The sequence below is a fragment of the Corallococcus exiguus genome (genome assembly GCF_009909105.1).
GTDB lineage: Bacteria > Myxococcota > Myxococcia > Myxococcales > Myxococcaceae > Corallococcus > Corallococcus exiguus.
Genome location: NZ_JAAAPK010000013.1, coordinates 56,593 through 170,144, shown reverse-complemented (window position 1 = coordinate 170,144; position 113,552 = coordinate 56,593). Strand labels below are relative to the sequence as shown.

Annotated in this window: 94 protein-coding genes (2 of these 94 only partly in view); 62 read left to right on the top strand and 32 right to left on the bottom strand. The window is 69.4% G+C overall.

The genetic code is table 11. The annotated features are described in order from the left end of the window. Positions 1-194, top strand: the 3' end of a protein-coding gene (locus tag GTZ93_RS36545; protein WP_139918034.1) for an ureidoglycolate lyase. Its footprint begins 334 nt before the window's first position; only the last 194 of its 528 coding nucleotides appear in the window; the start codon falls outside the window, past its left edge; it ends in the stop codon at positions 192-194. An 8-nt stretch (positions 195-202) separates the two neighbouring features. Here GTZ93_RS36545 and GTZ93_RS36540 read toward each other — a convergent pair whose 3' ends face one another. Beyond that, positions 203-1,579: a HEAT repeat domain-containing protein gene (locus tag GTZ93_RS36540; RefSeq protein ID WP_139918036.1), complete on the bottom strand. Its 1,377-nt coding sequence runs from the start codon at positions 1,577-1,579 to the stop codon at positions 203-205. A gap of 68 nt (positions 1,580-1,647) precedes the next feature. Between GTZ93_RS36540 and GTZ93_RS36535 the strand changes: the two genes are divergently transcribed. Next, entirely contained in the window at positions 1,648-2,457 is an 810-nt protein-coding gene (locus GTZ93_RS36535; protein WP_161663273.1) for a class I SAM-dependent methyltransferase, read from the top strand. 4 nt (positions 2,458-2,461) lie between these two features. Here GTZ93_RS36535 and GTZ93_RS36530 read toward each other — a convergent pair whose 3' ends face one another. Further along, the gene (locus tag GTZ93_RS36530; protein WP_139918040.1) at positions 2,462-3,376 is read right to left on the bottom strand and encodes a DMT family transporter; all 915 of its coding nucleotides are present in this window, start codon (positions 3,374-3,376) and stop codon (positions 2,462-2,464) included. 123 nt (positions 3,377-3,499) lie between these two features. Here GTZ93_RS36530 and GTZ93_RS36525 point away from each other — a divergent pair, with 123 nt between their 5' ends. From GTZ93_RS36525 to GTZ93_RS36510, 4 genes are all read left to right on the top strand, one after another. Next, a complete protein-coding gene (locus GTZ93_RS36525; protein ID WP_161663272.1) occupies positions 3,500-4,483 on the top strand; it encodes a LysR substrate-binding domain-containing protein in 984 nt (327 codons plus the stop codon). Between the two features lie 65 nt (positions 4,484-4,548). Continuing rightward, positions 4,549-4,854 carry a hypothetical protein gene (locus GTZ93_RS36520; protein WP_139919028.1) on the top strand — a complete coding sequence of 102 codons (306 nt, stop codon included), beginning with the start codon at positions 4,549-4,551 and terminating at the stop codon, positions 4,852-4,854. Positions 4,855-5,099: 245 nt separating this feature from the next. After that, positions 5,100-5,591: a MarR family winged helix-turn-helix transcriptional regulator gene (locus GTZ93_RS36515; protein ID WP_257979216.1), complete on the top strand. Its 492-nt coding sequence runs from the start codon at positions 5,100-5,102 to the stop codon at positions 5,589-5,591. Beyond that, positions 5,578-7,467 (top strand): chloride channel protein, encoded by a 1,890-nt coding sequence (locus GTZ93_RS36510; protein ID WP_139919030.1) that lies wholly within the window; start codon positions 5,578-5,580, stop codon positions 7,465-7,467. The genes GTZ93_RS36515 and GTZ93_RS36510 overlap by 14 nt, the downstream gene beginning before the upstream one ends. Positions 7,468-7,477: 10 nt before the next feature. Here GTZ93_RS36510 and GTZ93_RS36505 read toward each other — a convergent pair whose 3' ends face one another. Further along, positions 7,478-8,464, bottom strand: a complete 987-nt coding sequence (locus GTZ93_RS36505) for an NAD-dependent epimerase/dehydratase family protein (protein ID WP_139919031.1) — start codon at positions 8,462-8,464, stop codon at positions 7,478-7,480. Between the two features lie 107 nt (positions 8,465-8,571). Here GTZ93_RS36505 and GTZ93_RS36500 point away from each other — a divergent pair, with 107 nt between their 5' ends. The 6 genes from GTZ93_RS36500 (at position 8,572) to GTZ93_RS36475 (ending at position 14,015) form a co-directional block, all read left to right on the top strand. After that, positions 8,572-9,195 carry a TetR/AcrR family transcriptional regulator gene (locus GTZ93_RS36500; protein ID WP_167548618.1) on the top strand — a complete coding sequence of 208 codons (624 nt, stop codon included), beginning with the start codon at positions 8,572-8,574 and terminating at the stop codon, positions 9,193-9,195. 174 nt (positions 9,196-9,369) lie between these two features. Beyond that, positions 9,370-10,206 (top strand): TadE family protein, encoded by an 837-nt coding sequence (locus tag GTZ93_RS36495; RefSeq protein ID WP_139919033.1) that lies wholly within the window; start codon positions 9,370-9,372, stop codon positions 10,204-10,206. A 35-nt stretch (positions 10,207-10,241) separates the two neighbouring features. Then, positions 10,242-11,873 carry a pilus assembly protein gene (locus tag GTZ93_RS36490; RefSeq protein WP_139919034.1) on the top strand — a complete coding sequence of 544 codons (1,632 nt, stop codon included), beginning with the start codon at positions 10,242-10,244 and terminating at the stop codon, positions 11,871-11,873. Continuing rightward, positions 11,846-12,964: a pilus assembly protein gene (locus GTZ93_RS36485; RefSeq protein ID WP_257979217.1), complete on the top strand. Its 1,119-nt coding sequence runs from the start codon at positions 11,846-11,848 to the stop codon at positions 12,962-12,964. The genes GTZ93_RS36490 and GTZ93_RS36485 overlap by 28 nt, the downstream gene beginning before the upstream one ends. After that, complete coding sequence (locus tag GTZ93_RS36480; RefSeq protein WP_120580980.1) at positions 12,961-13,818, top strand: hypothetical protein; 858 nt, start codon at positions 12,961-12,963, stop codon at positions 13,816-13,818. The genes GTZ93_RS36485 and GTZ93_RS36480 overlap by 4 nt, the downstream gene beginning before the upstream one ends. Beyond that, complete coding sequence (locus GTZ93_RS36475) at positions 13,815-14,015, top strand: hypothetical protein (RefSeq protein WP_139919035.1); 201 nt, start codon at positions 13,815-13,817, stop codon at positions 14,013-14,015. Before GTZ93_RS36480 ends, GTZ93_RS36475 begins: the two co-directional genes overlap by 4 nt. Positions 14,016-14,024: 9 nt before the next feature. Here GTZ93_RS36475 and GTZ93_RS36470 read toward each other — a convergent pair whose 3' ends face one another. After that, positions 14,025-14,768, bottom strand: a complete 744-nt coding sequence (locus tag GTZ93_RS36470) for a hypothetical protein (RefSeq protein WP_139919036.1) — start codon at positions 14,766-14,768, stop codon at positions 14,025-14,027. Between GTZ93_RS36470 and GTZ93_RS36465 the strand changes: the two genes are divergently transcribed. Next, the gene (locus GTZ93_RS36465) at positions 14,767-15,417 is read left to right on the top strand and encodes a hypothetical protein (protein ID WP_257979218.1); all 651 of its coding nucleotides are present in this window, start codon (positions 14,767-14,769) and stop codon (positions 15,415-15,417) included. The two genes, GTZ93_RS36470 and GTZ93_RS36465, sit on opposite strands and share 2 nt — an antisense overlap. Here the strand turns inward: GTZ93_RS36465 and GTZ93_RS36460 are convergent. Then, on the bottom strand, positions 15,398-16,018 hold the full coding sequence (locus GTZ93_RS36460) for a hypothetical protein (RefSeq protein ID WP_233597257.1): 621 nt from the start codon (positions 16,016-16,018) through the stop codon (positions 15,398-15,400). The two genes, GTZ93_RS36465 and GTZ93_RS36460, sit on opposite strands and share 20 nt — an antisense overlap. A gap of 190 nt (positions 16,019-16,208) precedes the next feature. On the opposite strand from GTZ93_RS36460, the gene GTZ93_RS36455 reads away from it, so the two are divergent. Together GTZ93_RS36455 and GTZ93_RS36450 are read left to right on the top strand one after the other, a co-directional pair. Next, a complete protein-coding gene (locus tag GTZ93_RS36455; RefSeq protein WP_139919037.1) occupies positions 16,209-17,891 on the top strand; it encodes a DUF1800 domain-containing protein in 1,683 nt (560 codons plus the stop codon). Between the two features lie 5 nt (positions 17,892-17,896). Continuing rightward, positions 17,897-19,444 (top strand): DUF1501 domain-containing protein, encoded by a 1,548-nt coding sequence (locus GTZ93_RS36450; protein WP_139919038.1) that lies wholly within the window; start codon positions 17,897-17,899, stop codon positions 19,442-19,444. Positions 19,445-19,509: 65 nt separating this feature from the next. Here the strand turns inward: GTZ93_RS36450 and GTZ93_RS36445 are convergent, their stop codons facing one another. Then, positions 19,510-20,394: an NAD-dependent epimerase/dehydratase family protein gene (locus tag GTZ93_RS36445; protein ID WP_139919039.1), complete on the bottom strand. Its 885-nt coding sequence runs from the start codon at positions 20,392-20,394 to the stop codon at positions 19,510-19,512. A gap of 93 nt (positions 20,395-20,487) precedes the next feature. On the opposite strand from GTZ93_RS36445, the gene GTZ93_RS36440 reads away from it, so the two are divergent. Next, positions 20,488-21,408, top strand: coding sequence for a LysR family transcriptional regulator (locus GTZ93_RS36440; protein WP_139919040.1), 921 nt, complete (start codon positions 20,488-20,490; stop codon positions 21,406-21,408). Between the two features lie 6 nt (positions 21,409-21,414). Here GTZ93_RS36440 and GTZ93_RS36435 read toward each other — a convergent pair whose 3' ends face one another. Then, positions 21,415-22,500 carry an aldo/keto reductase gene (locus tag GTZ93_RS36435; protein ID WP_139919041.1) on the bottom strand — a complete coding sequence of 362 codons (1,086 nt, stop codon included), beginning with the start codon at positions 22,498-22,500 and terminating at the stop codon, positions 21,415-21,417. Positions 22,501-22,594: 94 nt separating this feature from the next. Between GTZ93_RS36435 and GTZ93_RS36430 the strand changes: the two genes are divergently transcribed. The 3 genes from GTZ93_RS36430 (at position 22,595) to GTZ93_RS36420 (ending at position 24,737) form a co-directional block, all read left to right on the top strand. Further along, on the top strand, positions 22,595-23,002 hold the full coding sequence (locus GTZ93_RS36430; RefSeq protein ID WP_167548617.1) for a MarR family winged helix-turn-helix transcriptional regulator: 408 nt from the start codon (positions 22,595-22,597) through the stop codon (positions 23,000-23,002). A 44-nt stretch (positions 23,003-23,046) separates the two neighbouring features. Beyond that, positions 23,047-24,426: a hypothetical protein gene (locus GTZ93_RS36425; RefSeq protein WP_139919042.1), complete on the top strand. Its 1,380-nt coding sequence runs from the start codon at positions 23,047-23,049 to the stop codon at positions 24,424-24,426. An 83-nt stretch (positions 24,427-24,509) separates the two neighbouring features. Beyond that, positions 24,510-24,737, top strand: coding sequence for a hypothetical protein (locus GTZ93_RS36420; RefSeq protein WP_139919043.1), 228 nt, complete (start codon positions 24,510-24,512; stop codon positions 24,735-24,737). On the opposite strand, the gene GTZ93_RS36415 is transcribed toward GTZ93_RS36420, so the two are convergent. Together GTZ93_RS36415 and GTZ93_RS36410 are read right to left on the bottom strand one after the other, a co-directional pair. After that, on the bottom strand, positions 24,724-25,053 hold the full coding sequence (locus GTZ93_RS36415; RefSeq protein ID WP_139919044.1) for a DUF3817 domain-containing protein: 330 nt from the start codon (positions 25,051-25,053) through the stop codon (positions 24,724-24,726). The genes GTZ93_RS36420 and GTZ93_RS36415 overlap by 14 nt on opposite strands. Then, entirely contained in the window at positions 25,050-25,418 is a 369-nt protein-coding gene (locus tag GTZ93_RS36410) for a hypothetical protein (protein WP_139919045.1), read from the bottom strand. The genes GTZ93_RS36415 and GTZ93_RS36410 overlap by 4 nt, the downstream gene beginning before the upstream one ends. A 163-nt stretch (positions 25,419-25,581) precedes the next feature. Between GTZ93_RS36410 and GTZ93_RS36405 the strand changes: the two genes are divergently transcribed. Then, the gene (locus tag GTZ93_RS36405; protein ID WP_120579206.1) at positions 25,582-26,595 is read left to right on the top strand and encodes a GlxA family transcriptional regulator; all 1,014 of its coding nucleotides are present in this window, start codon (positions 25,582-25,584) and stop codon (positions 26,593-26,595) included. Here GTZ93_RS36405 and GTZ93_RS36400 read toward each other — a convergent pair. Beyond that, positions 26,528-27,460, bottom strand: coding sequence for an MBL fold metallo-hydrolase (locus GTZ93_RS36400; protein ID WP_139919046.1), 933 nt, complete (start codon positions 27,458-27,460; stop codon positions 26,528-26,530). The genes GTZ93_RS36405 and GTZ93_RS36400 overlap by 68 nt on opposite strands. A gap of 113 nt (positions 27,461-27,573) precedes the next feature. Between GTZ93_RS36400 and GTZ93_RS36395 the strand changes: the two genes are divergently transcribed. The 10 genes from GTZ93_RS36395 to GTZ93_RS36350 all read left to right on the top strand — a co-directional run bounded on the left by GTZ93_RS36395 (position 27,574) and on the right by GTZ93_RS36350 (position 48,551). Next, complete coding sequence (locus GTZ93_RS36395; protein WP_161663271.1) at positions 27,574-28,461, top strand: LysR family transcriptional regulator; 888 nt, start codon at positions 27,574-27,576, stop codon at positions 28,459-28,461. Positions 28,462-28,500: 39 nt separating this feature from the next. After that, positions 28,501-29,088 carry an NYN domain-containing protein gene (locus tag GTZ93_RS36390; RefSeq protein ID WP_120595105.1) on the top strand — a complete coding sequence of 196 codons (588 nt, stop codon included), beginning with the start codon at positions 28,501-28,503 and terminating at the stop codon, positions 29,086-29,088. 27 nt (positions 29,089-29,115) lie between these two features. Then, complete coding sequence (locus GTZ93_RS36385; RefSeq protein WP_139922876.1) at positions 29,116-30,864, top strand: DUF885 domain-containing protein; 1,749 nt, start codon at positions 29,116-29,118, stop codon at positions 30,862-30,864. Then, entirely contained in the window at positions 30,861-31,739 is an 879-nt protein-coding gene (locus GTZ93_RS36380; RefSeq protein ID WP_139922874.1) for an alpha/beta hydrolase, read from the top strand. Before GTZ93_RS36385 ends, GTZ93_RS36380 begins: the two co-directional genes overlap by 4 nt. Before the next feature lie 174 nt (positions 31,740-31,913). Further along, entirely contained in the window at positions 31,914-38,696 is a 6,783-nt protein-coding gene (locus tag GTZ93_RS36375; protein WP_222595362.1) for a polyketide synthase, read from the top strand. Beyond that, complete coding sequence (locus GTZ93_RS36370) at positions 38,693-45,148, top strand: non-ribosomal peptide synthetase (RefSeq protein WP_139921009.1); 6,456 nt, start codon at positions 38,693-38,695, stop codon at positions 45,146-45,148. Before GTZ93_RS36375 ends, GTZ93_RS36370 begins: the two co-directional genes overlap by 4 nt. A 28-nt stretch (positions 45,149-45,176) precedes the next feature. Further along, positions 45,177-45,953: an alpha/beta fold hydrolase gene (locus tag GTZ93_RS36365; protein WP_139921010.1), complete on the top strand. Its 777-nt coding sequence runs from the start codon at positions 45,177-45,179 to the stop codon at positions 45,951-45,953. Beyond that, complete coding sequence (locus GTZ93_RS36360; protein ID WP_120579960.1) at positions 45,953-46,792, top strand: alpha/beta fold hydrolase; 840 nt, start codon at positions 45,953-45,955, stop codon at positions 46,790-46,792. The genes GTZ93_RS36365 and GTZ93_RS36360 overlap by 1 nt, the downstream gene beginning before the upstream one ends. A 122-nt stretch (positions 46,793-46,914) precedes the next feature. Next, complete coding sequence (locus GTZ93_RS36355) at positions 46,915-47,352, top strand: hypothetical protein (RefSeq protein ID WP_139921012.1); 438 nt, start codon at positions 46,915-46,917, stop codon at positions 47,350-47,352. 149 nt (positions 47,353-47,501) lie between these two features. Continuing rightward, positions 47,502-48,551 (top strand): response regulator transcription factor, encoded by a 1,050-nt coding sequence (locus GTZ93_RS36350; protein WP_139921014.1) that lies wholly within the window; start codon positions 47,502-47,504, stop codon positions 48,549-48,551. A gap of 20 nt (positions 48,552-48,571) precedes the next feature. Here the strand turns inward: GTZ93_RS36350 and GTZ93_RS36345 are convergent, their stop codons facing one another. Further along, entirely contained in the window at positions 48,572-49,261 is a 690-nt protein-coding gene (locus tag GTZ93_RS36345; protein ID WP_139921016.1) for an iron-containing redox enzyme family protein, read from the bottom strand. 85 nt (positions 49,262-49,346) lie between these two features. Beyond that, positions 49,347-50,141, bottom strand: a complete 795-nt coding sequence (locus GTZ93_RS36340) for a GNAT family N-acetyltransferase (RefSeq protein ID WP_139921018.1) — start codon at positions 50,139-50,141, stop codon at positions 49,347-49,349. A 207-nt stretch (positions 50,142-50,348) separates the two neighbouring features. Between GTZ93_RS36340 and aspD the strand changes: the two genes are divergently transcribed. The 6 genes from aspD (at position 50,349) to GTZ93_RS36310 (ending at position 57,412) form a co-directional block, all read left to right on the top strand. Beyond that, a complete protein-coding gene (gene aspD / locus GTZ93_RS36335) occupies positions 50,349-52,013 on the top strand; it encodes an aspartate 4-decarboxylase (RefSeq protein WP_139922823.1) in 1,665 nt (554 codons plus the stop codon). A 261-nt stretch (positions 52,014-52,274) separates the two neighbouring features. Then, the gene (locus tag GTZ93_RS36330; RefSeq protein WP_139922825.1) at positions 52,275-52,892 is read left to right on the top strand and encodes an RNA polymerase sigma factor; all 618 of its coding nucleotides are present in this window, start codon (positions 52,275-52,277) and stop codon (positions 52,890-52,892) included. Further along, positions 52,879-53,247 carry a hypothetical protein gene (locus tag GTZ93_RS36325; RefSeq protein ID WP_139922827.1) on the top strand — a complete coding sequence of 123 codons (369 nt, stop codon included), beginning with the start codon at positions 52,879-52,881 and terminating at the stop codon, positions 53,245-53,247. The genes GTZ93_RS36330 and GTZ93_RS36325 overlap by 14 nt, the downstream gene beginning before the upstream one ends. After that, on the top strand, positions 53,244-53,969 hold the full coding sequence (locus GTZ93_RS36320) for an ImmA/IrrE family metallo-endopeptidase (RefSeq protein ID WP_139922829.1): 726 nt from the start codon (positions 53,244-53,246) through the stop codon (positions 53,967-53,969). The genes GTZ93_RS36325 and GTZ93_RS36320 overlap by 4 nt, the downstream gene beginning before the upstream one ends. A gap of 2 nt (positions 53,970-53,971) precedes the next feature. Beyond that, the gene (locus GTZ93_RS36315) at positions 53,972-55,168 is read left to right on the top strand and encodes a hypothetical protein (RefSeq protein ID WP_139922831.1); all 1,197 of its coding nucleotides are present in this window, start codon (positions 53,972-53,974) and stop codon (positions 55,166-55,168) included. An 18-nt stretch (positions 55,169-55,186) separates the two neighbouring features. Further along, positions 55,187-57,412, top strand: coding sequence for an ATP-binding protein (locus GTZ93_RS36310; protein ID WP_139922833.1), 2,226 nt, complete (start codon positions 55,187-55,189; stop codon positions 57,410-57,412). 79 nt (positions 57,413-57,491) lie between these two features. Here GTZ93_RS36310 and GTZ93_RS36305 read toward each other — a convergent pair whose 3' ends face one another. Then, entirely contained in the window at positions 57,492-57,854 is a 363-nt protein-coding gene (locus tag GTZ93_RS36305) for a hypothetical protein (protein WP_139922835.1), read from the bottom strand. 284 nt (positions 57,855-58,138) lie between these two features. Between GTZ93_RS36305 and GTZ93_RS36300 the strand changes: the two genes are divergently transcribed. Beyond that, the gene (locus GTZ93_RS36300) at positions 58,139-59,509 is read left to right on the top strand and encodes a hypothetical protein (protein ID WP_161663269.1); all 1,371 of its coding nucleotides are present in this window, start codon (positions 58,139-58,141) and stop codon (positions 59,507-59,509) included. A 3-nt stretch (positions 59,510-59,512) separates the two neighbouring features. Here GTZ93_RS36300 and GTZ93_RS36295 read toward each other — a convergent pair whose 3' ends face one another. Next, positions 59,513-59,830 (bottom strand): hypothetical protein, encoded by a 318-nt coding sequence (locus GTZ93_RS36295; protein WP_126936025.1) that lies wholly within the window; start codon positions 59,828-59,830, stop codon positions 59,513-59,515. A gap of 117 nt (positions 59,831-59,947) precedes the next feature. On the opposite strand from GTZ93_RS36295, the gene GTZ93_RS36290 reads away from it, so the two are divergent. After that, entirely contained in the window at positions 59,948-60,487 is a 540-nt protein-coding gene (locus GTZ93_RS36290) for a hypothetical protein (RefSeq protein ID WP_139921290.1), read from the top strand. Here GTZ93_RS36290 and GTZ93_RS36285 read toward each other — a convergent pair. Together GTZ93_RS36285 and GTZ93_RS36280 are read right to left on the bottom strand one after the other, a co-directional pair. Further along, on the bottom strand, positions 60,376-60,969 hold the full coding sequence (locus GTZ93_RS36285) for a hypothetical protein (protein WP_139921288.1): 594 nt from the start codon (positions 60,967-60,969) through the stop codon (positions 60,376-60,378). The two genes, GTZ93_RS36290 and GTZ93_RS36285, sit on opposite strands and share 112 nt — an antisense overlap. 82 nt (positions 60,970-61,051) lie before the next feature. After that, a complete protein-coding gene (locus GTZ93_RS36280) occupies positions 61,052-62,239 on the bottom strand; it encodes a cyclic nucleotide-binding domain-containing protein (RefSeq protein WP_120580457.1) in 1,188 nt (395 codons plus the stop codon). Between the two features lie 145 nt (positions 62,240-62,384). Between GTZ93_RS36280 and GTZ93_RS36275 the strand changes: the two genes are divergently transcribed. From GTZ93_RS36275 to GTZ93_RS36260, 4 genes are all read left to right on the top strand, one after another. Further along, positions 62,385-63,371: a Rieske 2Fe-2S domain-containing protein gene (locus GTZ93_RS36275; RefSeq protein WP_139921286.1), complete on the top strand. Its 987-nt coding sequence runs from the start codon at positions 62,385-62,387 to the stop codon at positions 63,369-63,371. Further along, positions 63,358-64,269, top strand: a complete 912-nt coding sequence (locus GTZ93_RS36270; protein WP_139921284.1) for a fatty acid desaturase family protein — start codon at positions 63,358-63,360, stop codon at positions 64,267-64,269. The genes GTZ93_RS36275 and GTZ93_RS36270 overlap by 14 nt, the downstream gene beginning before the upstream one ends. Beyond that, positions 64,266-65,792, top strand: coding sequence for a phosphatase PAP2 family protein (locus tag GTZ93_RS36265; RefSeq protein ID WP_139921282.1), 1,527 nt, complete (start codon positions 64,266-64,268; stop codon positions 65,790-65,792). The genes GTZ93_RS36270 and GTZ93_RS36265 overlap by 4 nt, the downstream gene beginning before the upstream one ends. Before the next feature lie 102 nt (positions 65,793-65,894). Next, positions 65,895-67,205: a DUF418 domain-containing protein gene (locus GTZ93_RS36260; protein ID WP_139921280.1), complete on the top strand. Its 1,311-nt coding sequence runs from the start codon at positions 65,895-65,897 to the stop codon at positions 67,203-67,205. Here the strand turns inward: GTZ93_RS36260 and GTZ93_RS36255 are convergent. Then, a complete protein-coding gene (locus GTZ93_RS36255) occupies positions 67,168-67,794 on the bottom strand; it encodes an SgcJ/EcaC family oxidoreductase (RefSeq protein WP_139921278.1) in 627 nt (208 codons plus the stop codon). The genes GTZ93_RS36260 and GTZ93_RS36255 overlap by 38 nt on opposite strands. A gap of 476 nt (positions 67,795-68,270) precedes the next feature. On the opposite strand from GTZ93_RS36255, the gene GTZ93_RS36250 reads away from it, so the two are divergent. Next, on the top strand, positions 68,271-69,263 hold the full coding sequence (locus GTZ93_RS36250) for a FadR/GntR family transcriptional regulator (RefSeq protein WP_139921276.1): 993 nt from the start codon (positions 68,271-68,273) through the stop codon (positions 69,261-69,263). Between the two features lie 102 nt (positions 69,264-69,365). Next, a complete protein-coding gene (locus GTZ93_RS36245; RefSeq protein ID WP_139921274.1) occupies positions 69,366-70,634 on the top strand; it encodes a type I restriction enzyme HsdR N-terminal domain-containing protein in 1,269 nt (422 codons plus the stop codon). A 13-nt stretch (positions 70,635-70,647) separates the two neighbouring features. On the opposite strand, the gene GTZ93_RS36240 is transcribed toward GTZ93_RS36245, so the two are convergent. Both GTZ93_RS36240 and coaA read right to left on the bottom strand, forming a co-directional pair. Then, positions 70,648-71,640 (bottom strand): cysteine synthase A, encoded by a 993-nt coding sequence (locus GTZ93_RS36240; protein ID WP_139921272.1) that lies wholly within the window; start codon positions 71,638-71,640, stop codon positions 70,648-70,650. 16 nt (positions 71,641-71,656) lie between these two features. Continuing rightward, a complete protein-coding gene (coaA, locus tag GTZ93_RS36235) occupies positions 71,657-72,610 on the bottom strand; it encodes a type I pantothenate kinase (protein WP_120580466.1) in 954 nt (317 codons plus the stop codon). A gap of 178 nt (positions 72,611-72,788) precedes the next feature. On the opposite strand from coaA, the gene GTZ93_RS36230 reads away from it, so the two are divergent. The 3 genes from GTZ93_RS36230 to GTZ93_RS36220 all read left to right on the top strand — a co-directional run bounded on the left by GTZ93_RS36230 (position 72,789) and on the right by GTZ93_RS36220 (position 76,722). Further along, positions 72,789-74,090 (top strand): OprO/OprP family phosphate-selective porin, encoded by a 1,302-nt coding sequence (locus tag GTZ93_RS36230; RefSeq protein WP_161663268.1) that lies wholly within the window; start codon positions 72,789-72,791, stop codon positions 74,088-74,090. A 165-nt stretch (positions 74,091-74,255) separates the two neighbouring features. Beyond that, positions 74,256-75,263, top strand: coding sequence for a hypothetical protein (locus GTZ93_RS36225; protein ID WP_126935989.1), 1,008 nt, complete (start codon positions 74,256-74,258; stop codon positions 75,261-75,263). A gap of 265 nt (positions 75,264-75,528) precedes the next feature. Further along, positions 75,529-76,722, top strand: coding sequence for a hypothetical protein (locus GTZ93_RS36220; protein ID WP_139923061.1), 1,194 nt, complete (start codon positions 75,529-75,531; stop codon positions 76,720-76,722). A 3-nt stretch (positions 76,723-76,725) separates the two neighbouring features. On the opposite strand, the gene GTZ93_RS36215 is transcribed toward GTZ93_RS36220, so the two are convergent. Together GTZ93_RS36215 and GTZ93_RS36210 are read right to left on the bottom strand one after the other, a co-directional pair. Next, positions 76,726-78,024 (bottom strand): AAA family ATPase, encoded by a 1,299-nt coding sequence (locus GTZ93_RS36215; protein ID WP_139923060.1) that lies wholly within the window; start codon positions 78,022-78,024, stop codon positions 76,726-76,728. Between the two features lie 33 nt (positions 78,025-78,057). Further along, on the bottom strand, positions 78,058-78,753 hold the full coding sequence (locus GTZ93_RS36210; protein WP_120580891.1) for a glutamine amidotransferase-related protein: 696 nt from the start codon (positions 78,751-78,753) through the stop codon (positions 78,058-78,060). A gap of 238 nt (positions 78,754-78,991) precedes the next feature. Here GTZ93_RS36210 and GTZ93_RS36205 point away from each other — a divergent pair, with 238 nt between their 5' ends. The 7 genes from GTZ93_RS36205 to GTZ93_RS36175 all read left to right on the top strand — a co-directional run bounded on the left by GTZ93_RS36205 (position 78,992) and on the right by GTZ93_RS36175 (position 86,021). Further along, positions 78,992-80,077 carry a M35 family metallo-endopeptidase gene (locus GTZ93_RS36205; protein WP_139923058.1) on the top strand — a complete coding sequence of 362 codons (1,086 nt, stop codon included), beginning with the start codon at positions 78,992-78,994 and terminating at the stop codon, positions 80,075-80,077. 90 nt (positions 80,078-80,167) lie between these two features. Continuing rightward, a complete protein-coding gene (locus tag GTZ93_RS36200; RefSeq protein WP_161663267.1) occupies positions 80,168-80,794 on the top strand; it encodes a protease in 627 nt (208 codons plus the stop codon). A gap of 116 nt (positions 80,795-80,910) precedes the next feature. Continuing rightward, positions 80,911-82,017 carry an isopenicillin N synthase family dioxygenase gene (locus tag GTZ93_RS36195; RefSeq protein ID WP_120580894.1) on the top strand — a complete coding sequence of 369 codons (1,107 nt, stop codon included), beginning with the start codon at positions 80,911-80,913 and terminating at the stop codon, positions 82,015-82,017. Positions 82,018-82,089: 72 nt separating this feature from the next. Next, positions 82,090-83,376, top strand: coding sequence for an MFS transporter (locus GTZ93_RS36190; RefSeq protein WP_126935994.1), 1,287 nt, complete (start codon positions 82,090-82,092; stop codon positions 83,374-83,376). Positions 83,377-83,560: 184 nt separating this feature from the next. Further along, positions 83,561-83,734 (top strand): hypothetical protein, encoded by a 174-nt coding sequence (locus tag GTZ93_RS36185; protein WP_158627142.1) that lies wholly within the window; start codon positions 83,561-83,563, stop codon positions 83,732-83,734. Between the two features lie 43 nt (positions 83,735-83,777). Then, entirely contained in the window at positions 83,778-84,347 is a 570-nt protein-coding gene (locus tag GTZ93_RS36180; protein WP_139923729.1) for a class I SAM-dependent methyltransferase, read from the top strand. A gap of 42 nt (positions 84,348-84,389) precedes the next feature. After that, positions 84,390-86,021, top strand: coding sequence for a fumarate hydratase (locus GTZ93_RS36175; RefSeq protein WP_126935996.1), 1,632 nt, complete (start codon positions 84,390-84,392; stop codon positions 86,019-86,021). A gap of 30 nt (positions 86,022-86,051) precedes the next feature. On the opposite strand, the gene GTZ93_RS36170 is transcribed toward GTZ93_RS36175, so the two are convergent. Further along, on the bottom strand, positions 86,052-87,110 hold the full coding sequence (locus GTZ93_RS36170) for a type IV pilus twitching motility protein PilT (protein WP_257979550.1): 1,059 nt from the start codon (positions 87,108-87,110) through the stop codon (positions 86,052-86,054). Positions 87,111-87,361: 251 nt separating this feature from the next. Between GTZ93_RS36170 and GTZ93_RS36165 the strand changes: the two genes are divergently transcribed. After that, positions 87,362-87,655 (top strand): FruA-associating protein, FapA, encoded by a 294-nt coding sequence (locus GTZ93_RS36165; protein WP_120558715.1) that lies wholly within the window; start codon positions 87,362-87,364, stop codon positions 87,653-87,655. A gap of 94 nt (positions 87,656-87,749) precedes the next feature. On the opposite strand, the gene GTZ93_RS36160 is transcribed toward GTZ93_RS36165, so the two are convergent. Beyond that, complete coding sequence (locus GTZ93_RS36160) at positions 87,750-88,151, bottom strand: MarR family winged helix-turn-helix transcriptional regulator (protein ID WP_261778956.1); 402 nt, start codon at positions 88,149-88,151, stop codon at positions 87,750-87,752. A gap of 207 nt (positions 88,152-88,358) precedes the next feature. On the opposite strand from GTZ93_RS36160, the gene GTZ93_RS36155 reads away from it, so the two are divergent. From GTZ93_RS36155 to GTZ93_RS36145, 3 genes are read left to right on the top strand one after another with little or no spacing between them, the layout of a single operon-like run. Continuing rightward, positions 88,359-89,792, top strand: coding sequence for a TolC family protein (locus GTZ93_RS36155; protein ID WP_161663266.1), 1,434 nt, complete (start codon positions 88,359-88,361; stop codon positions 89,790-89,792). 26 nt (positions 89,793-89,818) lie between these two features. After that, positions 89,819-91,006 (top strand): efflux RND transporter periplasmic adaptor subunit, encoded by a 1,188-nt coding sequence (locus GTZ93_RS36150; RefSeq protein ID WP_139923044.1) that lies wholly within the window; start codon positions 89,819-89,821, stop codon positions 91,004-91,006. Positions 91,007-91,034: 28 nt separating this feature from the next. Next, positions 91,035-94,193 (top strand): efflux RND transporter permease subunit, encoded by a 3,159-nt coding sequence (locus tag GTZ93_RS36145; protein WP_139923046.1) that lies wholly within the window; start codon positions 91,035-91,037, stop codon positions 94,191-94,193. Positions 94,194-94,289: 96 nt separating this feature from the next. On the opposite strand, the gene GTZ93_RS36140 is transcribed toward GTZ93_RS36145, so the two are convergent. Further along, on the bottom strand, positions 94,290-95,285 hold the full coding sequence (locus tag GTZ93_RS36140; RefSeq protein WP_139923047.1) for a hypothetical protein: 996 nt from the start codon (positions 95,283-95,285) through the stop codon (positions 94,290-94,292). 609 nt (positions 95,286-95,894) lie between these two features. On the opposite strand from GTZ93_RS36140, the gene GTZ93_RS36135 reads away from it, so the two are divergent. Then, positions 95,895-97,736, top strand: a complete 1,842-nt coding sequence (locus GTZ93_RS36135) for a leucine-rich repeat domain-containing protein (RefSeq protein WP_315967410.1) — start codon at positions 95,895-95,897, stop codon at positions 97,734-97,736. A 245-nt stretch (positions 97,737-97,981) separates the two neighbouring features. On the opposite strand, the gene GTZ93_RS36130 is transcribed toward GTZ93_RS36135, so the two are convergent. Further along, on the bottom strand, positions 97,982-99,550 hold the full coding sequence (locus GTZ93_RS36130; RefSeq protein ID WP_139916926.1) for a glucan 1,4-alpha-maltotetraohydrolase domain-containing protein: 1,569 nt from the start codon (positions 99,548-99,550) through the stop codon (positions 97,982-97,984). 193 nt (positions 99,551-99,743) lie between these two features. Here GTZ93_RS36130 and GTZ93_RS36125 point away from each other — a divergent pair, with 193 nt between their 5' ends. From GTZ93_RS36125 to GTZ93_RS36115, 3 genes are all read left to right on the top strand, one after another. Continuing rightward, a complete protein-coding gene (locus tag GTZ93_RS36125; protein ID WP_139916928.1) occupies positions 99,744-101,030 on the top strand; it encodes an MFS transporter in 1,287 nt (428 codons plus the stop codon). 5 nt (positions 101,031-101,035) lie between these two features. Then, the gene (locus GTZ93_RS36120) at positions 101,036-101,518 is read left to right on the top strand and encodes a GNAT family N-acetyltransferase (RefSeq protein ID WP_139916930.1); all 483 of its coding nucleotides are present in this window, start codon (positions 101,036-101,038) and stop codon (positions 101,516-101,518) included. A gap of 197 nt (positions 101,519-101,715) precedes the next feature. Continuing rightward, on the top strand, positions 101,716-102,753 hold the full coding sequence (locus tag GTZ93_RS36115; protein WP_139916932.1) for a hypothetical protein: 1,038 nt from the start codon (positions 101,716-101,718) through the stop codon (positions 102,751-102,753). 80 nt (positions 102,754-102,833) lie between these two features. Here GTZ93_RS36115 and GTZ93_RS36110 read toward each other — a convergent pair whose 3' ends face one another. The 7 genes from GTZ93_RS36110 to GTZ93_RS36080 all read right to left on the bottom strand — a co-directional run. Next, positions 102,834-105,911, bottom strand: a complete 3,078-nt coding sequence (locus GTZ93_RS36110) for a hypothetical protein (protein ID WP_139916934.1) — start codon at positions 105,909-105,911, stop codon at positions 102,834-102,836. Continuing rightward, positions 105,908-107,080 carry a tryptophan 7-halogenase gene (locus GTZ93_RS36105; RefSeq protein ID WP_139916936.1) on the bottom strand — a complete coding sequence of 391 codons (1,173 nt, stop codon included), beginning with the start codon at positions 107,078-107,080 and terminating at the stop codon, positions 105,908-105,910. The genes GTZ93_RS36110 and GTZ93_RS36105 overlap by 4 nt, the downstream gene beginning before the upstream one ends. Continuing rightward, positions 107,077-109,086 carry a LodA/GoxA family CTQ-dependent oxidase gene (locus tag GTZ93_RS36100; RefSeq protein WP_139916938.1) on the bottom strand — a complete coding sequence of 670 codons (2,010 nt, stop codon included), beginning with the start codon at positions 109,084-109,086 and terminating at the stop codon, positions 107,077-107,079. Before GTZ93_RS36100 ends, GTZ93_RS36105 begins: the two co-directional genes overlap by 4 nt. A gap of 229 nt (positions 109,087-109,315) precedes the next feature. Next, complete coding sequence (locus tag GTZ93_RS36095) at positions 109,316-110,548, bottom strand: HlyD family secretion protein (protein ID WP_139916939.1); 1,233 nt, start codon at positions 110,546-110,548, stop codon at positions 109,316-109,318. Between the two features lie 3 nt (positions 110,549-110,551). After that, positions 110,552-112,183: a DHA2 family efflux MFS transporter permease subunit gene (locus tag GTZ93_RS36090; RefSeq protein ID WP_139916941.1), complete on the bottom strand. Its 1,632-nt coding sequence runs from the start codon at positions 112,181-112,183 to the stop codon at positions 110,552-110,554. Between the two features lies 1 nt (position 112,184). Next, positions 112,185-112,805, bottom strand: a complete 621-nt coding sequence (locus GTZ93_RS36085; protein WP_139916943.1) for a TetR/AcrR family transcriptional regulator — start codon at positions 112,803-112,805, stop codon at positions 112,185-112,187. Positions 112,806-112,953: 148 nt separating this feature from the next. Further along, positions 112,954-113,552, bottom strand: the 3' end of a protein-coding gene (locus GTZ93_RS36080; RefSeq protein ID WP_139916945.1) for a C45 family autoproteolytic acyltransferase/hydolase. It continues 2,674 nt past the right edge of the window; the window shows 599 of its 3,273 coding nt (coding positions 2,675-3,273); its start codon lies beyond the right edge, outside the window; the stop codon is at positions 112,954-112,956.

The window sequence follows — 113,552 nt, the reverse complement described above, 5'->3', positions numbered from 1 at the left end:
ACCTGGATGGGCTCGTCGCCTTCGTCTGCGGCCCCGGCCAGGGCGTGAACTACCACCAGGGCGTGTGGCACCACCCCATCATCGCGCTCGATGAACCGGCCGAGTTCGCGATGCTGGCGTGGGAGGACGGGAGCGCGGAGGACTGCGTCGTGCGGCAGTTCTCCACGCCCGTCTCCGTCATCGTCGGGGACTGAGCGGTCCCCTACCCCTCCGACTTCGGCTGACGCGCGAGCCACGCGCGCCACTCCTCGGCGGTCTCGTACTGCTCACCGGAGAGCTGCTTCAGGACCAGGATCGCGGGCTCGCTGTTGATGGGTATCTGGAGCGCGGACATCTCCACCAGCCGCTCCCCTAGCTGGCGGATCAGCCCGGCCCGCTGTGCCTTCAAGGCCTCCGGCGACAGGTCCGCCAGAAGGTAGGTCAGCAGATAGGTCGCCTTGTTGCGGTCGCTCGAGTTTGGCAGCGCCACCGCGTCCGCCACCGTAGCCACGTCCAGCAGCGGCTTCGTCGCAGCCTCCTGCGTGGCCGTCAGCACGCGCAGCACGTTGTTGCGCACCCCGTAGTCCGGATCCCGAATGAAGGGCTCCAGCCGCTTCACGGTCTCCTCGGCCGTGGGCGCGTAGGCCATCAGGGACGCGGCCGCGCCTCGCTTCCCCGGGTCCGATTCCTCGCGCAGGACGGCGCTCAGCCCGTCCAACTGCTGGGGCACCTTCGCGAGGAACTCCGGTTCGTAGGCCGCGAGGTCCGGATGGCCGAACCCGCCAATGCAGTGCGCCACCTTGCAGCTGGAGTCCTCGGCGAGCTTGCCCAACATCTGGAGCATGTTCAGGCGCTCCTTGTACGCGTCCCACCGGGCGACCAGCCCTTCCGGATCGGCGGGGTGGCCCTTGGGTTCGGGCAGGAAGCGCAGCCGGGCTGCGTCCTCGGCGTCCACCATGTCCATCACCACATAGGCGGTGCCCTTGCGCTCATCGGCGAAGTAGATGGACATGCCCACGTGGGCGTAGGCGAGGCCGTACTGCTCGCGCAGCGCGGCCTCCTTCTGCTTGAAGACGGCGGCGCTGTGCACGATGGGCTTGCCCAACTCCAGCCCCATCACGCGCTGGACCGCCTCGCGGTCCACCTTCCGCGAACCGAACGCATCCACCCCCATGAGCGTCATCACCGGGAACGGAGGTTCGGGCGCCTTCGACAGATTGGCGCGGGCCTCCGCCACGATGCCGCTCCACGCGGGCAGCGCGTGCAGCGCCGCCAGCTCCGGGTTGTATTCGAGGTGATCCGCGTCGTAGTAGCCGCCCTGGACCGAGCGCTTCAGCACCTCCACCGCCGCGTCCGCATGGCCCGCGAGGGAGGCACACCCCGCGGCGCGATAGAGGGACTCCGCGCGGTCCGGCCCCTCCCCGTTCGCCTCGCCGGAGGCGAGGAAGCGCTCCGCGCACCGCTCGAAGTCCAACGCGAGGTAGGCCTGCTCTGCTTCCTCCGAGAGCTGCTGGGCCCGCGCCGCTGGGTCCGCCGGCTTTGGAGCATGCGCACAGCCCGCACCCAACGCGACCACACCCAGCGCCATCACGAATCGCATCTGGACCAACCTTTCGAGAAAGCGCGTATCTCATGCAAGCTGCGCGCAGGTTTCAAGGAGCCCCAACCATGGCCAACGCCATCTCGAAGACCGCGTACTACACCCTGGCCTGCCGGGCGGAGGACGCGCGCAAGCCACGGCCGCTGTGCAATGACACTTACGCGGCCCGCTTCATGGATGACGAGGCGCGGCGGATCTGGTCCAACTTCCAGTCCTTCGACCGGCCCAACGCGAGCAACGCCGCGCGGCATCAGATCATCGACGCGCTGGTGCAGGAGGAGCTGGACCGCGCTCCCGACGCGCGGGTGGTGGTGCTGGGCGCGGGCTTCGACACGCGGGCCTACCGGCTCCGCGGCGGCCGGTGGCTGGAGGTGGACGAGCCCGCCATCCTCACGCTCAAGGACGCGAAGCTGCCGGTGACGGAGGCGAAGAATCCGCTCGAGCGGCTGCCCATCGACTTCGGGACGGAGTCGCTCGCCCGGAAGCTGGAGCCCTACCAGGACCCGCGGCGCACGCACGTCATCATCGAGGGCGTGCTCATGTACCTGTCCACCGCGCAGCGCCGGGACATGCTCACGGTGCTCCAGCAGGTGTTCCCCCACCACGCCGTGTACTGCGACCTGATGCGCGAAAGCTTCCAGCGCGAGTACAGCGCCGACCTTCACGCGGTGCTCGCCAGCATGGGCGCGTCCTTCCAGGACATGACGGACACGCCGGAGTCCCTCTTCCTGGAGGCGGGCTACACGTCCGCGTCCGCCACCTCCGTGCCCCAGCGCGCGCTGGAGCTGGCCGGGAAGCGCGTCCCGGCGTTCATCGTCCGGCGGTTCATGCAGCCGGTTCGCGACGGCTACCGCATCTGGAAGTTCGAGCGGCGCTGACGCCTCACTTCGCCTTCGGCGCCGCGGGAGCCTGCCCCAGCGCCACGCTCCCCAGGATGAGGGTGCCCGCCGCCAGCATGGTGGGCGTCACCGGCTCGCCCAGGAGCAGCCAGGCCCAGGTCAGCGCGAACAGCGGCACCAGGTAGGTGACGACGGCGGCGCGCGGAGCACCGATGCGCTGGATGAGGCGGTAGAACACCGCGTACCCGAAGCCGGTGCAGACGACGCCCAGGGCCGTCGCCGCCAGCCAGGGGCGCATGCCGATGGGCTCCGTGGGCCACGTGGCCACCGCGAAGGGCAGCAGCAGCACCGCGCCGCAGGCCAGCGTGGCGGCGGCGACCGCGGCGGCTGGCAGTCCGGTGAAGTGGCGGCGCACCAGGTTCGAGCCAATGCCATAGAGGAACGCGCCCGTGGTCCCCGCCGCCGCGGCCCAGGCGACGCTCGTACCCGCGGCCTTGCCGCTGGCCAGCACCACCACCCCGGCGAAGCCCACGAACAGCGCCACCGCGCGCCGGCCCCCGATGCGCTCGCCGTAGAAGAGGAACGCCACCAGGGCCGTGAAGAGCACCGCCATGCTGTTGGTGATGGCCCCGACACCCACGGGGGCCTGCCGCGCGGCCCAGGCGAACAGCGTGAAGGGCACCGCCGCGTTGACGACGCCCACCAGCGCCAGCCGGGGCCACAGCGCGGGACGGAGGGCCGAGCGCGCGCGCCAGAGGAAGGGCATCAGCACCGCCGCGCCCAGCACCAGGCGCAGCGCCACCAGGGGAATGGGGCCGAAGGCCGGCGCCGCGATGCGCAGGAACAGGAAGGACGTGCCCCAGATGGCCGCCAACCCGCCCAGCTCCAGCGGCGTGAGCCACGCCCGGTTGAAGGTGGGAGTCACGGCCTGGGGATGGGTGGGAACGGATGCGCTCATGGCGGCCCCCTCGTACGAGGAAGGAATCTGACTTCTGTCTGGCCCTCTCTTCACGCCGAGGCCCTTTCTTCACAAGCGCATCCTTTCCGTGTCAGACATGAGCCAGATTTGAGGCTCGCCCCCATGCCCCTCCACACCGACCTGCTCCCCGCCCTGGCGGCCTTCGAGTCCGCCGCCCGCCACCAGAACTTCGCCCGCGCGGCGGAGGAGCTGCACCTGACCGCGAGCGCCGTCAGCCACCACGTCCGCAAGCTGGAGGACCGCCTGGGCGTCGCGCTCTTCCAACGGCATGCCCGGGGCGTGGCGCTGACGGCCGAGGGGCGCCAGCTCGCGGACGCCGCCAGCAACGCCCTGTCGGACATGGACCACGTGCTCGGGGGCCTCAAGCATTCGCGGGACGAGGACGCCGTGGTGCGCGTCACCACGGTGCATTCGCTGGCCTATGCGTGGCTGCTGCCGCGCATGCCGGAGTTCACCACGCGGCATCCGCGCATCCGGATCCACGTGGACACGGAGATGGCGCTCACCCGCTTCGACGAGGGCGGGCCGGACCTGGGCATCCGCTACGGCCAGGGGCCCTGGCCCGGTCTCAACGCGCAGCCGCTCATGGACGACGCCCTGTTCCCCGTGGCCTCGGCGCGGCTCGCGGGCATCGAGCACGTGCGCGACGCGGCGGACGTGGCGAAGCTCCCGCTCATCGCGGACCTGAGCCGTCAGGGCTGGCAGGACTGGTTCCGCTCGGCGGGCGTGCGCGGGGCCAGGTTCGAGGAGCGCTACAGCTTCAGCGACACCACCGGCGCGCTGATGGCCGCGGTGCAGGGCCTGGGCGCGGCGCTGGCGCGCGAGAAGATCGCCACGCCCTACTTCGCGGACGGCCGCCTCATCCGGCTGCCCGGGCCCATCGTGCCCACCCGCGCCAGCTACTTCGTGGTGTACCCCGCGCACCGGCGACTGCGTCCTGCCGCGCGCCTCTTCGTGGACTGGCTCTTGGCACAACGCGACAGCGCGTCAGTGCCACCGCCCGCGACGCAAGGCGTTGCACCGTCACGCAGGAAAGTTTCCCAACAACACGCTTCAGCCCAGGGTGATGACAAACCCTCCCAATGACATGCATTTACTTGTCTGTGAAACAGGTTCACAGTGGCCGCGCCGTTCCCTCACGAGGAGCACGCATGCGCACGCTGGTGAAGTCGCTGTTGGCTTTCTCCGCTGTGGTGTCGCTGGCCCCCACGGCTGCCCTTGCCATTCCGCCCCAGTGCATCGACTGTTGGCTGCCCGACTGCAACGTGCTGTGTCACATTGGGTCGGAGCAGATGACCTGTGCTGAGTACTACGGCTACGCCTGCGTTGCCGGCGCGGCGGTCTCAGAGCCCACCGCATCCGTGACCGGAGCCGAGGCCCGCCAGGCAGAGGAGTCCTCGCAGGTGTGCAGCGAGGAGCACCCCGCCGCCGAGCAGGCCCTCACCGCCGGCACCTGAGCCGCGGTCCGTTTCCTCGCGAGGCCCGGGCTTCATGTCCGGGCCTCGCTGTCGTTCCTGTCGTGACACGTACCGGCCGTGCGCTCCGACGGTGAACCACTCCCCAGCCCTCAGGCAGCCAGGCATCCCCCGCACTTTCGCTTGTGTCCGCCTCCCCTGCTCCGTAGGTTGCGGGCAGTTATATGGGCTCCCATACAAATCGGCCGCCACCGCCTCCAGAGGTATCCGGAGAGGTGCGCGCGGCCATGGACGGCGTGCGGCGGCTGGTACGGCTGCTGCGAGTCTCTGCTCGCGCTTCCGAACGGCTGGTCGGTATCAGCGGCGCCCAGCTCTTCATCCTCCAGGAACTGGCGGAGAGCGGGCCCTGCTCCATCAATACGCTCGCGGAGCGCACGCTCACGCACCAGAGCAGCGTGTCCGTCGTCGTCACCAGGCTGATTGAGCAGGAGCTGGTGAGCCGCCGCCGCTCCGACGAGGACGGCCGCCGCGTGGAGGTGGCGCTGGAGCCCAAGGGCCGCGCGCTCATCCGCAAGGCGCCGCCCATGGCCCAGGCCCGGCTCATCTCCGGGCTGCGCGGGATGAAGCCCGACGTGCGCGCGGGACTGGTCCAGGGGCTGGACGCATGGGTGCGCGCCCTGGGGCTCGACGGGGACGTGGCCCCGCTCTTCTTCGAGGAAGAAAACGCGCGCCCTTCGCGGCGCGGAAAGACACAGGAGCACACCGATGAAGAAACCTGATGTGGAACGCATCGAAGAGGGCCTGGGCGAGGGGGCGGAGGCACGGTCCAGCCTCCCCGTGGCCCCGTCGATGGGCCCCGCGCTCGCCAGCCTGCGCACCCCTCCCGTCTCCGTGTCGGTGGACTCCCGCACCGTGCTCATCAGCGGCATGGCGGTGGTGCTCGCGGTCCTCGCGGGCTTGGTGGCGCAGGGGCTGGGCTCCCTCATCCACTTCGTCACCAACCTGGCCTTCTTCGGGCGCCTGTCCGTGCAGCCGGTGTCGCCCGGAGACAACACGCTGGGCGGCTGGGTCATCCTGGTGCCCGTGGCGGGCGCCATCATCGTGGGGTTGATGGCGCGCTACGGCTCGCGGGCCATCCGGGGCCACGGAATCCCGGAGGCCATGGAGCAGGTGCTGTTCAACCAGAGCCGCATCCCGCCCCGCATGACGCTGCTCAAGCCGCTGTCGGCGGCGATCGCCATCGGCACCGGCGGCCCGTTCGGCGCGGAGGGCCCCATCATCGCCACGGGTGGCGCGCTGGGCTCGCTGCTGGGACAGGTGCTCCACGTCACCGCGGACGAACGCAAGGCGCTGCTCGCCGCGGGCGCCGCCGCGGGCATGGCCGCCACGTTCGGCGCGCCGGTGTCCGCCGTGCTCCTGGCCGTGGAGCTGCTGCTCTTCGAGTTCAAGCCCCGCTCCGTCATCCCCGTGGCCCTGGCCACCGCCACCGCCACCGGAGTGCGCATCGCCTTCATGGGCGGCGCGCCCGCGTTCGCCATCCCGGACCTGACGACTCCGTCCGGTGGGGCGCTCGCGTTCTACGGCGTGATGGGCCTCTTCATCGGCGCAGCCTCCGTGGCGTGCACGCGCGCGGTGTACTGGCTGGAGGACATGTTCGAGAAGCTGCCCATCCACTGGATGTGGTGGCCCGCGCTGGGCGCCATCGTCGTGGGCGTGGTGGGCTTCGTGTCCCCGCGCACGCTGGGCGTGGGCTACACCAACATCGAGGACATCCTGTCCGGCCGCTTCGTGGGGACGACGATGCTCGTCTTCTGCGCGCTCAAGTTCATCTCCTGGTCCGTCGCGCTGGGGAGCGGCACGTCCGGAGGAACGCTGGCGCCCATCTTCACGCTGGGCGGCGGCCTGGGCTCCGGCCTGGGGTTGCTGGCCACGCAGCTGTTCCCCAGCCTGGGCGTGGACGTGCGCGTCGCTGCGCTGGTGGGCATGGCCGCCCTCTTCGCGGGGGCGTCACGCGCGCTGCTCGCGTCGGTGGTGTTCGCCTTTGAAACCACGAGGCAGCCGCTGGGCCTCTTGCCGCTGCTCGCCGGCTGCGCGGCGTCCTACCTGGTGTCCGCGCTGCTCATGCGGCACTCCATCATGACGGAGAAGCTGGCCCGCCGAGGCGCCCGCATCCCCACGGAGCTGGGCGCGGACGCGCTGGGGACGGCGCTCGTGCGCGACCACGGCCTCAAGCTCGTGGTGACGCTGCAGGCGGACATGCTCCTGGAAGAGGTGCGCACGTGGCTTGCGTCCGACGCCTCGGGTTCCAAACACCAGGGCTTCCCCGTCGTGTCCCGGGAAGGGACGCTCGTGGGCGTCGTCACGCGCAGGGACCTGCTGGATGGCCACGCGAGCGAAGGCCGCCGGCTGCGAGACGTGGTGAAGCGGCCGCCCGCGGTCGTCTTCGAGGACAGCTCCCTGCGCGAGGCGGCGGACCTGATGATGGACGAGGGCGTGGGCCGCCTGCCCGTCGTCTCCCGCGCGCAGCCCCAGCAGGTCGTGGGCATCCTCACCCGCAGCGACCTGCTCGCGGGCCACCGGCAGCGGCTGGCGAACGAACGCACGCGGGAGCGCGGCCTGGGCCCCGCGCGTCCTCCGGCGCCCCGCCCCGCGTGAGCGCTCCGGCTCAGGTCGTCGCGGCGACCCGGGCCGGACCTGCCTTCGCCTCCTGCTCGCGGCGCAGCGCCGCGAGCGTCTGGCGGATGCCTTCCGCGTAAGGCGTCTTCTGCACCGTGCCCAAGAGGCCGCGCAGCGCGGAGTCGTCCATCAGCACGGGGTTCGTGAGCAGGTAGTACATCTCCACCAGCTCCCGCATGAAGGGATCGAAGAGGCCCGCCAGCCGGACCATCCCCTTCCCCATGGCCATCGTCTTCGGCGCGTGGCCCGCCTGCGCGTACATCTCCTTCACCATCTCGCGCTGCGTGGTGGCGCCCGCGCCCGCCAGGTTCCAGAAGCGGCCGTACGCGCGCGGCTCGTCCATCAGCGCGGTGACGATGGGGCCCACGTCGTTCACGAAGACGAACTCATGCGGCGCGTCCAGCGGCCCGATGAGCGGCGCGCGCTTGCCCTGGTTCGCCGCGACGAAGGCCCGGTACAGGAAGCTGCGCTCCACGCCCGGCCCGTAGAAGTCCGGCAGCCGGAGGATGGTGCCCTTGATCTTCCCCGCGGCGTCCGCCTCCAGCAGCAGGTCCTCCTGCGCCTTGCGCATGCGGCCCTTGTAGGAGTTCGGCTCGCGCGGATGGGACTCCGTCACCGTCGCGGTGCGCGGCAGGCCGTATGGATAGACCGTGCCGATGAGCACCACCCGCTCCACGCCCTCCGCGATGGCCGCGTCCAACGTGCGGCGCATCAACTCCGGGTGCAGGTGGAACTGCCAGTAGTTCACCCCCACCATGTAGATGAGGGTCCGCACGCCCCGCGCCGCGGCCCGGATGGAAGCCGGGTCCTCCGGATTCCACGTCACCACCTCCGCCCGCGGATCCGCGCCGAACTCCCTGCGCAGGCTGCCTTCCGAGCGCCCCACCACCCGGTAGGCCTGCCCCTGCGCCTGGAGCGCCCGCGCCACAGACTGACCGATGACGCCCGAGGCGCCGAACAACGCCACCGTTTCCATGTCGCTCTCCCGGAAAGCCGAACGGTCGAACTTTTTATGAACACCGTTTGGTGAACACCGTTCATTTATTGCTGTCCGTTCGTTCCGTCAAGGCCTACCCTCGTGACATGGGCATCACGGAGCGCAAGGAGCGACAGCGGGCGGAGCTGCGGGAGAACATCCTCCGGGTGGCTCGCGACATGGTGATGAAGGAGGGGTTCGGGGCCCTCTCCATGCGCAAGCTGGCGGACGCGGTGGAGTACGCGCCCGCGACGCTCTACCTGCACTTCGAAAACCGCGACGCCATCGCGCGGGAGCTGTGCGTGCGCGGCTTCCAGGAGCTGCTCGCGGCGCTGGAGCCGCCGGCCACCGTGAAGGAGCCCGTGGAGCGGCTGTCACGCATGGCGGAGGCCTACGTGGCCTTCGGCCTGGAGCACCCGGAGACCTACCGCCTCATCTTCATGGAGGACCCCAAGCTGTCCGCGGAGCTCTTCCAGGACAAGCAGCACGGCGAGGGCCCCCGGTCCTTCGCATTGCTGGTGAGGGCCTTCGAGGACCTGAAGGCGGCCGGCCGGGCCCCGGAGGCCACACCCGCGGAGCAGCTGGCGGAGGTCTTCTGGGCGGGGCTGCACGGCATCATCAGCCTCAAGCTCACCTGCTCCGGGTTCCAGGGCTCACCGGCGGAGGCGCTGGCGCGAACCCTCGTCGCCTCGCTGGTGCAGGGCCCGAAGCCCGCGCGGCGCTCCCGGTAGCTTTCGCCTCCACCCGCCGGGTGGCGTCCCGCGACACGGCGCGGCCACGTGCCCGATACCGTCTTTTTACGTCGTGTATTGGATAGGGCCCTGTTTCATGGGGGAGGCTGGCGGGCGACCGAAGGGCCGCCGACTGGCATCCCGGTAACACGCCGTGTGAAGATTGGACGTCCCATGAAAAGGTCCCTTTCAACCCATCCCGGTGAGTCGGGCCAGGTGCTCGTGGAGTCCGCGCTGGTCATCCCGGTGATGGTGTTCCTCATCCTGGGCATCCTCCAGTTGGGGACGCTCCACCACGCGCGGCTGATGACGGAGTACGCCGCGTACCGGGCGGCGCGCGCGGGCATCGTCAACAGCGGCGACTGCGAGATCATGAAGAAGGCCGCCTACGCGGCGCTGCTTCCCACGCTGGGGCCGCCCAAGGCCAGCGCCAGCGGCAACCTCAAGGGCCGGGTGGACACGCTCATCAACGTGGCGAAGGTCCATGACGCGTACACGGTCGGAAGCCAGGCCGCCCAGAACCAGCGCTTCCAGCAGGTGGACCTGGAGCGCGTGCGGGTGGAGGTGACCAACCCCCGGCGCAGCCAGCTGCCCACCCTCTTCGCCTCCTACGGCTCACACATGCAGGGCCTGGAGGTGGACTACGACGACATCCGCAACGCGCAGGTCATCGAGGCCAACCTCCTCACGGTGCGCATCACCTACTTCTATGAGATGCGCATCCCGTTCGCTAACTGGCAGCTGCACGCGTTCTACATGGGCCGCGAGGCGCTGAACGGCCTGGCCATGCGGGGCGTCAACTTCACCACCCAGAAGGTGAACGGCGGCAGCCTCACGGACCACCTGGAGGACGCGGGCGCCGGCCAGAGCCCGGACCACAAGAAGATCCGCACGCTCGCGGACAGCAACGTCTTCGCCATCCCCGTCGTCGCGACCTATTCGATGCGCATGCAGTCCAACCTCCTCAACAGCGGCTCGCACGGTCCCAACGCGTGCGCCGTGGACGGCTAGCGTCTCCCCCGGCGCCGGCCAGAAGGACCCCCTCGATGTTTCGGATTCTGCGGAGGCTGCGGCGCGACGAGCGCGGACAGGCCATGGTGCTGGGGGTGGTGGTCATGCTGGTGCTGGCCGTCACCGTCATGGTGTCGGTGAACATCGGCCAGGGCGTGTACGAGAAGATCAAGCTGCAGGACGCCGCGGACGCGCAGGCGTACTCGCTGGCGGTGAAGGAGGCGCGGGCCTACAACTTCCTCGCGTACACCAACCGCGCGATGATCGTGCACTACTCCGCGATGCTCACGGTGATGTCCTACGTGAGCCACGCGGTGTACCTGGACCGCACCATCGGCGTGGCGGCCAAGTACCTGCAATACATCCCAGGCATCGGCGCCGTCTTCGCCGCCGTCTCCACGGCGATAAAAACGTGGAAGGTGACGGTGGAGACCATCTCCCGGTTACTCATCCCGGTGCTGACAGCGCTCAACATCGCGCTATGGCTGGCCCAGGAGGCGATGCTGACGGGCACCCTCTTCGACCTCTACACCTCCAAGGGGCACGGGAACGTCATCGAGACGACCGACCCGAAGGCGGTCGTCACCAAGGACATGGATTCAGGGGATTCCTTCACGAAGACCGCCACGGTCTCCGCGTTGTTCAGGAACTCGACCGACATCAACTACTCCAACGCCAAGAACTTCCTGCACGTCCTGGACGACGGCCCCTTCAGCAGCAGTCCCACCATGGGTGTGGACCCCACCGGCATGCTCACGCGGGGGAAGCTGGTGACGGGCAACAAGCTGTCGGATCCGAACATGGCCAAGTACCGCCTGCTGATGGGCAACCTGGCCAACGGCGTGCGCCGTCGGTGGACGGCCGAGGGCGAGGGGCCCATCCTCATCGGGCGCAGATGGGAGTTCCGGCTGTGCGTCGTCATTGGCGAGCTGCGCATCCGTAAGACGGCGGACAGTCAAATCAAGAGCTTCGACGAGAACTTCGAGAACAACCGCAAGGATCAGCTCTTCGCGTCGGACGACATCCGCATCGAGGTGCGCCCCACCTGCTTCATCTTCGGCTGGAGCGACGTCTTCCGGCTGCGCTTCCGGGCGGCGGCGGACAACCGGGGCGGCTTCCACCAGGAATACGGCTCCAACAAGACGGATGACCACCACCCCTGGATGGGCATCACGCCGTTCGTCACGTCCGACACCAGCTTCGTCACCCCCCGGCAGAACCACTTCGGCTACCCGTGCAACCTCATCGTCCTGGGCAAGGACATGGGCGCGGACCGCACCGGCAACAAGCCGGTCTACGAGCTGGAGAACCTGTCCCAGAACGCGTTCATGGAGGGCAGCGGCAGCGGCAAGTACGACAAACTCAAAGAGAACTCCGAAGAGGGCATCCGCGAGTCGTACCTGGACATGACCTGGCGGTACGTGGGCGGCAAGAAGGACACCTACGCGGCGGACTTCCGCGAGCGCACGGGCGGAATGATGGCCATGGCGGTGGGCCGCGCCATCTACCACCGGCCCAACGCGTGGAAGGAGGAGCCCAACTTCTTCAACCCGCTCTGGACCGCGCGACTGGCGCCCATCAACACGCACTGGGACGAAGACCACCTCAAGTGGATGGTGCCCGCCTGGGAGGACAGCGAATGGCTGCTCAACGGCATCAACTACTGACGCGGCCGGGCCGCCGCGCGGCGCGGGGTTCAGCGACGGTGGAGCTGGCGCTCCTGGCGCCGCTGCTCGTCGTGCTGGTCCTCTGGGCGAACTACTTCTGGGAGGTGCAGCGCGCGCGCCTGAAGATGGCGGAGATGGCGCGCTTCGTGGCCTTCGAGCGCACGGTGCGCCAGGACCTCAACGCCGTCGTCGCCGAGGCGAGGACGCGCTACCAGGACCTGGACGGCTCCACCAAGACGGGCACGCTGGGCACGGCCTACCGCAACGGGCTCACCATCAACGTCCAGGCCCAGAACGCGGAGGCGCCGCTCGAAGAGGTGGGGATGTCCGACATGGGTGCGCAGTCGGGCGTGGGGGGCATCGCGGCCGCCGCGGTCAGCGCGCTGGGCGGCTCGCCGGCTCAGCTGGCCCAGGACATGGGCTTCGACCCCAGCGTCGGGGCGGTCCAGACGGACGTGCAGATCCGCCTGGTCAACCGCATCATCCCCCGGGAGATCGCCCTCTACACGACGGGCTTCGACGGCAATCAGCTGGACCTCAACTTCGAGGAGCACTTCTACCTCTACCACGACACGTGGAGGGCCTGGGGGCCGGGTGAGAATCCCGCGCAGACCTATCCGCGCGTGGAGCAGCTCACGCACGACCGCTCGAGCAACATCGTCTACGCGGGCGTGAGCGGCGGGACGCTGAACTCCATCGGGTCGGTGCTGGGCGTGCTGGGGATCGACTTCCCCTTCTCCGATGAATACATCCGCCAGTCCGTGGTCATCCGCGAGGTGCCGGCCGCGGGCAACTTCAACGCGGTCCGGCCCACGCGCACGGTGCCCGGCGACGTGCTCCAGGCCGCCTACTGGCGCAACGACACGAGCTACTGCTACGGCAACTGCGAGCCCAACGCCATCAATACCAAGCGTGGCCTCTCCAGCTCCACCGGCCGGGATGCCAACTGGCCCATGCGCGCGTACCGGTGCCGGGGCAACTTCTTCCAGGGCGCCACCATCTCCAACGCGCCGGAATCCATCTACACGAAGTCCACCTCCGCGGCGGCGGCGTACTTCCACTACAGCGACGACGCCTGCACCCTCCCATGAGTGGGCTGACGGACCGCACGGGCGCGCTCACGCGCTGGCTGGGCCTGGGCGGACTGCTCGCGCTCGTGGCCACCGCCGTGGTGTTGAAGGATCCGCCGGCTCCGGCGACGGCGCTCCCGGCGAAGCCGCCCTCGCAGCCGGAGGTCGCCCTGCCCCCGGCGCCGCCGTTCCCTGACGCGGGCGTGGGCAAGTTGATGCGCGTGATGCCGTCCTTCCCCGGCGCGGTGATGGTGCCCATGGGCCGGCTGATGACCAATGGCAGCCCCATGGAGATGGGCTACTTCGACACGGATCATCCGCCGGGCGAGGTGCTGGAGTACTACGCGCGGGAGTTCCGGCTGCGCGGCCGCAACATCGTCACGCAGGACGACGGCTCGGGTGGCGGCTCCGTGAACTACTACGACGAGCGGATGGGCGCGCTGGTGGCCGTCACCACCATCCGCGCGGGCGGTGCCACGACGCGCACGCTGGTGTTCCCCTCGCTGGTGGAGGCGCCCGAGGGCATCCACCTGCAGGGGACGGCGCCCGCGTCGCTGCCGCAGCCTCCGGGCGTGGTGACGGTGCTGCGCCTGGACGAAGGCAGCGGCGGCGCCAGCGCGGGCAGCACCACGCTCACGCAGGTGGCGCATGGCACGCCCGCGATGCTCGCGGAGTTCTACCGGGCGCAGATGCCCTCTCGCGGCTACATGCCTTCGGGCGGGCGCCTGGCGAAGGGCGTGGAGCTCCTGGAGTTCGAGCGCCCCGGTGAGCGGCTGTCGCTGACGCTGTCGCCGCTCGACAAGGACGGTCCCCCCGAATCCCTCATCACGTTCGTGATGGAACGTGCCCCTCTTCCCCAGGAGTCGAATCGATGAATGGCTGGTTGTCGCGAGGCTACCGGTGGATGCGGCGTCCCCGTTCGCGGGGGCAGGCCATGGCGGAGTTCACGGTGTTGCTGATGGTGTTCATTCTCACCGGCGTCTCCATCACCACGTTCGCGCCGGATATGTTCGCGGCGCTCACCATCTACATCCGCGGCTTCTACTGCGTGCTGGGCTACCCCTTCGGCTGAGGCCCCGGCTCAGGGCACGGGCAGCCGGGGCAGCGTGAGCGGCACGGCGTCCAACATGGGACGGGCACCGGTGCCGCTCTTGCGCGCCGTCCAGGTGACCTCCGCGTCGCGCAGGGACTCCACGCCGAACACCGGCACCGTGGCCGCCGTCACCACGGTCACCTGCTCGCCGGACACCAGGCGGAAGGTCTGCTCCCGTCCCTTGCCGGCGAAGAGGCCGGTGCGCAGGTCGGTGTCGCGCTGGCGGACGGGCGCGCCCCGGAGCGCGGCGTGGTCCGCGACCAGGTCCACCGGAATGGCGACGGGGGTGTTGGGCGGCACGGTGATGGCCAGCCGCTCCACCACGGCGCGGCCGGTACCGGCGCGAGCCACCCAGGCGATGATGAGGGCGCGGGGCGTCGTCTGGTAGTCCAGCTCCACCTGGTAGAGCGTGTCGCGTTCGCGCGGCGTCTCGCCCACGACGGCGGCGCGCACGGGGAAGGTGACCTGCTTCGAGCGGACGGTGTATTCCACCCACGTGCCCACGACGGGCTGGAGCTGGCCGTAGAGCAGCAGCGGCGGCACCAGGGCGCGTGCCTCCGCGAGGCGCTCGGGGGCGATGGGCGGATCCTCGGGGGCGGGCGTTCCCGCGTCGGTGGTGGCCACCGTCGTGGTGGGAAGGGCGGGAGCGATGCCCGCGTCGGGCGCGGCGGACGTGGCCGGCGTGGCGGAGAGCAGCACGGCGGTGCACACGGGACACAGGAGGCGGCGCATGGGAACAGCACTATCGGTCCGGGGCTCCGCGCCGGACAAGTCCGGGGGACACATGGGACGGCTGCTGACGCTGCTCGCGTTGCTGCTCGTGGGCCTGGGGGCCCTGCCCGCGCGGGCGCAGGACGGCGCACCGGATGCGTTGTTCGGCCTGCCGCTCGTCGTGCGTGAAGGCGGCTGGGCGCGCTATGTGAACACGTCTCCGGACGGGCCTCCGGAGTTCGTGATCAAGCTGGGCGGTCCGGGACGCCACGAGGGCAAGCGTGGCCGCTGGGTCCTCATCGAGCTCGACGTACCCGCCACCGGACGCGTGGGCTTCGACTTCCTGGTGGAGGGCGAGCGCTTCAGCGCGAAGAGCGTGCTGCTCATGCGTTTGCGAGTGCCCGGCCGTCCGCCGAACGACACGCCCGCGCCGTTCAACAAACCGGGCGCCGAACGAAGGCCCCACCCGCTGCGGGAGACGACGGAGTTCATCGCCGGCAAGAAGCTGGCGGTGTCGGAGTACTCGTACGCCGGAGGCATCACCGCCCAGTGGTCCCCCAGCGTTCCGGTGCTGGGCCTGGTGCGCGTCTCCGGCACGCAGTCCTTCCAGTTGGAGGCCTTCGGCGTGGGCGGAGACCCGTGGAAGGACGCTACCGCCGCCGGGAAGTAAGGCCCGCCCCGACGAGCGCGGTCCGCACCGCGTCCTCGTCCGAGCTCGCGAGCCGAGCGGCCAGCAGCAGCCGCGTCCCGTGCCCCGCCTGGAGGCGCACGCGAGGCAGGTCGCCCGTCTCCCGCTGGAACGTGAACCACTCCAGCCGGGAGAACGGCGTGCGCCGCCCCAGCGAATCGATGAAGCCCGTGGGGCCCAGGAACAGCGCGGGCACTCCATGCAGGCCCACGCCCGCGAGCCACCCGGCGACGCCCAGGCAGAACGTGGCGAGCGCGGGCCGGCCCTCCGACGAGAAGAGCCGCAGGCCCACCAGCGCCAGCACCGCCATGGTCGCGAGCACCAGCGCATAGGTGCCCATCTCCGCGCGCGAGCGCAGCGCCAGGAGCCTTCCGCCACGCAGCAGCCCCACGAGCGCGCCCAGCGCCACGAGCGCCAGTCCCGCCGCGGCCACCGCCACGGCCAGCGCCATCATCCCGGGACGACCTCCCAGCTCCCGCGACTCGCGCACGAGCCACGCCGCGGAGCCCGTGAAGAAGGCCAGCGTCACGCCATGGAAGGCGGCCGTGGAGACGGGGCGCGTGGGGACCAGGGAACGACTCACCCGGTTGTCTCTACACCACCTGAGCCCCAGGACCCGAGCACCCACCCGGGAAACCTCCGGCATCCCATGGTTCCGGCACTACCAGAAAAAGCCGCTTTCAATGGATTTACATATCTCTTAGAATCTTTTTCGACGTCGCGGCCCCGGCGTTCCGGGGTCGATCACCCCCGCAGTCTCCAGGAGGTTCCGGATGCTTCGTCGCACCGCCCTGGCCCTCGTCCTGTGCGCCACGTCCTGCACACAGGCTGAAGGGCCCTCCGCAACAGAGTCCCCTCCCCCCGAACAGCAGGAAGTCCTGGGCCGGGCCGAACAGGCCGCCGAGTCCCTGGAGACGCCCGGTGAGGCGAACAGCATCCGCTTCCTGGAGCAGTCCTCCTTCGGTCCCAAGCTGGCGCGCGGCGTGGCCCCCGCGCCGGTGGGCACCGTGGAGCGCGTGATGTCCGTGGGCATCACCCAGTCGCTCACGGACCAGTTCGCGCTCCAGCCCGCCACGCCGTACGACGGAGAGAGCGCCCAGGACCTGGGCTCGCAGTTCTTCCAGCGCGCGGTGACGGGGGAGGATCAGCTCCGCCAGCGCGTGGCGTTCGCGCTCAGTCAGATCCTCGTCGTCTCCCAGAACGGCATCCCGGAGTCCACGAAGACGCCCTACGCGGACTCCAAGGTGGCGCTCGCGGGGTACATGAACCTGCTGTCGCAGCACGCCTTCGGTGACTTCCGCACGCTGCTGGAGGCCGTGACGAAGGACCCCGCCATGGGCCGCTACCTGGACATGGCGAACAACCGCGCCTTCGACAAGAACGGCAACCCCATTGACCCGAACGAGAACTACGCGCGGGAGATGCTCCAGCTCTTCACGCTGGGCACGGACAAGCTGAACAACGACGGCACCCCGCTGCTGGACGCCAGCGGCAACCGGCAGCGCGCGTACAGCGAGGAGCAGGTGAAGGCCTTCGCGCACGCCCTGTCCGGCTGGACCTGGAACGCCACGGGGTGTCCGGCCAAGGGCGCCGCCAACAATACGCCCGACTACAAGAACCCGCTGATGCCCTGTGACAACAACCACGACACGAGCAGCCAGACGCTCCTGCGGGGCGTCACCACCACGGCGGGCGGGAACAGCACCACGCATCTGACGCAGGCGCTGAACAACGTCTTCAACGACGCCAACGTCCCGCCCTTCATCAGCAAGCAGCTCATCCAGCACCTGGTCACGAGCAACCCGACGCCCAACTACGTCCGGCGCGTGGCCAACGTCTTCAAGAACGACGGCACCGGGACGCGCGGCAATCTCCAGGCGGTGGTGCGCGCCATCCTGGAGGACACCGAGGCGCGCGGCGCCCAGCCGGCCGTGGCGCTCAGGCCCGGCTATGGCCACCTGCGCTCGCCCGCGCTGTTCGTCACCAACGTGGTCCGCTGGTTGGATCCCACGCTGGACACGGCCACCAAGGACCCGGGGCTGAAGCTCAGCAACTGGAGCAAGTCGATGAACCAGTGGGTGAGCCGTCCGCCCTCCGTGTTCAGCTTCTACCCGCCCAACGCGCCGCTGCCGGGCGCGGACGGCCTGGTCGGACCGGAGTTCGCCATCCTGGACACGGCCACCATCACGGCCCGCGCCAACTTCCTGCACGAGTTCCTCTACGCCAACACCGCCGCCAACGCGGGCATCACCGTGGACTACGACCTCTTGCCGTCCACCAACCCGGAGCTGGTCGCGTACCTGGGCCGCTACTGGCTGCACGGCACGATGGCGCCGGAGCTGGAGCAGAAGCTGCTGACGTCGATGGGTGACAGCCGGGCGAACACGCTCATCCGCAAGAAGAAGCTGGCGCTCTACCTGACGCTCCTCTCCCCCTCCTTCCAGATCCAGCGGTGAACCCCATGACCACGACCCGTCGACAGTTCCTCCGGCGCGCCACGCAGGGCCTGGGATTCCTGGCCGCCGCGGCCGCCCTTCCCCGCTGGGTGGGCAACGCCCACGCCGCCACCATCGGTGGCTACTCCGGCAGCCGCGTCGCCGTCTGTGTCTTCCTGCTGGGAGGCAATGACAGCAACAACATCCTCATCCCGCGCGAGACGAACGCCTACGCGAAGTACCTGGCCGCCCGTCCCACCATCGGTCTGAAGACGGACCAGATGGACCTCATCAACCCCACGGACCTGGCCGCGGGCTCGTTCGCGCTGCCCAAGACGCTTTCGAAGCTGCGCGCGCACTTCGAGGCGGGCCGCGCCGCGTTCGTGTGCAACGTGGGCCCGCTGGTGCTCCCACTGACCAAGGCGGACTACCTGGCCGGCGGCACCACCGTTCCGGAGAACCTCTTCTCCCACAGCGACCAGCAGGACGCCTGGGCGAGCGCGCTGGCCAACCCTGGCTCCAGCACCGTCACCTCCGACATCAAGGTGACGGGCTGGGGTGGCCGCACGGCGGACAAGCTCCACGTGCTCAACACCAGCACGCCGCCGGACTACCCGGAGGTGACGTCGTTCGGAGGCAAGCCGCGCTTCTGCGCGGGCGTGGACCGCAAGCCCATGATGGTCGCCCCGGATGGCACGCTCGCGTTCCGCACCGTCAACACCCCGGCGTCGGACTTCGACCTGCTCCAGCAGGCGGCGCTGGCGGACGTGATGACGGTGCAGGATGGCAACGTGCTGGAGACGGCCTACGCGGGCGTGTTCACCACGGCGCAGACCTTCTCCGCCGCCCGCGCCGCCGCGCGCGACGCGGCGTGGGCCCAGTTGCCGCAGGCCACCCGCGACGCCATCGAGGGCTACTTCGTGCCCACGCTGCCGCCGGAGGACACCGTGAAGTGGACGCTGCACACGCAGCTCTACCAGGTGGTGCGCGACCTGGTGGCGGGCGCCATGCCGGTGAGCAACGCGGGCCTGGGCCTCAAGCGTCAGGTGTTCTCCGTGGGCTTCGGCTCCTTCGACACGCACCAGAACCAGGACGTGGACCAGCCGAAGCTCCTGGAGCAGCTGGACTTCGCGCTCGACGCGTTCCAGAAGTCGGTGACGTTGCTGGAGACCCAGGCCGCGTTCGGCTCCAACGCGCCGCAGGCCACGCTCTTCACCATGAGCGACTTCAACCGGACGCTGCTGGAGAACGGCGACAGCGGCACGGACCACGCCTGGGGTGGCCACGCCATCGTCCTGGGCAACCGCGTGGCGGGCAAGAGGCTCTACGGCACCTTCCCCAACCTGGACCTGTCGGGCTCGTTGGACGGATCCACGGACGAGCGCGGCCGCTGGATTCCCACGCTCACGGTGGAGCAGTACGGCTGGACGCTGGCCTCGTGGCTGGGGCTGAACACCGCCGCGGAGCGCGACTACGTGTTCCCCAACCTCTCCGGCTACCTGGCGGACGCGGTGGCGCGCAGCTTCCCGGCGCAGGCGCGCAAGGCCAAGGTGGGCTTCATGCTGGCGGACTGACGCCGGCATGAATGAAGAAGGCCGCGAGCCTCGCCGGGCTCACGGCCTTCTTCGCGGGCATGTGACTACTTCAGCTCCGCGAGCACGTCGAACACGGAGGGACGGTGCGGCTTCCAGCCCAGCGCGCGGGCCCGCTTCGCGCGGATGCGGCTGTTGGACGCGAGCGCCAGCCGCCCCAGCTCCACGCCCCAGCGCTTCTCCCCTTCCTGAAGCGGAAGGCTGCCCACGGGCAGGTGGAGGCTCTTGCCAATGGCCGTCACCACGTCGCGGAAGTTCGCCTCGCCGTTCTCCGCGAAGAAGAACGTGCCGGCCGGCGCGCGCTCCAGCACCAGGAGGTACAGGTCCGCCAGGTCCTCGATGTGCACGTTGGACCAGACGTTCTCCCCCTTCCCGATGTAGCGCGCCGTGCCCGTCTCGCGCGCGTACTGGATGAGCGGCGGCAGCTGCACGCTGTCCGGGTTCAGCCCCAGGCCCTTGCCGTAGATGAGGCACGGGCAGATGACGTTCGTGTGGATGCCGTCCTTCGCGGCGTCCAGCACCGTCTTGTCCAACGAGATGCGCGCCACCTTCTCCGGGACGGGCTCGATGGGCGTGTCCTCGTCGTGCACGCCCGCCGTCAGCTCGCCGCCCGCGTCGGTGGCGACGATGCTGGAGCCGCTGGTGTGGATGAAGTGCTTGCCGGAGCCCTTCAGCGCGGCGAGCAGCGCCTCCACCACCTTGCGCTCGTCCGCGGACGCCGCGTTGATGACCGCGTCGGATTCCTTCGCCAGCCGCGCGAGCGCGTCCAGGTCATCGAACGAAGCGACCGTCGCCTGGATGCCGCGCGCCTCCAGTTCCTTCGCCTTGTCTTGCGTCCGGGCGGTGCCCACCACCTGGTGCCCCGCCGCCATCAACCGCGCCGCCACCGATCCGCCGATGTACCCCGTCGCGCCCAACACGAAGACTTTCATGGTCCGCTCCCGTGAATGGGAGGGAACCTGCACTGTTCCCCCATGGACGGGTAGTGGCTTGCCGGGCACATGTCCTGTTCCTAGAGTTCTCGAATGACCCTCATCCAGGAGCCGCTCGCAGGGCTGGGTGCCTTCGTGCGCACGCTCGAAACGGGCAGCTTCAGCGCGGCGGCCCGGGCGCTCGGCGTGTCCCCATCCGCGGTCAGCAAGACGGTGGCCCGCCTGGAGGGCCGGTTGGGAGTGCTGCTCCTCCAGCGCGGCACGCGGCGGCTCCAGCCGACACCGGAGGGGCTGTCCCTCTTCGAACGGGGCCAGCGCATCGTGGCGGAGCTGGAGGCGGCGCAGGGCGAGCTGCGCGAATCGAAAGGCCCACGAGGCCCGCTGCACGTCACCGCGCCCATGGACCTGGGCCGTCACTGGCTGGTGCCACGGCTGCCGGCGTTCCTCGCCGCGTATCCCCAGATTCAGTGCGCGCTGGGGCTCACGGACCGCTTCATCGACCTGGTGGAGGAGCGCGTGGACGTGGGACTGCGCATGGGGGAGAGCGCGGACACGCGGCTCGTGCGGCGGCGGCTGGGAGAGTCTCGCGCCGTCATCTGCGCCTCGCCCGCGTACCTGCGCCGGCGCGGCACGCCGCGAAAGGTGGCGGACCTCCAGCGCCACGCGTGTCTGACCTACCTGCGCGGCGGCCAGCGCGTCCCGTGGCGGCTGGATGGCAAGGAGGTTGACGTGCCCGGCCCCTTCGCGTCCGACAACAACGAAGCGCTGCTGACGTTGGCGCAGGAGGGCGTGGGCATCGCGCGCATCCCGGAGTTCGTCGCCACGCAGGCGCTGGCGTCCGGAAGGCTGCGGGCCGTGCTCGGCGCGGTGCACTCGCCGGGGCCCGATGTGTTCGTCGTCTACCCGGAGCGCCGGCACCTGTCGCCCCGCGTCCGCGTGTTCGTGGACTTCGTGGCGGATGCGTTCGCGCGCGAGGAGGCCAGGCCGGGCACGAAGCCCCGGCCTCGCCGGTGACAGCGGTCAGTAGACCTTGTCGCCCTTCTCCACGCCGAAGGGAGAAGCCGGCATCTGGATTCCGTTCACCGTCGTCCCGCCGTTGTGGATGGCGGGGAACATGGGCTCCATGCTCTGCGGGAACCCGAACGCGGGCTTCGTGAGCTCATCCAGGCGCCCCATCTCCTCGGCCGTGAGCTTCACGTCGGCGGCCTTCAGGTTGTCCTCGAGCTGCGCGATCCGCCGCGCACCGATGATGGTCGAGCCCACGCCCGGCTTCGCCATGACCCAGGCCAGCGCCACGCGCGCCGGGGTGCTCTCATGCGCGCGGGCGATGGCCTCGAGCGCGTCGACGACGGTGTAGGTCTTCTCGTTCAGGTAGGGCTCGATGAAGGCGCCCCGGTCTCCCTTCAGCTGGCCCGCGTTCTTGCGGGTGTACTTGCCGCTGAGCGCGCCGCTCTTGAGCGGGGACCAGGGGGTGATGCCGAGCCCGTGCTCCAGGGCCATGGGGACCAGCTCCTGCTCCACGCTGCGCTCGAGCAGCGAGTACTCAATCTGCAACCCGATGAAGGCCGACCAGCCCCGGAAGCGCGCGGTGACGTTGGCTTCGACGACCTTCCAGGCGGGCGTGTCGGAGACGCCGAGGTAGCGGACCTTGCCGGCCCGGACCAGGTCCTCGAGCGCGGCCATCGTCTCGTCCATGGGCGTGTGCTTGTCCCAGTTGTGCAGCCAGTAGAGGTCGATGTAGTCGGTCTGCAGGCGGCGGAGCGAGTTCTCGCACGCCGAGATGATGGACTTGCGGCCGGAGCCGCCCCCGTTCGGGTCGCCGGGGTAGAGGTTGCCGCTGAACTTCGTGGCGATGACCAGGCGGTCGCGCCGGGCAGCGTGCTTGCCGACGTGGTCACCGAGGATCTTCTCGGAATGGCTCTTCGTGTAGAAGTTCGCGGTGTCGATGAAGTTGCCGCCCAGTTCGATGAACCGGTCGATGATGTGCTGGGACTCCTCCACGCTGGTCCCCCAGCCAAGGTCTTCACCGAACGTCATCGCACCAAGGCACAGCGGGCTCACGCGCAAGCCGGAGCGGCCGAGCGTCACGTAGTGGTCGAGAGGCATGGGGTCTCCTGGGGATGTGTTACCGTTTCAGGGAGGCCGAACTGGTTCAGCCTTGAACTGATTTAATTTTGTACCAATTTCCGCGCAAGGGCTCATGTCGAAGATCGACCCGGCGAAGATCTGGTCGCTGAACTACAACCTGCTGATGTCGGTCATCTCCGGTGTCTCCCCCGACATCGCCGGGCTGGGGTTGGACACGAAGGAGCTGTTCGTGCTGACGCAGGTGGAGGAGCACCCCTACCCGGCCGAGCTGGCGGCGACGCTGAGCATGCCGAAGCCGACGGTGACGGTGTACGTGAAGCGGCTGGAGGCGGCGGGCTTCCTGCGCCGGGAGATTGACGCCGAGGACCTGCGACGGCACCGGCTGCAGGTCACCCCGGCGGGTCGCAAGGTGGCGGCGAAGGGGCTCGCGATGCTGTCGGAGGCGTTCGGCGCGCGGCTCGGTCGCTTGAGTGCGGCGGAGCAGACCGAGCTCCGGAGCCTGCTCGAGAAGCTGAGCTGACGGCGGCTTGAATCCTGCCGCGCCCCTGGTGCGTAATCCCGGCCATGCAGACACGTCGCGCGGGTGAAGTGGTTCTGGGTGCACTGGTGTGCTGGATGCTCGCGGCCTGCGGTGGCGGCGACAAGGTGACGGTCCATGGGCACGTCACCAACGGAGGCGGTCATCAGTCGCAGAGACTCACCGACGGCGCGCCCGCACTGGCTGGGGACGGGACGGTCTCGGCGGCGGTCAAGGTGCGGATCAGCCGCGTGGTGGCGGCTGGCGATCTGACGACGCTGGCGGAGGCCGATGTCGCGGATGGCAGCTACACGCTGGAGCTGGACGACCCGGGGCAGCGGCTGATCATCGAGGCGGTGAGCGCATCCGGCGCAACGGTGGGCTCGGCGGTGCTGGACTCCACGACGCCCAGGCCCCAAGAGTACGTGCGCACGGCGCCGCCCATCACGAGTGAGTCCTCGCTGGAGGCGGAGGTCTTCGTGCAGATGGTTCGGGACGGGGACTCGCCGGACGGCGTGGACACGGTGGACCTGCGCGCGAGGCTGAACGCGGAGCAGGCGGCGGCGGTGCGTGGCCAACTCAAGGCGACGGCGGCGGAGTCGGTGGAGGCGCTGGGCGCGGCGGTGCGCGCGGCGCAGGCGACGCGGATCAAGGCGTATGCCCGGGCTGGCGTGGTCGTCACGCAGGAACAGCTCTTCAGCGCGTCTCTGGACGCGTCCGCGCGGTTGGACGCGACGCTGGATGCCGGCGACCTGTACGCGGAGGACGCGTACAACACGTTCTTCGCGGCGGTGCGCGCCGCCACGCCCCAGGCGAACGACGCGCAGGACCAGCAGGCGGAGCGCGAGGCCAGCGTGGCCTATCGCATGGCGGTGAACGCGCGGCTGTCCTCGGGAGCAGGAATCGCGGTCGCGGACGCGTCGGTACGGGCCGCGGCCGCGCTGGAGGCCCGGGCCACCGAAGCCGCCGTGAACGCCCTGCTCGAGGGCGCGGGCGCCACCGACGTGGCGGTGCAGGAGGCGAACTTCGCCGCCACGTTGCTGCGCTCGAACCTCTTTTCCGCCACGTCGGCCAGCGACGCCTCGACAGCCTGGGCGAGCTACAACACCCGCCTCGCTACCGGCGGCAGCTCGTCCGTGATGGGCGCGCAACTGGGAGTGACGAGCAGCAACTACCTCGCCTTCGATTCGGCGGTGCACGCGGGAGCGCAGGCGGGCACGACGCTCGAAGCCACGTTGGGCACGGTGATGGAACAGTCCGGCAAGGCATCCGCCACGGCGCTCTCGGACGCGGTGGTCAACGCCTTCGCCACCTATGACGCCGCGGTGCGAGGCGGCGCCACCGCCACCCTGGTGGCCTTCGGCCCCAAGGCCACCACCGGCGTGGAGCTGCTGATCATCTCCGAGGGCTCGTTCCGGCTGCGGTAGGTGTGGCCCCCGGGGCTGCGTCCATCCGGACGTGGCCTCGGTGTTGCTTCGGAACTGGCGACGGATGCGTCCACGAGGCCGAGATGGAAAACGTGCTCACGATCCAAGAGGCCTATGCGGCGATGTACGAATACCTCAAGGGGCTGTACGGGCTGACCCCTTCGGACGAACTGGGCGGCCTGCTGGGAAGCATGTCCCTGCTCGATGACGGCACTCCCGCGGACCCCGCCGTCTGGGCGGACTGGTTGCTCGCCGTGCAGAAGGCGCGGCAGGGCGCCGTCGACCTGCGCCTGAAGCTCAATCGGGAGTGAGTTCATCGGCGGAGCGGCTTCGCACCTGCTCCCGCTCCTCCCGCCGCAGCGAGCGGTCCAGCACGAAGTTCCCGAACGGCACCAGCGACGCGCCGAACACCGCGAGCGAACGGCGCGCCGTCCAGCCGTGTTCGGATGCCGCGCGGAACAGTGAGGACACGAAGAGCAGGAACAACAGCCCGTGGACGCTGCCTGTGATCCGCACCGCCAGGGGTTGAGCGAACAGGTACTTCACCGGCATCGCGATGAAGAGCAATCCCAGGAAGGACATCCCCTCCAGGAAGGCCACCCACCGCAGCTGTCTCAGCGCATTCATGTGTCCACCCAGGGCCAGCGCGGCCGGAAGACCATCAGCACCAGCACGCAGAAGAACGGCACGGCGGCCCAGAGCGCCCCCGCCACCGTGCGCCGCCCACGGGACGCCATGGCCACCAGCGCCAGCTGCGACACCAGAGACAGCGTCAACCCGCCCAGGATCCACGCCTCCGTCAACGCGATGTTGAACTGGAGCGTGAGCAGGTAGCCCGCCGTCCACGTCACCACCAACCCCGGTGACGCGATGGCGTGCACCGCGCGCTTGCGGTCCCGGGACTCCGTCGCGACCAGCGCCCCCACGAGCCCGCCGCCGTAGAGCACCACGCCCACGAACTTCAGCAGGAGCAGCAAGCGGTAGATCAACACCCCGTCACACGTCCCTGGCACGCCGTGGCGGCCATCGCCACGAAGCCCCGTCCGTATGACACGGGCCCCACGCCCACCGTAAGTGGCGGAAACGCCATCTTTCGACGACTTCCCGCCACGACTTACCTTGGCGGGAACCCACCAGCCCTGGCATCGTCCCGACATGCACACCGTGGCAATCGTCGCGCTGGACGGAGTGGTGCCCTTCGACCTCTCGATTCCCACCGAGGTCTTCCGCCATGTGCGGCTGCCCTTCGGCGGCCCCGGCTATCAGGTCCGCGTCTGCGGACTGACGCCGGAAGTCCACGCGGGCGCGTTCCGGGTGAAGACCCACTATGGCCTGGGCGCCCTGGCGCGCGCGGACACCATCATCCTGCCCGGCATCACGGATGTCTCCGGGCCCGTGCCGCCCAGGCTCGTGAAGGTCCTCCGCGCGGCCGCGGGCCGGGGCACGCGCATCGCGTCCATCTGCTCGGGAGCGTTCCTCCTGGCCGCGACAGGGCTGCTCGATGGGCTGCGCGCGACCACGCACTGGATGGCCACGGAGGAGCTGGCCCGGCGCTTCCCGTCCATCCAGGTGGATCCGAATGTCCTCTACGTCGACAACGGCCAGTTCCTCACCTCCGCGGGCGCGGCGGCGGGGCTGGACCTCTGCCTGCACATGGTGCGGCGCGACCATGGCGCCGCGGTGGCGGCGGACGCTGCGCGGCTGGCCGTGATGCCGCTGGAGCGCGACGGCGGCCAGTCCCAGTTCATCACCCACGTGCCTCCCGCCCCCGAAGGCGCGTCGCTGGAGCCGCTCCTGCACTGGATGGAGGACCACCTGGACCGGCCACTGACGCTCCCAGCCCTCGCCCGGAAGGCGGCGATGAGCGAGCGCACCTTGAGCCGCCGCTTCCGGGAGCAGACCGGCACCACTCCTCTCCAGTGGCTCCTCCACGCCCGCGTGCGCCGCGCCCAGTACCTGCTGGAGACCACCGAGCAGTCCGTGGAGGCCGTCGCTGAAGAAGTGGGCTTCGGCTCGCCCACCTCTTTCCGCGAACACTTCCAGCGCTTCGTCACCACCAGCCCCCTCGCCTACCGCCGCGCGTTCCGGGGAGCAGAACGCCTCAGTGCTGGTGGCCGAAGCGCACCTCCACCGCCGGGTGCGCCGCGACAAAGGCGCGCAGCTTCTTGAAGCTCTCCACGCCCCGGGGCCCGTCGTCCGTGAAGGAGCCCGGCTCCACGTCGTGCTCCCAGCCCCAGCGCGTGTGGCTGGCGTCGCCCAACAGCAGCACCGGCCCCTTCGTGGAGCGCACGAGGTACGCGGTGCTGCCCGGCGTGTGCCCCGGCACCCAGAGCGCCCACACGGAGCCGTCCCCGAAGACGTCCACCGCGCCGTCGAAGAGGCCCTTCGGGTCGGCCGTGTAGTTCCACTCCGACAGCGCCGGCTTGCCCTCCAGCGCGCGGTCCGTGGCGCCCTGCACCACCAGGTTCCGGAAGGCGCGGAGGCCCGCCTCACCCGGGCCGGTGTACACGGGCGTCCCCGCCGGTGCGTCCGCCATGCCGCTGATGTGGTCCGGGTGCAGGTGCGTGAGGAAGACGCCAGAGAGCGGCTGGGGCTGCTTCGCCAGCCACTCGCCCAGCGGCGCCAGCACCGTCATCTTCTCCATGTGCATCGCGCTCGTGACGATGCCGCCCAGCGCCGCGCGGTCCGGCGCGTCCCGCAGCGCCGTCTCCACCCCGGTGTCCACGATGTACATGCCCTTCGTGGGATGACGAATCGCGTGGAAGAAGACCTGCACGGGCTCGTCCCCGTCCTCCAGGTGCGCCGCCTTCGCCGTCGGGTGGTCCAGGTTGATGAGGCCGCTGCGATTCACGGACCAGTCGCACGAGGTGACGGTCTCCAACTCCACCGGCCCGGGCACGTCCAGCTCCGCGAGCAGCGCGTCCGCCGGCCGCGTCACGCCGAGCGCGGACTTCTGGACGCCGTGCGAGGACGTGGCGCAGCCGGTGGCGAACCCAGCGACACAGAGGCAGAGCGCGAGCAGGGAGGACTTCATGACGGACACCTTCTTCCTTCCGGCGCAAGGCACCGGGCGTTCGGGACAGGCGGCACGATGCGCGATGCGCTCATGGATGGGAATCCGCGAAATCGGCATGATGCCATCCATTCATGGATATCTCCTGGGACGACGCCCGGCTGTTCCTCGCCATCGCGGAGACGGGCAGCTTCAGCGGGGCCGCGCGGAGGCTGCGCATCGGACAACCCACGGTGAGCCGGCGGCTGGCCGCGTTGGAGTACGCGGTGGGCTCCGCGCTGTTCCGCCGGAGCGTGGATGGCGCGGCGCTCACGTCCGCGGGAGAGCGGTTGCTCGTGCCCGCGAAGAAGATGGCGGAGTGGGCCGGGGAGCTGCACCGCGCAGCGGAGTCCGCGGACAGCTCGCCCCGGGGCATCGTGCGCGTGACGGCCACGCCCTACATGAGCTTCGACTTCCTGGCCCCCTTCGCCGCCTTCGTCTCCCAGAAGCACCCGGGCCTGCGCCTGGAGGTGCAATCCCAGATTCAATACCTGGACCTGGGGCGCGGTGAGGCGGACCTCGCGTTGCGCGGACGGCCTCCCACCAGCGCGGACCTGAAGCTCGTGGACACGCTGGAGGTCCCCAACGCCGTCTTCGTGTCCAAGGCCCTGAAGGCCCGGCTGCCGAAGAAGCCATCGCTCCAGCAGCTGCCCTGGGTGGCCTGGGCGCCCCCCTTCGAAGCCGTCCCGCCCAACCCCCAACTGGAGTCGATGATCCCCGGCTTCAGTCCGTCATTCACCGCGGACAACTACCTGGTGCTGCTCGCGGCGGCGGAGGCCGGCCTGGGCGCGATGGTGATGGCGCGCATGGCGCACCGCTTCACCCGCCCCTCGCGCCTCGTCCCTCTGGACGTGGACCTGGGGCCCTTCTCCCGGAGTCAGACCCACCTGGTGTGCGCGAAGTCCGCGCTGGACATTCCCCGGGTGCGGCGTGTGTCAGAGCTGTTGCGCGAGGAGTTCCAACGAATTCGCCTGGGTCGATGAAAACCCCCAACGGCCGGCAGCCCGCGTATTGTGCCCGCCATGCAATCCGTCCGCCCCGCCGCCGCATCCTACGTCCTCATCGACGCCGAGAACGTCGATTGGGCCGTCTCCAACATCGTCGGGCGCAAGCCCGAGCCACAGGACCGGGTGCAGTTCGACCGGCTCGTCGCCTTCTGCGACACGTATTTCCCCAAGCCGGTGCGCTGCGTGGTGGTGCTCAACTCTCGGGGTGAGCAGCTGCCGGACGCGATGATTGGCTTCGTGCGCGCGCTGAAGTCCGCGGGCTGTGAAGTGGCGCTGCTGCACGGCCGTCCGGACCAGAAGGTCGTGGACCTGGGCATCCTCAAGCTCCTGGAGAACATCCGCACCCAGCGCCCGCAGGCGGCGGTCGGCCTGGCCAGCCACGACGGCGCGGACTTCGCGGAGGCGCTCAAGCCCCTGCTCGAAGAGAAACGCCAGGTCGCCGTGCTGGGCCTGCGCGAGTACGTGAGCCAGAAATTCCGCGAGCTGACTCCGCTGGGCCTGAAGGTCGTCGACCTGGAGCTCAACGCCCGCGTGTTCCAGCGCCCCCTGCCCCGGCTGCTGCCGGTCAACGTGGACGAGTTCGATCCTTCTCTGTTCGTCTAGCCGCGGTTTCCAAGCCGGAGTCCGTCCATGTCATCCCAGTCCGTCCCCCAGCGCGGCGGCGCGTCCGCTTCGCTGCACACCCTGCTGGAAGCGGAGTGGCAGTACTCGCTCCAGCAGTACCCCACCTACGCGTCGCTCCTGGGGGACCGGCGCTGGAATGACCGCTGGGATGACCTGAGCCTCACGGCGCTGGAAGCGGATCACCAGCACAGCCACGCCGTGCTGCGCAGGCTCCAGGACGTGGACCGCGCCGCGCTGGACAGCGACGCGGACCGGCTGCACCTGGACCTCTTCCGCCGGATGCACGAGACGTGGCTGGAAGAGTACGGGGTGAAGAGTCACCTCCTGCCCCTCAACCAGATGGGAGGCCTGCCGGAGGGGCTCAAGCAGCCGCCGGGGCTCCAGACGGCGTACCAGCTCGCGGACACCCTGCGCTTCGAGACGGTGCGGGACTACGAGGACTGGGTGAAGCGGCTGGAGGGCTTCGGCGCCTACGCGGATCAGGTGGTGGCGCTGATGCGCGAGGGCATGCGCCAGCACCGCATCCACCCGCGCATCGTGCTCCAGCGCATCCCGCCGCAGCTGGAGCGGCAGGTGGTGAAGGATCCGACGAAGAGCGGCTTCTTCAGTCCCTTCACCCGCATGCCCAAGGACTTCACGCCGGAGGACGCGCGGAGGCTTGCGCAGGCGGGCCGCGACGCCATCGCGAACACCGTGGTGCCGGCGCTGAAGCGCGCCCTGGACTTCGTCACCACGGAGTACCTGCCCGCCGCGCCGGAGACGGTGGGCGTGTGGCAGTTCCCGGACGGCGAAGCGCTGTACACGGTGCTCGCGCGCCGGCACACGACGACGCGGATGACGCCGGAGGAGATCCACGCGGTGGGCCTGACGGAGGTCCAGCGGCTGCGCGCGGAGATGGACGCGGTGATGGCGCGCACGGGCTTCACCGGCACGCTCCAGGGCTTCTTCGACACGCTGCGCACGGAGACGCGCTTCTACGAACCCACGGGCGAGTCGCTGCTCGCGCGCTACCGGACGCTGGCTCGCCGCATTGATCCGCTGCTCCCGCGGCTGTTCCGGACGATGCCGAAAACCCCCTACGTGGTCGAACCCATCGCGGAGGCCATGGCCCCGGACGTGACGACGGGCTTCTACTTCCCGGCCGCCGCGGACGGCTCGCGCCCGGGCACCTTCCAGGTCAACCTCTACCGGCCGGAGACGCGGCCCGTCTGGGAGATGGTGCCCCTGACGCTGCACGAGGCCGTGCCCGGCCACCACTTCCAGGTGTGCCTCGCCAACGAGCAGACGGACGTGCCGGCCTTCCGCCGCTTCACGTCCTACGTGGCCTTCGATGAAGGCTGGGCGCTCTACAGCGAGTCCCTGGGCGACGAGCTGGGCCTGTACGACGACCCGCACGACAAGTTCGGCCAGCTCGCCTACGAGATGTGGCGCGCGGTGCGGCTGGTGGTGGACACCGGCCTGCACGCGAAGCGGTGGACGCGGAAGCAGGCGCTGGACTTCTTCATGGAGAACGCGCCGCGCCAGGAGCTGGACGTCACCAACGAGGTAGACCGCTACATCGCGTGGCCCGGACAGGCGCTGGCGTACAAGGTCGGCCAGCTGCGCATCCGCGCGCTGCGAGACAAGGCGGAGGCCGCGCTGGGGACGCGCTTCGACGTGAAGTCCTTCCACGACGAGGTGCTCCTGACGGGTTCGCTGCCGCTGGACGTGCTGGAGGCGAAGCTCGACGCCTGGGTGGCCCGGGAGTCCGCGTGAAGCGTCCGCTCGTCGCCGGGCTTCTGCTGGGAGGCGTGGCCCTGCTGGCGATGGCCGCCTGGGTCGCGGTGCGCAGCGCGCGCTACATCTCCCAGGAGGTGCACCCGCCCCGGCAACCGGTGGGCAGTCCTCCGCAGGAAGCGGAGTTCGCCGGCCTGCGCGACGTGGCGTTCCAGGACCGCGACGGCCTCCAGCTCAAGGGCTGGTACCTGCCTCCGCGCGACGGGGCGCTCGTCGTCCTGGTCCATGGGCTGTCAGGCAACCGCACGCAGCTCTTGCCCGAGGCCCGCTTCCTGGCCCGGGCCGGGTACGGGCTGGTGCTCTTCGACCTGGGCGCGCACGGCGAGAGCGGCGGAACGGTGTCCACCTATGGCGACCGCGAGGCGACCCAGGTGCGGGCGGCGGTGGACTTCGCCGCGCTCCAGCCGGAGGTGGACGCGAAGCGCATCGGCGCGCTCGGGTTCTCCCTGGGGGGATACTCGGTGCTGAAGGCCGCGGCGGAGGATCCGCGCATCAAGGCCGTGGTGGTGGAGGCCGCGGCCGTGGCGCCCGCGCAGGCGCTCCAGGACGAGCTGGGACACTGGGGTCCCCTGGGCCTGTGGCCGGCGCTGGGGGTGATGAAGCGCGCGGGCGTGGACGTGAACGCCGTGCAACCCGCGCGGGACATGGCCGCGCTCGCGGGCCGCCCCGTCCTGCTGGTCGCGGGCGAGTCGGATCCATGGGTGCCGGACACAGCCCTGGAAAACCTGCTTCGCCAGGGTCAAGGCCCGTGGGAGAAGTGGCGCGTGCCGGGTGCGGGGCACGAAAGCTACCTCCAGGCCTCGCCCGAAGAATATCCACGCAGGGTGTTGGCGTTCTTCTCGCGCTTTCTCTGAATGTGGCGGCTGGGGAGCGGCCGAGGGGTCGGCCGGATGTAAGGAATCTGCCCAGACGCGATCATTCCTTTCCAGGCATGGCATGCTGCGTGACCGGATTGGCCCGTCTTTCCCATCCTCATCAATCTCAAACGCTCGGTACCTGACGGTCTGATGGACCTGGGGGATAAGTCCGTGGACGCAGCGCTCATGCAGACAGTGGTGGCGCGTTTCACCGCGCAGGCGTCCCGGGCGCCCGACGCCGAGGCGGTCCGGTTCGAAGGCGCGGGGCTGACGTACGCGGCGCTGGACCGTCGCTCCAACCAGCTCGCGCACCACCTGCGGGGCCTGGGCGTCACCACGGACGTGCTCGTGGGCGTGTGCCTGGAGCGCTCGGTGGAGATGGTGGTGGCGGTGCTGGCCGTGCTCAAGGCAGGCGGCGCATATCTGCCATTGGACCCGGCCTATCCCGCGCCACGTCTGGCTTTCATGTTGGAGGACGCGAAGGCGCCGGTGCTGCTCACCCAGGCGAAGCTGCGCGCGGGGCTGCCTGCCTTCGCGGGCCCGGTGCTGTGCCTGGATGAGTCCCCTGCCCTCTTCGCTCCGGAGGCCCCGGCGTCGCCGGTGGACGCGTCGAGCCTGGAGGGGCTGGCCTACGCCATCTACACGTCCGGCTCCACGGGCACGCCCAAGGGCGTGGCCATGGGACACCGGCCGCTCGCCAACCTCATCGCGTGGCAGCTGGAGCAGTCCATCGCGGGGCCGGGCACGCGGACGCTGCAGTTCTCCCCGCTGTCCTTCGACGTGTCGTTCCAGGAGCTGTTCGGCACCTGGTGCTCCGGCGGAACGCTGGTGCTGGTGCGGGACGCGCTGCGGCTGGACGCCGTGCTGCTGTTGCAGCTGTTGGCGGACGAGCGCGTGGAGCGGCTGTTCCTGCCCTTCATCGCGCTGCAGAACCTGGCGGAGATCGCCACCTCGCACCAGAAGGTGCCGCCCGCCCTGCGCGAGGTCGTCACCGCGGGCGAGCAGCTCCAGGTGACGCACCACCTGCGCGCGTTCTTCGCCGCGCTGCCGGGCTGCGCGCTGCACAACCACTACGGCCCGTCGGAGACGCACGTCGTCTCCAGCTACGTGCTCCGGGGCTCGCCCGACACGTGGCCCGCGCTGCCGCCCATTGGCATGGCGGTGGACGGCTGCGAGCTGCTGGTGCTGGACGAGCAGAAGAAGCCCGTGCCGCAGGGCGAGTCCGGCGAGCTGTTCCTCGCGGGCGTGTGCCTGGCGAAGGGCTACCTGCACCGCGAGGCGCTGACGGCGGAACGCTTCGTGCCGCACCCGCTCAAGCCCGGCACCAGCGAGCGCGCCTACAAGACGGGCGACCTGGCGCGCGTGCTGCCGGACGGCAACGTGGAGTTCCTGGGCCGCATCGACGGCCAGGTGAAGGTGCGCGGCTACCGCATCGAGCTGGGCGAGATTGAAGTCGCGCTGGGCAGCCACCCCGCGGTGAAGCAGGTGGCGGTGGTGGCGCGTGAGGACGTGCCCGGCGACAAGCGGCTGGTGGCCTACGTCGTCCCGGACGGCACGCTGGAGCACGCGGCCGGGACGCTGCGGCGCCACCTGTCCACGCGGGTGCCGGACTACATGGTGCCCTCCGCGTTCGTGGTGATGGACGCCCTGCCGCGCACGCCCAGCGGCAAGATTGATCGCCGGAGCCTGCCCGCCCCGCTGCCCACGCGGCCGGAGCTGCAGCAGGCGTTCGTCGCGCCGCGCTCGCCGTTGGAGCGCACGCTCGCGGACGCGTGGGCGCAGCTGCTCCGCATCGACCGGGTGGGCGTGCACGACAGCTTCTTCGAACTGGGTGGCAACTCGCTGCTCGCGCTCCAGTGCGTGGCGCGGCTGCGGCAGGCGCATGGGCTGGAGATCCCCATCGTCCAGCTGTTCCAGTCCCCCACGGTGGCGCAGCTGGCGGCGGTGCTGACGGGGGATGCGTCGCGTCCGTCGCTCAAGCAACTGGCGGAGGCGCGGCAGGCGAAGCGTCAGCAGGCGGCGGGCGGCGCGGAGCCGGTGGCCATCATCGGCATGGCGGGCCGCTTCCCGGGCGCGCCCGACATCGAGACGTTCTGGAAGAACCTGGTGGGCGGCGTGGAGTCCGTCGCCACCTTCACGCGCGAGGAGGTGGACCCGTCCGTGCCCGCCGCCGAGCGCGACGCCCCCGAGTACGTGCGGGCGCGCGGCACCCTGGAGGGCGTGGAGCTGTTCGACGCGGCATTCTTCGGCATCATGCCGAAGGAAGCGCAGGTGATGGATCCGCAGCAGCGCCTGTTCCTGGAGACGGCGTGGGAGGCGATGGAGTCCGCCGGCTGCGTGCCGGAGACGTACCCCGGCCTCGTCGGCGTCTTCGCGGGCACGCACAACAACAGCTACCAGCCGCTGCACGTGCTGCCCCGGCAGGACATCGTGGGCCGGGTGGGCGCCTTCCAGGCGATGGTGGCCAACGAGAAGGACTACGTGGCGACCCGCGTCGCGCACAAGCTGGACCTGCGCGGGCCCGCGCTGTCGCTCAACACCGCGTGCTCCACGTCGCTCGTCGCTGTAGCGCAGGCCTTCTGGGCGCTCCAGACGCACCAGTGCGACGTGGCGCTGGCGGGCGGCGCGTCCGTGACGGTGCCCCAGAAGTCCGGCCACCTGTACCAGGAGGGCGGCATGCTCTCCCAAGACGGGCACTGCCGCCCCTTCGACGCGAACGCCACCGGCACCCTCTTCAGCGACGGCCTGGGCGCGGTGGTGCTCAAGCGCCTGTCGGACGCGCAGGCGGACGGCGACGTCATCCACGCCGTCCTGCGCGGCGTGGGCATCAACAACGACGGCGCGGCCAAGGTGAGCTTCGCGGCGCCGGGCGTGGAGGGACAGGCCACCGCCATCGCGACGGCGCACGCGAACGCGGGCATCGACCCTCGCACCATCCGCTACGTGGAGGCGCACGGCACGGCGACGCCGCTGGGCGACCCCATCGAGGTGGAGGCGCTGTCGCAGGCGTTCCGCGCGCACACTTCCGACACGGGCTTCTGCGCCATCGGCTCGGTGAAGAGCAACTTCGGCCACCTCACCGCCGCGGCGGGCGTGGCGGGCCTCTTGAAGACGGTGCTCTCGCTGAAGCACCGCGAGCTGCCGCCGACGCTGCACTTCCAGTCCCCCAACCCCAAAATCGACTTCCCGCGCAGCCCCTTCTTCGTGCAGGCGAAGCGCTCCGCGTGGCCGGAGGGCACCGGCCCCCTGCGCGCGGGGGTGAGCTCGTTCGGCGTGGGCGGCACCAACGCGCACGTCGTGGTGGAGGAGGCCCCGGAGCGTCCCGCATCCGGCCCGTCGAAGCCGCGCCAGCTCCTCACGCTGTCCGCGAAGACGCCCGCGGCCGTGACGCAGGCGGCGCTGCGGCTGGCCGCGCACCTCCAGGCGCATCCGGAGGATTCGCTCGCGGACGTGGCGCACACGCTGGCTACGGGCCGCAAGGCGTTCCCGTTCCGCCGCGCCGTGGTGGCGGGCACCCATGAGGAAGCGGTGCGGGCGCTGACGGCCGCCGAGCCGGAGGCCTCCGCGCTGGAGTCCACGCCGCCCGTCGCGTTCCTCTTCCCGGGACAGGGTTCGCAGCATCCAGACATGGCGCACGGGCTGTACCGCCACGCGCCGGCCTTCCGCGCCACGGTGGATGCGTGCGCGGAGGTGCTCAAGCCGCTGCTCGGGCGCGACCTGCGCGAGGTGCTCTTCCCGAAGGACCCAGAGTCTCCCGAGGCCGCGGAGACGCTGCGCCAGACGTCGTTCGCGCAGGCGGCCCTCTTCACGGTGGAGTACGCGCTCGCGCAGCTCTGGTGGAGCTGGGGCGTGCGACCGGGCGCGCTCGTGGGCCACAGCGTGGGCGAGTTCGTCGCCGCGTGCCTCGCGGGCGTCTTCACGCTGGAGGACGCGCTGCACCTGGTGGCGAAGCGCGGCCAGCTCATGCAGGCGCAGGCGCCGGGCAGCATGCTGTCGGTGCGCCTGTCCGCCGATGCGGTGGCTCCCAAGCTGACGGACGGAATGGCCATCGCGTCGGACAACGGGCCCCGCCTGTGCGTGGTGTCCGGGCCCACGGAGGCCGTGCAGCGGTTGCAGGCCGCGCTGGAGGCGGAGGGCACCGCGTGCCGGATGCTCCAGACGTCGCACGCGTTCCACTCGCCCATGATGGACGCCGCGGTGGCGCCCTTCCTGGAGACGGTGAAGGGCATGCGCCTGTCCGAGCCGCGCATCCCCATCGTCTCCACCGCGACGGGCACGTGGCTGAAGGACTCCGAGGCGACGTCCCCTGAGTACTGGGCGCGGCACCTTCGCGACACGGTCCGCTTCTCCCCCGCGCTGCGCACGCTCTGGGACAAGGGCGACCACCTGATGTTGGAGGTGGGCCCGCGCGTGACGCTCGCCACGCTGGCGCGGCAGCAGGCCACGGCCGACCAGCGCTCGCGGGTGTTCGCCTCCCTGGGCGAGTCCACCGGCGATGCCGCGGACTGGACCGCCCTCCTGACCGCCGCGGGCCAGCTCTGGCGCCGGGGCGTGGCCCTGGACTGGCGGGCCTTCCACGCCGACGAGCAGCGCCAGCGCGTCACCCTTCCTACGTATCCCTTCCAGCGGCAGCGCCACTGGATCGACCTCGAGCGGGCGCCCGTGCCCGCCCCCACCCTCTCCACCGGAGTCGCCGTGAGTCCCGCCCCTGTTCCCCGTGCCGAGCGTCTTGTCCCCACTCTGCGCAACCTGTTCGAGGAGCTGAGTGGCCTGGAGCTGGCTGACGCGGATCCGGGCGCGAGCTTCCTGGAGCTGGGGCTCGACTCGCTGGTGCTCACGCAGGCGGCGCTCGCGGTGCAGAAGCAGTTCGGCGTGAAGGTGACGTTCCGGCAGCTGTTGGAGGAGGTCGCGTCGCTGGGACAGCTCGCCGCGTACCTCGACGGCCGCATGCCGCAAGAGGCCGCGCCCGCCCCGGTGGCCGCCGCGCCGGCCGCGCAGATGACCGCGAACATCCTCGGACAGCCGCAGGCCGCTCCGTCCGCGAGCACCGCGTTCCCGGCCCAGGCCGTGCCCGCAGTCGGTGCATTCCCCGCCCAGGGCGCGCCCGCGCAGTTCGCCTCCGCCGGTGCCGCGTTCCAGGCCCAGGCGATGGCCGCGCCCGCCGGTAGCCTCCAGGCGGTCGTCGCGCAGCAACTCTGGCTGATGACCCAGCAGCTCGCGCTCCTGTCCGGCCAGCCCGCGCAGGCCGTGGCCCCGCAGGCCTTCGCCCAGGCTCCCGCCGCGCAGCCGCAGGCCCAGCAGGCCCCCGCCGCGCAGCCGCAGGCCGCCCAGCCCGCCGCTCCCGCTCCGGCCGCCGCGCCGGATGAGGCCGACCTCAAGGGCCCGGTGAAGTACGACGTGAAGAAGGCCTTCGGCGCCATCGCGCGCATCAGCCTGGCGCCGAAGGACTCGCTCACGCCCCGCCAGCAGACGTTCCTGGAGGACTTCACCCGCCGCTACAACGCGAAGACGCAGGGCTCCAAGCGCTACGCCCAGGACAACCGGAACCAGCTGTCGGATCCGCGCGTGGTGACGGGCTTCCGCCCGCTGCTCAAGGAGCTCATCTACCCGCTGGCCGTGAACCGCTCCAAGGGCTCCAAGCTCTGGGACATGGACGGTAACGAGTACCTGGACGCGCTCAACGGCTTCGGGTCCGTGCTGTTCGGACACGCGCCGGACTTCATCACCCAGGCCGTGCACAAGCAGGTGGACGACGGCTACGAGCTGGGGCCCATGCACCCGCTGGCCGGCGAGGTCGCGAAGCTCGTCTGTGAATTCACCGGCGCGGACCGCGCGGCGCTCTGTAACACCGGCTCCGAGGCGGTGATGGGCGCGATGCGCATCGCCCGCACCGTCACGGGCCGCAGCACCATCGCCATCTTCAGCGGCAGCTACCACGGCATCTTCGACGAGGTGCTGGTGCGAGGCACCAAGAGCCTGCGCACCGTGCCGGCCGCCCCGGGCATCATGGCGGGCGCGGTGCAGGACGTGCTGGTGCTGGACTACGGCACGCCGGAGTCGCTCGAGATCCTGCGCGCCCGCGCGGACTCGCTCGCCGCCATCATGGTGGAGCCCGTGCAGAGCCGCCGCCCGGACTTCCAGCCGCGCGAGTTCCTGCACCAACTGCGCGACCTCACCCAGAAGTCCGGCTCCGTCTACATCTTCGACGAGGTCATCACCGGCTTCCGCATGCACCCGGGCGGCGCCCAGTCCATCTTCGGCGTGCAGGCGGACGTGGCCACCTACGGCAAGGTCGTGGGCGGCGGCATGCCCATTGGCGTCATCGCGGGCAAGCGCCCCTTCATGGACGCGCTGGACGGCGGCCACTGGCAGTTCGGCGACGACTCCGTGCCCACGGTGGGCGTGACGTACTTCGCGGGCACCTTCGTGCGCCACCCGCTGGCGCTCGCCGCCGCGAAGGCCGCGCTGGAGCACATGAAGGCCGCGGGCCCGGAGCTGCAGCGCAGCGTGAGCGCCAAGGCGGACACGCTCGCCACCACGCTCAACGCGTTCTTCGACGAGGTGGGCGCTCCGCTGCGCATCAAGCACTTCGGGTCGCTGTGGAAGACGTTCGTCACGGCGGACGCCGCGAACGCGGACCTGCTGTTCTGCCTGCTGCGCGACAAGGGCATCCACATCTGGGATGGCTTCCCGTGCTTCTTCACCACGGCGCACTCGGACGCGGACCTGCAGCGCCTCATCACCGCGTTCCAGGACAGCGTCACGGAGCTGCAGGACGCGGGCTTCCTACCCGGCACGGCCCGCGCCCAGACGCAGGCCCCCGCCGCCTTCGATTCCAACCAGCCCCCCGTCCCCGGCGCCCGCCTGGGGCGTGATCCGCAGGGCAACCCTGCCTGGTTCGTCCCGCACCCCACGGTGCCCGGCAAGTTCGTCAAGCTGAGCGAGACCCGATGAAGACCCCCGCGACCCCGATTCAGGACCTGCCCGAGGATTTCGACCCGTTCGCCGGGCCCGCGCTGCTGCTCACCGCGCCGTCCACCGAGCCCCAGCGCGAGGTGTGGACCGGCGTGCAGATGGGCCCGGACGCGTCGTGCGCCTTCAACGAGTCCATGTCCGTGCGGCTGCACGGCCCGCTGAACGTCGAGTCCCTGCGCGCCGCGCTCCAGGACCTGAGCGAGCGGCACGAAGCGCTGCGCACCACGTTCAGCGCGGATGGCCTCACGCTGTGCGTAGCCGCCACCACGCCCTTCCCGCTGGAGGTGCTCGCGCTGGACGCACTGCCGCCCTCCGAGCGCGACGCCCGCGTCCGTGAGCTCGTGGCCCAGGAGGTGGAGACGCCGCTGCCCCTGGAGTCCGGGCCGCTGCTGCGTCCGCGCCTGGCCCGGCTGTCCGCGGAAGAGCACCTGCTGACGCTGACCGCGCACCACATCGTGTGCGACGGCTGGTCCATGGCGGTGATGCTGCGCGACCTGGCGACGTTCTATTCGGCGCACGCGCGGAGCACCCCGCACACGCTGTCGCCCGCGCCCACGTTCAGCGATTACGCCCGCGCGCAGGCCCAGCTGGCCACGACGCCGGAGTACGCGGAGCACGAGCGCTATTGGCTGAAGCAGTTCTCCGGTTCGCTGCCGGTGCTGGAGCTGCCGTTGGACCGGCGCCGTCCGCCGTCCAAGACGTACAGCTCCCGGCGTGAGGACTACGTCCTGGAGCCCGCGCTCGTGGAGCAGCTCAAGCGCGTGGGCGCGAAGCACGGCGGCAGCTTCTTCACCACGCTGCTGGCGGGCTTCAAGGCGCTGCTGCACCGGCTGACGGGGCTGGAGGACGTGGTGGTGGCCATCCCCGCCGCGGGCCAGTCCGTGGCCGGGCTGAAGGACCTGGTGGGCCACTGCGTGAACGCGCTGCCCCTGCGCAGCAACGTCGCCGCGGAGGCGCCCTTCACGCAGGTGCTCAAGCAGCTGCGCACCACGATGCTCGATGCCTACGAGCACCAGGAGTACACGTTCGGCACGCTGCTCAAGCAGCTGGCGTTGCCGCGCGACCCCAGCCGTCTGCCGCTGGTGAACGTGCTGTTCAACGTGGACCAGGCCGTCACGGGCGAGCAACTGGCGTTCCAGGGCCTCACCTGCACCCTGGCGAGCAACCCGCGCCACTACGAGAACTTCGACCTCTTCATCAACGCGGCCGAGGCCCATGGCCGCGTGGTGCTGGAGTGCCAGTACAACACCGACCTCTTCGATGGCTCCACGGTTCGCCGCTGGATGTCATGTTACGAAGAATTGCTGCGGGGCGTGGTCGCCGACGCGGAAGCGCCCGTTTCGCGGTTGCCGCTGCTGCCCGCCGCTGAGAAGCAGCGCGTGCTGGTGGACTGGAACGCGACGGAGAAGCCGTTCGACCGTCAGGCCTTCGTCCACACGCTGGTGGCCGCCCAGGCCCAGGCCACGCCGGACGCGGTGGCCCTGCGCTCCGGGGACGCGACGCTCACGTACCAGCAGCTGATCCAGCGCGCCCATCAAGTGGCGAACGCGCTGAAGCAGGAGGGCGTCGCGGCCGGAAGCCTCGTCGGCCTCTTCACGAATCGCGGCGCGGACATGGTCGTGGGCCTGCTGGGCATCCTCGAAGCGGGTGCTGGCTACGTCCCGCTCGACCCCGGCTTCCCGCCGGAGCGTCTGGCCTTCATGGTCGAGGACGCGAAGCTCTCCACCATCCTCACGCAGCAGGCCCTGGTGGCGTCCCTGCCCTCCACGAGCGTGAAGCCCCTGCTCATCGAGGACACGGCCTCGCAGCCCGAGTCCGCGCTCCCGGCGCAGGACGTCTCGCCGGAGGCCGTGGCGTACGTCATCTACACGTCGGGTTCGACGGGCAAGCCCAAGGGCGTGCGCGTCCCGCACCGCGCGGTGGTGAACTTCCTGGGCACCATGCAGGAGGCCCCCAGCCTCTCTGCCCAGGACGTGCTGCTGGCCGTCACCACGCTCTCCTTCGACATCGCCGTGCTGGAGCTGCTGCTGCCCCTCTCCACCGGCGCCCAGGTGGTGCTCGCCTCGCGTGACACGGCTTCCGACGGTGCGCTCCTCAAGGCCGCGCTGGAAGCCAACGCCGTCACCGTCATGCAGGCCACGCCCTCCACCTGGCGCCTCCTCCTGGAGGCCGGCTGGCAGCCGCGTCCCGGCTTCAAGGCCCTCGTCGGTGGCGAGGCGCTTCCCCGCGAGCTGGCTGAGTCGCTCCTCGCTCGCGTCGGCAGCCTGTGGAACATGTACGGCCCCACGGAGACCACCGTCTGGTCCACCACCTGGCGCGTGCAGCCTCCCCTCTCCTCCATCCGCATCGGCCGCCCCATCGCCAACACCCAGCTCTACCTCCTCGACGCGCACCTGGCCCCCGTGCCGGTGGGCGTCGCGGGCGAGCTGTACATCGGCGGCGACGGCGTGACGCTCGGCTACCTCCACCGCCCGGAGTTGACGCAGGAGCGCTTCCTGCCCAACCCCTTCCGCCCCGGCGAGCGCATGTACCGCACGGGCGATTTGGCCCGCTGGCTGGCCGACGGCACCGTCGAGTACCTGGGCCGCAATGACTCGCAGGTGAAGCTGCGCGGCTTCCGCATCGAGCTGGGCGAAGTCGAGGCGGCCCTCGCCTCGCACCCGTCACTGGCCCAGGCCGTCGCCCTCGTTCGCGAGGACCGCCCTGGCGACAGGCGCCTCGTCGCGTACCTCATCGCGCGGCCCGGCCAGACGATTCCGGCGGACGAAGCCCTGCGCGCGCACCTCAAGCAGGGGCTGCCGGAGTACATGGTCCCGCAGCACTTCGTGGCCCTGCCCGCGCTGCCGCTCACGCCGAACGGCAAGGTGGACCGCAAGGCCCTGCCGTCGCCGCAGGTGGAGTCGCAGGAGGACGCCTTCGTCGCGCCTCGCGACGAGACGGAGCAGAAGCTCGCGACCATCTTCGCGGACGTGCTGGGGCTGCGCCGGGTGAGCGTCACGGCGGACTTCTTCCGTCTGGGCGGCCACTCGCTGCTGGCGTCGCAGGCCCTCACGCGCGCGAGCCGAGACCTGGACGTCAGCCTCACGCTGCGCCGCATGTTCGAAGCGCCCACCGTGGAGAAGCTGGCCCGGCTGGTGCGCGGCGACGACGGGGCCACCAGCCCCGCGCAGCGCATCTCCGCCCGCGCCGGCACCGCGCCCGCGCCGCTGTCCCTCATGCAGCAGCGGCTTTGGTTCCTGGAGCAGCTCAACCCGGGCACGGCCGTCTACAACCTGCCCTCCGCGTTCCGCCTCCACGGCGCGCTGGACGTGGGCGCGCTGCGCTTCAGCTTCAACAAGCTGCTGGAGCGCCAGTCGTCCCTGCGCACCTTCGTACGGTGGGACGAGGGCACGCCGGTGCAGCACGTGGCCGCGTCCCTGACGGTGGAGCTGGAGCCGGTGGACCTGGAGCCCGTCCCTGCCCACACGCGTGAGGAGGACCTGCTGCGCCGCCTCCAGGCGCTGGCGGACGAGTCCATCCCCATCACCGCCGCGCCGCTGTTCCGGCTGACGCTGTTCCGGCTGGGCGCCAACGAGCACGTCCTCTTCTTCATGCCCCATCACCTCATCTGGGATGGGTGGTCGTTCGACGTGTTCCTGCGCGAGCTGGACGTCATCTACTCCGCGCTCACCCAGGGCCAGGAGCCCAAGCTCCCCACCCTGCCCATCCAGTACGCGGACTTCACCGAGTGGCACCGCGACTGGCTCCAGGGCGAGGAGCTGGAGCGGCAGGCGCGCTACTGGAAGGGGAAGCTCTCCGGGAACCTGCCCGCGCTGGAGCTGCCCACGGACAAGCCGCGCCCCGCGCAGATGAGCCTCAAGGGCGGCACGGAGCCCTTCGTGCTCACCGGCGCGGAGGTGGCCGCCCTCACGAAGCTGGGCCGCGAGTCCAACGCGACGCTGTACATGGTGCTGCTCACGGCGTTCAAGACGCTGCTGCACCGCTACAGCGGCCAGGAGGATCTGGTCGTGGGCACGCCCATCCGGGGCCGCTCGCATCCGGAGGTCGAGGACCTGCTGGGCTTCTTCGTCAACACGCTCGTCCTTCGCACGCAGCTGGCGCCGGAGCAGACGTTCCGGCAGCTGCTGGAGCGCGTGCGAACCACGTGCATGGAGGCCTTCGGCCACCAGGACATGCCCATCGAGCTGCTGATGCAGCAGCTGGGTGTGCAGCGCGACCTGAGCCGCACGCCGCTGTTCCAGACGTTCTTCACCTTCCAGGACGTACGCAACCGCGGCTCCAGCCTGGGTGACCTCACCTACGGACAGGTGCACGTGCACGCGCACGCGACGCCGCTGGACCTGAGCTTCTGGGTGAAGGAGACGGCGAACGGCATCGTCGGCGGTATGGACTACAACACCGACCTGTTCGAGCGGGACACCGTCGTCCGCATGCTCGAGCAGATCCGCACGCTGCTGCGCGCCGCGGTGTCCGACGCGGAGGTGCCGGTGTCGCGCATGCCGCTGCTTCCCGAGTCGGAGAAGCAGCGCGTGCTGGTGGACTGGAACGCCACGGAGAAGCCGTTCGACCGGAACGCCTTCGTCCACACGCTCGTGGCCGCGCAGGCCCAGGCCACGCCCGACGCGGTGGCGCTGCGCTCCGGCGCTGTGACGCTCACGTACCAGCAGCTGATCCAGCGCAGCCACCAGGTGGCGAACGCGCTCAAGCAGGAGGGCGTCACCGCCGGGAGCCTCGTCGGCCTCTTCACCGAGCGCGGCCCGGACATGGTGGTGGGCCTGCTGGGCATCCTCGAAGCGGGCGCGGGTTACGTCCCGCTCGACCCCGGCTTCCCGCCGGAGCGTCTGGCCTTCATGGTCGAGGACGCGCAGCTCTCGCTCGTGCTCACCCAGCGCGCGCTCCAGAGCACCCTGCCCTCCACCACGGCGAAGTCCCTCTTCGTCGAGGACACCACGTCGCAGGCGGACACGGCCCCCGAAGCTCCCGCCGTCACGCCCGAGGCCGTGGCGTACGTCATCTACACGTCGGGTTCGACGGGCAAGCCCAAGGGCGTGCGCGTCCCGCACCGCGCGGTGGTGAACTTCCTGGGCACCATGCAGGAGGCCCCCAGCCTCTCTGCCCAGGACGTGCTGCTGGCCGTCACCACGCTCTCCTTCGACATCGCCGTGCTGGAGCTGCTGCTGCCTCTCACCACCGGTGCCCAGGTGGTGCTCGCCTCGCGTGACACGGCCTCCGACGGCGCGCTCCTCAAGGCCGCGCTGGAGTCCAACGCCGTCACCGTCATGCAGGCCACGCCCTCCACCTGGCGCCTCCTGCTGGAGGCCGGCTGGCAGCCGCGCCCCGGCTTCAAGGCCCTCGTCGGTGGCGAGGCCCTTCCCCGCGAGCTGGCTGAGTCGCTCCTCGCCCGCGTCGGAAGCCTGTGGAATATGTACGGCCCCACGGAGACCACCGTCTGGTCCACCACCTGGCGCGTGCAGCCTCCGCTCTCCTCCATTCGCATCGGCCGCCCCATCGCCAACACCCAGCTCTACCTCCTCGACGCGCACCTGGCCCCCGTGCCGGTGGGCGTCGCGGGCGAGCTGTACATCGGCGGCGACGGCGTGACGCTGGGCTACCTCCACCGGCCCGAGTTGACGCAGGAGCGCTTCCTGCCCAACCCCTTCCGCTCCGGCGAGCGCATGTACCGCACCGGCGACCTCGCCCGCTGGCTGGCCGACGGCACCGTCGAGTACCTGGGCCGCAATGACTCGCAGGTGAAGCTGCGTGGCTTCCGCATCGAGTTGGGCGAAGTCGAGGCGGCGCTTGCCTCGCACCCGTCACTGGCCCAGGCCGTCGCCCTCGTTCGCGAGGACCGCCCCGGTGACCGCCGCCTCGTCGCGTACCTGGTGACGAAGCCGGGACAGGCCTACACGGACACGGAGCTGCGCAAGCACCTGCGTTCGCAGCTGCCGCAGTACATGGTGCCGCAGCACTTCGTGGAGATGGAGGCGCTGCCCCTCACGCCGAACGGCAAGGTGGACCGAAAGGCCCTGCCGCCTCCGGCGGGCACCACGCGCGCCGTCGAGGACGCCTTCGTCGCGCCGCGCACGCCGACGGAGCAGCACCTGGCGCGCATCTGGCGGGAGGTCCTCGGCATCGCGCAGGTGGGCGTGCACGACAACTTCTTCAACATCGGCGGGCACTCGCTCCTGTCCTTCCAGGTCGTGATGCGCGTCAAGAAGGAGCTGAGCCAGGAGCTGCACCCGCGCACGCTCCTGCTCAACACGCTGGAACAGGTGGCCTCGCAGCTGGCGCCCGCGGCGGCGGCTCCCACGCCCGCCGTCAGGACGCAGCCCGTCATGCCGCCAAAGACTGCCACTCCGGAGACTTCTGTTCCCCTGGCGCAACGCTTGTTCAATAAGCTGAAGGGGAAACTGCCGGGGCGCTCGGACTGAGCGGCCCTTTGAGGAGAATGGTCAGACCGTGACGCCCTGTTTCTTCGGCACCTCCGAACGACAGCTCTTTGGCATGCACCACCCCGCGCAGGGAGCCGAGCGCTCCACCGGGGTGGTGCTCTGCTACCCCGCCGCGCAGGAGTACATGTTGACGCACTGGGCCTTCCGGAAGCTGGCCGGGATGCTCGCGCGCGAGGGCTTCCACGTCTTCCGCTTCGACTACTACGGCACGGGGGACTCGGCCGGCGAGGCCCACGAGGGCCGGGTGGCCACGTGGGTCCAGGACATCCGCAACGCCGTCAATGAATTGCAGGACGTGACGGGCGTGCAGCGCGTGGCGCTCGTGGGCCTGCGGCTGGGCGCGGCGCTCGCGGTGCGCGCCGCATTGGAGGGACTGTCCACCGCCGCGCTCGTGCTCTGGGAGCCCCTGGTGGAGGGCGAGGCCTGGCTCCGGGAGCTGGAGCTGCTCCAGGCGCGCCGGGACACCCGCACGCTCTTCCCGCGGCCCGAAAGCCCGCTGGAGGTGCGCGAGGAGCTGCTCGGCTTCTCGTTCCCCCGCTCCCTGCGCGACGACATCCTTTCGCTGGACCTGGCCGCGCTGCCCGCGTGGCCGTCAACGCGCACGCACCTGGTGGCCAGCGCGCAGAAGCCCGAGTACCAGCGGCTCCAGGAGCACCTGGAGAAGACGGGCCTGCCCTTCCAGCACCACCTGGTGCCCGAGGAGGGCGCGGGCGGCCAGGAGTCCGCGCTCTTGTCCAACCGCATCCTGCAGACCATCACCACGCTGCTGAAGGAGGCCGCGTGATGCGCGAGCGCATCTGTACCTTCGGCCCCGAGCAGAGCCTCGTGGGCATCCTCACGGAACCGGACCCGGCGAAGGTCCTGCCGGAAGCGCCCGTGGTGGTGCTGTCCAACGTGGGCCTCAACCACCACGTGGGCCCGTACCGGGTGTGGGTGGAGCTGGCGCGCCAGCTGGCGGGGCGCGGGTTCACCACGCTGCGCTTCGACCAGTCCGGACTGGGAGACAGCCGCCCCCGCCGCGAGGGCGGCGCCGACGAGTTCCAGCGCGCCCGCGAGGAGACGCGCGCGGCGCTCGACTACCTGGAGCAGAAGAAGGGCCAGAAGCGCTTCGTGCTGATGGGCCTGTGCTCCGGCGTGGACAGCGCGCACGCGGTGACGGTGGCGGATCCGCGCGTGGTGGGTGCGGCCTTCATCGACGGCTACACGTACCGCACGCTGGGCTACCACCTGCGCTTCCACCTGCGCTACCTGAGCCCCCGCCGGTGGACGCGATTCCTGCGCAAGCGCAAGCTGCCCGCCCAGCTGCGCGAGGCCGGAGAGGCCGACGAGGTCTACACGCGCGAGTACCCGGAGCGCTCGCAGCTGACGCAGGACTACAAGCAGCTCATGGAGCGCGGCGTCAGCCTGTGCTTCGTGTTCTCCGGAGGCATGGGGCTGTCCTTCAATCACGAGGGCCAGTTCTACGAGATGCTCTCGCCGCTGAAGCTGGAGGGCCGCGTCACGTACGCCTTCTATCCGCGCGCGGACCACCTCTTCTCCGTGCCGGAGGACCGCGCGGAGCTCCTGCGCAAGCTCACCGCCTGGGCCGTGGGGACGGTGCCGCCGCGAGCACTGACGGGCTGACGGGCGCCTGCTCGCCCGGCGAGCGGGGACGCGGCTGGGGGTCGGGTGCGCGTCAAGCGCTTGTTTCCCACCCGACGGTCGCCACCTTCGAAGCACACACGTTCTTCGAAGGAGCGCCCCCCATGAAGCTCCCCCTGATGGCAGCACTGGCAACACTCGCCTTCTCCGGTCAGGCGTTCGCGCAGAGCCACACCGACCACGAGGCGCCGCCCATGCAGGAGCCGTCCACGGACGCGCCCCAGGACAGCGCGGAGCGCTGGGACAAGGCCACGGGCGGCTCGGGGTCCTCGGGCGTCCTGGCCCCGGATGACGACAGCGTCGTGGACCCGGCCCGCGTCGATGAAGGCGTGGGCGGCTCCGGCTCCACCGAGCAGGGAAGCAACAGCACCAGCGACCACTCGTCCTCGGCGAAGCCGGGCACCCCGAACGCCGGCACCCCGGGCAACAAGGGGGCGAAGATGGAAGTGACGCCGCCGGCCTGGGACAAGAACAAGGAGATGGGCAGCCCCGTCAGCCCCACCACGGGCACCCCGCCGGTGGAAGGCAGCGCGGGCAACTAGCGTCCGCCCCGCTTCGACAGACGCTGTAATGGCAGACGTGGACGGGCTTCGTGTGAGTGAAGCCCGTCCATACCCCTTGTGGGGGACAGACCTCCGGGCTTTCCAGCCTGTAAGTCCTTGCATGGACTGGTTGGAAGGAGGCCCGTGGGATGAACCTTACCGCGCACGAACAGGTGCTCGTGCTCGAGCTGACCCGGGCACTCTCCAGCTCATTGGATTTGACCGAGGTCCTGGCCCGCGCCCAGGGAATCCTCACGCAGCTCCTGCCCTGCGACTACGCGGCCTTGTGCGTGTCCAGGCCGGAGCGGCCCGGGGACTATGAATGGATGGGGCTGGGAGCCCCGGGCATCCTCTTCGCGCACTACCCGGAGCTGGCCACGGTGGGCGTCGCGCGCGCCACGAACCAGGTGTCGAGCAAGGAATTGAAGCGCAATCTCCTGTACCTGCGCTGCCGGGAGATGGGACTCCCTCTGGAACATGTCCTGGCGGTGTTGCTGGAGCTGCGGCAGGACTGGCACGGCGGCTTCACGCTGTACCGGGAGCAGACCCTGCCCTTCTCCGAACGGGAACAGGACCTGCTGGAGGACCTGAAGCCCTATCTGGCGAACACGGTGCGCAACTGCCGGATGTTCGAGCACGAGGCGATGCGGGGAGACCTGCTGGACGCGCTCTTCCACCACCAGGGCGCCGAGTGCGTCGTGATGGATCCACCGGAGCACGAGAAGCTGAGGACCCCGGGAGCGACGGAGCTCCTGCGGCGCTGGTACCCGGAGGAGATGAAGGCGGATGACTCACGCCTGCCCCAGGAGCTGCGCGAGCACCTGACGCGTCTGCTGACTCCGGGGATGAATCGGCTCCTGAGCGTGGACACCTGGACGCGCTCCGGGCTGAAGCACGACCTGAAGGTGACGTTCGTGGAGCTGCCGGAGCAGCGCGGCCACCATCCCTGGGTGCTGGTGTTGCAGGAGTGCTCGCGGGCCATTCCGATACCGGAGCCCTGGCGCCAGAAGCTCTCCAGGCGCGAAGCGGAAGTGGTCCAGGGGGTCCTCCGCAACTGGACGAACGAGCTCATCGCCGAGGACCTGGGCCTGACGCTCAACACGGTGAAGACGCACCTGCGCAACATCTTCCCCAAGCTGGGCATCGAGAGCCGCACGGACCTCCTCTACCAGGCCGCCTGGAGGCAGAAGCCGGGGTGAGGAGGCCTGGGCGCGCGTGCTCAAGGCTCCCGGAAGAACTTCGGGAACAGGGCGCGCGTGGTGCGGGCGGAGAGGATGAGCGCGGCCTGTTCCGCCGGGGACGTGAGCTTGCGCAGCTCCGTCTCCAGGTCGGCCACGTGGTCGCCGTCCGCGGCGCCGTGGCCCTTGAGGAAGAGGACGGCCTTGTCGATGTTCGCGATGCCGCTCTCCGCGATGAGCCGGTCCACGGAGCCCGGGGCCCGGTTCACGGACAGGTATTCCAGCACATAGGCCGTGCCCAGGAACGCGGTGGGCACGCCTGACTGCGTGGTGAAGCGGTTCCACTCCACGTAGGCGCGCACGGCGGTGCAGATGGGCGCGCGCTCCACGCGCTCCTCCGTCCAGCCCAGGGCCTTCAGGTCCTTGAGCAACCACTGTTCATGGCCCCGCTCCTCGTGCGCCTTCTGGAACAGCAGCTCCGCGAGCGCGGGGTTGCGGCCCTCGCGGTGCACGCGCTCGCCGGACTCGGTGAAGAAGCCCTCGCTCCACCGCACGTACTGGTACGACTGGATGAGGTAGTGGACGTAGTCGTCCTGGCGGATGCGCCCCTCGAAGAGGCGCCGCACGCCCGGCGTCACGTCCAGCTCATGCACGAGCATCCGCGCCTCGTGCCGCAGGGAGTCCAGCCAGTCCGTCTTCGCCGTCTGCTCATGCCTGGGCTGCTTGCACATACACGTCTCCTGACAGGGGCCCGTGAAGGCCCGGTGGGTGCTGCGTTGAGGGTGAAGGGGAAGAGAGGAGCGCGCCGGCCTGGGGTCAGGCGGCGTCGGCGTCCAGCGACTCGAAGAGCTTCAGCGTCCGCCGCGGAATGTCATCCAGCGCGGCGACGAGCGGCACGGTGAAGCGGTTGAAGGCGGGATCAAAGTGCGGCGGCGCGATGAAGCGAGCCCCCAGCTTGTCCGCGAACAGCGACAGCACGGACGGCATGCGCAGGGCGGACAGGTGGCCCTGGCGGGCCTGGGTGCGCTGCTCCGCGGTGAGCCGGGCGGCCAGGGGGGCCGCGGGCGGCGGGGGAAACTCCCGGGTCCGTACACGGAAGCCGTCGCTGACCCAGCCCTGGCGCGCGGCGGCGAGAAAGTAGAGGTCCGCCTCCTCTTGCGAGTCCGTCTCCATGTTGGCCGCGGCGATCCAGTGGGTGACGCCACGCCGTCGGCTCTCGCGGTACAGGCCGGCTTGGAGACGCAGCACGGCGGAGTTCCGGTGGCTCCGGGTGACGCAGTAGCGAGTGGTCTCCGCGAACACGCGGCCCGGCGCGACGAGCTCCGACAGGTCGAGCTTCTTCTCGATGTCCAGCCCCACGAGGGTGTCCGCGAAGGCCGCCACCTCCGCGTTGGGCGTCAGCAGCCGGGCGGTCGCCACCGGCTCCGCGCCCGAGTAGACGACGACGTGGGAGGTGGTGCGGAGCGTGTCGAAGCAATCCGCTTCACGCGGGGCCCGGGGCCGCTTGGGCCCCAGCATCCGCATCTCCTCGCCAAAAACCCGGTAACGGATGCGGAGCGCGTCATCCAGTTCGCACTGCGCTGTGGCGACACGGCAACTCAATGAAGGCATGGCGGGTCTCGCTTCCACGGTGCTTGCCGGACTTGTGTGTCCGGCCCCGACCTTTCATTCGTCGCTGCCCTGCCGAGTGCGCTCACGGGTTGTCTTTTTTCATCGAGCCCGGCCAACCGCCCGCCACCTCCGCCCGCCCCACCCCGTGGCGCATGGTCCACGTCCCCGGGAGTGGCTCCCTTTGGACAGACGATGGAGGAGGACACCATGACCGAGCAGACGCCCGAGGCCCCGGGAGCCCCTTCCGAACGCAAGCTCCACAAGCTCAGCCCCTTCGAGCTGAAGGACGAGCTCCTCCAGGTCGCGGACGAGGCCGTGAAGACCCGAGAGGCGGTGATGCTCAACGCCGGCCGGGGCAATCCCAACTGGATTGCCACCACGCCGCGCGAGGCGTTCTTCCTCCTGGGCCAGTTCGCGCTCACGGAGAGCCGGAGGGCCTGGGACGTCCCCGAGGTGGGGCTCGCGGGCATGCCCAGGTCCCCGGGCATCGCCAGACGCCTGCATGAGTTCCTGGATGCGAGCGATGACGAGCCCGCCGTGCAGCTGCTGCGCGGCGCGCTGACGTACGGGGAGCAGACGCTGGGCTTCAATCCGGACCGGTTCGTCTGGGAGCTCACGGACGCAGCCATTGGAGACAACTATCCGGTGCCGGACCGGATGCTCACGCACGCCGAGCGCATCGTGCAGGAGTACCTGACGCAGGAGCTGTTCGCGGGACGCCCGCCTTCCGGTCGCTTCGACCTGTTCGCGGTGGAGGGCGGAACGGCCGCGATGACCTACCTCTTCCACTCCCTGATGGTGAACGGCCTGCTGCGCAAGGGAGACACCATCGCGCTGGGCGCGCCCATCTTCACGCCCTACCTGGAGATTCCGCGCCTGAAGGAGTTCAGCCTGCGCACGGTGGACATCTTGCAGAGCGCGACCTCGAAGGACGGCCACCACACCCGGCAGTACCCGGACGCGGAGCTGCGCAAGCTGGAGGACCCGCGCATCAAGGCGTTCTTCGTCGTCAACCCGTCCAACCCGGGCGCGGTGGCGATGCGGAAGGAGTCCGTCCACAAGCTGGTGGACCTGGTGCGCAAGCGCCGGCCGGACCTGTTGATCATCACGGATGATGTCTACGGCACGTTCGTCAACGGCTTCCGTTCGCTGGCCGCGGACCTGCCGCGCAACACGCTGCTGGTGTACTCGTACTCCAAGCACTTCGGCTGCACGGGCTGGCGGTTGGGCGCGGTGGCGCTCCACGAGGACAACATCCTGGACGAGGCGCTGGCGAAACAGCCCTCGTCCCAGCGTGCGTTGCTGGAAGCGCGGTATGGCGCCATCACGTCGCACCCGGGGCGGCTGAAGTTCATCGACCGGATGGTGGCGGACAGCCGGGCCGTGGCGTTGAACCACACGGCGGGCCTGTCACTGCCGCAGCAGCTTCAGATGACGTTGTTCTCGCTGTTCGCGTTGCTGGACAAGGACGGTGTCTACAAGAAGTACTGCCAGCGCATCTGCCAGGACCGGCTCCAGGCCCTCTTCGAGGGCATGGGCATTCCGCTGCACGAGGATCCGCTGCGCACGGCCTACTACCAGACGCTGGATCTGGAAGCCTGGTGTCGCGAGCACATTGGCGAGGACTTCGTCCGTTTCATCGAGGACCACCACGACCCGCTGGAGCTCGTCTTCACGCTGGCCCGTCGCCACGGCGTGGTGCTGCTCAACGGCAGCGGCTTCGACGGACCTCCCTGGTCGGCCCGTGTGTCATTGGCGAACCTGGAGGACGACGCGTATCCACGGATTGGCCGGGATCTCCGGGATGAAGTGCTCCGCGCCATTGATGCGTGGAAGAAGGCCCGCGGGGAACCGCCTCCAGGCCTGCACTGAAACACGTCTCAATGGGATGAAACGGACCCTGGTCTCCATGCACGGAGGCCAGGGTCTTTTTCGATCCCGGGGGATCACGCGAGACCCTGTCCCCAAAGGCAGTACCACCTCCGAGGTAGAGACATGGATCCTCAATCTCGCCAACCTGTTGGCGTGGAAAAGCGACATGTCGCTATCGAACTCAACAGGGCTGTAGCGAACGTTCAGGCGAAACGCAGTCCAACCTGAAGCGGGGGCACGCATGCCGGTGAGGAGTGGGGGATGACCAGTCCATCACGACTTGAGGTGGAGCAACTTCACAAACGAATGTTGGGCCAGGATTCGGACGCGACCCATGACGTCTTCGAGGCGTTCATGGAACCGCTGGTCCACTCGCTGGTGGGCACGCTGAGATGTTCCCGTCACGACGCGAACGAATATGCCGCGGATGCGCTCCTCGCCTACTTCAGGAAGCCCGATGGCTTCGACGCCAACCAGTCCAGCCTCTGGTTCTTCCTGAATCAGATCGCCAGACGGCGCGCCTATGACGCCTACAGGTCCCAGACGAAGCGGACCCTGAGGGAGAACAATCCGCTGACCCTCATCAAAGTTCACCTTCCGGCTCCGAATAACGCCACGGAGGATTTCGTGATCGTCACGGAGCGGCTGGAGCGGCTGTCGGAACGAGTCGAATCCGGAGGTTACCCAGCGCGGGATGTGGCGGGCATGCGCGTCATCCTCCTCAGCGAGGGACGGGTCTCCGAGGAAGAGATGGCCAGCGCGCTGGAAATCTCCCACCTGCCGCTCGCGGAGCGGCTTCCGCTCGTGCGGAGCCACACTGAACGCCTGAGGAGGCTTTTGCGAAGCCTCTACAAGGAGGTTTTCAATGATGAGCGTTGAATTGCTGGATTACGCGGCGAAGCGTAGCGCCACCGAGCCCGGGCTGTTGGGTCAGGTGTTCGCCATCTACCAGTCCCTTGAAGACTGCACGCGGGACGCGCTGGCGGAAGAACTGGGCTGCGACGAGCAGACGCTGAACAGGCTGTCGTTGTGCCGCAGACCCACCGGCGACGCCTTCGCGGAGCAGGTGAAGAAACTCTGCCTCCGCTTCGACCTGGAGCCCTTCGCGCTCGTCAACGTCCTGCGGCAGGTGGAGATCATGGGCTCGGACGTCATCAGTGGCGCCGCCGAGCACGCCCCTGTGCTCCAGCTCGCGGCCCTCGACAAGCGCAAGAAGGACGAGCCGGGATCATGAAACCAGCCTGGCTGAGGGAGGCGGTGGAGGCCAGCGGCCTTCCTCCGCCAGCGACCTATCCCCATGACCTCTCGGCGGACGCGACCATGAGTCTGCGAGTGAGACCCGTGGGGCTGAGGGGTTTGTCTTCTGAATTGGTGCGCCAGTGGTTGGCCAAGAGAGGCCGCGAAGTGGCGATTGGCTACCACCGGGCGATGCATGGCTGCATGGTGGCCTGGGAGGGCAAGGGGTTGGTCTTCTTCGACGAGAACGACCCTCCGGAAGTTCGGCGCTTCGCGATCGCCCACGAACTGGGCCACTTCTTCCTCGACCATCTCCTACCGCGAAGGCGAGCCCTCGACTTCTTCGGGGAGGGCATCAGGAACGTCCTTGACCAGAAACGTCCTGCCACCCGGGAAGAATCTCTCACGGCCGTGCTGGAGGGAGTGCCCATCGGAGTGCAGATCCACCTGATGGACCGAGGCCCTACGGGTGACATTGGCAAGGGCACCATCGCCCGCTCCGAAATGCGTGCAGACCGGCTGGCCCTGGAGTGGCTCGCCCCCTCCACGCATGCACGACAGGTGATGCAGGACGGACCGCAGGACACACAGGAGCAGCGGTTGGCGGCGTACTTCGGGCTGCCCCTGGAGCGAGCGGAAACCTACGCGCGGATCCTCCGCGGCGAGCAAGGCCGCTCTCGTTTTTCCATTGTTTCATTTCTCGGTGAGGAACCAGGGTGACCATGGCCGGCCGCGGACGCTGGGATGACGATGACGACGAGGATTTGAACGGGGACGAGGACTTTCGCGGCAGCTTCCGCGAGGGCCTGGAGCGGACCCTCGACCTGAAGACGTGGGCGGAGGGGCTGGACCTCCAGGCCATCATGCAGCGCTACCGTGACGAAATCGGTGGCGCCATGCTCAAGGAGGACAAGCTCCGGACCATCATCCGCCAGGAACTGTTGCCTCGGCTCCAGACGCGGCCCAACGCCCCCGAGGGCGCGGGGCTCTACCGCATGAGCCCGGAGCAGTTGGCTGACATCCATTCCGGCCTGCTCTTCGCCGGACAGGTGGAGGCCGTCAACGGCATCTCCGTGACGCACGAGACGCTGCCCCTGGACATCACGCAACTCGGCATCGCCGCCATCGGATACGGCGGTACCGCGGGGACTTTTTCCCAGCGGCTGTTCCGCCGCGAGGTGACGGTGGACGCGCCAGACCCCTACCAGGAGGCCCTGGCCTACATCGAACAGCGGCAGAACCGTTCCCATCCAGGGCAGCGGGGGCCGGACAGCCTTTCGCGCCTCGCGCGGCGAGGTATCCGTGCCTACGCGGAGCGCGCCATCCTGGTGGAGAAGCTGAAGGCACCGTGGCGCATGGGCCAGGGCAACCCGCTCGCCCACGAGCTCGTCACCGGCTCCGGCTACGCGGGCCTGCTGGACGCGTCGCTGGGAATGCTCAAGCGGCTGATGAACGACCATCCGAGGTTCATCTTCGTCTCCGCGAAGATGGAGGACCGGGGCTTCCTCACCATGGGTCACGCGCTCGAGGCGGGTGAGTTCGTCATCCTCGAGTCGATGAAGCAGGCAGGAAAGCTCATCCTCGATGGCTGGCAGTACGACGTGGAGGAACTCAAGAAAGCCCGCGCCTTCGTGGACATGTACTCCCACAAGGTCGTGAAGGGTCTGTTCCGCGCGTCGAACAATGCACCTCCGCAGGTCTTCTACGCGCACATCGACCACGCGCACATGGCCGCGTGCGTGGCCATCGCGGACAGCGTGCTGCGTCCCGAACGAGGCTTCCCCATGCTGCTCGACGTGGCGGAGGCCACGTGCCGCAGCGCCTTCGGCGAAGACGGCTTCAAGGGACTGGTCCAGGACGCCTACGCGCAGGCTGATGCTCGTCTTCAGTATTTCAACGGACGCAAACCGAGTCGCTGACTGGGGGGAACCCACAACATGTCTGACAATGGCAACAACAACGGTGCAGTCCGCGGTCCCATGCAAAACGGCGAGGGTCACACGGGCAAGTCCATGAACGGCCACGGTTCCGGTCCCAACGGGCACCGGCCCGGCGCGCCCCACCAGGCCGGACGACCGAACAGCGCGGCTCCCGTGAACATGACGATGAACGGGCAGCGTCCCGCTCCGTCGCCAGGAAGCCAGACCAGGCCGCCTCCCAACGGTGCGTCCTCCACCCCACCTCCTGTTGGTACGCGCGGGCCCAACCCGCAGCAACCGCCCGCGCAGCAACCGCCCCCCGCTGGCGAGCCGCCCCGCAACGAGGTCGTGCAGCCCCTGCCGGACAAGGCGAAGGGTGAAATCGACGCGGCGAAGGAGCGAGCGGAGGCGCTCAAGGCCGACCCGGAGTTGGAGAACGCCGTGGGCTTCACCCACTTCGACACCAGCGCGAGCCACGACAACCTCGTCACCGTCCTGTCCACGAAGGAGGACCTGCACCGGCTGGCATCGCAGACGCTGGTGCGCATCAAGTGCCGCGAGGACGACAAGGCCTACCTGGGTGTCGTCGTCCGGGGGCCGTTCGCGGAGCCGAACGCCGTTCCCGCGAACTCCACCATGGCCATTGGCGTGGTGACCCACGGCAAGAAGCTCACGTACACCTTCGAGTACCACGGCCGCGCGGAGGTGGAGATCCTCGGTGAAGAGGTCGCGGGCGTGCTCAAGCCGCACCGCTTTCGTCCCAGGCCGCAGAGCCCCGTCTTCGTACTCGACGAGGAGGAGAGTGCGAAGGTGCTCGGTGTCAGCGGGGAGATGAGCATTGGCACGGTGGTGGGCTACGAGCGGATGGAGGCACGCATCAACGCCCGCGACAAGTCGGTGCTGCCCCGGCACACCGGCATCATCGGAACGACGGGCGGCGGCAAGTCCACCACGGTGGCCACGCTCATCCACCGAGCGCAGAGCTCCGGCATCGCCACCATCGTCTTCGACGTGGAAGGCGAATACACGCACGTGGACCGGCCCACCGACCACCACGCCATGGTGGAAACCCTCAAGCGCCGGAACCAGAAGCCCGAGGGCGTGAAAGACCTGCACATCCATCACCTGGTCGGCCGCGAGAGCCGCAACCCACGCCACAAGAACAAGCACGCCTTCTCGTTGAACTTCTCCAGCCTGTCGCCCTACGCGCTGGCGGAGATCCTCGACATGTCGGAGGCGCAGCAGGAGCGCTTCCTCAAGGCGTACGACGTCACGAAGCTGCTGCTGGAGGACTTCGAGGTCTATCCGGTGACGGAGCAGGAACGCCGCGACGCTCTGGAGGTGGATGAACTCTCCACCGGGTACCCGAAGATGACCATCCAGCACCTGCTGGACGTCGTGACCGCCTACCTCTACAGCATGAGCGATGAAGGCAAGGCCGAGGGCAAAAGCAAGCCGCGCAGCACCGCGAAGGCAAAGGGGACGATCTCGGACGAAATCGAAGTGTTGAAGGAGGACGAGGGGCCTCCGGGCAACTCGCTGACGCTCTACAGCGTCTTCAAGAACGACCCCGGCAAGGTGATGCGGCGGGTGATGGCGCAGAGCAGCCGCAACGTCATCAGCTGGAAGGCACTGGCCAGCAAGATCCAGCGACTGCGCCGCCTGAACATCTTCGACATGGGCACCACGGAGGGCGTGAAGTACGACACCATGCTCTCGCCAGGGCGGGTATCCGTCATCGACCTGTCGGACACGGAATCCCCCCAGCTCAACAACCTGGTCATCGCGGACATCCTGCGAGGCATCCAGGAGCGCCAGGAGGCCAGCTACGAGAAGGCCCACCGCGAGGGCAAGGACATCACCCCGGTCCTCATCATCATCGAGGAGGCCCACGAGTTCTTGTCCGCCAGCCGCATCGCGCAGATGAAGACCCTCTTCGAACAGGTCGCCCGCATCGCGAAGCGGGGCCGCAAGCGCTGGCTGGGGCTCGTCTTCGTCACCCAGCTTCCCCAGCACCTGCCCTCCGAAGTGCTGGCCCTGCTCAACAACTTCATCATCCATAAGATCACGGACGGGGCCGTCATCAACCAGCTCAAGAAGAGCGTGGGCAGCATCGACGAAAGCCTGTGGAACCGGGTGTCGCGGCTCGCTCCAGGCCAGGCGCTGATGTCGTTCAGTCACTTCACCCGGCCCCTGATGGTGGCCGTGGACCCCGCGCCCGTGAAGCGGCTGCTCGTCGACTGAGCCAATGACACGCAAAGGCGTCGTCCTCGCCCACACGGCGGGGACGACGCCTCCAGCATCACCCAGACGTTGGCGTCCGCTACTCCCAGCGGATGCGCTTGCGAGTGCCGTGGTTGGCGCAGGCGCCCGCGGCCCACGTGCCGCAGTTGCCGCAGACCTGCGCGGACTTGAAGAGCGAGTCATCGCAACAACGGACCGCACATATCGCGACGTCCGCGATACAGGGCTGGACATACTCGAGCGCGCAGAACTGGGCGGTCACCGTTCCAGAGGAGTTCTCCTCCTGGTCCTGCCAGTTGTACCCCGCCATCTCCTCCGCCACCTGCGCCGGCGACGGCGTGTTGCCGCTGGGAGTTTCGGGGGACTCCACCGGGCCTCCACAAGCGCTGACCAGGAACATCGTTACTGCCAACAACGCACCGCGAGCAAAGACACGGGCCATTTCAGGCCTCCAGTTCGTGTACCGCGTTGGGGGTTGCTTCAGATGTTGCGCCCACAGGTATGGCCACTTTTTCCGCTTGGTGGAGCCTTTCAACTTTGTCCGCGGGTGAAATGGGATTGAAACCGAACGAACGACAGCCCTGGTGAGGGAGGATTTGTTGGTTGCCCGGCAGTCATGGCGCGGTCACACCCTGAGTCCGTCAATCCTTGCCCCCTCTCGCGCAATGCTCACGTCACTCAAAGTCCAGGAATCGCAGGAGGCAGGAGCGATATAGAGCCAGCCTCATGCTCGGCTCCGCGCTCCTCGCCTCCGTCATCGTTGCCCAGGCTCCCGTGTCCCCGGCTTCACGTGCCGCGGAGACGCTGGGCCTGGGCCCTGTGCTCGACTCTGTCGTCCATCAGGGAGTGACCTACGTCGCGCTCGGCCGTGGCGGCATCGCCGTGCTCAAGCTCGACGGCGCCGCGCCTCAGCTCGTGCGGCGCATCGAAGAGAGTCGGCGCTTCGTGCGGCTCGTCGTCGTGGGCCAGTCGCTGCTCGCCATCGAGCAGCGCGAGGAGGCCCATGCGTTCTCGCTCGCCACGCCGGAACAGCCCCAGCCGGATTCGCTGGCCTCCGCGCTGGGCGCGGCGCGCGACCTCACCGTCGTCACCCAGGCGCCGCCTCCGCCCCAGGCCCCTCCGCCCACATCCGCCCCCTCCTCCGCGCGGCTCACCGTCACCGCCGTGAAGGATGGCGACGTGACGCTCACCGGGGGTGCCCTGACCGGCCTGGGCGAAGGCACCCGCGTCCGCGTGCGCACGCAGGACTCCCGCGAGGTGGTGCTGAAGGTCATTGAATCGCGCGAGGACTCCGCCATCGCCCGCCTGGGCCGCGGTGAGAACGTGCGCGTGGGCGACACCGCCGTCGTCACCGACGCCCCCGCCACCGCGCGCCTCTTCTTCCCCGAGCCTGGTGTGCCTCGGCTGCGCTACGGCTTCCATGCCCGCCCCTTCCTCGCGCTGGATGCGAAGACGCGGGAGGGCAAGTCCGCTCGCGCGGGCGGCCTGCTCCTGGATGCGTTCATCGCGTGGCGGCCCGGGGACCTGCCCCTGGTGTTGAGCGCGCAGTTGGATCCCGTCGGCTTCGGCCTGGGCACCGGCCTGCGCCACTCGCCGGGCTCCGCGTACGTGGCCGCGGCCTACTCCACCGACTTCCTGGAGGTCGGCATCGGTGCGGGCGCGCTGTTCGGACAGAAGGCGTGCATCACCCAGTTCGACTACGACCCCAACACCTACGAGCCCATCAACCCCAGGACCTTCTGCGACTCCAACGCGGGAGTGTCCTTCCAGCAGGTGCTGCGGCTGGGCGCGCTCGACGGGTTCCACATCGCGTGGAACTCCGCCATCCTCTCGCGCGACAACCAGTTCCGCTTCGGCTCCGGACGCGGCGAGGTCCAGGTGCCCCTCACGCCCAGCCTCTCCCTCTTCGGTGCGGGCGGAGGCTCGGCCAGCGGATGGAACTTCGGCGAGCTGGGCGTGCGCAGCTTCCTCAAGGGCACCGGCGGCGCCGGCACCACCGTGCTCTCCGCCAGCCTGGGCATCGTGTCGCTCTCCGACGGCACCGGCGAGGCCCTCACCGGCCCCTCCATCGCCATCGGCATCGAGCGCCGTCCCTGAGCGTCAGTGGCCGGACGCCATCGACGCGGCGAACTCCTCCGGCACCATCTCGCCGGAGATGGGGAAGTCCTTCGGCGTCCGCTTCCACGCCTTCCCACCCGCCGGGCGGACAGGCCCCCGAGGGAGCTGCCCCAGGCCGATGAGCGTCAGCGACAGCAGGCCCAGCCCCACGGCCCCCGCGGCCAGTTCGTCCACGAGGCCCACCCGGCGAAGGCCGCCCACCCCCAGGAGCGGCAGCGCGGCGACAGGCGTGGCCACCCACGCCAACCACGTGCGCCAGTTCGCGCGAGCGTGTTGCCTCAGTGCGTCGATTGAAGCCATCGGGGCATCCTTCCGGACAGGGGGGTTGTCCAGGAGGATGGGGATGGACCGGGGTCCGGTGAAAGGCCCCCTTGTCGCGCTCGCCTGCTTCCTCACGGGCGGGGCTGGAGTGCTCGCATGACGCCCTCACGCGCCCTGCGCTTTCCCTCCGACCGCTCCGTGGGCTGGCTCCGGGCCCGAGGGCCCCAGTGGCCCGACATGCCGCACGGAATCCTGCTCGGAGACGCGAGGGGCGACATCCCCGTGCCGGACGATTGCGCGCCCAGGCTCCTCGTGGAGTCCACCGCGGCGCGCGACCTCTCCTTCCTGTCGCCGCTCCAACCCGGCGACCTGGACGCGCTGGAGCTCACGCAGACGCAGGTGACGGATGAGCAACTCCGCCACGTCCCCCACCTGAGCGGCCCGCGGAGGCTGAGCCTCTCCGACACGGACGTGACGGACCGGGCGCTCATGCACCTGCGCCCGTGGGTCGCTCTCCAGTGGCTCACGCTGTGGTGGTGCCGCGGCATCACCGACGCGGCCGTGCCCGACCTGCTGGCCCTGCTTCAGGCCTTGCGGCGGGTAAAGCCTTCCGCGCGCAGCTTCTTCATCAGCCGGTCCGCGGCGGCCTTCGACTGCCACTCATGCGCGAAGCGCTTGGAGGACGTGCGCCCTTGAGTCCCCAGGTCGCCCTTGCGGACGTTGAGCACGTGGCGAGCGACCCGAACCCCCTGGAACCGGCCATCCTCGTGCGCGTAGAGCACCTCGCCCTTGCCGCCCGCGGGCTTCTTCGGCGCCACCAGGGGCTTCGCGTCCTTGAGGCTCACGTCCAGCCAGGCCGCGCGACGTACGCGCACCTGGGGCTTCGTGCCGAAGACGAACGTGACGTGCCAGCGAGCCTGGGCCTCTGACTCGAAGAGGGCCTCCCCCCACGAGCGGTACCCGGATGCGGGCGTGCGCGGCAGGAAGGGCTCCACCGTGCGGAGGAACGCGAGGTACTCCTTCTCCGACCGCTCGTAGCCGAGCAACCGCGTCGACTCCGGCAGCTCCAGTTGGAGTTCGCCCGCCTTCGTGGGCCCCTTCAGGAGGACCGCGTCGAGGAAGACATTCCTCCCCTGGAGCGCCGCGCACTGCTTCCAGAACTCCGCGGACACACGCACGTTGCGTGCGCTCTCAAGCCTTGTCGAATCACCCATGGTGCGAGACCGCAGCAAGCACGGCCCGCTGGGGACACGGCCGCGATCAGCCGCTCAGCGCCCGCACGCGCGCCGCGAGGTTCTGCGTGAAGAGCCGGTAGATGTGCAGCGAGGCCGCGTCGTGCGTGGCCAGGAAGTGCTGGAAGCTCTCGCGGGTGATGCGCAGCGCGCGCACGGCCGTCTTCGCGCGCACGTTCGCGGACACGGGGCCGTCCTGCACGAGTGAAATCTCCCCCAGGAAAGAGCCCGGCCCCAGCGTGTTGAGGTGCCGCGCGTTGGGCTCATTCCCGGAGTAGACGTCCACGGTGCCCTCCAGCAGCACGAGCAGGCCCGTGCCGGGAGCGCCTTTCTCCAGCAGCACCGTGCCCGGCGTGGTCGTCACGGGCCGCGCCAGGCGGTATAGGTCCTTCATGTCCTCCAACGGCAGCTCGCCGAAGATGGGAATGGCCTTGAGGAAGCGGTAGCCGCTGGCCTCCGGCACGGTCGCGCCCGCGGCCAGCCGCGCGAGGAGCGCCTCCGCCTCCACGTCCAGGCCCATGCGCCGCAGGAGCCGCGCCTTCTCCGTCACCAGCACGGGATCCGCGCGCAGGTGATCGGAGCTGCTCAACGCGTCCGCCAGCACCGCGAGCGCCCGGTGCGTGAAGCCGCCGGCATCCAGCACCTTGCACGTGCGCAGCACGGCTTCGACGTAGCGAGGATCCTCCGCGAGCACACCCCCCAGGGCCTCGGCCTCCGCGTGGGCCTGTCCCAGCTCCTGGTAGAGGTCCGCGGCCTCGAAGGGGCGGCCCAGGCGGACCAGGCAGTGCGCCATGGACTCGCGGGCGCCCAGGCCCCGGTAGACCTCCAGCGCGCGCTCCAGCGCCCCACCCCGCTCGAAGGCCGCCGCGGCGCGCTCCACCTCGCCCGCGCGCAGATACGCCTCCGCGGCCGCCACGTGCTGACCGCCCTGCGCGTACAGGTCCGCCACGGACACATCGTCACCGCTGCCGTCCAGGAGCCGCGCCGCGCCCGTGAAGTCCCGCGCCCGGCGCAGCACGTCCACCAGCCAGTGGCGCTCCTTCACCGATCCCTGCGCGGCCTCCTTGCGAAGCCGCTCGCGCTGCGCCGCGCCCAGCTCCTCGTAGAGCTGTGCCGCGCGTTCCGGCTCGCCTTGCGCCGCCAGGGACTGCACCACCTGGAGCGTGCTGCCCCGCAACGAACCGCCCCGACTGCTGCCCGCAGTATCGCCTGCCATGTCACACGTCCCTTCCCAGGCCCGCACCGTTGGGGCGGCGCGCCCGGTTCCGCCAGCGCCTGACAAACCAGGAACCCGGGCGTAAAGCCAGTCTCGACCGGCCCCCCCGTGGCCCTGGAGACACCGGGTCCGGTAGGGTCCGGGCATGGTTGTTCCCGTCCTGGCCGGGGTGGCTCCGGACCATCTCCCCGGGCCCTCGCGCCCGCGCTCCTGGTACCTGGTGGCTCCATCCGCGGCCCTGCGGCCCGGCCACGCGATGGGCGTTCAGGTAGGTGGCCAGGAGGTGGTGGTGTTCCGGAGCCAGCAGGGCCGGGTCCACGCCCTGTCCGCGCACTGTCCCCACCTGGGAGCGCACCTGAAGCACGGCACCGTCCAGGGCGAGCTGCTGCGCTGTCCGCTGCATCATTGGAGCTTCGACGGACTGGGCCACTGCCGAGCCGTACCCGGCCGAAGCGACGTGTCCGCCCTGCCGGGGCCCCGGGCATGGCCGGTGGAGGAGCGCTTCGGCGGAGTGCTCGTGTTCAACGGACCCGAGGCGCTGTTTCCCCCACCCGACCTGGGAGGTGGGGAGCACGTCTGGAATGTAGGACCTCCGGTGACGGTGGGCTGTCCGTGGCTGCCGCTCGCGGCGAACTCGTTCGACCTGGACCACCTGCGTACGGTGCACCACCGGGAGCTGTGGGACACGCCGACCTGGGAGACGCCGGACCGGTACACCCTGCGGCTGCGCTACACGTCGCGCGTCATCGGCACGGGCACGAGTGACCGGCTGATGAAGGCGCTGTCGGGCAACCGCATCCGGGTGGAGCTCACGCTGCACGGCGGGACGTTGATTTCAGTGAAGAGCGACCTGGGCCGGGCGAGGGGGCTGCTGCTCGCGAGCCTGACGCCGGTGGCGGAGGGGACGTCGGTGCGGCTCGCGGTCGCGGCGAGGCGGGGGCGGATCCCGGGCGCGGCGGCGATGGTGCTCGGGGTGTCTCGGTGGCTCTACACGTCGTTCTTGCGGCGCGACTTGTCCGTGTTGGACGGCATGCGCTTCAACGTCGCGACGGCGACGGCGGACCCGGTGATGCGCCAGCTGCTCGACTTCGCCGTGGGCCTGCCCGAGGACGGGGACGATGCGCGCCGATGACGCTCCGCCGATCCCCGCCGCGCTCAACGCGGTGCTGCTCGTCACGGCGATGGGCGCGGGGACGCTGTGCCTGTGGACAGCGTCGCACGCGGAGGCCCTCTGGGTGCGGCTGGTGGCGGCCGGGGTGTTCTCCTACGTGAACAACACGGTGTTCTCGCTGTTGCATGAAGCGACGCACGGAGTGCTGCATCCCTCGCGGCGGTTCAACGACATGCTGGGCCGGCTGGCGGCGACGTTCTTCCCCACGTCGTTCACGTTGCAGCGCGCGTTCCACCTCACGCATCACCGGCACAACCGCTCCGCGCGCGAGCAGTTCGACTACCTGCACCCGGGCGACCACCGCTTCCTCAAGTATGCGCAGTGGTACGTCATCCTGACCGGCATCTACTGGCTGTTCGTACCGCTGGGAGCGCTGGTGTTCGCGCTCGCGCCAGGCCTGCTGCAAAGGCTGCGAGGGCCGGGGACGCGCTACGGGGAACAGACGGGCGCGGACGCGTACCTGGGGCGGCTGGAGGATGCACCGGGGACAGCCATCCGAGCGGAGGTGTTGGGGATGGTGGCAGTGCAGTCAGGTCTGGCGTATGCGCTGGACCTGACGCTCGTGGGGTGGGCTCTTTGCTACGCGGCGTTCGCGGTGAACTGGAGCTCGCTCCAGTACGCGGACCACGCGTGGTCGCCGCTGGACGTGCGTGAAGGCGCATGGGACCTGAAGGTCGCGGCGCCAGTGCGTTGGGTGTTCCTCAACTACCACTACCACCGAGCGCACCACCGGTACCCGCAGGTGCCCTGGCTCTACCTGGGCCGCTACGTGGACGAGAGCGTGCCCCGGCCATCCTTCCTGGGCATCTGGCTGTCCATGTGGCGCGGGCCCCGGCCGTTCCCGGAGCAGTCGAAATGAGCGCGTCCGCTGAGAAGGAAGCGCACACGGAGGGTCCACTCTTCGGCTGGCCAGCGCGGGATGAACTGAAGCGCACGGGCGCGATGACGTGCGGTTTCGCGCTGTTCTTCCTCGCGATGTACGGCGGCGCGAGCTGGGTGACAGGCTTCTATTCCGGCGGTCTGCGCGTGGACCTGCCCGTCGAGCAGCACATCCCGTTCATGCCTGGCTGGGCCGCCGTCTACGTCAGCATGGACGTGCTGTTGCTCCTGTCCCTGTTCATCTTCCGGACGTGGAGACAGATGCTCCCCTTCGCGATGGCGTTGTGCGCGGAGACGGTGCTGGGAGCACTCTGCTTCCTCGTCCTGCCGGTGGAGGTCGCGTGGCCGCCGCGCGCCGTCACCGGAGTCTGGGCATCCATCTTCCAGGCCGCGGACACGATGAACCTGGAGCGCAACTACCTGCCGTCGCTCCACGTCGCCTTCGCCTGCACGGCGGCCCTGGCCTATCGCGAGCGTTCAGGACCGGTGGCGAGCACCATCTTCGCGCTGTGGGCCCTGGCCATCGCGGCGTCCACGCTGCTCATCCACGAGCACCATCTGGTGGACGTGCTCGCGGGAGCATTGCTCGCCTGGGGCACGTGGCGTGTCGTGGCGCCCCGGGTCCGGCAGGAAGCATTCCTCGAAGCCGTGCGGGTGGAAGCCCTCTGCGCGAGGGAGATGTACCGCTTCGCGCGCAGGCATCCGCGTTACGGGCTCATCGCGCTCGCGCTGTATCAGCAGTCGCTGGGACGCTGGCGCAAGGCGCGACGCGCACGGGCGGGGTTCTGCTTCCTCCAACTGGTGGATGACGTGCTGGATGGAGACCGTCCCGTCGGAGGCGAACCGCTGGACGCCATCGACGCGCTCCTGCGCACGCTGGAGACCGGAGCGCCAGGCCCCGCCACGGAGTTCCACGACACCGCGGTGTCACTGGGCCGGGTACTGCTCACGGAGCTGACCGAACCGGCGGCCCGCGAGCAGGTGTTCGAACTGGTCCGCACCATGCGCCGGGACCGGGAGCGAGTGCGCGATGGGCACTGGTGGGACGCGGCGACGCTCCAGACCCAACTCGGAAACACCTTCCGGCTGTCCGTGAGCCTGCTGCTGCACGTCGCGGCCGCGCAGGTACGAGCAGATGACGCCCCTTCCCTGCTCGCGGCGTTGGGATGGTGCTCGGTGATGCGCGACCTGAAAGAGGACCTGGTTCAGGGACTCTTCAACGTGCCCGCGGACGTCGCCACGGAGGTGCGCGCCCAGGGACATGATCCCCAGGACTTCGAATCACTGCTCAGGGCGAAAGCCGGACGGGCCTGGGTGCGCGATGAGTACCAGCGAGCCCGCGCGCTGCTCGACCGCTCCGCGAAGGAACTGGCCCAGCTGGAAGGCAGGCAAGGCGTAGCACTGCTGCGCCTCTTCCACAGGTCGGTGGAAGGCTTCTGGGCCCGGAAGCTGCCGCGTCGCATGCCCTTCCTGCGCCAGGCGCCGGTGCTCGAAATCTCCTGAGTCCTTCACGCGCGGTCGGCCTCCATCCGCGTGGAGCGAGGCCACTGAGCACGACGCGGTGCATGCGTTGACGCGAAGCAGGCGGAGGCATCTGCTGGACGCATGTCCGACTCCTCCCCTTCCATTTCCAGCGCCCGTCCGGTGGATGCCTCCGAGCGGCTGCCGCTCCTGGACGTGCTGCGCGGCTTCGCGTTGTGGGGCGTCTTCGTGTCGAACAGCTTCGCCTGGTTCAGCGGCCGGGTCCTGATGCCGCGAGAGCAGACCCAGGCACTGGCGGCACCACCCTTCGAAGCGGCCGTCACGGCGCTCTACCACTTCTTCGTGAACCAGAAGTTCGTCACGCTGTTCGCCTTCCTCTTCGGGCTCGGGTTCTCCATCCAGCTGACACGGGCCGAGTCACGCGGAGCCTCCGTCGTCCCGGTGTACTCACGGCGGCTGTTGGTGCTGCTGGGCATCGGGGTGGTGCATCTCACGGCGCTCTGGGCGGGAGACGTGCTGTCCACCTACGCCCTGCTGGGCTTCGCGTTGCTCCTCTTCCGGAACCGTTCGGACCGGACGCTGCTGGCGTGGGTGGGCCTGTCGGTGGTGGTGGTGCCGTTACTGGTGCCGGCGCTCCTGCACTTCGGTCCCATCCTGCTGCACAGAGCTCAGGCGGCGGCCGACGCCGCGAAGGCCACGGAAGCCATGGAGGCCCAGACGCGGGAGCAACTGCTGCTCGGACTCAAGAGCGACTCGCTCTGGACGACGCAGGCAGCGAACGCGCACTTCCTCCAGTACATGCTGCCCACGCTGAAGCGGCTGCTGTGGATGATCTTCATCCTGGGCCGGTTCCTGCTGGGGCTGCTCGCGGGCCGACACCTGTTGCTCCAGGACGTGGAGCGCCACCGCGCCTGGCACCGGAAGATGCTGGGCTGGGGGCTGGTGCTGGGCGTGCTGGGAAATGGCGCGGGAGTGGTGGTCCAGCACCTGCGGCTCGCGGGGTTGTTGGACCCGTCGAAAGCCCACTGGATGTTCACCCTGTCCGCGATCCAGGAGATGGGCTACCTGGGCCTCGCCGCGGCCTACGTGGCCGCCTTCGCCCTGCTCTTCCAGACGGAGCGCTGGCGCAGATGGCTGAGCATCCTGGCCCCGGTGGGGCGCATGGCGCTCAGCAACTATCTGATTCAGACGGTCGTGAGCCTCTGGCTGTATGACGGCTGGGGGTTGGGGCTCATCGGGAAGCTGCCGCCGTCACATTGCGTGGCGCTGACCCTGCTGGTGTTCGCGATCCAGATTCCACTCAGCCACGCCTGGCTGTCGCGCTTCCGCTTCGGTCCGGCCGAGTGGCTGTGGCGCTCGCTCACCTACGGCCAGCGCCAGCCCATGCGGCTCGCGCTCAAACCGTCGCCGGCCGGCGTCCCCGGCGTCCGATGAAGAAACCCGCCCCAAGCGCGGCGACCGCGACCAGTGCACCGAAGCCCATGGCGGCGTTCTTCACCTTCGTGAGCAGGGGGTTGTCGAACACGTTGGTGGAGTAGTGGAACGCGGCGATGAGCCACTGATCGCCCTCCTTCACCAGGGTGCAGGTCCACCGTCCATTGACGACGAGGTCCGTGCCGTCGTTCAGGATGTAGTGGTCCAGCGAGGAGCCATACGCGACGCCCGAGTTGCCATAAAGGCGAGTGAGCGCATCCACGTCGAACTTCGCGGTGACCTTCTTCACGACGCTGTTCGGGCCGCCCAGCATCTCCGCGTAGTACGCGCGGATGGCGTCCTTCCCCACGCGAACATCGTTGTTCATGGTGGAGAACACGACGTCCGGGTGCAGGTGCGACAGCAACCGGTCCAGGTCCTGCTTGTTGAGCGCGTCCTCCATGTCCTGCTTGATGCCGCGCAGTGCCTGATGCGTCGCTTCATCGCCAGAAGCCACCGCCGCCGGAGCCACGGCATCCTGAGCCCCCGACACAACGGGGACCGCGACGAACAGCAACGCCAGGAGACCTACGAGCCGGGTGCGCACCATCGAAGCTCCATGAAGGAAGAGGAAGGCGAGCATCCTAAGCAGGTCGCCCGAGGTTCGTTAACAAACCCGTCGATTCAATGGTCCTCGTGATGACGCGTGCCGCACGAAGCGCGGCGGTGGGCCGCGACGGCGTGCATGCGCGGAAGCCAGGATGGGGCCACGGAGGGAGGTCCCCACCCAGGGCCGGTTGCCTCAAGACCTGTCCGACAGTCGGACAGGCCTCCGCAGCATGGGCCCCAGACCGCACCAGGCCAGAAGGCGAACGAAGTCGCGCCCGCGCAGTCGCCAATGTGGACCACCGACAGAGGCGCCCGCCCGGGCCCGGTTGCCTCAAAACCTGTCCGACTGTCGGACAGGTTTTCGCCGCCCGGGTCCCGGACTGCGGCCCATCCGATGACACGGATTGGTGGGCCCGCGCTTCCATGTCAGACCCCTGTGGTTGGATGGCGATGCTGGGACGAGGAGGGGGAGTGGGGATGGAACGGCGAGGACTCGTGGCCTATGTGGAGGCGCAAATCGAGCGCGACATCGCGCTGGGGCGGCTGCACCCGAGCGGACAATTCGGCTCCGAAGCGAAGCTGGCGCGCCGCTATGAGGTGTGTCGGGGCACCATCCGTGAGGCGCTGCGGCGGCTGGCGGCGCGGGGCTTGGTGGTGCAGCGCCCCGGTCGCAAGACGCGCGCGGTGCCGCTGGATGAGTCGCTGACGCTGGAGAATCTGGGGCTGGCGCTGCATGACGCGAGCAACCCGGATGCCCGGTGGCTTCTGGAGGGCTACTTCAGCCTCAAGCGGCAGGTGCTGTTGGAGCTTCTGGCCGACTGCTGCGCGAAGGCCTCGGACCTTGACCTGGACCGGCTGGGGAGCACGTGCTACCAGCTCCAGGACGCGGCGCGCTGGGAGTCGGGGGAAGTCTGCGCGTGGGCGGAATTCGAGTTGCTGCGGCATGCGGCGCGGGTGGCGGCGCGTCCCGGGCACGTGCTCCTCGTTCAATCCCTGCAGCGGGCCTTCCTGGGAGGAGCCGCCCAACTGCTGCCGCTCATGGGCGGAGCGGCGCTGCGTGAGTGGGCCTTCCGCGCGATGGCGATTATGAACGAGCGCGACGTGCAGGCACTTCAGCATGAGTTGCCAGCGCTGCTGAAGGCGCGCGATGAGCGCGTGCTGAACGCATTCGCCCCTGCGCCCCAGGAACCTGCGTCCCCCGAGGCCCCATGCGCTCAGGAGGACCTGCTCAACACCCCACTGTCAGCGACCGGCCAGGACGATGCATTGGAGACACACCCCAGCGTCGAGGACGGTGCCGTCGATCGCCTTCCTCCAGCCGCCGCACAGGACGAGACGCGGGAGGCACTCCCCACTCCATCCGTTGAGCAGGACGATGTGAGCGAGGAACAACTCCGCGTGGAGGAGAACTCGCAAGGAAGACGTGATGGACGCCCGCCAATCCCTCCTTTGCCCCCGGATAACCCATAAGAGGTATGGCCACGAGGGATCCAACCGATTGTAGTTCTGGACGTCGCCAGTCTGTTCTCACTGCTGGCACGACCTGGGCTCGACGGGTTGCAGGGGGATACCGTGGACGCGAATCAATTGCTGGAGCTGGTCAAGCGCTATCAGGACTCCAAGTCCTTCATCTCCAACGAAGAGACCGCCAAGCTGGCGCTGGTGGTCCCCTTCATCCGGCTGCTTGGCTATGACCCCGGCTTTCCTCGGGAGGTTCGCCTCGAATACGCGGCGGACTTCGTCCAGGGCGACGGCAAGAAGCTGCCGGACCGCATGGACTTCGCCATCTTCGACCAGACGGGACAGAAGCCCCTCATCGTCATTGAAACCAAGCCCCTGGGCACGGACCTCAAGTCGCGCGCCCAGCAACTGGCCCGCTACCTCTCCCAGCTCCCGGAGCTCCACTTCGGCATCATCACGGATGGGTGCCACTACCTGTTCTTCGGAGACCTGGAGAACCCCAACGTCATGGACCCGGAGCCCTTCTTCACGTTCTCCCTGGAGGACACGAAGTCGGACTGGGCCAAGGTCGCGAAGTTCCTGTCCAAGTTCAGCCGCGAAGCCTTCAACGCCACGACGCTCATCACCGACGCGGAGAACAGCCGCTACCGCCAGGGGATGATCGACAAGCTGTCCGCCGCCCTCAAATCACCCGGCGAACACGAGGGCTTCCTCAAGTGGCTCACCGAGGACATCTACAAGGGGAAGCGGACAACCGCCGTGATGGAACGCCTCGCGGAGGTCGCGAAGGAGGCCATCGAGCCCACCCTCCTCCGCGTCATGGGCGACGACTTCCTCGACAAACTCAAGGAGCGCATCCAGCGCTTGAACGAAGGCACCGAGGCACCCGCCGCCAAGGACGGGCCCAACGTAGTGAAGGCGGACAGCGCGAAGCCGTTTGAGTCGGAACCCCGGGCCTCGGGTGACGACAAGACACGCGCCGCCGTGGAGACCACCGAGGAGGAGCTGGCCTTCTTCGGCGTCGTCCGGGACATCTGCACCAAGAACGGCCACGCGGCGGAGGACGTCCTCTACCGGGACACCTCGAACTACTTCAACGTGTCCTTCAAGAAGCCCACGAAGTGGTTCGTGCGGTTCTTCGGCAATGGCAAACGCAAGTGCATCGCCACCTGGGTCCCCGTCGAGGAGGCGAAAACACTCGCCGCGGGGTTCGAGGTCGAGGCGTCCCCCGCGGCGTTCGGTATCAGCCGGGTCTACATCCAGACGATTCCAGAGGTGTGGGCGCTCAAGACCCTGGTCGCCCGGAGCCTGGAGCTGTCCCTCACCGTCAAGGAGGAGGCGCCCGCGGAGCCCACTCTCAAGGTGGTCGCCAGCCAGTAGCGGCTCCGCTGATTCACACCGCAGGCAGCGGCTTCACCGTGAGCGCCTTCGACGCGAGGAACTCCGGGTTGAACACCTTGGAGGCGTAGCGGCTGCCGTGGTCGCACAGGAACGTGACGATGCGCAGCCCCTGTCCCTGGTGCTTGCGCGCGACCTCCCATGCGGCCCGCACGTTGAGGGCCGCGGAGGTGCCCACCACCAACGCGTCCTCGCGCGCCAGGTGGTAGAGCATCTCCAGCATGTCCTGGTCCTCCAGGCGCATCGCTTCATCCACGCGCGCCTGCCGGAAGTTCTCCGTCAGCCGCATGATGCCAATGCCCTCCGTGATGGAGCTCCCCGCCGTCTCCATCTTCCCCGTGCGCACCTGGCAGTAGAGCCCCGACCCCGGCGGATCCACCAACACCACTCGCAAGGCCGGGTTCTTCTCCTTCAGGTAGCGGCTCGTGCCGGACAGCGTGCCGCCGCTGCCCACGGACGCCACCAGCACGTCCACCTTGCCTTCCGCCTGCTCCCAGATCTCTGGCCCCGTCGTCTCGTAGTGGAAGTCGCCGTTCGCCGTGTTCTCGAACTGGTTCATCCACGCCCAGCCGTTCGCTTCCGCCAACGCCCGCGCCTGGTGGAAGAAATGCGAGGGATTGGAGAACGGCACCGGCGGCACCCGCCGCACCTCCACGCCCATTGCCTCCAGGTACTCGTATTTCTCGCGCGCCTGATTGTCCGGCATCGTCACCACCACGCGATAGCCGCGCTCGCGCCCCAGCAGTCCCAGGCCAATGCCTGTGTTGCCCGCGGTGCCTTCGACGATCGTGCCGCCGGGCTTCAGCTGCCCCGTGGCTTCCGCGCGTTGAATCATCCCCTTCGCGGCCCGGTCCTTGATGCTCCCGCCCGGGTTCATGAACTCCGCCTTGGCGACGATGTCGCAGCCCGTCTGACGGCTGAGCGAGCCAATGCGCAACAGCGGCGTGTTCCCCACCGCATCCCAGAGCGAACCCATTCGTGGCGCCATGTGCGTCCTCCCCGAACTACAGCTTGCGCATCCGCACGCGGCGGACCTTGTGGTCGCTGCCCTTCACCAGGATGAGCCTCGCCCGTGAACGCGTGGGCGCGATGTTCTCCGCCAGGTTGGGCCCGTTGATCTCCGCCCACACCGACGCGGCCCGGGCAATCGCCTGGTCGCGCGTCAATTCAGAGAAGCGCCGGAAGAAGGACCGCTCGTCGCGGAACGCCGTCTCCCACAGGCGCAGGAAGCGCTCCACGTACCAGTGGCGGATGTCCGTCTCGCTCGCGTCCACGTAGATGGAGAAGTCGAAGAAGTCCGACAGGAACGTCTGCGGCAGCCGCCCGCCCTCCACCGGCCCCGTCTGCAGGACGTTGAGCCCCTCCAGGATGAGGATGTCCGGCTGCCGGATGGACTGCGCCTCCTCCGGCACGATGTCGTAGACGAGGTGCGAGTACACCGGCGCCGTCACCTCCTCGCGCCCCGCCTTCAGCTCCGCCAGGAAGCGCACCAGCGCGCGCCGGTCATAGCTCTCCGGAAAGCCCTTGCGGTTCATGACGCCCCGCTCGGCGAGCACCCGGTTCGGATAGAGGAACCCGTCCGTCGTCACCAGCGCCACGCGCGGATGGTCCGGCCAGCGCGCCAGCAGCGCCTGGAGGATGCGCGACGTCGTGCTCTTGCCCACCGCCACGCTGCCCGCGATGGCGATGATGAACGGCACCTTGCGCACCGAATAGCCCAGAAACGCCTGCTGCGCCGCCCACAGCGACTGCGCTGACGCCACCTGCAGGTGCAGCAGTCGCGACAGCGGCAGGTAGACGTCCTCCACCTCCTGGATGTCCAGCCGGTCCCCCAGGCCCCGCAGCTTCTCCACCTCCTCCGCCGTCAACGTCAGCGGCGTGGAGGCCCGGAGCTCGCGCCACGCGTCGCGGTCCAGGTCGACGTACATCGATGCGGCGCGGGGCTTGGTCACGGACATGCCACCCAGCATGAACCAGACCGCCCCGGATCCGGCAAGTGAAGGTAACAACAGGTCTTCCCTGCGATTCTTGACAGCAAGACTTTCCCGCCGCCAACGTGCCCGTCCGCATCCCGGTCGCGCCCGACGGACGCGGGGGCACTCCGCCCTCCCGGAGCCTGTCCCCCGAGGTCCACGCGTGTCCATTTTCTGCGCCCCCGCCCTCCTCGCCGCCACGGGCCTGCTGCTCGCCGCCCCCCGCGTTCACGCCCAGGCCGCCGAGCCTCCCAAGGCCGCCGAACCTCCCAAGGCCGCCGAGCCGCCAGTCATCAACGTCTCCGAGGAAGGCTTCACGCTGTCGTCCGCGGACAAGGCCTTCGTGCTCAAGCTGCGCGGCCAGCTCCAGGGCGACGGGCGCTTCTACTTCGCGGACATCGACCGAACCGGCACCAACACGTTCCTCGTGCGGCGCGTGCGCCCCATCCTGGACGGGACGCTCTTCGGCTTCATCGACTTCCGCCTCATGCCGGACTTCGGCGTCAATCAGCCGATCATCCAGGACGCGTTCATCGACTTCCGTCCAGGGGAATGGGTCCGCCTGCGCGCGGGCCGGTTCAAGACGCCGTTCGGACTGGAGCTGCTCCAGTCCGACATGGACAACCCCTTCATCGAGCGCTCGCTCACGGTGGACCTGGTCCCCAACCGCGACGAGGGCCTGGAGCTGCACGGCGAGGGCGAAGGCGGCCGGTGGCAGTACTCGCTGGCGGTGGTGAATGGAGACCCCGACGGCGCCAGCACCGACACCAATCCCGACGACAGCTTCGACCTGGTCGCCCGCGTCTTCGCCCTGCCCTTCAAGGGCCGCGAGCCGGCCTTCCTCCAGGGACTGGGGCTGGGCATCGCGGTGACGCGCGGCCTCCAGTTCGGCACCGCCACCAACACCGGGCTCGCGCCCTTTCGCAGCACGGGCCAGGAGATCATCTTCAGCTATCTCAACAACGCGAACACCGGAGAGACGGTGACGGCGCACGGCCAGCACCTGCGGCTCGCGCCCCAGGGCTACTTCTACTGGGGCTCCTTCGGCCTCCTCGCGGAGTACGTGCGCTCGTCACAAGAGGTGCGAATCGCGGACGCACGCGCGCGGCTGCGCAACCACGCGTGGCAGACGTCGGTGTCGTGGGTGTTCGGAGGGAAGGCGTCCTTCGAAGGCGCCCGGCCCACGACGCCCTTCGACCCGAAGACGCTCAAGGGCGGCGCGCTGGAGGTGGCGGCGCGCTACCACGCCCTGGACATTGACGACGCCGCCTTCCCCCGCTTCGCCAACCCCGCGCAATCCGTGAGCGCGGCGAGCGGCTTCGGCGTCGCCACGACGTTCGCCTTCAACCGGCGCGTGCGCTTCGCCATGAACTTCCACCGCACGAACTACGAGGGCGGCGCTCCGGATGGCGCCGACCGCCCTCCCGAGAACGTCCTCATGTCCCGCTTCCAGCTCACGTTCTGAAACCCCGCCCGCGAGTCGTGAAACATTTGGTGACGCCGGGTGTCATCCGGCGGCTTCGTCCTGGTGCGTCTTGAAGCGCCCACGTCAGGTGCACGACGCTCCCGCCGCCCGCCACGGGTGGCCCTTGCCCGTGGGCCGCTCCCGCGGACTCCGCCGAGAGGATGCATGCCCGCGAACGTGTTCCCGCAACGCCCGACGCCTGTCCGCTCCCCGTCCCTGTCGAAGGCGCTCACGCGCGCCGCGCTGCTCGGCCTCCTGGGCCTGGGTGCACCCGTGGCCGCGCAGCAGCCCCAGGCGCCCATCACGGAGGACGTGCCACTCCCGGTGCAGCCGCTCCTGCCCGACAGCCGCGTCTACTTCACCACCCTCAACGTGGTCCGCTACAACCCGCTGGGGCTCGAGTCGCAGAACCGGCTCGTCTACCAGAAGCGCCTCTCCGACAGCCCTTCCCTGCTCCTGCGCGACACGTACGCCAGCGCCGGCGCGAGCCTCCGGCTGAGTCCCGCGTTCTTCAAGCTGGGGCCCGTGGTGGAGCTGCAACCGCTGGCGATCTTCAACGTCCGCGCCGGCTACGAGTACGTCCAGTTCTTCGGCACCTTCGGCAGCGTGCAGTCCTATCCGGACTCCTTCCAGCCCTACGACGACGACCTGCGCAGCGCGACCAATGACACCGCCTACGGCACTTCCGGGCACCACTTCTTCGTGGAGCCCATGCTCCAGGCGAAGGTGAAGTCCCTGGCGCTGCGCTCGAAGCTGGCCATCGAGTACTGGAACATGTCGCTGCGCGACGGCGGCACGCGCGGCACGTTCTACGACCCGACGCTGGACACGCTGGTGCCCGGCAAGGGCTGGGTGCTCGCCAACGACACGGACCTCCTCTGGCTGGCCGGACAGTGGACGCTGGGCGCCCGGCTCTCCGCGGTGTGGCCCCGCTACGACGAAGACACCAACGCGGTGGAGCCGCTGCCCGGGCGAAAGCTGCCCACCAACTCGCACGTCCGCGTGGGCCCGCTCGTCGCGTATGCCTTCGACACGAAGCCGGGCGGCGTCATGAGCAAGCCCACCGTGCTGCTCATGGCCGGCTGGTACCTCAAACATGAGAACCGCATGAATGCCATGCCCTACCTGCTGGGCGGCTTCTCCTTCACCACGGAGCTGCTCTCCGGCCGCTGACCGCGCCCCGCGGACTGTTCAGGCATCAAAGCCCCACTGCCCTCCAGGGCAGTGTGCCTGTCGAAGGGTCGTTCCTAACTCGCACTGTCTGTCTTTGGGGACAGCGAGGTGGGGACACATGGGAACGACTCGCAGGGTGATGGGCTGGCGGCTTCTTTGGGGCGCCGTGATCGCAGCGGCGCTTGGCGGGTGCGGACCCTCGGAGGCCCCCGAGGCGTCCGCACGGACGCAGGAGGCGGCACTCTCGGGGGGAGCCTTCGCCTGGGTGAAGCACCTGGGGTCCCCCCGGTTCGACCAGGCCCACGCGGTGGCTTTCGACCGCGACGGCAACGTCCTCGCGCTGTTCCTCTACCAGGGCAGCGTGGACCTGGGCGCGGGTCCCGTCGGCTCCGGGAACCCCGACAGCTTTGGCTTCGCGGTGGCGAAGTACACGACGGCCGGCGCGCTCTTGTGGACCCGCGCCTATGAAGGCGTGCTTCCTCCTGGCGGACAGAACTTCGTCGACGCGGTGGCGCTCACGGTGGACCGGGAGCGCAACGTCCTCGTCGCGGGGAGCTCGAACGAGCCCATCGACCTGGGAGGGGGACTCCAACCGGCAGGCGCCTTCCTGCTGAAGCTGCGCAAGACGGGGCAGTTCCAGTGGGCCCGGCACTTCACGGGCAACATCTCTCCCCAGGACCTGGTCACCGACTCGCAGGACGGCATCGCCATGACGGGCAACGCCTTCCGCACGGTGGACTTCGGCCAGGGGCCCAACTCCTCGCAGGTGACGGACGTCGTGACCGCCTTCCTCACGAAGTTCAATGCCGCCGGCGCGGCGCAGTGGACCGTCCGCGAGCAGTTGATCCTGAGCAGTGGTGCCAGCGTCGCGGTGGATGAAGCGGACGCCTTCTACTTCGCGGGAATCCTGTACCCTGACCCGGAGGTCTGGAAGGTGACCCCCTCGGGCACGGTGGCGTGGACCCGGTCGCTGGTGGGCGCGTCGGGAGGAGCCGCGAGCATCGCCGTGCACGGCAACCGCGTGGTGGTGGGAGGCCAGTTCAGCAGCGCCTTCACGTTCCGGGGCCAGACGATTACGCCCCCGGTCCCGGGCGGCGGCTTCCTCGTCGCGTGGACCCGGGCCGGAGAGGAGCGCTGGGCCCGCGCCTACCCGCAGGCCGTGGGCGCGGTCGCCGTGGCCGAGGACGACGCCGTGGTCGTGGGCGGCGCCTCCATCGAGCCGGACTCGCCCTCCGGCTACACGCTCTTCACCGCGAGGCTGGAGCGCATCGAAGGTCAGCAGCAGTGGAGGCACACGTACAGCTCGACCGGGCGCCCGTTCTTCACGGACGTGGCGGTGAACAAGCAGGGCGCGTTCGTGGGGATCGGCTACTTCTCCGGCACCCTCCACCTTGGAAGGAACCTGGTCTCGCGCGGCTTCGACGACGACTTCCTCTTCAAGGCGTCGACGGCGCCCTGACGGTCATCCGAAGCCCTGGGCGCGCAGCACCGCGCCCAGCGGCACGGAGCCCGCGCGGGAAGCGTCGAACCACCGCGCGGCCTCCTCCGGCGTCGGCTGCGTCCACCGCCAGCGCCCGGGCCCGCCGCCGCCCTGGCAGCGGATCAACGACGTGCGCAGCTGCTCCGCGTGGGTGAACTCCAACTGCTCCAGCACCAGCGGGTTCTGGCTGGTGACGAAGGCCTGCCTTTTCCCCATGTCCCGCACGCACGCGCGCACCAGGTCCGGATGCAGGCCGTCCGCCAGCTCGTCCGCGATGACGAAGGACTCGTGCACGTCCAGGTAGTAGAGGAAGGACAACAGCCGCTTCTGGCCATGGCCCAGCTGCTCCTGCGTCACCGGAGTGCCGTCCGGCCGCACGAACGCGAAACGGAAGCCGCTGAAGCCCAACCGTCCGCCCTGGGACAGCGGCGTCGTCTCCGTCACGTCCACGGTGAGCGTGCCTGAAACGAACCCCGCCAGCGTCACGAAGCGCGCGAGGAAGCCCTGGGGCTGCGCCTCGTGGCGGAAGAGCAGCGACGGGGGCACGGGCTCGCGCTCCACCTGTTCGCGCAGCCAGCCCGGCATCCACGTGGGCAGCGCCATGAGTCCCAGCGGAAACAACTCCTCACCGCGCTGCTCCATCGCGTAGCGGATGGCGCCGATGCGCTCGAACATGCCCAGCGCTTCGTCGAAGCGCGGCGGCGCCAGCAGGAACGTCTCCCGGAGCAGGTCCTTCAGCCGGTCCTTCACGCCGCGCTCCAGGTACTGCGCGGCCATGAAGAGCAGCGTCCATACGGACCGGTCCAACACCGACCAGTGCATGCGCTTGGAGAAGCCAGCCGCGCCCGCCACCTCGCACGCGAAGCCCGTGGCGCTGGCGCGCATGACGAGCCGCGCGTCCTCCGCCGCGTCCCACCGCACCGTCGCCACGATGGAGGGCATCAGCCCGTGCGCCAACGCCGCCGGCGGCAGCGCCAATGCGGCGCCAGGGCCTGCATCGGAGCCGCCCTCTCCGGCCGTAGCGGGCAGCGCGGCGGGCGGCTCGTTGCGCACGGCCACATCCACCGTCAGCGCGTCGAAGCGCAGCGCGTATTCCAGCGCGAACGGCTCCCGCAGCAGCCCGGAGAAGTCCGAGCACAGCACCGCGGACACCAGCTCCAGCAGCGTCGTGCGTCCGCTGCCCGTCGCGCCCACCACCACGTTCAGGGCAGGGCCGAACGTCAGCACCGTGTCCGGCGCGAGCCCTCGGTAGTGGTGGACGTGCAGACGGGTCAGCTTCATGGCGTCCGGCCCTCCCCTTGCCTTGGACGGCCGTCAGCGTAGGCCCTTCGCCAGCTGATGCGCGAGCCGTTGGAGCAGCTCCGTGTTCTCCGCCTCCGCCGCCTTCAGCTTGGGCAACTGCGCCTTCAGCGCCGCCACGTCCTTGCCCCGGGTGACGAGGTCCTCCTCCCCCAGCTCCAGCCAGCGCCCCAGCTCCTGCGCCGTCAGCTCCAGGTGGAACTGGAAGCCATACGACTTCCCCAGCCGGAAGGCCTGCTGCGTGTACCGGTCCGTGGACGCGAGCAGCGTCGCGCCGGGCACCGGCGTGTACGTGTCCCCGTGCCAGTGCGCCACCGCCGTGCGCGGCTTCGCGCCCGCCACCACCGGGTCCTTCAGCGCGTCCTGCGTCCAGCGCACCGGCCCCACGCCCACCTCGAAGCCATTCTTCCCCGGCGACACCGTCGCACCCGCCGCCGCCGCCAACAGCTGCGCACCCAGACACACGCCCACGCACGCGCGGTCATTCGCCAGCCGCTCTCCCAGCAATGCCAGCTCTTCATTCAGGAACGGATGGGCGTCCGCCTCGTACACCCCCATGGGCCCACCCATCACCACCACCAGCGGCGCGTCCACGTCCTCGCGCTTCACCGTCCGGAAGCGCCGCACCAGCGTGAAGCCCGCCGCCTCCAGCGCCGGCCCCAAGAGGCCTGGCCCCTCGTGCTCCTCGTGCTCGAACACCACCGCGCGCATTTTCCGCCACCCCTTCCCTGTGTCTTTGTTTGTGCCACACGCAATGCGTGCCGCGTGAAGACTAACGCTCCATGCCACGGTTGGCCGCGACGCGCCGTGAAACCGGATAGCCGGTAGGCATTTATTTCACAGTATTTCATGCCATCATCTTCGGGCCCGGTTTCCCCTATAAGCATGCGCACCCGGGCATTCCCCCTTGGGCGTTTTCGTCGCGTCGTATTCCGAAAGGAAGTTCCTCGTGAGCAAGAGCCTTCGCGGTTTCAAGTGGCTGATGGGCACGGTGGTCGGCGTTTCCCTGCTGAGCGGTTGCGGCGCTCCTCCGGCGGAGGGTGAGCCCACCCCGACCGAGGCCACCGAGCAGGCCCAGGGCGCCCTGACGGCGCAGGTGTCCGCGGGCAAGGCCTCCATGGCCGCCAGCGAGCGCGTGACGGTGGAGGTGACGCTGACCAACACCTCCTCTTCGCCGGTGAGCATCTACAAGTGGGACGCGCCGGGCGAGGGCCTCAACGAGGGCCGCCTGTCGGTGTCTCGCGACGGCCAGCCGGTGGAGTACACGGGCGCGCACTTCAAGCGCGTGCAGGGCCGCGCCGAGGACATGGTCACCATCGCCCCCGGCGAGAGCCTCTCCGGTCCGGTCGTCGTGTCGGACGCGTATGACCTGTCCGTCTCCGGCACCTACACCATCCGCTACGAGCTGGAGGCGCGCGCGGGCGTGACGGCGCTGTCCTCCAACGCGGTCAGCCTCTTCATCGAGGGCCGCCGCAACAGCCAGGAAGGCATCGAGGCGATGCGCACGGTGACGGCGCAGGGCCTGTCCTACTCCGGGGCGTGCACCGCCTCCGAGCAGACCACCATCACCAACGCGTACAACAGCGCGAAGACGTACTCCAACAACGCGTACACGTACCTGAGCGCCACGCCGTCCGCGACCAGCCGCTACACCACGTGGTTCGGCACGTACTCCAGCTCCAACTGGAACGTCATCAAGACGCACTTCAACAGCATCAAGAACGCGTTCGCGTCCGCCGCCGTCGTCGTGGACTGCAGCTGCAACGAGAGCGGGACCTACGCGTACGTGTACCCGGCCTCGCCGTACAAGATCTACGTGTGCGGCGCCTTCTGGAACGCCCCCAACACGGGCACGGACTCGCGCGCGGGCACGCTGGTCCACGAGATGAGCCACTTCAACGTCGTGGCCGGCACGGACGACTGGGCCTACGGCCAGACGGCCGCGAAGAACCTGGCCCGGTCCAACCCCACCAACGCGCGTGACAACGCGGACAGCCACGAATACTTCGCGGAGAACAACCCCTCGCTGCCGTAAGGTGACGCGGGACCGTTGACTCCGGGGCGCGGGCCACATGGGCTCGCGCCCCTTTTCTTTTCGCAGCACGAACACAAGGAGCGTCACGTGATGGGCCTGGGACGAAGGAACCTCGCATGGCTCGCGGTGCTGACCGCCGCCGGTGTCACCGCCTGTACCCCGAAGCCCGCGGAGGCACCCGCGCAACAGCAGGCCCCCGTCGCCGCGACGCCGCCTCCCGCCGCGCCCCCGCCGCCCCCCGCCGCCGAGCCCGCGAAGGAGCCCGCCGCCGTGACGACCCCGAAGCTGGAGTGCGCCCTCAGCGTCCACCCGAAGGCGAAGGTCGGCGAGTCCATTGAAGTCCTCTTCAAGCTCACCAACCGCTCGGAGTCGCCCGTCTGGGTGCTCAAGTGGCAGACGCCGCTGGAGGGCATCCTGGGCACGGTGTTCCAGGTCACTCGCGACGGCGAGGAGATGCCGTACCAGGGCCCCATGGTGAAGCGCGCGGCCCCGGGCGCGGACAGCTACGCGGCCATCGCCCCGGGCGCCACGGTGGAGAACACGGTGGAGGTGACGCAGGCCTGGGACTTCAAGAAGCCGGGCACGTACCGCATCACCTTCCGCGACGCGCTGATGGACGTGGCCACGCGCCAGCAGGACGTCCCCCGCGCCGGCGGCGAGTACCAGTCCACGCCCGTGACGTGCGCCCCCGTGGACGTCACGGTCGCCGCGCGCTGAGGGGAGCCGTGAGTCCGTAGGAGGGGACCTCTTCCGGATTTCCCGGGAACGAGGAGGGCGGGCAGGCACGGTCCCCCTCCTCAGCCGGGCCCGGGCGCGATACACCTGGGCCCACCATGGCGGACACCCCCACGATGAACATCCCGACGGTCGACCTGCTGGACCTGGCGTCGGGTGAACCGGCGCGCCTGGAGCGCGCCGCGGCGGCCCTGCGCGAGGCCTTCGGCGTCTTCGGCCTCGTGTTCGTGAAGAACCACGGCGTGGACGCGCCGGCGCTGGAGCGCTTCTACGACGCGTTCTCCGCCTTCGTGGCCCGCCCGGACGCCCAGAAGCGCCCCCTGGGCCGCGCGGACCTCTGGTACCAGCGCGGCTGGACGCCTCCCAACACGGAGGTCGCCGTCGCCAGCAACGGGCAGCCGGACTTCAAGGAGTGCTACTTCGCGGCGCCCACGCCCACCGACCCGCAGTCCGCCATGGAGTTCCCGGAGCTGTACCCGGAGAACATCTGGCCGGACGACGCGCCGCCCTTCTTCCAGGAGGGCCTGCTCACCATGGGCACCGCGCTGCACGAGGCCGGCCTCAAGCTGCTGCGCGGCGCCGCCCTGGCGCTGAACCTGCCGCAGGACACCTTCACCGCCTCGTGCGAGAAGGCGCCCCACGTCACGCGCGCGCTCCAGTACCTGCCGCTGGGCCCATCCCAGGTGAACACCGGCATCCTCTGGGGCGAGGAGCACACCGACTTCAACCTGCTGACGCTGCTGCCCGGAGGCCGCTTCCTGGATCCGGAAGGCCGCCCCGCGCCGAAGCCGGATGACCAGAGCGGCCTGTACCTGCGCACGCGCGCGACGCCGGACGCGCCCAATGGCGCGATGGTGCGCGGCACCGCGCCCGCGGGCTGCATCGTGGCGCAGGTGGGCCAGCAGCTGGAAATCCTCACGGGCGGCACGTTCCTCGCCACGCCGCACGTCATCACCGCGCCGGGCGTGCCGGGGTGGCAGCGCCAGTCCGCCGCGCACTTCATGCACGTGCACACCAGCCAGGTGCTCTTCCCGCTGCCCGGCTTCCGCACGCCGGAAGCGGTGGCCAACTACGCGCCGCCGGTGCTCGCGGGCACGTACGACATCAAGACGCTGGTGGACATCGGCCTCGCGCCGCCCGCCGCGCTCGACAAGCTGGGCTACCGCCACTACGACCGGCTGAACAAGATGCGCGCGACCACATAAGGCGCGCCGGGGCCGTGCGCCCCTTGTCGCTGGCGCAAGGGGGACGGGCTGCGTTACAGCGCAGCCAACTCCATGGCCGATACCCCCTCCGTCCTCGCCAGCTCCGTCTTCCGTCACCGCGACTTCCGGCTGTATCAAATCGCCCGTCTGTGCGCGGTGCTCGCGGCGCAGATCGAGTCGGTGGCCATCGGGTGGCAGGTGTACGAGCTCACCGGGAGCGCGCTCGCGCTGGGCTACACGGGCCTGTCCCAGTTCGTCCCCTTCCTCGCCTTCAGCCTGCTGGGTGGACAGGTGGCGGACCGCTACGACCGCCGCCGCATCCTGGCCATCTGCCAGGGCGTGATGCTGGTGTGCAGCCTGCTGCTCCTGTCCTTCACGCTGGGCCACGTCACGGATGTGCGGTTCGTCTACGGCGTGCTGGTGCTGTTCGGCACCGCGCGAGCCTTCTACGCGCCCGCGGGCTCCGCGCTCACGCCCTACCTGGTGCCGCCGGAGGAGCTGACGCGCGCGGTGGCGGTGAACTCCACCACGTGGCAGGTGGCCACCATCGCGGGCCCCGCCGTGGGCGGCCTGCTCTACGGGTGGCTGGGAGGCAAGGGCGTGTACATCACGTCCGCGTCGCTGTGCGCGCTCACCATCGTGTGGATCCTCTCGCTCAAGGTGCGCACCGGCAGCGCGTCGCGCGAGCCCATCTCCCTGACGACGCTCGTCGCGGGCCTGCGCTTCGTGCGCCAGAAGCGGCTCTTGCTGGGCAGCCTCACCCTGGACCTCTTCGCGGTGCTGCTGGGCGGCGCGGTGGCGCTGCTGCCCATCTACGCGCGCGACGTGCTGCAGACGGGCCCGTGGGGCCTGGGCCTGTTGCGCAGCGCTCCGGCCGCGGGCGCTGCGGTGGTGGCGGTGCTGCTCGCGTTCCGTCCGCTGGGCGGCCACGCCGGGTGGAAGATGTTCGGCGCGGTGGCGGTGTTCGGCGCGGCCACGCTGGTGTTCGGACTGAGCAGGTCCCTGCCGCTGTCGCTCGTGGCGCTCGCCATTGGCGGGGCGGCGGACATGGTGAGCGTGGTGGTGCGCCACACGCTGGAGCTGGTCTCCACGCCGGACGACATGCGCGGCCGAGTGGGCGCGGTGAACATGATGTGCATCGGCGCCTCCAACGAGCTGGGCGAGTTCCGCGCGGGCTCGCTCGCGGAGGCCCTGGGCGCCGTGCACGCGGTGGTGATAGGCGCCGTGGGCACGCTCATCGTCGTGGGCCTCTGGGCCTGGCTCTTCCCGGAGCTGCGCAACGTGGACCGGCTGGAGTCCGCCGCCCACCGCCCGCCCCGCCCTGAACAGGACCCCACCGAGTCCGCGCCCTCCGTCTGAGGCCCTCGAGCGCCGAGTGAAAAACCATGGCGCGCGAAGGTTTGACGCCGGGTGAGGGAGCTGTTGCCTGGGCGGCCACCGGCTGACTGCACCTGTGGCCAGGAAGGATACAAGCGGGGCCTTTCAGCCCCCACCTTCCGAGGAGGGTCGCCGCTGGTATGGTCCGTGCTTGGACCCACGTCCCATGGCGTACTACTTCCACGTGCTGGCACTCTGCGTAGGGGCCGCTCTTTGCCTCGTCCTGGGCAGGGCGCTCTTCGAGCCTGACGAGCCCGCCCCTGTCCCCGTCACCACCCAGACGGACCCGAGCGCGCCCCGCGTGGTCCGCATGGACGCCGGCAACCACCCTCGCAAGTAGGGCCCCACGCCGGGGCGTCCCCGCGCGATGATGCGCGCTGACCGTGAGCGAGACCGGCTCCTTCCTTCTCTTCCTGCTGCTCTGGGCGGTGCTCCTCGTGGGGGTGCTGTCCATCGTCGTCTCCACGCTGCGCACCGGCGCGCCGCCCATGCCCAGCTCGCCCCGGGTGCGGCGGGCGCTGTTGGCCATGCTCCCGGCGGACACCCGGGGCACCGTGTTGGATCTGGGCTCGGGCTGGGGCGACGTGGCCTTCAACCTGGCGGACCACTGCCCCCAGGCGCGCATCGTCGCGTACGAGCTGTCCTGGCTGCCGTGGCTCTTCAGCCGGCTGCGCCAGCGGCTCTTCCCCCGCCCCAACCTCACCCTGCTTCACGGGGACTTCTTCGCCGCGTCCTTCCAGGACGCAACCTGCGTCATCTGCTACCTGTCCCCGGGCATCATGACGCGCCTGGCGCCCCGCTTCGCGGCCGAGCTGCCGGAAGGCGCTCGCATCCTGAGCCACACCTTCGGGCTTCGCGGCTGGACGCCCGTGCGCAGCGTGCGGCTCCAGGACCTCTACCGCACGCCTGTCTACCTCTACGAAGTGCAGCCCCGCGCGCCGCCCCGTGAGTAGAGTCCCCGCCCGTCCACCCCTTCTCGAAGAGACCCTCCCGCGATGAGTGACTTCCAGTTCCAGGACATGCTGCCGCTTGGCAAGGACGAGACGCCCTACCGCCTGCTCACGAAGGAGGGCGTCTCCACGTTCGAGGCCGGCGGACGCAGCTTCCTCCAGGTGGAGCCGGAGGCGCTCACGCTGCTCACCCGCGAGGCCATGCGGGACATCTCGCACCTCTTGCGCCCGGGCCACCTGCGGCAGCTGGCGAACATCCTCCAGGACCCGGAGGCGTCGTCCAACGACAAGTTCGTGGCGGTGGAGCTGCTCAAGAACGCGAACATCGCCGCGGGCGGAGTGCTGCCCTCCTGCCAGGACACCGGCACCGCCATCGTGATGGGCAAGAAGGGCCAGTACGTCCTCACGCGCGGCGGCGACGAGGCGGCCATCTCCAGGGGCGTGTTCGACACGTACCTCACGGCCAACCTGCGCTACTCGCAGATGGCGGCGCTGGACATGTACAAGGAGGTCAACACGGGCAACAACCTGCCCGCGCAGATCGAGCTCTACGCGACCGACGGCGACGCCTACAAGTTCCTCTTCATGGCCAAGGGCGGCGGCTCCGCGAACAAGAGCTACCTCTTCCAGGAGACGAAGGCCGTCCTCAACCCGCAGAGCCTGCTCGCGTTCCTGGAGCAGAAGATCCGCGCGCTGGGCACCGCCGCGTGCCCGCCGTACCACCTGGCCATCGTGGTGGGCGGCACCTCCGCGGAGTTCGCGCTGAAGACGGCGAAGTACGCCTCCGCGCGCTACCTGGACACGCTGCCCACCAGCGGCAACGCGCTGGGCCGGGGCTTCCGCGACGTGGAGCTGGAGCAGGAGGTGCTCAAGCTCACCCAGCGCACCGGCATTGGCGCGCAGTTCGGCGGCAAGTACTTCTGCCACGACGTGCGCGTCATCCGGCTGCCCCGCCACGGCGCGTCCTGCCCGGTGGCCATCGCCGTGTCGTGCTCCGCGGACCGCCAGGCGCTGGGGAAGATTACCCGCGACGGCGTCTTCCTGGAGGCGCTGGAGACGGACCCCGCGAAGTACCTGCCGGAGACCACGGACACGGACCTGGCCGGCGACGTGGTGAAGTTGGACTTGAACCGCCCCATGAGCGACCTGCGCGCGGAGCTGTCGCGCTACCCCATCAAGACGCGCCTGTCGCTGTCCGGCTCGCTGGTGGTGGCGCGCGACATCGCGCACGCGAAGATCAAGGAGCGCCTGGACCGGGGCGAGGGCATGCCCCAGTACCTCAAGGACCACATGGTCTATTACGCGGGCCCGGCGAAGACGCCGGAGGGCTACGCGTCCGGCTCCTTCGGCCCCACCACCGCGGGCCGCATGGACGCGTACGTGGATCAGTTCCAGGCGGAGGGCGGCAGCTTCGTGATGCTCGCCAAGGGCAACCGCTCCCCGGCCGTCACGGAGGCCTGCAAGAAGCACGGTGGCTTCTACCTGGGCTCCATCGGCGGCCCGGCCGCGCGCCTGGCGCAGGACTGCATCAAGAAGGTGGAGGTGCTGGAGTACGCCGAGCTGGGCATGGAGGCCGTGTGGAAGATCGACGTGGTCGACTTCCCCGCCTTCATCGTCGTGGATGACAAGGGCAACGACTTCTTCGCGAACATCAACAAGCCGTCCGCGAAGAAGTAGGCCTCGGAAGTCACCCTCCGGTGCGCGCTCTCAGTCGAACTCGAGCGCGCGCTGGAAGTCCGCCGGGTTGGAGGCCGCGCTCTGCGCCGTCTCCAGCGTGATGTCGCCCGCGCGGTACAGCTGCGTCAGGTGCTGATCGAAGGACTGCATGCCGAACATGTCGCGGCCCTTCTCGATGACGTCCTTCAGCTCCGAGGCGCGGTCGTCCCGGATGTACTGCTCCACCGTCTTCGTCTGCACCATGATCTCCAGCGCCACCGTGCGGCCCTTGCCGGTGGCCCTGGGCAGCAGGCGCTGGGAGACGGTCGCCTTGAGCGAATCCGCCAGGCGCATGCGCACCATGGTCTGCTCCTCCGCGGGGAACACCGACACCAGGCGGTTGATGGTGCGCGACGCGTCCGTGGTGTGCACCGTGGACAGCACCAGGTGGCCCGTCTCCGACGCCTTCAGCGCGATGTCGATGGTCTCCGTGTCGCGCATCTCGCCCACCAGGATGACGTCCGGGTCCTGACGCAGCGCCGCTCTCAGCGCGATGGCGAAGTTCGCCGTGTCCGGGCCAATCTCCCGCTGGGAGATGGAGGACTTCACGTTCTTGTAGATGAACTCGATGGGGTCCTCGATGGTGAGGATGTGCAGGCTCTCCGTGTGGTTGATGTGGTTGATCATCGAGGCCAGCGTGGAGCTCTTGCCGGACCCCGTGGCCCCCGTCACCAGCACCAGCCCGCGCTCGTTGCCCGCGATCGTCTTCAGCACCTGCGGCAGGCCCAGCCCGTCGATGCTGGGAATCTCATCCGGGATGATGCGCAGGATGCAGGCCAGCGAGCCGCGCTGCCGGTAGATGTTCACCCGGAAACGCGCCACGCCCGGAAGGCTGTAGGACGAGTCGCATTCCTGCACACTGTCGATCTGCGCCTTCATCAGCTGATCGTTCATCACGTGCAGCGCGACCTGCTTCGTGTGATCAGCCTGGAGCTTTTCCATCTTCAACGGCCGCAGCACGCCGTTCACCCGGTAGATGGGCGGATCCCCAGGGCGGAAGTGGATGTCCGAAGCCCCGTTCTGGACGCCAACGGTGAGCAGCTTGTTCAAGGTGTTCAGGTCCAGGTAATCCCTCTCACTTCACGAATGGAGCGGAGGATTCTAGGAGAAGGGCACCCAATCCCTCCATGGTTGCAATGTGGGAAGCATTCCCCAGCCCCACTGTACTAAGTTTTCCCGCAAATCAAGGAAGGCGAGTACCCCGGGGGATGAAGGAACTGTCCTCGACTGCTCACCAGTGGCCGTCTTCCTGCCCAGGTGGCCCGGATGCCCTGCCCGGAATCCATGGCGAACATCCGGGCATGAACGCACAAACCGAGCAGGCCCCCCACTATGAAGAGCTGTCCTCCGCTGACTACGCCGCCCTGGAGGTGTGGGATCCCACCCAGGTGGTGATTACGCCGCGCATGGCGGCCCGGCTGTGGTTGCAGACCAGCCTGCGGCTGACCCGCGCCCAGAAGGAGCTGCACGACGCCATCTTCGCCAACGACGCGAGTGAAGCGGCGAAGGACCGCTATGCCGAGGCCCGCGCGGAGCTGGACTCGGCGGAGGCGTGGGCCCTGCACGTGGCCCGCAACATCCCTCGCCACCGGTAGTCGGAAGTACCACCTCCCCCCCCGGACGTGGCACACGGGTGGCGGCGGGGCGGCGGCGGGACGGGCATCGCGCCCGGCCTTCCACCTCCCGTCGTCACCCGTTGTCGTTGTTGGAGGAGGGCGGCCCGCAGGGCGGGTCGTCCTTGCGCGGCGGACTCGCGGGCTCGTTGCCCAGCAGTTGGCACAGCCCCGTCTGCAGCTTCTCCAGGAGGCACGACAGCACCTCCACCTCCGGCGGCGCCAGGAACTCGCGCGCCTGGGCATCCACCCACCGCGCGGCGAGCTCCAGGGCCTGGATCTCCCGGCGCCCCGCGTCGGTGATTTCCAGGCGCACGCAGCGGCGGTTCTCCCCCGCGCGGCGCTCCACCAGCCCATCCTCCTCCAACCGGTCCACCAGCCGGCTCACGGCGGGCGCGTCGATGAGCAGCCGCTCCGCGATCTGCGCCTGGCTGTGGATGTCGTGGATTCCGATGTTCTTGAGCACGAGCAGCTGCATCAGCGGCCGATCCGTTTGCTCACCCACTTTCAGGGTGAGCAGTCGGACCACTGCGCGGCGCGTCGATGCCACTTGCTCAGCGATGGTCATGGGCGTAAGAGATGATTGCATTCAACAACGGTTGTCAATTACATCTTGACCGCGCGCAGGGAACCCGGGGTGGGTACCACCACTCGCTCCTGCCGGAAAGACCCGCCGCTCCAGAGTATGGCCACCCCCAGCGCCCTCCTCGTCCTCCTCCTCGCCGCCGCGCAACAGGCGCCGTCCGCGTCTCCCGCCCCCCAGCAGCCCACACCTGACGCCAGCGCCGCCGCGTCCGCGCCGGCCCCCGTCCCCTTCCAGCCGAAGGTGGACGACCCCATGCTCACACCCGTCCCGGCCGCGCCGGAGCAGGTGAAGACGTGGGATGACGCCCTCACCCGGGTGCGCCAGCGCTCCACGGACCTGCGCAACGCGGAAGCCGGCGTGTCGCGCGCGCAGGGCCGGTGGCGTCAGTCCCTGGGCCTTCTGCTGCCCAACGCGCGGGCCACCGCGGGCGTGGGCGTGGATGTGCTCCACCCGGACGTGCCCTCCGCCGCGGGCGGCGGCTTCGTGGGCGGCTCCAACACCGGCACCGGGGTGGCGGGTCCCAGCGCGCCCCTGGGCACGGTGTCCGCGTCCCTCACCCAGTCCATCATCGATGTAGGCGCATGGCGGGGCCTGTCGTCCGCGAAGGCCTCCGAGTCCGCGTCCGTGGCCAGCCTCCAGGACGTGCAGCGCCGCCTCACCCAGGGGCTGGCGCAGGTGCTGGTGGCCACGGTGGCCGCCGAGCGCGCCGCGGAGGTCAACCGCGTGGGCCTGCGTCAGGCGCTGGAGCGCCAGGCCATCACCCAGCGCTCGTTCGAGCTGGGCGCCGGCACCCAGCTGGACGTGGTGCGGGTGAGCCAGGACGTGGCGGTGGCCCGGCAGGCGCTGGTGGCCGGGGACGAGCAGCTGCGCCGGACGCGTGAGTCGCTGGGCCTGTCCCTGGGCGAGGACCACGGCGTGGGCGTCAACCCGGAGTTCAACCTGGGCGGGCTGGTGGAGCAGACGCGCCAGGACTGCGCCCCCCTGCAGGACCTGGCCAACCGGCCGGACCTGGTGGCCCAGCGGGCCAACGTGGACGCGGCCCGGGAGAGCCGGCGCCAGGCTTCCGCCGGTTACCTGCCCACCCTGGGACTGAGCAGCACGCTGGTGGGTTTCACCACCGACCCCGGCTTTGGCCGCTTCGGCACCTGGAACGTGTCCGCGGTGCTGTCCATGCCCCTGTGGGAGGGCGGTCAGCGCGAAGGGCTCGTGCGTGAGCGCGCAGGCATTGAAGAACAGGCCGCCCAGTCGCTGGAGGCCAACCGCCGCAACGTGGGTGTGGAGGTTTCTCGCGCGCGGCGTGGAGTGGAAGTGGCCGAGGCGCTGTTGAAGACCGCTGCCGAGTCCGTGGAGCTGGCGGACCGGACGGACCGGCTCACGCGCCGGGCCTTCGAGGTGGGACGAGGTGGCAGCTTGGAGCTGGTGCAGAGCGGAGCCGCCCTCCGCCAGGCGCAGCTCGCGTTGGTTTTGAGGGAATTCGAGCTCGTCCAGGCCCGCCTGGACGCGTTCCTGACGGAGGCCCGGTGCGACTGGTGACGAGGGTACGCCCCCTGAAGGCGCTGATGACGAAGACGGTGTTGGGCGCGGCGCTGGTGGCTGGCGCGGCCGGGTGCTCGGGCAAGCCGGAGGCGAAGGCCGCTCCGCCGCCGCGCGAGGTGCAGGTGGTGGCGCTGTCGCCGCACGAGGTGCGGGACACCGGCGAGTACCTGGGTTCGCTCCTGTCGCGGCAGAGCGTGACGGTGCTGCCGCAGGTGAACGGCTACATCCGGAAGATCCTGGTGAAGCCCGGCCAGAAGGTGGGGGCCGGCACGCCGCTGATTGAGGTGGACGCGCGCCAGGAGACCGCGGCGCTGGACAGCGCGCAGGCCCAGCAGAGCTCCTCCGCGGTGGAGCTGGAGCTGGCGAAGCGCACCCTGGCGCGTACGGAGTCCCTCAACCGCGAGGGCCTGGCCAGCGTGCAGGAGTTGGAGCGCGCCCAGGCGGCGGTGAAGGCGTCGGAGGCCGCGGCGCGCGCGGCGGGCGCGAACGTGGCCCAGCGCCAGGTGCAGCTGCAGTTCCACGTGGTGCGCGCGCCGTTCGCGGGCACCATGGGCGACGTGCTGGTGCGCGTGGGTGACTTCGTGAGCGCCACCACGACGCTCACGACGGTGGCCCAGGCGGACGCGCTGGAGGTCAGCGTGTCGGTGCCGTCGTTCCGCGCGCGGTCGCTCAAGCCGGACACGCAGCTGGAGCTGTTGGATCAGCAAGGCAGGGTCATCCTCTCCAGCACCGTCTTCTACGTGGCGCCGCAGACGGACCCTCGCACGCAGCTGGTGGAGGTGAAGGCCGCCTTCCGCAACACGGTGGGCCTGCGCCCCAGTGAGCTTTTGCGGGCGCGGCTGGTGTACTCCACGCGGGACGCGCTCCAGATTCCGGCGCTCGCGGTGGTGCGCCAGAGCGGCCAGCCCTTCGCCATGGTGGTGGAGAAGAAGGACGGCAAGACGCTGGTGGAGCGCCGCCCGGTGGCGCTGGGGCAGCTGGGCGACATGTCCTACGTGGTGGAGGGCGGCCTGAAGCAGGGCGACCTCGTCGCGGTGTCGTCGCTGCACATGCTGCGCGACGGCATGCCCGTCATCCCCAAGCAGGTCTCCGTGAACAACGACGCATCCCCCCAGCCGACGGGCACCGTGAGGGCCGACGAGACCCCCACCAACGCCCAGCTGCCCCGCTCCGCGTCCGGTGGCGGCGGCACCACCGGCGGCAGCCGCTAGCAGGCGAATTCAAGAGAGGCGCCACACCGTGTTCGTCGACTTCTTCATCCGCAGGCCTGTCTTCGCCATCGTCTGCTCCATCATCCTGACGCTGGTGGGCGTCATCGCCATCCCGACGCTGCCCATCGCGCAGTACCCGGACCTGGCGCCGCCGCAGGTCACCGTCACCAGCACCTACGTCGGCGCCAGCGCCGAGGTGGTGGAGTCCGCCGTCACCATCCCGTTGGAGCAGGAGCTCAACGGCGTGGAGGACATGCGCTACATCACCTCCACCAGCAGCAACGACGGCACCAGCACCATCACCGTCACCTTCGCCCCCACGCGCAACATCGAGGTGGCGGCGGTGGACGTGCAGAACCGCGTGAGCCGCGCCGCGGCCCGCCTGCCCGCGCAGGTGAACCAGACGGGCATCGTGGTGAACAAGGCCTCCAGCCAGATGCTGCTGACGGTGGGCCTGTCCTCCCCGGACAACCGCTACGACGCGAAGTTCCTCTCCAACTACGCGGACGTGAACCTCAAGGACGCCATCAAGCGCGTGCGCGGCGTGGGCGAGGTGCGCATCTTCGGTGAGCGCAAGTTCTCCATGCGCCTGTGGTTGGATCCGTCCGAGCTGGCGCGCCGGAACATGACGCCGCAGGACGTGGTGCGCGCGCTCCAGGAGCAAAACCTCCAGGTGGCCGCGGGCCAGGTGGGCCAGCCGCCGTCCAGCGACGAGCAGCCGTACCAGATTGCAGTGCGCGCCCGGGGCCGCCTGGTGGAGCCGGAGGAGTTCGGCGACATCGTGCTCATGCGCAACAACGACGGCAAGGCCGTCACGGTGAAGGACGTGGGCCGCGTGGAGCTGGGCGCGGAGAACTACAGCACCCTCCTGCGCTTCAACGGCCGCACCGGCGTGGGCCTGGCCATCTTCCAGCTGCCCACCGCCAACGCGCTGGACGTGCGCGACGGCGTCATCAAGGAGCTGGACCGCCTGTCGCAGTCCTTCCCGCCGGGCCTGGAGTACCGCGTGGGCACGGACACCACGCTCGCGGTGCGCGCCTCCGTCAACGAGGTGATCCACACCCTCATTGAAGCCATCGCGCTCGTCATCCTGGTCATCTTCCTGTTCCTGCACGGGTGGCGCAGCGTTCTCATCACCGCGCTCACCCTGCCGGTGTCACTCGTCGGCACGTTCGCGTTCGTCTACCTGATGGGCTTCTCCATCAACACGCTGACCCTCTTCGGCCTCACATTGGCCACGGGCCTCGTGGTGGACGACGCCATCGTGGTCATCGAGAACATCGAGCGCCTGATGGCGGAGCGCGGGCTCAGCCCGTTCCAGGCGGCGCGCGAAGGCATGAAGGAGGTGGCCGGCGCGGTGGTGGCCATCTCCGTGGTGCTGGTGGCGGTGTTCATCCCGGTGGCCCTCTTCCCGGGCACCACGGGCTCCATCTACCGACAGTTCGCGCTCACCATCGCCGCGTCGGTGGCCCTGTCCACCTTCTGCGCGCTGACGCTCACGCCCGCCCTGTCCGCGCGGCTGCTCAAGCACCACCACGGCCCCAAGTGGGTGTTCTTCCGCAAGGTGGATCAGGTGCTGGACTGGACGCGCGACATGTACGGCAAGGGGCTGCGCAAGCTGCTGGTGCACCCGCTCATCGTGCTGGTGGCGTTCCTCGCCTGCATCGGCCTGACGGTGATGCTGTTCCGCTCCGCGCCCACGGGCTTCATCCCGGATGAGGACCAGGGCTACGTCATCATCTCCGTGCAGGGGCCGGAGGGCATGGCCCTCAGCCAGACGGAGAAGGTGCTCCAGGAGGTGGAGGCGGTGCTCAAGGCCCAGCCGGAGGTGAGCGTGATGTTCGCCATCGGTGGCTTCTCCCCCAGTGGCAACGGTTCCAACTACGCCACCGTCTTCACGGCCTTGAAGCCGTGGGAGGAGCGCACGGGCAAGGACCAGTCCGTGGCCGCGCTGGTGGAGCGGCTGCGCGGGCCGCTGGGCAAGATTGGCAGCGCGCGCGTCATCCCCTTCCAGCCCCCCGCCATCCGCGGCGTGGGCAGCGTCGGCGGCTTCCAGTTCATCGTGGAGGACGTCGCCGGCAACCACTCGCTGGAGGACCTGGCCAACGCCACGCAGGAGATGGTGCAGAAGGGCAACGAGGAGGGCCGCCTGCGCGGCGTCTTCACCCCCTTCAACGCCAACACGCCCATCCTGGACGTGGAGGTGGACCGCCAGAAGGCCAAGGCGCTGGGCGTGCCGATTGAGCAGATCTTCGGCGTGATGCAGCTCTACATGGGCAGCCAGTACGTCAACGACTTCAACTACGCCAGCCGCACCTACCGCGTGTACGTCCAGGCCGAGCAGCAGTTCCGCGACAGCCCCCAGGACATCGGCTCCTTCTACGCACGCACGGACGCGGGCGACATGATTCCGCTGGAGTCGCTGGTGAAGGTGACGCCCATCGTCTCCGCGCAGGTCATCAAGCACTACAACCTGTTCCGCTCCGTGGAGATCAACGGCCAGGGCGCGCCCGGCGTGTCGTCCGGCCAGGCGCTGGAGGCCATGGAGCAGGTGGCCCAGGCGGCGCTGCCCCAGGGCATGTCCTCCGAGTGGACGGGCATCAGCCTGGAGCAGAAGGAGTCCGGCGGGCAGACGATGATCATCTTCGGCCTGGGCATCCTCTTCGTGTTCCTGGTGCTGGCGGCGCAGTACGAGTCCTTCAGCCTCCCGTTCGTCATCATCCTGTCCGTGCCGCTGGCCATCATGGGCGCGCTGGGATTGCAGGTGGCGCGCGGCTACGCCAACGACGTGTTCTGCCAGGTGGGTCTGGTGATGCTCGTGGGCCTCGCGTCCAAGAACGCCATCCTCATCGTGGAGTTCGCGGAGCAACTGCGAGAGCAGGGCAAGAGCGCGCTGGAGGCGGTGGTGACGGCCGCGGAAGTCCGCCTGCGCCCCATCCTCATGACGTCCATCGCGTTCCTCCTGGGCGTGGTGCCGCTGATGACGGCGTCCGGCGCGGGCGCGGCGGCGCGCAACTCGCTGGGCACCGCGGTGTTCGGCGGCATGCTGGTGTCCACCATCGTCAACCTCATCTTCATCCCCGGCCTCTACATCCTCATGCAGAAGGTGCGTGGGGACGCGAAGCGGTCCAGCGGTGAGGAGGAGACGCCCACTTCGCACGAGCCCGCCCCGGCGCACGCGCCGTGAGCTGACCTGGCAGTGCAGCGCTGAAAAACAGACCGCCCTCCCCTTCCGGTACGCGAAGAGGAGGGCGGTGGTGTTTTCGGGGCTGCTCGTCGCGCGTCAGATTTCGTGGGCGGTCTGCTCGTACACAATGACGTGGCGGGACTCGGGCAGCAGGATGATGTTGAGCGTGCGCCAGTTGTCGCCGTTGGGGCCGGTGCTGAACTCGCGGAAGTAGCTCTTCACCTGCGCGTTCGCGGCGCTCTCGCCGTAGGTGTCCAGGATGGCCTGGTGCAGCGGCTGGAACTGCAGGTACATCCGCGGCAGGAACGCCGCGTAGGTGTACGTGCCCGGGTTCGGGTCGTTGCGGTAGCCCTTGTACTCGCTGCGCGCGAGCACCGCCGCCGCCGCCGCGTCCAGCGTCGCGTGCGTCGAGTACGGCCACGCGAAGTCATACCGGTCCAGGAAGGAGTACATGTCCTCGCGGTACGCGTTGGCCCCGCCGAGCACCGCGTTGAGGGTCCCATCGAGCGGGAACGCCGCCAGCGTCACCGGGGCATTGGCCGGCGCCGGAGAGGGGTTCGCCACGCACGCGCCACCCACGCAGGAGGCCTGGAGGCGGTACTGCTTGGCCAGGCCGTTGCTCCAGCCCACCACCACCAGGTACTCGCCCGCCTGATTGAAGGTCGCGAGCGGAATCTTGCTCAGCTCGCCGTAGCCGGAGTCGTCGTCCCCGTAGAGCGGCCAGTAGCCGTAGCCGTACTGCGTCTTCGGGCCGTACACGTACAGGCCGGTGTCCACGCCCATGCCGGTGCCCAGGTGGGTGACTTCCAGCGCCACCTGCGTGTTCGCCGCGACGTTGAGCTTGAAGCCCTCATAGTTCGCGGACGTGCCGGTGTTCGACGACACCGCGCCGCCCACGGGCAGGGTGCCCGCGATGTACAGGTAGCTGTCGAACGGAGCGGGAGGGGCCGGCACCAGCGACTGCGTCGCCGTCGTCACCGTGTCGCCGCCCTCGGGGGCCGGGGTCTGCTCCGGCTGACCGCCACAGGCGCCCATCAGGCCCACCGCGGACATGCCCAGCACCGCGCTTCGCACTGCCGTTCCACGCTTCATCGCGTCCACCTTCTCAAGGAGGGCGGGGGGACCCGCCCTGGGAGTGAAACGCCTCCCTGTGACAGTTTGGAGCCTGGAACTCAAGCAACAGATGAAACACAGGCGCCCTTGGTGAAACGTGCGAGAGGGGCGCCTGCCTTGGCGTCTTGGAGCCACCCCTCTAAACATCTTGCTTGACGTAGTCGATGGTGCCGGCGGCGAGGACACGTGACGTCGCGACCTGCCGGCGCACCTCGCTCCCGGGTGCATGGCCTTTCTTCTTCCGAGGCTTCGGCCTGCGAGGATGCTTGAGGAGCATCACGGGGCCTCCGTGCCTTGCCCTGTCCACCCGCGTCCGGGCCAGCCGCTTCGATGTCTGCCTTTCATGGGACGCCAGACCTCCTCTGGGAGGGCGGCCTTCATTCCACCGCAATGCTCGCGAAGTCGCGTGCAGCGAAAGCCTGTGGACTCTGGGCAAGGAAGCGCTCCACGATGGCTTCGAACATGACAATAGAAAGCCCCCCCTCTCTCGAGTTCGTCCTGGAGCGTGCCCGGGAACGAGCCCATCGCGAGGAGTTGGCCCGGGCCCTGGCCGAGAGAGAGGGGAATGTCAGCGTCACGGAGCGACTGGTGAATGGCCGCTGGAGTTGGCTGCGACTGGCGGGACTGCTGCTCGCGGTGGGCTGCGCCTCCCTGCCCGCCCCCATCCCCCCACCCCGCCCGACCGCGCCTCCGGATCCCGTGGTCGTGGCCCCCCCACGTCCCTCCCTCCAGGCGTACCGGATCCTGCCGGACGGGACGTCCTCCCCGTGGGGCCTGCTGCCGGCGGGTGGTGCCGCCCCCCAGCCGCTTCCCGACGGAGACTGGTACGCCGAGCCCCTGGAGCCCGTGAGCACACCGGCCGAGGCCCAGGCGCTGGCCGCCGTGCTGCGCGAATACCGCGTCCCCGGTCTCTCCTTCGGGGAGCAAGGCCTCCCCGCCCCAGCCCTGCTCGCGCTCCTCGTCGAGGGCTCCTCGGTCGTATCGCTCCATCTCTCCGATACCGCGTTCGGCGACGAGCACCTGGCCGCCCTGAGGAACGCGGCACGGTTGAAGGCCCTGCACCTCGACGGCACACGGGTAACCGATGCGGGGCTCGCCTCTCTCCAGGGAATGCCACACCTGGCCATCCTGCGGCTGGATGCCACGGCGGTGTCCGACCGGGGGCTGGTTCTCCTCGCCTCGCTGACGACGCTGCGCCGGCTCTCGCTCAGCGGCACGTCGGTGAGCCCGCGGGGGCTCGGCCTGCTCGCGGCACAGACGGAGCTGGAGTGGCTGGATCTCTCGGACACCACGGTCGATGACACGGTCCTTGCGTCCCTGCCCGGGGACCGCTTGCGCACACTCGTCTTGAGCGGCACCCACGTCACGAATGCCGGCCTCGGCGCCCTGAGGAGAATGCCGGCCTTGAGCTCGCTGGGGCTGGCGCGGACGGCCGTCTCGGACTCAGGCCTGGCACACATTGGAGGGCTGCGCATGCTGGACGCGCTCCACCTGGGAAGCACCGGGGTGACGGATGCGGGGCTCGTCCACCTGGCGCGGTTGCCGGTGCTCCGGGTGCTGGTGCTCAGCAAGACACGCATCCGCGGCCCAGGGGTTCGTCACCTTGCCGGGCTCACACGGCTGGAGGTTCTCCATCTCGACGACACCCTGATCGGGAACGCGGCGCTGCGCCACCTGCAGGGCCTCCACCACCTGCGCGACCTGGAGCTGTCGCGCACGGCCGTCACCGGGAGCGGCCTCCCTGCGCTGGCCAGCCACCAGGAGCTCGAGAGCCTCGGGCTCTCGGGTCTCGCGTTGGCGGACGCGTCGCTCGCGTCGCTGGAGCCCCTGGAGCGGCTCTCCCGGCTCGACCTCAGTGCCACGCGCATCGGCCCCGAGGCATTGAAGCAGCTCGGCTCGCGCATGGTCCTGCGGCACCTGGATCTGAGCCGGACCGACTTCAACGACGGGTGGGTGGCCACCCTTCGGACCTTTTCCCGGCTGCAGTCGCTCCGCGCCATCCGCACGCTCCTCACGGACCTGGGGCTTGGCCAGCTCTCCGAGTTGCGGGAGCTGGAGTCACTCCAGGTCTCGGGGAACCCCATCAGCGGCTCGGGGCTGGTACCGCTCCAGAAGCTCCCCCACCTCGTCAAGCTCGACCTGGGAGGCACCTGGCTGGACGACAACGGGGCGCGGATGCTCGCGGGCTTCGAGAAGCTCTCCTGGTTGAGCCTCGCCGGCACCCGCCTAGGGGACGAGGCGCTCGTTCACCTCCCGGGCTCCCTGCTCACGTTGTACCTGCTGCGCACGAAGGTCACGGACGCCGGCATGCCCGCGCTCCATCATCTTCCCCTCCTTCGTGAGCTCGACCTGCGCGAGACGGCTGTCTCCGAGGCCGCGAGGGCCACGCTGGTGCGCGAGCATGGCGTCCGGCTGATGTCCTCCCCCTGAGATGAGTGCAGGCTGATCAACGCGCTTCAGCCCGCACCCTCCACGCCGCGTCACAGGCACGCTCCAGCACCACCCGGGCCATGACGGTAGACCCCCAGGCCAAGAGTGGCCAAGGGGCTACCGTCCGCGCAGGGGCCAGGGCGTGCCGCTGGAGCAGCCCCTTGCAGCGCATTTACCTGCTCGCCAGCCAGCCCGGCTTCCTCCCCCCAGGGAGCCGATGCCGAAGAGGCTTGGAGGGGTGCGTCCTAGAAGCTGGCGGTGGCGGTGATGCTGCCGCCGGCGGCCGGGGTGGTGACGGTGTTGTTGCCACCGCCCTGCCAGACGACGTTGCCGCTGCCGTCGCGCTTGAGGCACTTCCACTGCACGGTGGTGTTCGCGGGCAGCGCGTAGGTGCCGCGCCAGGTGGGGTACGCGGTGGGGCTGAGAATCTTGGTGGTGGTGGGGCTCCAGGTGTCGAGCTCCGCGACGCTGCCGGTGACGTAGACGTTCTGGCCCATCACGGTCGTGCCGTTGTTGCACACGAACTCCACGTTGGCGGTGGTGCCGGTGGGCGGCGGCGTGTTGGTGGTCCACACGGTGTAGTCCGTGCCAGTGGCGGCCTGCGTCCAGCCGGTGCCGGGGGTCCAGGAGCCGGTGCCCAGCTTCACCGCCACCTTGCCGCCGATGATGGCCGCGTACAGGCCGCTCTCCGCGCGCTGGATGCTGACGGTGGATTCAGACGTGAGGCCCGCGTTCTTGCGGATGTCCATCAGCGTCTTGATGGAGCTGCCCAGGCCCCAGTTGAAGTAGTGCCCCCAGTAGACGGTGGGGATGCCCGGGTGGGTGAGCACGTAGGCGTAGCCCGTCATCACCTTGGTGCAGGGCACCGGCCAGTGGTTCTGCCCGTTGCCGCACGTCTCGCTGGGGCCGGTGTCGTGGTTGTCCACGAAGGTGACGTGGCGGCTGGCCCACCAGCCGATGCCGCCCGCGGGCTTGCCGTCGGACGCCTTCAGGCGCGTGTAGTTGTTGTTGGTGAGCGCGTCGTTGAGCAGGCCCTTGGTGGCGAAGTCGAACGCGGCGCAGGAGCCCGTGGTCGCGTCCACCCAGTTGGTGATCTGCTGCTTCCAGTTGTTGGGGTTGTTCGCGTCGAAGTAGTTCGTCGGCCAGAACTCACCCACGCAGAACCACGGGTCGGTCGCGGTGACGTACTCCTTCACGTAGCTGCCCGCGAAGCCCTTCACGAAGTCGAACCGCCAGCCCGCGAAGCCCACGCCCTTCAGCCGGGTGCCCATCCACGTCTTCAGGTCCGCGCGCACGTTCGCCTGCGAGTGGTCCAGGTCGCGCGCCGCGGCGTAGCCCTCGCCGCTGTCCGCGTTGCCGCAGGCGCTCGGCCACTCGTCACCCGCGGCCACCGCGCTGCAGCCGCTCCAGGTGGGGTTGGTGAAGTCCGCCCAGTTGGCGGTGCCCACGCGGTGGTTCACCACGATGTCCGCGATGGGCTTGACGCCCTGCGCGTTGAGCGCGGCCAGCGCCTGGGTGAGCTCCGCCTCCGTGCCGTAGCTGGAGTTGAGCACGTTGAGCTGCCGGGGCAGGTAGCCCTGCGTGGACGCCGCGTCCGAGGGCGGCGGCAGCCAGATCATCGTGAAGCCCGCGGCCTTCACCGCGGCCGCGTTGTTCTTCACCGTGTTCCACCACCCGCCCGCGCTGGCGGAGTTCCAGTGGAAGCCCTGGATCATCACATCGGTGCTGGCGCCATCCAGCGGCTTGGCCACGGCGGGCGCGGCGGCGAACAGGCCAGCCGTGGAGACGACCAGCAGTCGGGTCTTCAACGTCATCGGGGGACCTCGGGGTTGTGGGGGGAAGCGCGGGCAAGCTAGTCCTGCCTTCCGGCACGGACCAGGACTCCCCGTTGAAGGGCACCCTCCCACCCCGTGCTTCCGAGGAGACGGCGCAGTGCGTTGGGCTGTGCAGGACGCAGGAGGTGTCTAGAATCCCACCCTCCCCTGTCCTCCCCTGTAGGTGTCGCCCTTGATTGAACAAGAGACTGCCCTTCCGGCCACCGCTTCCGCCGAGGAACCGCGCTGGGCCTGGCCCCCGCTGTTCGGCCTCTTGGAGGTGCAGTTCGGCGCCGCGGTGGGCTACCTGCAGACGGCGGTGCCGTACTGGCTCGCGAAGGACGGGATGCCGCTGGCGGAGATTGGCGTGCTGTCCGGCACGGCGTTCTCACCGCACGCGTGGAAGCTGTTGTGGGTGCCGCTCATCGACCTGGGGCCGTGGCGCCGCGTCTGGTACGGCGTGAGCACGCTGCTCACCGCGCTGTTGCTCCTGGCGTGCGCGATGTTCCCGGAGCCCGCGCGGCACCTGGGCGTCTTCACGCTGCTGCTCACGGCGTTGCAGGCCGCGGCGACGACGGCGCACGCGGCGCTCAACGGGCTGATGGCCACGACGTCCAAGCCGTCCGACAAGGGGCGCACGGGCGGCTGGCAGATGGCGGGCAACGTGGGCTCCACCGCGATGATGGGCGCGCTGGCCATCTTCCTGGCGACCCAGTTCTCCCGGCAGGTGGCGGGCATCGTGCTGGCCACGCTGGTGCTGGCGAGCGGCGCGGGCATCTTCTGGATCACCGAGCGGCATGACCCCTCCACCGTGCCCACGGGGCCGTTGCTCAAGGCGGCGGTGGACCGGGTGAAGAGCATCGTGATGGACCTGGTGAAGACGGCCTTCAGCCGTGACGGGCTCATCATGCTGGTGCTCTGCCTGGCGCCGGTGAGCTGCGGCGCGCTCAGCAACCTCTTCAGCGCGATGGCGGGCGCGTACCAGGTGCCGGAGCACACGGTGGAGATGGTGAACGGGCCGGGAATGGCCGTCACCGGCGCGGTGGGTTCACTGATGGGCGGCTGGCTGTCGGACCGGATGAACCGCAAGCTCGCGTACGCGCTGATGGGCGGGGCCACCGCGATGTGCGCGTTCGCCATGGCGGCGGGGCCCATGACGACGGACACGTACATCTGGGGTTCGCTCGCGTACAGCTTCGCGAACGGCGCGGGCTTCGCGGCCTTCGCCGGCATGGTGCTGGAGATGGTGAACGACGGCGCGGCGGTGACGACGAAGTACTCGCTCTTCGTCGCGGCCTCCAACTTCGCCATCAGCTACACGACGGCGCTGGACGGGCACGCGTCGGAGTTCCGCGGCATCGGCACGCGCGCCACCATCGCGGCGGACGGGCTGATTACCCTGGTGGGCATCAGCATCGTGGCGCTCATCTTCGTGCTCTTCCTGCGCAAGAAGCCCGCCGCGGTGGCCGCCACCGCGTGAGTGCCATGGCCCCTGCATCCGTCGAGGTCGTCCCCTACCGGCCGGAGCTGCGCGAGCACTTCGCGCGGCTCAACCGGCAATGGATTGAGAAGGACTTCCGCATCGAGGGCTCGGATGAGGCCTCGTTCGCGGATCCCCACGGGATGTTCGTGGCGCCGGGGGGCGAGGTGTTCTTCGCGCTCGTGGACGGACAGGTGATGGGCACGTGCGCGCTCAGGCGTGAGGACGCGGACACGTTCGAGCTGTGCAAGATGGCGGTGGCCCCGGAGGCGAGGGGCCGCGACCTGGGCGACGCGCTGATGCGGGCCGCGCTGGTCACGGCCCGGCAGCGTGGCGCGAAGCGGATGGTGCTGGTGACGAACAGCGCGCTGGGGCCCGCGCTGGGCCTGTACCGCAAGCATGGCTTCGTCACCACGCGCGAGGGCCCGGAGATTGCCCGGGAGACGGGATACTCGCGCGCGGACGTGGAGATGGCCGTCACGCTCTGACGGCAGGCGGGCTGACACGTCAGCCCCTGGGCCTGCCACGTCAGGGTCATGGGGAAGGCCCACCCCTTCGCCGGCCGCCCGAATGGTTCCAGCCGGTTGGGACTCGAACATCCCTGGCATTCAGTCTGCATTTGCAGGGCCGCACCCCTGCGAGGCACGCCTCACGGGGAACGTCACCCAACCCAAGGCGGACACCCATGACCCAGTACAATGATTTGTTCTTCCGTGTGAACACCGGTGACACCGGTGAGCGCAACTTCGGGAACGAGCCGACGAACACCATTGCCTATCAATCGCCGGACATCATTCCCCAGGGCCTCACCCCCACGCTCAATCCGGCGGAGTTCTTCGCCGGGAACTACAGCTCGGATGTGGGGCAGAACCTGACTGAGAGCGGCGACAACTACATCTACCTGCGCGCCAAGAACCTGGCGGGAGCAGCCCAGTCCGGAAGCGTGTCGCTGTATGCCGTGCCGGCGAGTCTGCTCTTGTACCCCTACCTGTGGGCGGACAATGAGTTGCAGACCAGCGACAAGAACGTCGACAACGGGAACAAGAACATCATCAAGGCCGACAGCGGCAAGATTGCCGTGACGGACAACCCGTTCGTCTGGAGGGCCCCCACCCCGGACCACTACTGCCTCATCTCCCGGGTCTCCACCACGGCGCACCCGAACGCTGTTCCCACCGCGGCCGTGGGTAACATGGACCAGCTGACGGAGTTCATCCTGGACAACCCGGGGTTCGGCTGGCGGAACGTCACCATCGTGGATGCCAACAAGCCGGACTACACCACCAAGGGCATCAACTTCGATCAGGGCACCTCCTCGGCGATGGTGACCTTCGACATCAAGTGCGTGAACGTGCCCGCGGGGGCGAGCGTCGCCTTCTCGGCGGGCACTCCGGGGCCTTCGCCTCTCATCAGCCTGGGGAAGACGACGGTGCCCGAGACGCTTCCGGACCAGAGTGGCAACCGCAACTGGCACACCGGAATCGACTGCCTCGTGCCGGCTGACTACAAGACGACCATTGACTATTCGTACTGGTCCAACAACCTCGCCCCGCTTCCGGGGATGTCCATCACGGTCCGGGTCCTCCCGTTCGTCTCTGATGACCACCGGCTCTACGGCCGGCTCTTCACGCCGGAGCAGCTGGGGATGTCTCCCGAGCGGAGCAAGGCGCTGGCGGGCAAGCGCGGCATCGTGCTCGGCTCCCACACCACCGTCTTCCGCTGAGCGGCGCGGCACGCCTTGAGAAATGAAAGCGGCCACCGGCTCTTGAGCCGGTGGCCGTTTTTCGTTGGAGCCGCGGTGCTTCAGCGCTTCGTCACGCGGGCTTCCCCCAGGACCATGGACCAGTTGTTCATGACCTCCGTGGGCTGGGCGGCGCCATAGGTCTGGCTCTGCAGGGACGTCTTCGTGTTGAGGTGGCTGCTCATGTAGATGAGCCGGCTCATGGCAGGCCCCGGCTGCTGGTTTCCCTGGAGCGCGTCCTTGAACCGCGCGCCGAGATAGCCCGGAGGAATGCTCTGGTAGTTCAGCCGGACCCGGATGGAGGCCCACGAAGGAATCTCCGCCAGGGGAACCTGGTACACCAGCGTGTCTTCGCCCTCGGCCTCCTGGGGATGGCTGTCGTTGGGGTAGTCCGGGTCGCTCTCAATGGCGGGCTGGGTTCCCTGGACCGCGCTCAAGGGCATGGTGATTTGAGCCAGCTGGTAGAGGTCCAGCCCCAGCTGAAGCTCGCCGGACTTGCGCAGGCTCGGCGGCTTCCAGCCCGCGGGGAGGATCCGGTTGTCCTTCAAGTCCTTGAACTGCTGGAGCTCCAGGCTGGTGACCTTCTTGACGTCGTCCATGACGCGGACCTCGTAGATTTGGACCTGGTCCTGCCGCTGGAGGGTCTGGAAGTGCGGCTGGAGCTGGCCGGGGTCTGACGAGAACTCGCTGGTGAGGATGTTGTCGCCATTGGCATTGCAGGGGCCATTGCAGATGGCGCCTTGCGCGTTGGGTTGTCCCGACGCCCAGAGCGCCTTGCCGGACGCGTCCAGGACCTCGAACTGGATGAACGCCCGGCGGAAGCCCGCGCCGCTGGGGAACTTGTGGCCCGCGTTGTTGCTGAGGGTGACGGGGACGCTCAGCATGCCGTTGTCCGTGGACATGTTCCCCAGGGAAACCTGCACGGCGGGGAGCCGCGGATTGTAGGAGCCCTGGGCCGTGCTGTACGCGAGGTCCAGGATGGACTGCTCGGCGTTGAGCAGGTTCTGCGCGACCACGTAGTTGCGTCTGGCATCCGTCAGCGGTGCGACGGTGCCATCCGGGAAGCGCAGGGCGAGGAAGAGGTCATCCAAGAGGAGCACTTCGCCACTCCGGCCGGTGAAGTTCAGCTCCAGCCGCCGGGTGTCCGCGCCCACGGCCATGGTCGCCTGACGCGCCTGCCACCTCGACTGTCCCGGGTCGACCGCGAGCGGAGGTGTCGTGGACGCCGCGACTCCTTGCGCGTTGAAGGTGCGCACGACGAGCTCACCGCAGGAGAGCTGGTCGCACCAGGCGGTGGCGCCCCAGAGGAGGGTCGTCTTGCCGCCTCCCTTCTGGAGGGCGTCCTGGTATCGGCTGAGGTCGATGCTCAGCGTCGCGCTGCCCGGGTTGAGCTGGAAGAAGTAGCGGCCGTGGCTCGGGTGGATGGAGCGGCCGTGGTCGCCCGTGACCTTCTGGACGGCGGCGATGGCGCTTTGCTCGCTCCAGCCCTTCGTGTTGCCATCCTCCGCGCCCGGGTTGGGGACGAGGTTGGGCGTGCGGTTCAGGATGTCTGGGGATTGGAGGTAGGGCGGGATGCGTGAGTCCTGCGACAGGTAGAAGTCCAGCCCGAGCACGTCCGGGAACTGCTGGAACATCTCGTGAACGAACAGGTTGATGCCCAGCAACGTGTGCCGGTTGTATTCGCGCGCCACCGGGGGCGGACTGCCCTGGTAGAAGGGGTCCAGGTCGTCGTTGTACTGCGCCACGTACACGCGGTTGTCGTGGGGGGATGACGGCGAGGTGAGCGGCATGTGGCAGCCCTGACACGTCGTCTTGGAGTCGGGGTAGCCGCTGTTGAGCCACTCGAAGTAGGTGGTCTGCTCATAGGCGAGCGCGACACAGGGGTCCTTCGTGAAGTTGCCGTTGGCGTCGAAGGTCGTCTGGCTGGCGTCGCAGCTCGCGGGGCGCTCGTAGCCTTCGCTCGCGTCGGAGATGCGCATGCCAGGCCTGTAGTTGGTGGGGACCTTGGGGAGGATGACGACGTGGCAGGCGCCGCAGACCATGGAGTCGCGCAGGTAGCTGTGTCCGTCCACGTGCGCCGCGGTCTCCAGGCTCACCCCCGCAGCGGCCATGGGCTTCGCGTTGAGGCCGAAGTCAGGCCCGAGGATGGCGCCGGGGTGCAGGTTCATGGACGAGGTGAAGGGGAAGGACGGCGGCGTTTGCGTCTTCTTCTCCTCCGCGCTGACCAGCCGGTCCGAGACGCCCGCGCCGAAGAGGTCTCCGTCGGAGCCATAGAAGAAGCCGTAGTCGGCGCCATCCCAGGGCTGGCCCTCCTTCGGCGCCATGGAATGACAGACGGCGCAGGAGAGTCCGTCCCGGGCCAGCGCGCCGTAGGTCGCGTATTGCGAACCCGCCGAGGAGGCCGAGGGGAACGGGTTCTTGTAGGGCGCGCCCTCTGGCGTCGCGTAGAGGGTGAAGTGGTCGAACGGGGCGTTGTTGGCCAGGGCCTGGCGCTCCGCCAGGGGGGAATGGCATCGCAGACAGAGCTGGTCCACCTGGTAGGGCTGGTGAGGAGACAGCGAACGGGTCGTCTCCACCTGCGCGAGGAAGACAGGGTCCCGGCCCGCCAGGGCCTTGATGGAGGCGCTCCAGTCTCCGAAGGGGGACCAGTTGGCGGACAGGTTCATGGGGCCCGCGCCACCGCTCGGCCAGAGGCTGTTGACCGTGGGCTGCTGCCAGAACGCCATCTCCGGCAGGTCGCTGCCCTGGGCCTTCCAATCCGAGTCATGGCAGGACTGGCACACCAGCGAGGAGTTGAAGTCCTGGCTGCCAAGGTTCAGTCCGTTGTGCGCGATGTCCAGGTTCCGGGGCGGCAGTTTGACGAGGTCAGCGCTCTGGATCCTGGGCAGCTGAACACCCAGCTGCGTCGAGTAGAACTTCAGGAATGCCTGGGCCTCGTCGCTGGACTCGGCGAGGGGCGTGAGCAGGGCATTGCCTCGCGGGAACACGGGATAGGGCGGAGGGACGAGGCCATCCCCTCCGCTGCCGCTCGTGGCCAGGACGGCTGGCTTGGGCGCCCCGCTCCGCACGACCACCGCGGCCGCGATGGCGAGCCCTACGCCCGCCGCGACAATCACATGACGCGCATATCTCGTCTTCATGGGTTCACCTCGGTGGAATGGGAGCGGCGGAACTGCGCTGGGGACGCGGCGGGAGCGGGCAGCGCCTCCCACCGGTTCATCCAGAAGGCGGCCTGGGGCCACCGCTGTTCCTGGCGGTAGTAGACGCCGCGTGTGCGTTGATGGTCCTGGAACCGCGCGTTCAGCGTGGACTCGTAGGCCTGGAGCGCGTCCGCGTCGCCGCTCAGACAGCGCTCCAGCGCGTCGGCGGCCAGGAGCGCGGAGTCCAACGCCTTGGTGATGCCCTGGGAGGACAGCGGATCATAGGTGCACGCCGCGTCGCCCACGGCGAGCCACTGTTCCCCCCGTGGCCGGTCCAACTGTCCGACGAGCACGGGCACCGCGATGAGCGCCTCGCCGGCGAAGTCACAAGCGTCCAGCCGCGCCCAGGTCACCGGCGCCTGCTTCAGCAGGTTCATCCAGGGCTCGGGCGTGGCCCAGCGCAAGCCACGCAAGGAGTCGCCATCGCCGACGAGCGCGACGACGACCCGCCCCCTTGGCAGCAACGCCGAGTACCACCAGCCCTCCGGGCAGGACTCCACCAGCGCGTGGGTGGGGAAGGCCGCGCCGCCCTGAAGCTGGAAGGCGCCATACACGGCGAAGCAGCGGTCGCTCACGAGCCGCCGCGCGCCGCGTGCCGAGGCGAAGGTGGCCTTGCCTCCCGTGGCGTCCACGACGAAGCGTGCCCGCAGCGTGCTGGGGTCTGCTCCCCCATGGGACAGGCGGAGCCGATAGCCGTGGCGCCCCAGGGATTCCGAGTCCACCAGGGTCGTCGCCCGCAGCACCCGAGCGCCTTGCCGGGCGGCTTCGACGCTCAGCCGTTCGTCGAAGCGCGTCCGGTCCAGGTGCCAGGCGGAACCCCAGGGGGACATCATCGTGTCATTGAAGCCCGGCTCCGCCCTGCCCCAGCATGACGCCGTGCCGCGGGAGGCAAGGTGTCCATCGCGCAGGAAGCTTTCCCAGACGCCGAGCCGTGACAGCGACAGGCGGACGTCCGGCGGCAGGGTTTCCCCCAGCCGGGGGGCGTCATAGGTGGTCCGCTCGACCAGGGTGACGGAGAGCGACGGCGCCTTCCTCCTCAAGGCCACGGCCATGGCCGCGCCCGCGGGGCCGCCGCCAATGACGGCCACGTCGCAGGAGTCCTCGCTCACGAGTTGGCCACCTTGGCGAGGGCCGGTTCCTCTTGGCCCGTGGCGGGCGCGTACGTCCGCTCCACCTCGATGAACGTGGGCGCGGGCGGCAGTCCTGGCGCGGCCTCAGGGCCCTGCTGGGGGGCGGGGGCATCCGACCGCTTGAGGACGAAGCCCAATTCCTTCCAGTGGAAGACCATGTCCTCGTCCTTGTCGAAGTTGATGTCCGTCGGACGCGTCCAATAGTCCTGGTGCCACTGCTGGTCGTCTCCCAGGTAGCTCACGAAGTAGGGCCGTTGGGCGGGCCACCACCAGAGCGACGTCCCCTGGACGGTCTGGTTGGAGCACTCGTTGAAGTCGGCCTGCCATGGCAGCGCCATGTATTTGCTGGCATCCCCCGGCTCCAGGCCCAGCCCGTCGTGCGGATTGATGCTCCACTGGAGCGGCTGGCCCTCGGTCCTGTCGCGGTGCTTGAAGCGGAAGCCCGCGGCCGGGTCGTCCTGGAAGAAGTTCGCGTCCCGGGCAATCCACGTCATCTCGATGCCCGGGCAGAACGCGCCGCCCACGCAGTTCTCCAGCACGGCGCGGTCCAACCGCGCTCCCTCCGACGCGGGGGACTTGGGGGGCGAGTGGTCGACCTTGCCGGCACTGTATTGCTGGAGGAGGAAGTACTGGGTCCGCGTGAGGCTCAGGAACTTCCGGGGGATGGTGTCGGAGATGGGGTTGTCGCCCGCCATCTTCGGCATGAGGTCCGGCGTCGGCACGTTGACGTCGTCGGGGTTCCGGATTCGCTGAAGGAAGCGGGGGCCCAGGTTACCGCCCTGGATGGCGTCGTGTCTGCCATTGCCCTGCGGGCCCACGTCAGCGACCCACTGGTAGGCGGCGGGGCGGCTGAGGATGGGAAGAAGGTCGGCCTGGAAGTTGGGCGTGTAGTCCTGCTGGAACTGCCCACCCTGGTAGAGCCCGGGGACGAGCCCCCGCTGGGTGACGAAGGTGTCGAAGAGCGTGTCGTAGAGCGTGATGACGTTGAGGATTTGTGGCGCGTACCCGGGGGGCCCCACCACGACCCACGCGGGGAACTCCACCTCATGCTCCGAGTTGTCATCCATGACCAGCGTCGCGGTGACGGGCCCGTCCGAGATGTCATCCCACCAGAAGGTGTTGTTGGCGTACGTGTCCAGCCGGGGCTGGGGGTAGGCGTTCGTGTCGATGAACCCCTGCGCCTGGGTCACCTGATCGGACGTGAGCCCCAGGCTGGGGGCCGTGAGGACGGAGGCGACGGCGGCATCGAACGCCGCCTGGGTGTCGTAGCCAATGTCCGCGATGCTCTTCAGCGCCATGAGGATGGCCTGCGCCTTCCCGCTAAGGCCGCTCACCTTCTCCAGCGTGTGGTACCGCGCCCAGGCCTCCAGCAGGCCACTCGTGATGTCATAGCGAACCGACACGCCGGACTTGCCGTAGCCGCCTACCGCGTGGAGATAGCCCCGGGCATCCGTGACGAGCTTTCCCAGGGTGGTGATGTCGCTGCCTTCGGGGAGGAGTCGCGAAGGGCGGGCCGACGCGGGGAGCAGCTCACACTGCACGGTGGTGGGACCGCCCGCGCTGCCCAGGCAGGTGACGGTGCGCGGCCCCGCGTCGAGGATGAGCGCGTTGCGGTCATTCCCCACGGTGCGAGGATTTCGCAGCGGGTGGTCGACGGCGTAGGTGCCGTCCGCACCCTGTTGCTGCCGGAACTCGTACCAGGCGGACTTCTTGTTGGCCAGGTGGACCGTCCAGCGGATGTCTTTGATTCCGCCCTCACCCGGCTGGACCCTGCGCCCGTTGGAGCCGGGCGAGTCGTAGGCGTGGATTTGAAAGCGCGCCGCCTGTCTGCGCACCGCCATGCTGGCATCGCGAAACCGGGTCACGCTGCCGCCCGCCACCTCCAGCGGCAGTCCTCCTGCCTCCTCGGGACCGAGGTAGTAGTCCTCGCTGTCTCCGACGCGGGCCACGCCGATGGCCGGGTGAATCTTGTAGGTCGTGCTCATGCCTTTGCTCCTCGCGGTGGGGAAGGAGCTGATGCAAAAGACACTCCCCTCAAGGGAAGCGCAGAAATTCCAGAAATACTGCACATTCTACAGACGGGGGCCATGTCCCGGCAGTGGCGGACGTGGCCATTGACGCGTCAAGGATTGGCCATGACGTGTCAGCTCCAAAAAGAAGCGCCGCGTCCCTGTGCGGGGCGCGGCGCTGGGGTGTGGGGCTTCGGGCTGGGGCCTACTTCGTGTGCACCGTCACGTCAGCGGAGAGGCCGGCGCGCAGGGCCAGGCCTTGCGGCGGGTGCACCCAGGAGATGCGCACGGGTACGCGCTGCACCACCTTGACGAAGTTGCCGGACGCGTTGTCGGGCGGCAGCAGGGAGAAGCGGGAGCCGGTGCCTCCAGAGAGGCTCTCCACCTTGCCCTCCAGCTTCTCACCGGAGAAGGCGTCCAGCTCCACCTCCACGCGCTGACCGGGCTGCATGTGACCCACCTGCGTCTCCTTGAAGTTCGCCACCACGTAGGTCGTCGTGGGCACCAGCTCCGCCACGGCCTGGCCGGGGGTGAGCAGCTGGCCCGCGTGCACGGACAGCTTGGACACCTGGCCGTCCGCCGGGGCGACGACGCGCGTGTCCTCCAGCTGGAGCTTCGCCTGGTCGAGCGCGGCCTCCGCGCCCTTCACCCGCGCGTGCGCCAGCGACGCGCTGGCCTGGGCGGCGGCGATCTTCTCGTCGATGGGGGCGCTCACGTCGAGCTGGCCCCTGGCCTCCGCCACCTTGCTCTCCGCGGTGCGCCGGCCCTCCTCCGCCAGGGCGAGCTGCGCGCGGGCGCCTTCGAGCGCGGCCTGCGCCGTCTCGTTGGCCGTCTGCGCGTCATCCAGCGCGCTCTGCGCCACCACGTTCTGCTGACGCAGGCTCTGGGTCCTATCCAGGTCCAGCGTGGCCTTGCGGGCCTGCGCCTCCGCGCGAGTCAGCGCCGCGCGGGCCGCCGCCACCTGCGCCTGGGCGCCGCTCACCGCGGACGTGCTCGTGGACACGAGCGCCTTCGCGCTGGAGAGGCCACCCTTCGCGCCGGCCTCCGCCACCGTGGCCTGCGCGTCCGCCGCGACGGCCTGGGCGCGCGCGGACTCCAGCTCGGCCTCCGCCTGCTTCACGCGCGCCTCATACGGACGCGGGTCGATTTGAAGGAGCACGTCGCCCTGGTGCACGGTGGCGTTGTCCAGCACGGCCACCTTCACCACGGGGCCGGACACGCGCGCGGCCAGGGGCACCACGTCCGCCTCCACCTGCGCGTCGTCGGTGGTCTCCTGCCCGGCCGTGACGATCTTGAAGCCGCCAATGGCCAGCACGATGGCCGCCACGACGCCACCGAGGATGAGGAAGCCCCTCTTGCCGCGCTTCGCCTGCGCCGCGGAGGCGGGCGCGGGCGCCGCTTCGGGGACGAGTTGGGGAGCAGTCGTTGTCGTTGCCATGTCTTAAATCTCCACGTCGATGTGCGGTTTCTCGTGGGAGCCCCCGACGCTCGGGGGGTCCTTGAGGAAATAGATGAGCGGCAGCACCACCACGAACATCAGCGACGCCAAGACAAAGAGCTTGTCGAACGCGAGCACCATGGCCTGCCGTGACACGTTGCCCACCATCATCTGGAGGCTGGCCATGCTGGCGCTCGCGGCGTCCAGGCCGTGCTGCATGAGCCCCTTCTGCGTGGCGGCCATGCGGCTGGCGACCTCCCACCGCTCCGGGTTCAGGTGCGCCGCGATGGAGGCCTTGGACAACACGGTGTAGCGCGACAGGAGCGTGGTGAAGATGGCCAGGCCCACGGACCCGCCAATCTGGCGCAAGAGGGAGTTGAGTCCCGTCGCGTCCGCCATCCGCTCGCGCGGGATGCTGCCGAGCGCCGTGGCGCTGAGCGGCACGAACATCATGCTGAAGCCCACGCCCTGCAGCGCGATGGCCGCGATGATGTTGCTGGAGCCGGTGGAGAGCGAGAAGTGGCTCATCTCGAACGCGCCGAAGCCCGCGAACACGATGCCTATGCCCACCAACACCCGCGCCGGCACCTTGCCGTACAGCCGCCCGACGATGGGCATCATCACCATCATCACCAGCGTGCGAGGCATCAGCGAGAGGCCGGACTGCGTCGCGGTGAAGCCCAGGAGCTCCTGCATGAACACCGGCAGCAGGAACATGCTGGCCATGAGCACCGCGAACACCAGCGCGCCCAGGAGCGTGCCGGACGCGAACACCGGGTCCTTGAACAGCCGCAGGTTCACCGCGGGCGCCTCCGCGGTCAGCTCGCGGATGACGAAGGCGATGAGGCACGTGGCGGAGAGGAGCGCGCAGATGATGATGATGGGGGACTCGAACCAGTCATCCGCCTGCCCCTCCTCCAGGAAGTACTGGAGCGAGGCCAGGCCCATGCAGAGCAGCGTGATGCCGGACCAGTCCATGTGCTTGCGCTGCTTCTCGGCCTCCTGGCGCGCGGTGGCGCGCAGCTGTTCGTCCTCCTGGACGAAGCGGGCCACCATGAAGAAGCCCAGGATGCCCACCGGCACGTTGATGAAGAAGATCCAGGACCAGTGCCAGTTGTCCACGATGTAGCCGCCCAGCGTGGGACCAATGGCGGGGCCCACCATCACGGCCATGCCGAAGATGGCCATCGCGGTGCCCTGCTCCTTCGGCGGGAACGTCTGCCGGAGGATGGCCTGCTCGGTGGGTTGAAGCGCGCCTGCCCCTAGACCCTGGAGGAAGCGGAAGAGCACCAACGTGGGCAGGTTCCACGCGAAGCCGCACAGGAACGACCCCGCCACGAAGAGCACCAAGCACGCCAGGTACACGCGCTTCTGGCCGAACATGCGGCCCAGGAAGCCCGTGAGCGGCATCACCATCACCGTGGCGATGACGAAGCCGGTGGTGGCCCAGGTGATCTCCTGCACCGTGGCGCCGACAGCGCCGCGGATTTGAGGCAGCGCCACGCTCACGATGGACGAGTCGATGGCGCCCATCAGCGTGCCGAACGTCACCGACAGCGTGACGAGCCACTTGTTGACGGGGGCCTTGGGCGTTGCCGGCGCCAGGACCTCCGGTGTTGCGACGGCTGTCGCCATGTCAGTCGACCTCGATGCCCTTCAAGAAGACGCGGAGAATCTCCTCCGCCCAGGCGGCTGCCGGAGGGTTCGCGGCGTCGTCCTCGCGCAGGCGGTCCAATGCGCCGCGCACCATTCCCATCAGGAGATTCGGGTAGAACGCGCGCCCTTCCGCGCGGACCTCCCCGGCATGGATGCCCCGGTCGAGGATGACCGACACGCGCTTGCTGAGCTCCGCCAGGATGCGGCTCTTGCGCGCCGGGTCCTCCGGCAGCTGCACCAGCACCCGCACGAACGCGTCGCGCTCCGCCGCATGGGCGAACAGCGCCGTCACGAAGGCGCGCAGCTGTTCGCGAGCGGGCCGCTCCGCCACGGGAGCCAGGGCCGCGTCCAGCCGGTCCAGCATCATCTGGCGGCGCTTCGCGCGCAGCGCGTCCAGCAGGGCCGCGCGGTCGGTGAAGTGGTTGTAGAGCGTCCCCACCGACACGCCTGCCTGCTCGGCGATGGACTCCATCTTCGCCGCGTGCAGGCCGTCCCGAGCGAACACCGCCGCGGCCGCCAACAGGATGGCGTCAGCGGTGGCTTCCTTCAGACGAGAGCGCAGCCTTTTGACGGGCGCCTCAGATTTTGAATCTCGATTCATTCTCTGAAGGGAGATTTAACCTTCCCCCCGCCGGAGTCAAATCGGCCTGGGGTTCCAGAGGGACGAAGCAGCCGAACGCAAGAAGGGCCGGCGGGAGTGCGCTCCGCCGGCCCTTCCTGGGGTGCTTCTGGATTTCAGCGACGGCGGCTCAGGGGGTGAGCATGCCCAGCTTGGGGGCGGGCAGCTCCACGGACAGCTCCTGGGTGAGGCCCTCGGTGGCGTGGAAGCCCTTGCCGCTCACCTCGCCCGCGCGGAACAGCGCCCAGCTCTGGAGGCCGCGCTGGAACGAGCGCGTCATGTGCCACAGCTCCAGGCCGCTGTTGGCGACGAAGAGGTACATCGTCCGCTTCGGGTTCCAGGGGTTGGGCAGCGCCAGGGCGAGGCCGTCATCCGCGCGGCCGTACGTCTTTCCCTGCCAGCGGAAGAAGCGCCGGCCCAGTTCGACAGGCAGCTTCTTCTCCGCCGCCAGGCGCGCCATGAGCCCGTTGTCCTCCAGGCCGCCGAAGACGACCAGGTCGCGGTCCGCCAGCTCCGCGTCCGTCACCTCGGCGTCCGGCTTGAGCGGGGCCAGGCGCTCCGGAGACGCGTCCGCCAGCTGCTCGCGGTAGTTCGTCGCCAGCGTGCGCATGGACTCCACCTGGCGCGCGGAGCCGTACACGAAGAGGAGCTTGTCCCAGTCATCCAGCGTGTTGGCCAGGGTCTGGTAGCGCTCGCGGGCCACGGGGATGTCGTTGCCCACGTTGAACA

What these genes read in the sequence shown, in the direction of transcription:
- GTZ93_RS36540 (WP_139918036.1), bottom strand. Translation starts at nt 1,579, where the DNA reads ATGCGATTCGTGATGGCGCTGGGTGTGGTCGCGTTGGGTGCGGGCTGT.
- GTZ93_RS36535 (WP_161663273.1), top strand. Translation starts at nt 1,648, where the DNA reads ATGGCCAACGCCATCTCGAAGACCGCGTACTACACCCTGGCCTGCCGG.
- GTZ93_RS36530 (WP_139918040.1), bottom strand. Translation starts at nt 3,376, where the DNA reads ATGAGCGCATCCGTTCCCACCCATCCCCAGGCCGTGACTCCCACCTTC.
- GTZ93_RS36525 (WP_161663272.1), top strand. Translation starts at nt 3,500, where the DNA reads ATGCCCCTCCACACCGACCTGCTCCCCGCCCTGGCGGCCTTCGAGTCC.
- GTZ93_RS36520 (WP_139919028.1), top strand. Translation starts at nt 4,549, where the DNA reads ATGCGCACGCTGGTGAAGTCGCTGTTGGCTTTCTCCGCTGTGGTGTCG.
- GTZ93_RS36515 (WP_257979216.1), top strand. Translation starts at nt 5,100, where the DNA reads ATGGACGGCGTGCGGCGGCTGGTACGGCTGCTGCGAGTCTCTGCTCGC.
- GTZ93_RS36510 (WP_139919030.1), top strand. Translation starts at nt 5,578, where the DNA reads ATGAAGAAACCTGATGTGGAACGCATCGAAGAGGGCCTGGGCGAGGGG.
- GTZ93_RS36505 (WP_139919031.1), bottom strand. Translation starts at nt 8,464, where the DNA reads ATGGAAACGGTGGCGTTGTTCGGCGCCTCGGGCGTCATCGGTCAGTCT.
- GTZ93_RS36500 (WP_167548618.1), top strand. Translation starts at nt 8,572, where the DNA reads ATGGGCATCACGGAGCGCAAGGAGCGACAGCGGGCGGAGCTGCGGGAG.
- GTZ93_RS36495 (WP_139919033.1), top strand. Translation starts at nt 9,370, where the DNA reads ATGAAAAGGTCCCTTTCAACCCATCCCGGTGAGTCGGGCCAGGTGCTC.
- GTZ93_RS36490 (WP_139919034.1), top strand. Translation starts at nt 10,242, where the DNA reads ATGTTTCGGATTCTGCGGAGGCTGCGGCGCGACGAGCGCGGACAGGCC.
- GTZ93_RS36485 (WP_257979217.1), top strand. Translation starts at nt 11,846, where the DNA reads ATGGCTGCTCAACGGCATCAACTACTGACGCGGCCGGGCCGCCGCGCG.
- GTZ93_RS36480 (WP_120580980.1), top strand. Translation starts at nt 12,961, where the DNA reads ATGAGTGGGCTGACGGACCGCACGGGCGCGCTCACGCGCTGGCTGGGC.
- GTZ93_RS36475 (WP_139919035.1), top strand. Translation starts at nt 13,815, where the DNA reads ATGAATGGCTGGTTGTCGCGAGGCTACCGGTGGATGCGGCGTCCCCGT.
- GTZ93_RS36465 (WP_257979218.1), top strand. Translation starts at nt 14,767, where the DNA reads ATGGGAACAGCACTATCGGTCCGGGGCTCCGCGCCGGACAAGTCCGGG.
- GTZ93_RS36470 (WP_139919036.1), bottom strand. Translation starts at nt 14,768, where the DNA reads ATGCGCCGCCTCCTGTGTCCCGTGTGCACCGCCGTGCTGCTCTCCGCC.
- GTZ93_RS36455 (WP_139919037.1), top strand. Translation starts at nt 16,209, where the DNA reads ATGCTTCGTCGCACCGCCCTGGCCCTCGTCCTGTGCGCCACGTCCTGC.
- GTZ93_RS36450 (WP_139919038.1), top strand. Translation starts at nt 17,897, where the DNA reads ATGACCACGACCCGTCGACAGTTCCTCCGGCGCGCCACGCAGGGCCTG.
- GTZ93_RS36445 (WP_139919039.1), bottom strand. Translation starts at nt 20,394, where the DNA reads ATGAAAGTCTTCGTGTTGGGCGCGACGGGGTACATCGGCGGATCGGTG.
- GTZ93_RS36440 (WP_139919040.1), top strand. Translation starts at nt 20,488, where the DNA reads ATGACCCTCATCCAGGAGCCGCTCGCAGGGCTGGGTGCCTTCGTGCGC.
- GTZ93_RS36435 (WP_139919041.1), bottom strand. Translation starts at nt 22,500, where the DNA reads ATGCCTCTCGACCACTACGTGACGCTCGGCCGCTCCGGCTTGCGCGTG.
- GTZ93_RS36430 (WP_167548617.1), top strand. Translation starts at nt 22,595, where the DNA reads ATGTCGAAGATCGACCCGGCGAAGATCTGGTCGCTGAACTACAACCTG.
- GTZ93_RS36425 (WP_139919042.1), top strand. Translation starts at nt 23,047, where the DNA reads ATGCAGACACGTCGCGCGGGTGAAGTGGTTCTGGGTGCACTGGTGTGC.
- GTZ93_RS36420 (WP_139919043.1), top strand. Translation starts at nt 24,510, where the DNA reads ATGGAAAACGTGCTCACGATCCAAGAGGCCTATGCGGCGATGTACGAA.
- GTZ93_RS36415 (WP_139919044.1), bottom strand. Translation starts at nt 25,053, where the DNA reads ATGAATGCGCTGAGACAGCTGCGGTGGGTGGCCTTCCTGGAGGGGATG.
- GTZ93_RS36405 (WP_120579206.1), top strand. Translation starts at nt 25,582, where the DNA reads ATGCACACCGTGGCAATCGTCGCGCTGGACGGAGTGGTGCCCTTCGAC.
- GTZ93_RS36400 (WP_139919046.1), bottom strand. Translation starts at nt 27,460, where the DNA reads ATGAAGTCCTCCCTGCTCGCGCTCTGCCTCTGTGTCGCTGGGTTCGCC.
- GTZ93_RS36395 (WP_161663271.1), top strand. Translation starts at nt 27,574, where the DNA reads ATGGATATCTCCTGGGACGACGCCCGGCTGTTCCTCGCCATCGCGGAG.
- GTZ93_RS36390 (WP_120595105.1), top strand. Translation starts at nt 28,501, where the DNA reads ATGCAATCCGTCCGCCCCGCCGCCGCATCCTACGTCCTCATCGACGCC.
- GTZ93_RS36385 (WP_139922876.1), top strand. Translation starts at nt 29,116, where the DNA reads ATGTCATCCCAGTCCGTCCCCCAGCGCGGCGGCGCGTCCGCTTCGCTG.
- GTZ93_RS36370 (WP_139921009.1), top strand. Translation starts at nt 38,693, where the DNA reads ATGAAGACCCCCGCGACCCCGATTCAGGACCTGCCCGAGGATTTCGAC.
- GTZ93_RS36360 (WP_120579960.1), top strand. Translation starts at nt 45,953, where the DNA reads ATGCGCGAGCGCATCTGTACCTTCGGCCCCGAGCAGAGCCTCGTGGGC.
- GTZ93_RS36355 (WP_139921012.1), top strand. Translation starts at nt 46,915, where the DNA reads ATGAAGCTCCCCCTGATGGCAGCACTGGCAACACTCGCCTTCTCCGGT.
- GTZ93_RS36350 (WP_139921014.1), top strand. Translation starts at nt 47,502, where the DNA reads ATGAACCTTACCGCGCACGAACAGGTGCTCGTGCTCGAGCTGACCCGG.
- GTZ93_RS36345 (WP_139921016.1), bottom strand. Translation starts at nt 49,261, where the DNA reads ATGTGCAAGCAGCCCAGGCATGAGCAGACGGCGAAGACGGACTGGCTG.
- GTZ93_RS36340 (WP_139921018.1), bottom strand. Translation starts at nt 50,141, where the DNA reads ATGCCTTCATTGAGTTGCCGTGTCGCCACAGCGCAGTGCGAACTGGAT.
- aspD (WP_139922823.1), top strand. Translation starts at nt 50,349, where the DNA reads ATGACCGAGCAGACGCCCGAGGCCCCGGGAGCCCCTTCCGAACGCAAG.
- GTZ93_RS36330 (WP_139922825.1), top strand. Translation starts at nt 52,275, where the DNA reads ATGACCAGTCCATCACGACTTGAGGTGGAGCAACTTCACAAACGAATG.
- GTZ93_RS36325 (WP_139922827.1), top strand. Translation starts at nt 52,879, where the DNA reads ATGATGAGCGTTGAATTGCTGGATTACGCGGCGAAGCGTAGCGCCACC.
- GTZ93_RS36320 (WP_139922829.1), top strand. Translation starts at nt 53,244, where the DNA reads ATGAAACCAGCCTGGCTGAGGGAGGCGGTGGAGGCCAGCGGCCTTCCT.
- GTZ93_RS36315 (WP_139922831.1), top strand. Translation starts at nt 53,972, where the DNA reads ATGGCCGGCCGCGGACGCTGGGATGACGATGACGACGAGGATTTGAAC.
- GTZ93_RS36310 (WP_139922833.1), top strand. Translation starts at nt 55,187, where the DNA reads ATGTCTGACAATGGCAACAACAACGGTGCAGTCCGCGGTCCCATGCAA.
- GTZ93_RS36305 (WP_139922835.1), bottom strand. Translation starts at nt 57,854, where the DNA reads ATGGCCCGTGTCTTTGCTCGCGGTGCGTTGTTGGCAGTAACGATGTTC.
- GTZ93_RS36300 (WP_161663269.1), top strand. Translation starts at nt 58,139, where the DNA reads ATGCTCGGCTCCGCGCTCCTCGCCTCCGTCATCGTTGCCCAGGCTCCC.
- GTZ93_RS36295 (WP_126936025.1), bottom strand. Translation starts at nt 59,830, where the DNA reads ATGGCTTCAATCGACGCACTGAGGCAACACGCTCGCGCGAACTGGCGC.
- GTZ93_RS36290 (WP_139921290.1), top strand. Translation starts at nt 59,948, where the DNA reads ATGACGCCCTCACGCGCCCTGCGCTTTCCCTCCGACCGCTCCGTGGGC.
- GTZ93_RS36280 (WP_120580457.1), bottom strand. Translation starts at nt 62,239, where the DNA reads ATGGCAGGCGATACTGCGGGCAGCAGTCGGGGCGGTTCGTTGCGGGGC.
- GTZ93_RS36275 (WP_139921286.1), top strand. Translation starts at nt 62,385, where the DNA reads ATGGTTGTTCCCGTCCTGGCCGGGGTGGCTCCGGACCATCTCCCCGGG.
- GTZ93_RS36270 (WP_139921284.1), top strand. Translation starts at nt 63,358, where the DNA reads ATGCGCGCCGATGACGCTCCGCCGATCCCCGCCGCGCTCAACGCGGTG.
- GTZ93_RS36265 (WP_139921282.1), top strand. Translation starts at nt 64,266, where the DNA reads ATGAGCGCGTCCGCTGAGAAGGAAGCGCACACGGAGGGTCCACTCTTC.
- GTZ93_RS36260 (WP_139921280.1), top strand. Translation starts at nt 65,895, where the DNA reads ATGTCCGACTCCTCCCCTTCCATTTCCAGCGCCCGTCCGGTGGATGCC.
- GTZ93_RS36255 (WP_139921278.1), bottom strand. Translation starts at nt 67,794, where the DNA reads ATGGTGCGCACCCGGCTCGTAGGTCTCCTGGCGTTGCTGTTCGTCGCG.
- GTZ93_RS36250 (WP_139921276.1), top strand. Translation starts at nt 68,271, where the DNA reads ATGGAACGGCGAGGACTCGTGGCCTATGTGGAGGCGCAAATCGAGCGC.
- GTZ93_RS36240 (WP_139921272.1), bottom strand. Translation starts at nt 71,640, where the DNA reads ATGGCGCCACGAATGGGTTCGCTCTGGGATGCGGTGGGGAACACGCCG.
- coaA (WP_120580466.1), bottom strand. Translation starts at nt 72,610, where the DNA reads ATGTCCGTGACCAAGCCCCGCGCCGCATCGATGTACGTCGACCTGGAC.
- GTZ93_RS36225 (WP_126935989.1), top strand. Translation starts at nt 74,256, where the DNA reads ATGCCCGCGAACGTGTTCCCGCAACGCCCGACGCCTGTCCGCTCCCCG.
- GTZ93_RS36215 (WP_139923060.1), bottom strand. Translation starts at nt 78,024, where the DNA reads ATGAAGCTGACCCGTCTGCACGTCCACCACTACCGAGGGCTCGCGCCG.
- GTZ93_RS36210 (WP_120580891.1), bottom strand. Translation starts at nt 78,753, where the DNA reads ATGCGCGCGGTGGTGTTCGAGCACGAGGAGCACGAGGGGCCAGGCCTC.
- GTZ93_RS36200 (WP_161663267.1), top strand. Translation starts at nt 80,168, where the DNA reads ATGGGCCTGGGACGAAGGAACCTCGCATGGCTCGCGGTGCTGACCGCC.
- GTZ93_RS36195 (WP_120580894.1), top strand. Translation starts at nt 80,911, where the DNA reads ATGGCGGACACCCCCACGATGAACATCCCGACGGTCGACCTGCTGGAC.
- GTZ93_RS36190 (WP_126935994.1), top strand. Translation starts at nt 82,090, where the DNA reads ATGGCCGATACCCCCTCCGTCCTCGCCAGCTCCGTCTTCCGTCACCGC.
- GTZ93_RS36185 (WP_158627142.1), top strand. Translation starts at nt 83,561, where the DNA reads ATGGCGTACTACTTCCACGTGCTGGCACTCTGCGTAGGGGCCGCTCTT.
- GTZ93_RS36175 (WP_126935996.1), top strand. Translation starts at nt 84,390, where the DNA reads ATGAGTGACTTCCAGTTCCAGGACATGCTGCCGCTTGGCAAGGACGAG.
- GTZ93_RS36165 (WP_120558715.1), top strand. Translation starts at nt 87,362, where the DNA reads ATGAACGCACAAACCGAGCAGGCCCCCCACTATGAAGAGCTGTCCTCC.
- GTZ93_RS36160 (WP_261778956.1), bottom strand. Translation starts at nt 88,151, where the DNA reads ATGCAGCTGCTCGTGCTCAAGAACATCGGAATCCACGACATCCACAGC.
- GTZ93_RS36155 (WP_161663266.1), top strand. Translation starts at nt 88,359, where the DNA reads ATGGCCACCCCCAGCGCCCTCCTCGTCCTCCTCCTCGCCGCCGCGCAA.
- GTZ93_RS36150 (WP_139923044.1), top strand. Translation starts at nt 89,819, where the DNA reads ATGACGAAGACGGTGTTGGGCGCGGCGCTGGTGGCTGGCGCGGCCGGG.
- GTZ93_RS36140 (WP_139923047.1), bottom strand. Translation starts at nt 95,285, where the DNA reads ATGAAGCGTGGAACGGCAGTGCGAAGCGCGGTGCTGGGCATGTCCGCG.
- GTZ93_RS36130 (WP_139916926.1), bottom strand. Translation starts at nt 99,550, where the DNA reads ATGACGTTGAAGACCCGACTGCTGGTCGTCTCCACGGCTGGCCTGTTC.
- GTZ93_RS36120 (WP_139916930.1), top strand. Translation starts at nt 101,036, where the DNA reads ATGGCCCCTGCATCCGTCGAGGTCGTCCCCTACCGGCCGGAGCTGCGC.
- GTZ93_RS36115 (WP_139916932.1), top strand. Translation starts at nt 101,716, where the DNA reads ATGACCCAGTACAATGATTTGTTCTTCCGTGTGAACACCGGTGACACC.
- GTZ93_RS36110 (WP_139916934.1), bottom strand. Translation starts at nt 105,911, where the DNA reads ATGAAGACGAGATATGCGCGTCATGTGATTGTCGCGGCGGGCGTAGGG.
- GTZ93_RS36100 (WP_139916938.1), bottom strand. Translation starts at nt 109,086, where the DNA reads ATGAGCACGACCTACAAGATTCACCCGGCCATCGGCGTGGCCCGCGTC.
- GTZ93_RS36095 (WP_139916939.1), bottom strand. Translation starts at nt 110,548, where the DNA reads ATGGCAACGACAACGACTGCTCCCCAACTCGTCCCCGAAGCGGCGCCC.
- GTZ93_RS36090 (WP_139916941.1), bottom strand. Translation starts at nt 112,183, where the DNA reads ATGGCGACAGCCGTCGCAACACCGGAGGTCCTGGCGCCGGCAACGCCC.
- GTZ93_RS36085 (WP_139916943.1), bottom strand. Translation starts at nt 112,805, where the DNA reads ATGAATCGAGATTCAAAATCTGAGGCGCCCGTCAAAAGGCTGCGCTCT.